The organism is Campylobacter novaezeelandiae (assembly GCF_018968685.1).
GTDB lineage: Bacteria > Campylobacterota > Campylobacteria > Campylobacterales > Campylobacteraceae > Campylobacter_D > Campylobacter_D novaezeelandiae.
In genome coordinates this window covers 1,208,512-1,323,854 of sequence record NZ_CP076657.1, presented here as the reverse complement: position 1 = coordinate 1,323,854, position 115,343 = coordinate 1,208,512, and the positions used below count along the sequence as shown (strand labels likewise).

The following is a 115,343-nucleotide window of genomic DNA, read 5'->3' as shown; positions in this document are numbered from 1 at the left end:
TTCTTTCTTGCTTGCTTATTATGGCACTTGGATTCCTATAGCGATTTATTTTGTTGTAACTGCTGGTATAGGATTTGTTACTACATTTTTTGCTCCAGAAACAAGAGGAAGGGATTTAAATTTAATTAAAGATGCTATATGATCCATTTGATTTTAGATACTGATATTGGTAATGGTATAGCAGGAGCTAATACAGATGATGGCTTAGCTCTTGCTTTAATTTTGGCTTCTAAAGAAATTAAACTTGAAATGATAAGCACTGTAAGCGGTAATGTATCTAATATTATAGCTTATAGTGTGGCAAAGCATTTTTTAAAACTTTGGAATTTAAATATCCCTGTGTATTTAGGGGCTAATTCTGCTTTAAAAGAGCCTATGAAACCTTGGCGTGATAGACTTGATAATAGTGTTAAAAAACAAAATTTAAAATCCCTTTGGGATACTATAAAAAAACCTAAAATAATGAAAAATATAATACCTAATGCCCCTTTGAAAATGGGTGAGCTTATAATGCAAAATCCTAAAAAAATTTCAATTTGTGCTATAGGTCCTCTTACAAATATAGCTATTGCTATGAGACTTTTTAAAGATTTTGATAAAAATGTAAAAGAAATTCATATTATGGGGGGAAGTTTTGATATGCCCTCATATATCAAAGATACAAATTTTGGTTTTGATCCAGAAGCAGCCAATATAGTTTTAAATTCTAAAGCAAAAATTGTTTTAGCTCCTTATAATGCTACTATGCAAACTTTATTAACACATAAAGATTTAGATGAACTAGAAAATAAAAATGAACTTTGCAATTATTTAATTCAAACTTTAAGAGCTTGGATTTATTATGCTAGTCATACAAGGGGGACAAAGGGAACTTGGATTCATGATGCTTTAAGCGTTGCTTATATGCTTGATGAAAGTATTGCAGAATTTGATGAATATTTTGTAGATGTTGTTTGTGATAGCTCTTTGGTAAGAGGTTTAGCTTATCGTGTTGAGAAAGAGCCTAAATTAAGTTTAGGTTTAAATTTAAAAGAAAAAAGATCAGTGAAAGTTTTAAAAAATATAAATAATCCTAAACTTTTAGAACTTATTAAAACAAGATTATTAAAAGGAATTTGCTATAAAAATTATAAAAATATAACGACTTAATTTTCCAAGAGTGATAAAAATAATAGCTCTTATAAGAGAGTATTTAGCAAATCCAAGTCCTAAAACAAAGATATCTCCTACTATAGGTAAAAAGCTTAAGAAAGAAAATATTGCTCCAAAGCGGTTAAAATTAATGCTTAGTTTTTCCAATTTTTTTAAAGAATTTGAAAAATATTTTTCTAAAATTTTTTGTTTTCCTAAAAAGGCAAGAGTATAAGTGCTTAAACTTCCTAAGGTATTTCCTAAGGTAGCTATAAAAAGGACTAAATAAGGATTAAAATTAAATTTGATAAAAGCAAGCACGAAAGCTTCGCTTGCAAGTGGAAGAAGAGTGCTTGAGAGAAAACTTGCAAGAAAAAGCATAGGATAACTAAGGGTTTCAAACATTTAAAGCCTTATTTAGGTAATTATTTTAAATTAATTTTTAGCACTCTTGAGTTCTAAATTTAAATAATATCCTGTATAAGAACCTGTTTTTTTATGTTCTTTTGCTACTTTTTCTACATTACCACTTGCTATAATCTTACCTCCTTTAATTCCGCCTTCTGGTCCCATATCTATAATATAATCAGCATTTTTAATTACATCTAAATTATGCTCAATTACAAAAACTGAATTTTTTAGATCCACTAAATGCTGTAAAACACAAATAAGTTTATTAACATCTTCAAAATGAAGTCCTGTGGTAGGCTCATCTAGAATATAAAGAGTTTTGCCTGTGTCACTTCTGCTTAATTCTTTAGCAAGTTTGATTCTTTGAGCTTCTCCTCCACTTAGGGTTGTGGCGTTTTGTCCTAAAGTAAGATAATTAAGCCCCACCTTAACTAAAGTTTCAAGTTTTTGGCGAATTTTAGGCACAGAGCTAAAAAATTCATATGCTTCTAAAACACTCATCTTTAAAATATCTGAAATATTTTTATCTTTATATTTGATTTCTAAAGTAGCTTCATTATAACGTTTTCCATTGCAGGTATCACAAATAACCATCACATCAGGTAAAAAGTGCATTTCTATTTTAATTTCTCCATCTCCGCTACATTTTTCACACCTTCCACCTTTTACATTAAATGAAAATCTTCCAGCTTTGTAACCTCTGACTTTGGCTTCTTTGGTAGCTGCAAAAAGATTGCGAATTTCATCCATAACTCCTGTATAGGTAGCGGGATTAGATCTTGGAGTACGTCCAATAGGACTTTGATCAAGATAGATAACTTTATCAAGCTGTTCTAAACCTTCTATTTCAACCCCGCCTAATTTTTTTACTTTTTTAGCATGATTTAAAGATTCTTGTGCAAATGGAAGCAAAGTTTGCAATATAAGAGAACTTTTTCCACTACCAGAAACACCTGTAATAGCTACAAGATTTTGTAAGGGAAATTTGGCATTTAAATTTGATATATTATTGATATTTACATTTTTAACCTCAAGATAATGTTCTTGTTTTCTATTTTTTTGCCAAGAAATTTGTTTTTTTCTATTCATATAAAGAGCTGTTTCACTTTTACTTTTTAAAAGTTCTTTATAGGTTCCGCTAAAAACAACTTCTCCGCCAAATTTTCCAGCTTTTGGGCCAATATCAACTATAAAATCAGCCTCTTCGATCGTCATTTTATCGTGTTCTACAACAATAAGTGTATTTCCTTTTTGCTGTAAATTTCTTAAAGTTTTGATGAGTTTTGCTGTGTCTCTTTCATGAAGTCCAATACTTGGTTCATCTAAAACATACATTACTCCACTTAAACCACTTCCAATTTGTGATGCAATACGTATTCTTTGAGCTTCCCCACCGCTAATTGTTCTAGCATCACGCCCTAAAGAAAGGTAGCCAAGACCTACATCAAAAAGAAAAAATAATCTTTCATTGATTTCTTTAAGTATAGGCTTTGCTATGAGTTTTTGTTGGGTATTTAGATAATCAAAATTACTTTCTTTTGAAAAAAATGCACTTGAGTTTTCTATACTCATATCCAAAATTTCTCCCAATCCTTTATTGGCTACTTTTACAGCTAAGCTTTCTGGCTTTAAACGATGAGCATTGCAATCTTTGCAAATTTTTTCACTCATGTATTCATTTAAATCTTTATCATCTTTTAAAATGTCATAAGCTATTTTGATTACACCTTCAAAAGTTCGTTTTAAGCGGTTTCTTTTCCAGAAAAAATCTATAGTTTTTGCATTGCCATATAAGACAAGACGTTTTTGTTCTTCATTAAGTTCAAAAAAAGGAATTTTAGTAGGAATTTCATTTTGTTCACAAAAGGCAATTAAAAATTTATAATAATAGCTTTTGTTAAAGCCATACATTGTTTTAACAGCCCCATTTTCAATGCTTAAATTCTCATCAATAATTTTTTTCATATCCAGAGTATAGCGAATTCCTAAGCCATCACAAGCTTCGCAAGCTCCTTTTGGAGAATTGAAAGAAAAGCTTAAAGGCTCAAGTGGCATAAAAGAAATTTTACAATCAAAACAAGCAGAATGAATACTATAATGATAATGTTTATTTAAACCTAATTCTTCATTGTTTAAAACTTCTAATTCTATTTCTCCAAAACTTTCTTCTAATCCTTTTTCAATATCACTTGCAAGACGTGAAAGCAAATCTTCTTGAATTTCTAATCTATCAATTACAAGTTTAATGGTATGTTTTTTTGTTTTTGAAAGCTCTATATCTTCATCTAAGCGCACCAAAACTCCATCAATTTGTGCTCTTATATAACCTTTATTGCGTAAATTTTCAAGTAAATCTGCATAGGTTCCTTTTTTCTCTCTAACTAAAGGAGCATAAAGAATAATTTTTGCTCCTTTAGGAAATTTTAAAATTTCTGAGATAATATCTTCTGTATTCATTGAGCTTATTTTTTTACCACATTGATGGCAATGTTGTATCCCAATTCTTGCATATAAAAGTCTTAAATAATCATAAATTTCAGTAATAGTTCCAACAGTAGAGCGCGGATTTTTAGAGGTTGTTTTTTGATCAATTGCGATAGCAGGAGTCAATCCTTCAATTTTATCAACATCAGGTTTTCCCACTTTATCTAAAAATTGTCTTGCATAAGCACTTAAACTTTCTATATAGCGACGCTGTCCTTCAGCGTAGAGAGTTCCAAAAGCTAAAGTAGATTTACCAGATCCTGAAAGACCTGTGAATACTATAAGTTTATTTTTTGGAATTTCAAGATTAATATTTTTAAGATTGTTTTCTTTTGCCCCTATGATTTTTATCATGTCATTCATTTTTTTTCCTAAAAACTAATTAAATTTAGAATTCTAGCATAAAAATAAAACTTTAGAGTTTTTGTATTGCATTTAATTTTACTTAAAAAACTATAATACCGAGTTTTTTAAGTAAAGAATGTGTAGTTGCTAGTATAGATAAGGCATAAATGCAAAGTAAGATTTTGCGGTGAGATGAAATTTTCATTTTTTCTATTATTTTAATACCTATAAAAACTCCTATCATTGAAGCAATTCCTACTATTATACCTTTGTGAATCACTTCATTATCGATTATATTTGAATTTGAAAAAGAGATAATTCCAGAGATTGAAGCAAATATTACAAAAAATAAAGATAAAGAAACAACTTTTTTACTATCATACCCTAAAAAATAAGCCAAAATTGGAGCAATTAATAATCCTCCTCCAATACCTAAAGAAATGGCAAAAATTCCTGTAAAAGCTCCAGCTATAAATAAAATTATATTTTTTTGTAAGGCACTTTTATTGTTTTGAATGACATTTTCTTTAATCCCAAAAGCATATTTTATAAAAGAAATACAACTTACACCTAAAAATATAGATGTTAAACTAACATCACTTAAGTATTTTAAAAGTATTCCACTAAAACTTGCGCCTAAAAGACCCCCTAAACCTATATAAATTCCATCTTTTAAATTTAAATTCTTTTTCTTGTAATTTAAATAAGAACCAAAAATTGCAGCAAAAATCATTTGTAAAACTGAAATTCCAATAGCAGAATGAGAACTTGCTCCTAAAATTAACATAGTAGGAACTATTATCATTCCGCCGCCTATACCAAAAAGTCCAGAAGCCATTCCTGATATAATTCCTATAATAAAATAAGGCAAATCCATAAAATCCATTGTAATATCCTACATTTTTACATTTAATGAAATAATATTTATATATACAAATTAAAATATTTTTTTTATAAAATTAAAATAAATTCTTTAACAATAATTAAGAATTTTAAATATTTTTTGTATTATAATTAAAGATAAATTTATTTTTGAGGTATAGATTATGTTAGATATTCTTGGGCATTCAACTACTCATTTTTATAATCATATTTTAAAAATGCATATTAAAAAAATGAAAAATATAAGAAAAGATGAATTTTATGCAACTTCTATTTCTATTAAAAAGCATGAAATAGAAAATATTTTTTATTTATTTTTTTCTCAACCAATTTTAAAAGAAATTGCTAATATATTAATGCCAGATGAAGATTTAAATGAAAATGATTGGCAAGATCTTACTAAAGAATGCACTAATCAAATTATAGGACATATGAAAAAATCACTCAACGATGCATTGGGAAAAGATGAATATAAGCTTGGAATTCCAAAATATCTTGGAAAAACTAATCCTTCAAGCGTTAAACTTGATGAATTTTTAGTATATAAATTAAATAATCATTATTTTAAAATAGGTTTTAATAATCATGAATGATGAAATTGAATTTGGTAACTATCATGGCTTGCTTCATTCTTATGAAGATATTTTAGATATTACGGTTGATTTTGTTAGCGAGCTTGGAACAACTAATATGAGTGTTAATGAGCTTTTAAAACTAGAAGTAGGTTCTGTTATAGATCTTGAAAAACCAGCAGGAGAAAGTGTTGAACTTTATATTAATAAAAGAATTTTTGGAAAAGGTGAAGTTATGGTATATGAGAAAAATCTTGCCATAAGGATAAATGAGATTTTAGATTCTAAAACTGTTTTACAATATTTTAAAAAAGAAATTTAATGAGAATTTTATTTATCTTTTTTTGTTTTTTAATTCCACTGGTTGCTACTAATTTAACTGATTATAACATTTATAATAGAAATGATAGAGTTGATTTGATGCTTTCTTTTGATAGCGTTTATAAGGGTAATATTTCTCAAAGAAAAGAAAAAAAAATATTAGAACTTATTTTTAATGATCTTAAATATTCTAAAAATGAAGTAAAAAATCTTCAGTCTAAATTTATGGATAAAATCGTAATTAGTTCAAAAAATAATAAAACATATATTATGTTTCATAATAAAGAAGAAATCAATTTAAATGTTAGCTCTATTAATGATAAATTTGGAATTAGAGTCAGAATTACCCCTTTAAATCAAAGCAATACTAATACTGAAGGATTATCACCAAAACCAAATTTAAGTTCTGAAAATCTCTTTAAAACTAAAGAAAATATGCCACAAGAATATAATTATACCAATTATATTTTAATTATATTGGTTTTGATAGTTTTATTGATTGCTCTTTTATGGTTGAAAAAAAATATGCTTAATAGAAAAAATGTAAATATAAAAAATTTTAGTATTATTTTTCAAAAACCTTTGGATAGAAATAACCAATTTATGATTTTAGAATATAATTTAAAACGCTATGTAATGATTATAGGACAATCCAATCTTCTTTTAGAAAGTACTGAAATTTCAGATGATAAGATACAAAAAGATTCCAATGATAAAAATTTTAATTCTTTTTTTGAAGAAAATAAGAGAAAAATTCAAAATTTAATTAATGAGAAAAGAAAAAATAATCAAGGCATTTGATTTATGCTTATATTTATATTACTAGGTTTGGTAATCTTTTTGATTTCATCTTTAGATAAATTAAGTTTTTGATTTTCATTGTAAATATAAAGTGTATCTTTATAAAAAGAAAAATTAATTTTTTCTTCACTAAAACTTAATGTTTTTGCAAGCGTTAACATAAATCCTAGCCAAGTTATAATTTGAGAATTTGGCAAAAGCTGTTTAAAATGTTCTAAATTATATGGAATAGCTTTTTTTCCATTTAATTTAATAATGGTAGCAATGAGAACTTTTTCTTTATGCGAAAAGCCATAGTTTAAACCACCTAAGATAAAATTTGCTGAATGCTCGTTTGCAAAATAAAAATTCAAATATTCTCCAATATGACAAAGTTTTGAAGCAACTATTAAGATATTTTTATAGTATATGTTAAGATTATGCGATTCTTTGAGTGTATCAAAAATTTGCAAAGCATACTGTGATGTTTTGCTTTTGGTGTTATTGGTTAAAAATCTATCTTGTAAAGATTTTAGACTAGGATTAAAATTATTTGGAAAATATTTTAATGGTCTTAATAGATCTTGTAAATATATACCTTCTCTAATCCCAACACCACTTGTTATAATTTGTTTAGCTTTGATTTTTTGAGCAATTTTTAAAAAAATCAAAGCGCCTTCTTTAATGGTATCAAAACGATCTTTTTTAATACCAAAATCAATGAGAGAATTAATATCAGTATTTAAAATTTTAAAGATATAATCTTTTTCATCTTCAAAATTGTATCTAAAATCATGTAAATTCTTTAAGGGATAAGAATTTTTTTGCATAATAGAACTTGAAATGGCTCTTAAACTTCCTCCAATGGCTATAAGATTACTATTACAAAATGTTTCGGGAATAAGTTTTAAGGTAGATTCCAAAAATTCATCTAATTTTTTTGTATTTTTATTAAAAAGCTCTTTTAGTCTAACTGTTCCTATATCAAGTGAAATGCAGTCAATAATTTTTCTATTTTTAATTAAACAAAGCTCACTTGAACCCCCGCCTATATCTAAGGTTGTTCCATCTTTAAAAGTGCTTAATAAATTTAAGGCAGCTAACCCTCCTAAATAGGATTCATTTTTTCCATCAATACAACGGATGTTTAATTGAAGTTTATTTTTTATTCTTTTTATAAACTCTTTTGAATTAGGGGCGTCTCTTAGAGCAGAAGTGCCGACTATAAAAATTTTCTTACATTTATTTTTGAGTGCACATTGTTTAAAAAAACTTAAAGTTTCTTCAGCTCTTTGCATAGCTTCTTTTTGTAAAATTTTTTTATTATTATAGGAATTCTCTCCTAAACGGACTTTTCTTTTAAATTCATGAGTAGTATAAAATCCATATCGTGAAGTTTTTTCAAAAATAACCATTCTAATTGAATTAGAACCCAAATCAACAACAGCAGTCCTTTTGGCCATTAATGCTCTCTACGTTTATTTTTTAGACGTAATTCTTCTATACTTTCAACATTATCTGGATCTGGAATAATACATTCATAAGGACAAGCAACGATACAAGCTGGCTCTGAAAAATCATTTACACATTCTGAACAAAGATCAGGATCTATAACATAGATAGGGCTATTTTCATAGATAGCATTATCAGGACATTCTTCTCTACAAGCATCACAACAAACGCAATCTTTGGTTATTAAAAGAGACATTTTAATTGCACCTTTCAGATATATTTTTTGTTTTATACAATAATAAAACTTAAATATAATATAAAATTTTAAGTAATAAAATTAAGAAATTTTTTGCCATTATGCAAAAAATTAAGATTTTTTAGGAAAACAAAAACGATATCCTCTACGACGTACAGTTTCGATAGTAGAAATATTTAATGGTTTATCCATTTTTTGACGAATTTGATTAATTGCTACTTCAATTACATTTGGTGTAACAAGTTCAGGTTCTTCCCAGATAGCATCAAGTAATTGCTCTTTAGAAACAATTTGATCTGAATGTCTAGCTAAATGAGTTAAAACTTCAAAAGGTTTTCCTTTAAGCTCTATATCTTGCCCCTTATAAGTTATCTTTTCTTCATCAGGATCTATGGTTAATTCTTCAATTTTTATTACATTGGTTCCACCAAGTCTTAATCTTGCTTCAATTCTTGCCATTAATATATCAAAATCTATATTTTTCTTAACAAAATCATCCGCACCTGCTTTTAAAACTTTAATTTCAGTTTCTTTATCTGTTTTTGAAGACATAATAATAATTGAAGTTCTTGGGGATTTTTGTTTTATGATATTTATAAGATCAGCTCCATCTCCATCTGGAAGATTCCAGCTTGCTAAAACTAAGTCATAATGTCTAATTCCAATAAAATATTCTCCGTCTTTAAAATTTTCAGAAGAGTCAGTTTGATAACCAAAGCTATTAAGATTATCTATAATACTTTTATTTAAATTTATTTCATCTTCTATTACTAAAATTCTCATTATATTATCCTTCTCATAAGAAAAATTTAAAAAATTATAACATAGCTTAAGTAAATATTCAAATAACTTAAAAAAATATTAATATTTTTTTTTAAAAATTACTCCAGCTTTGGTTTTTTTAATGATTTTAGGCTTAAAAACAGAAATTTTTAAAAAAATTAAAGACGGAATTTTTTCTTTTAGTTTAGCACTTACAAATTCTAAAGATTCTTCTATAGTATAGAATTTATTTTTTTTATAATATTTTTTTATTTTTTTTGTAAGTATAGAATAATCTAAAAATTCATGAGATTTTGCTTTTAATTTTACTATCACCTTTTGTTTTTTTTTACGTTCAAAAGCCAAAACGCCAATAATACATTTAAATTCTGTTTTAATATTTATTATATAATCTTGCATTCTTCTTTTAAAAACAATCTTTTAATATTTGGTAAATGTTTATAAAATATAATAAAAGTGATAATAAATACAGGTGCATGGGTTTGAATTTCTGGCATATTATAATGGTATATAAAAGAACTTCCTATAAAACTTAACAAAGCCAATAAAGAAGCTAAAGATGATATTTTAAATATCTTTCCTATAATCAACCAAACAGCTAAGGCAGTCAAAGTTTCTAAAGGCAAAAGCACCATCATAGCACCAGCTCCAGTAGCAACTCCTTTCCCACCTTCAAAAAATAAGTAAATTGAAAAACAGTGTCCAAATGCTGTTAAAACAGCAACACTCCAAAGTAGTCCTATATCATAATTTAAAGCTTTTAATGCTAAAAGCAATAGTGCAGATTTAGAAAAATCTAAAATAATGGTTATAATTGCTAATTTTTTTGCTAATTTAGGATTATCCTTTTTTACTACTCTTAAGACATTAGTTGCACCTATGCTTTTTGAACCTTGTTCTTTGATGTTGACATTAGCAAATAATTTAGCAAGAACAAAACCAAACGGAATTGATCCTAAAAGATAAGAAATTAGATAAATAATTAGATTTTCCATATAAGCCTTAAAAATTTATTTTTAAAATTATAAATAAAAAAAATAAACAAATCAAATAAGATAAAAATACTATTAATTAATTATTAATTTTTTTAGTAATTTTTATTATTAATTAAGTATTAAAAGATTAATATTTTGTTTTTATTTAAAAATATCAAGGAGTTTTTAATGAAAATTAAATTACCATTTATTATTTTAGTTTGTGGTGTTTTTTATTCTGCGAATTTAGGTGCTTTAAGTTTAGTTGATGAGGCTAAGCAATCAGGTCTGGCTTCTTTACCAAAAAATCAAAAAGAAGTTGATGATATTTTAAAACAAAATGGCGTTAAAGCAAGTCCATTTAGTATAGAAAAATCAGAGCTTGGTAAAAAACTTTATTTTGATCCTAGGCTTTCTAAAAGTAGTATAATTTCTTGTAATACTTGTCATAATTTAGGTCTAGGTGGAACAGATGGTGTTTCTACTGCTATTGGGCATAGATGGACTGCTAATCCTCATCATTTAAATTCTCCAACTGTTTATAATTCTGTTTTAAATACAACTCAGTTTTGGGATGGTAGAGCTAAAACTCTAGCAGATCAAGCTAAAGGACCTATTGAATCAGAAGCCGAAATGGCAACTCCTTCGAAACTTGCTGTAGAAAAAATTTCTTCTTTGCCTGAGTATGTAGAAGAGTTTAAAAAGATTTATGGAAAAAGTGGTGTAAATTTTGACAATATTGCTGATGCTATTGCAAATTTTGAAAGAACTCTTATTACTCCTTCTCGTTTTGATAAATTTTTAGATGGAGATGAAAATGCTTTAAATGATAAAGAAAAAAAAGGTCTTAAATTGTTCCTTGATAAAGGCTGTGTTGCATGTCATACAGGTGTAAATTTAGGTGGAAGTATGCAACCTTTCCAAGTTGCCGCTAAATATAAATTTGCAGACATTGGAGATTTTAAAGGTGATGCTAATGGTATGGTTAAAACTCCAACCTTAAGAAATATAGCAGAAACTGCTCCTTATTTTCATAATGGGGCTATTTGGTCGTTGCAAGATGCTATAAAGGAAATGGGTAGTGTTCAACTTGGAATTAAAATCACAGATCAAGAAGCAAAAAGTATAGAAATGTTTTTACATTCTTTAACAGGTGAAAAACCAAAAATTACTTATCCTCAATTTCCAGTTTCTACTGGTAAAACTCCAAAACCACAACTTTAATTAAAAAACCCTTTTTATAAGGGTTTTTATTTAATATTCTTAATTTTCGATTTGTTATAATTATTTTAAATTTTATTGTTAAGGTTTAAAATGGAACTTTTTGGAACAGATGGCGTTAGAGGAAAAGCAGGAAGTTTTTTAGATTCATTTTTAGCAATGCGTTTAGCAATGGCTGCTGGAATTTATTTTAAAGATAAAAGTCTTACTAACAATATTTTAGTAGGGAAAGATACTAGAAGAAGTGGTTATATGATTGAAAATGCTATAGTTTCTGGTCTTACTTCTATAGGATATAATGTAATACAAATTGGACCTATGCCAACACCTGCTATAGCTTTTTTAACTGAGGATATGCGCTGTGATGCAGGAATAATGATTTCAGCTTCTCATAATCCTTACTATGATAACGGTATTAAATTTTTTGATTCATATGGTAATAAACTAAATGAAGAAGCGGAAAAGAAAATAGAAGAGATATATTTTAATAATGATTTAATCGAAAATGCAAGAGTTACTATGGGTGAGATAGGTCAAGCTAAAAGGATTGATGATGTAATTGGTCGCTATATCGTTTCTATTAAAAATTCTTTTCCTAAAAATTTAACTTTAAAATCATTACGTGTTATTTTAGATGTTGCTAATGGAGCTTCTTATAAGGTTGCTCCAACTGTATTTAAGGAGCTTGGTGCTGAAGTTATTGTGATTAATGATAAGCCAAATGGTTTAAATATAAATGAAAATTGCGGAGCATTGCATCCTTTCAATTTGGCTGATGAAGTAAAAAGATTAAGAGCTGATGTGGGTTTTGCTTTTGATGGAGATGCTGATCGTTTAGTTGTGGTTGATGAAAAAGGCGAGGTAGCCAATGGTGATAGTTTATTGGGAGTTTTGGCCTTATACCTTAAAGAGCAAAATAAATTAAAATCAAGTGTAGTTGCAACTTCAATGAGCAATGGAGCTTTGAAAGAATTTTTAAATAAAAATGGTATAGATTTTCAAACTTGTAATGTTGGAGATAAATTTGTTCTTGAAAAACTAAAAGAATTGAAAGGAAATTTTGGTGGAGAACAAAGTGGGCATATTATCTTTAGTGACTATGCCAAAACAGGAGATGGGCTTATTGCAGCTTTGCAATTTAGTGCTTTAATGCTTACTAAGAAAAAAGCTGCTAGTGTGATTTTAGGACAGATAAAACCTTATCCGCAGCTTTTAGTAAATTTAAAAATTTCAGAGAAAAAAGATTTAGAAAAAATAAAAGGCTTAAAAGAGCTTATTAAGGAATTAAAAAATAAAAATATTAATGCTTTATTTAGATATTCTGGCACTGAAAATCTTATACGCTTGCTTTTAGAAGCTAAAGAGGGAAAAATTTTAGAAAAAGAAATGAAAAATGTTGTTGCATTTTTTAAGAAAGCATTAAATGATTGATAAAATAAAATACCAAATTTTATTTTGGTTTAGTTTTGTTATAGTTTTTATTTTTGATCAATGGTTTAAATATTTAATTTTAAATGGACTACGCTATCAAAGCGAATATTTAGATCTTACTTTTGCTTTAAATACTGGTGTAGCCTTTTCTATGTTTAGTTTTTTAGAGCATTATCTTAAATATATACATCTTATTGTTATTATTATTTTATTTATTTATCTTTTTAATCAGAAAATTTTTTTAAAAAAACATCTTATTGCCTTTGGTATGATACTAGGCGCAGGAAGTTCAAATTTATTTGACCGTTTTGTTCACGGAGGCGTTGTTGATATGTTTTTTTGGCATAAATGGTTTGAATTTGCTATTTTTAATATAGCAGATGTAATGATTAATTTAGGAGTATTTTTAATTTTAATACAAGAAATTTTTATAAAGAAAGAAGGAAGAAAATGACAGAATGGATTAATGAATATTATCTTTGGATAAAATGGGTGCATTATTTAGCATTTGTTTCTTGGATGGCTGGTCTTTTTTACTTGCCAAGGCTTTTTGTATATCATGCTGAGAATAATCAAAATCAAGGTTTTGTTGAAGTTGTGAAAATTCAGGAGAGAAAACTTTATTTTGCTATTCAAACCCCTGCTATGATAGTAACTTTAATTAGCGGAAGCTTAATGTTGCATGCTCATAAAGAAGTTTTAATGGTTGGTTCTGGATATATGCATGTAAAGCTTACTTGTGTAACTCTTTTAATCATTTTTCATATACATAATTATTTTTGTCTAAAAGCTTTAGCAAATGGCACCTCTAAAAAAAGTGGAAAGTATTTTAGAATTTATAATGAATTTCCAACCATTATGTTTATTATAATTGCATGGATGATAGTTTTACGTCCTTTTTAATTTTATTGCCCTGATTTAAATTCCATATCAATGGAATTTAAGGGATCTACATTCTCTTTCATTACATCAATAAAATTTTTATTTTTTAATCGTTTATCATCTCTAAAGACTGCACGTACAAGATCCATTCCAGTGTAAAAATCTTTCATTAAAACAACAAAAAGATATTTACCAAAATCAGTACTATAAAAAGAATCATTTTCTTTGTAAATAGCTTTACTCAATTTTAATCCTAAAAGCTCTACAAAAAGATCTTTTTCAAGATTACAATTTAATGTTTTATTAAATTTATTTATTTCAATTTTTCCTGCAAAAATTTCTGTTAGAAAAACGTATTTTATAATTTCTTTTTTATTAAAATAAGCTTTTGCAATATTAGCATTTCGTTCTTCTTTGATAAGCCTTGCATAATCATTTAAATTAAAAGCGTTGATTAAAAGTTCTCCCTCTAGGAAACTAAATGCTCCACTGCCTATACCTAAGTATTCATGATGAGAGCTTACATATTCATCATTTAAGGAATTTTTTTCCAAAGAAAAAGACCAGCTATTATTTTGAGTATAACTTTTTAAATATTCTCGTATTATTTGATAGAATTCAAATTCATTATCTTTAAAGCTTACACCTAAACTTTTAGCAATATTATCTTTGGTAAGATTTGATTTCATTAAAGGATAGGTTGTAATTTGTTGAGGTGCTAAATTTTTTGCAATTTGTAGATCATTTAAAAGTTGATCTTTGGTCTGTCCTGGAAAATTAAAAATTAAATCTATACTAAAAATAGGTAAAATTCCTAAAGCTTTAGATATTTTTTCTTGAAGTTCTTCTGAAGATCCAAATTTATTATATCTTGATATTTTTTTTAATATATCATTGTCAAAACTTTGTATTCCACAACTTAAGCGATCTATAAGACCTTTAAATAAAGTTAATTTTTCAGCTTTTATATGATTTGGATCACTCTCGCAAGAGATTTCTTTGATAGAGAAAAGTTTTTTACAAAGTTCTAAGGTTTTTAAAAGTTCTTCTTCATTGATGAGTGTTGTTCCTCCTCCAACGTATAAAGAAGTGAAATCAAAACCTTGATCTTTTATAATTTGAATTTCGTTTCGTAAATTTTCAAAATAAGATTTAGCTAAATTTTCATTATAATAATATTTATGAAAACTACAGTAAGGACAAAAAGTATGGCAAAATGGTATGTGCATGTATAGCATATATTGTTTTCCATCTTGTGGAACCTTTTTTTTTGGTGTTTTTAAAAGTTCGACATTAAAACCTTGTCTTAAAGATTTTTCCATCATATTATGAGAATATTTTAAAGCAAGATTTTGAAAAAAGTTCATGTTATTCCTATAAATACTAAAATATTAAATAAAAATTTAACAAATTTTTTTTAATTAGCAGTAAATTATTCTTTCTTAATCAAAAAAAGTATTATTAAATAAAAAGATTTTAATTCTATCCTTGTTTTGATAAAATATTTCTAAAATTATTTTTTAAAACTAAATATCTATTTGTAGAATTGTAAATTCAAAATTTTAGAGAATAAAACTATTCTCTAAAAGACATATCTAAATTTTGTGAATCTTTCTCTATATTTTTACTCATATTTTCACTTTGCTCAAAACCTCCTCCAAAAGCTTTAATAACATTTACTATAGAATTAGCATAAGAATATTTAGTATTATTAAAAGCAATTTTTGCGTTGAGCCAGTTTTGACGAGCTTCTAGATAATCTTGTAAAGACATTTCACCTATATCATAGCGTTCTTTGGAAATTTCATAAATTCTTTTATAAGAGTGTTCGCTTGATTGTGCATTATCATATTGTAAACGTATGGTTTTTCTAGCTGCTAATGCATAGCGAATTTCTCCAAAAGCAGTGATTAAAGTATTTTGATAATTTATAAAAGCTTCATCTTTATTGAGTTTTGTTAAATTAATATTTTGATAGATTTCCCCCCAATGAAAAATAGGCATTGTAAAATTTCCACCTATATTCCAAGTCTTAGATCCTCCTTTTATAAGAGTATCTAAATCTTTACTTTCAAATCCCAACAATCCTGTTAGAGAAAGGCTTGGTAAAAATGCTGTGCGAGCTACTCCAACAAGATAGTTTTGTTGAATGAGTTTTTCCAAAGAAGAGCCAATATCAGGTCTTTGGAGTAAAATTGTACTTGAAATTCCAGTTGGTATATTAAATTCTTTAAGATTAAAAGTTTGATAAGCTTGATCTTTGTAAAGTATATCATTTAAATCATTTGAAGTTAAAATTTTTAAAGCTTTTAAGTAATTTTCTTTATTTAATTTTGCTTCATTATATTGCAAAGCTATATTTTCTAAATTAGCTTTTGCTTGAGAAAGTTCGTATTCTCCTACTGCACCTGCTTGAAATTTTTCATCATTTATTCTATAAATTTCTTTTGCAGAATCATAAGCGTCTTTAAGGGCATTTTCGTTTTCATATGCATTTGTAAAATTAAAATAAGCTTGAGCCGTACTTGAAATCACAGAAAGTCTTGCTGCTTCATAATCATATTCACTTGCTTTAAAACCTGATTTGGAAGCACGGTATGTGTCACGATATTTGCCCCAAAAATCGATTTCATAACTTAAATTTAGTCCTATCTTAAAATCATTACTATAATAAACTTTACCTGTTTGATTACTAGGGGCATTTATAGAAGTTTTTGCACGACTTGCATCGGCACTTCCATCTAGTTTTGGTAATAGGCTGCTAAAATCTATACCTAATTGAGCAGAAGCTTGCTCCATATGAATAAAAGCAAGCTTTAAATCATTATTATTTTTAAGAGCTAAATCTATGAGTTTATTTAAATTTTCATCATCAAACTCTTTCCACCATTGTTTTGAAATATTGTTATCTTTTACACTATTTAATTGTTTATCGTCAATAGTGTAATTTGCTTCAGGTATTTTTAAATTAGGGCTTAGAGAGCAAGCACTAAAAAAAAATAAGATAAAAAGATATAGTAATTTATTCATTTTATTTTACCTCTTTTTTTATCTAGCCATTCATTAAAATTTTCTAAAAGATAGAAAAATAATGGAACAAAAAATATTGCCAATGTTGAAGCGGCAATCATTCCTCCTACAAGTCCAGTTCCTAGAGCGTGTCTTGAAGCACTTCCTGCACCACTAGCAAAGATCATTGGTAAAACTCCAAAAGTAAATGCTAAAGAAGTCATAACAATAGGTCTAAATCTTAATTTAGCTGCATTAATCGCTGCTTCAAAAATACTTTTACCTTTTTTTAAACGCTCTTCCATTGCAAATTCTATAATTAAAATAGCATTTTTAGCAGAAAGACCTATTAAAAGCAAAAGTCCTGTTTGAAAGTATATATCATTGTCAAATCCTCTAAGTGCCACAAGCAAAAAGGAACCAAAAACTGCAAAAGGAACAGCCGTAATAACAGCAAGTGGCATTAACCATCTTTCATATTGTGCTGCTAAGATTAAAAACACAAACACCATGCCTAAAACAAAAGCATAAGCTCCAGTACCTTTAGAGCTTACTTCTTGATAAGCCGATCCCGACCAAGCGATAGAATACTCATCTCCTAGACTTTGTTTTGCTACTTCAGCAATAGCATCAATAGCTTGTCCTGAAGTATATCCTGGAGCAGGATCTCCTTGAATTAAAGCTGCCGGGAAAAGATTAAATCTTTTTACATCATCAGGACCAGCAGTTCTTACAAGACTTAAGAATGAATTTAAAGGGATCATTTGATTATCGCTTGATCTTACATAGATATTTTTTAATGCATCTTGAGTATTTCTAAAGTCTCCTAAAGCTCTAATATTTACTTGGAAATTTTTACCCAACATAGGAAAATCATTAACATAATATGTTCCTATAGTTGCACTGATTGTATTAAAAACATCTTGCATATTAAGATTATAATATTTCATCTTATCTCTATCAATAAGAAGTTTATATTGAGGAAAACTTGTATCAAGGGTAGTTCTTACATTGGCAAGCTCTTTTCTTGTTCTTGCAAGTTCAAGCATTTTATTAACATCTTGCTGTATAGCATCATAATCTTTACCACTCTTATTTTGGGCATACATTTCAAAGCCACCTGTCAAACTAAGGCCTGGTATCGGTGGTGGATTTAAAAAATAACTTAATGCATTTCTATCTGCTGCATATTGTTTAAATAATTGTGCGATTAATTGATTAGAACTTTCTTCTCTTTGACTCCAATCTTTAAGTTTGAAAAATACTGCCGCAGCATTTTCTTTTAAAGAACTTGTAAATAAATCAAATCCTACAAGAGAAACACTTGATTCAATGCTTTCTATTTGAGTAGCATTTTGATTGATTTTATCAACTTCTTCAATAGTTCTATGTATAGATGATCCAGAAGGAAGATTGATAATGCTCATAATAACCCCTTGATCTTCAGAAGGAACTAAAGAGCTTGGAACAATTTTATAAAGATAGAAAATAGATCCTATCATAATGAAAAATATAAGAACAAAACGAATAGTTCTTTTTAGTATATAAGCGACACCACTACTAAATACAGAAGTACTCCAATCAAAAAAGTCATTAAATTTTTGAACAAAATAAAAAGGTTTACCTTCATTTCTTGTTAAAAATAAAGCAGATAAAGAAGGAGTAAGTGTTAGAGCAACAAATCCTGAAATAGCAACAGAAATTGCTAAGGTGAGAGCAAATTGTCTTTGAATTTCTCCTACAAATCCTGAAATAAAGGAAACAGGTATAAAAACAGCACACAATACAAGAACGATAGAAATAACAGGTGAACTTACTTCATTCATAGCTTGAATTGCTGCATCTTTAACTGAAATATTGGGATCTTCATGTAAAATTCTATCAATATTTTCAACAACAATAATAGCATCATCTACAACAATACCAATTGCTAAAACAAGAGCAAAAAGTGTTAAAAGATTGATGCTAAAGCCTAAAACATAAAGCACAGCAAAGGTTCCTAATAAAGAAACAGGAACCGCTATCATAGGAATAATAGTCGATCTGAAATTTTTTAAGAAAAGATACATTACAATAAGAACTAATACTAAAGCTTCAACGAAAGTTTTAATAACTTCTTTAATAGAAGCTTTAACAAATATAGTTGTATCATAAGGAGTTCTATATTTTAAACCTTCTGGAAAATTTTTAGAAAGTTCTTGCATTCTTTCTTCAACAAGTTTTGCAGTATTTACAGCATTTGCTCCTGATTGCAAATTAATCATAATTGGAACAGCTGAACTTGTGTCTGAGCGACCTGTAGAATTATATTGTTTTGCACCTATTTCTACTTGTGCCACATCTTTAATTCTTAAAAAAGAATTATCTTCATTAACTCTTAAAATAATATTTTCAAATTCTTGTGGAGTTTGAAGTCTTCCTTGCATAGTGATAGTAAGAACTTGGGGCGATTTATTAACTACAGGTTCCTCTCCGATTTTTCCTGTAGCATATTGAGCGTTTTGATCGTTTATTGCACTTATAACATCATTTGCAGTAACACCATATTTATTTAATAAATCAGGTTTTAACCAAATTCTCATCGAATAGTCTTTTTCGCCTATTGCAGAGATATTACCAACGCCTGGGACTCTTTTTAGTTCATCTAAAATATTTAAAGAAACATAATTATAAATATCTATATCACTCATTGAGCCATCTTCTGAATATACAGAAAGTACCTCAAGTATCGTAGAAGAAGATTTTCTAACAGTGACTCCAAGTTTTTTTACAGCTTCTGGAAGTTTGGCTGTTGCTTCTGAAATTCTATTATTTACATCAATTGTTGCTTGATCTGGATCGGTTCCTATATCAAAATAAACAGTTAATCTCATTTGCCCTGGAGAACTTGTAGAATCCATATAAATCATATTTTCTACACCATTAATTGCATCTTCAATGGGTGTTGCAACTGTTGATGCAATAGTTCTAGCATCTGCTCCTGTATAAGTAGCACTTACTTGAACGGTTGGTGGAGTTAAAGAGGGGTATTGTTCTACTGGTAGATTTACTAAACCAATAGCTCCAGCGATTGAAATTATTATAGCGACTACAGAGGCAAATATAGGTCTTTCTATAAAAAATTTAGAAAACATTATTTGCTCCCAACTTCTTGAACATCAGAGCCTATACGAATTTTTTTGAAATTATCTAAAATAACTTTATCATTATCTTTAAGCCCTGAACTAATAATGGCATATTCATTATCTTGATAACTTATATGAACTGGAGTTTTGGTTACTTTGTTATTAACTATAGTATAAACATAAATTTCATTTTGGTTTTGCATTATAGCACTTTGAGGAATTTTATAGCCATTTTTTTGGATAAAGCCTTCAGATGTAATATTTGCAAAAGATCCTGGAAGCAAACTAGAGTTGTTATTATCAAAAACAGCTTTGGCTTTTACGCTCCCACTTTTAGAATCAATTACAGAATCAATAAAATATAATTTTCCTTGTTTGATTTCTCCATTGATATTTAAGATAGCATGAATATTATCAAGTTCCCATTTTCCAGTTTGTACATTGCGATTAAGATTAAGCTTATCTGTATCAGAGATATAAAAATCAGCATAAATTGGATTAAGATTTGTAACACGAACAAGCTCTGTGGTGCTTGCACTGACAAAATCTCCTATATTAATTAACGCATCACCTATTACACCATCAAATGGAGCAATAATTTGAGTATAATTTAAATCAATTTTAGCACTAGCTAAATCCGCTCTTGCACTTGTAAGATTAGCCTTAGCACTATCAAAATTTGCTAAAGAAGTATCGTATTCTTTTTGTGAAATAGCTTTCTTTTCAAATAAAATTTTATTTCTTTCATACTCTTTTGAAGCACTATCAAAATTTGCTTTTGCTGTTAAAACTTTTCCATAAGCAGAATTTACATTTGCTTCAAATTTATTAGGCTCGATTAAAAAAAGTTTTTGACCTTTTTTTACAAAATCTCCAGCTTTAAAGTATTTTTCAATTATAATCCCGCTTACTTGAGGTTTTATGATTACATCATAATCACTTACTAATTTTGCAGGATAGGTAAATTTTAAAGGTAAGTCTTCGCCTTTAGCACTCATGGCGCTTACAGGTTGTGCTGGCATAGCCATTTTTGGAGTTTCTTTTTCATTACAAGCACTAATAAAAATTGCAATACCTAAAATTAGAAGAATATTCTTTTTAAAAATCATTATTTCTCCTTTTTAAATTTAACAATCTTTGTAAATCAAAACTTTTATTATAACTTTTGATTTTTAACCTAAAGTTAATTAAATTTTTGCTTAAGGTTTTTTATTTTTCCGATTTTTTTGGATAAATAAAAATGCTTTTTCTATAAACAAAAATTTTATTATCATCAACAGCATAAGCTTTAATTGTAATAGGAACAATAATATCTTTTTGTGTATTAGAATTTAAATTGTTTTTAGCTTTTAATACGATAATTTTTTTTGTTTTAGCTCCAGCTTCAAGTTTAAAAGGTTTTTTAGGTCTTAGAATTTCTATATCTGAGTTTAATTTTCCATCTGTTTCTATTTCAAAATAATACTCATGTGCTTGATTATCAGTATTTTGAAATAAAAATGTATAAGCATTAGTTATTTCTAATTTTCCATTTTTATTATCAATGCTATAAAGTTCGCTATTGCGATTAATATTTAAAAGCATCTTTTCTTTTTTGCTACCTGTGATAATTAATAAAACTAAAATAATTAAAAGAACTATTAAATAACCAATAGTTTTAAATCTTAAAAATTTAACCTTACTTTTAGTTTTCATAGCTTCTATACTTGTCCATTCTATAAGACTTGGACGATTAAATTTGTTTTGAATTTTAGAGCAAGCATCAGCACATTCAAGACAATTAATGCATTCAAGTTGCATTCCTTTACGTATATCAATATGTGTAGGGCAAATATCAACACAAGCTTCACATCCTATACAATCTCCTTGTGGAGGTTTTTTATAAAGTTTAATTTTATCCTTATAGATTATTCCTCCTCTTTTCTCATCGTAAATTACTTGCATTGTATTATGATCAAACATAACAGATTGAATTCTTGCATAAGGACAAACATAAATACAAAATTTCTCAGCCCACCAAGTTATATCAAAAGTTAAAAATAGAGAAACAAAAAATAAAATTCCAACTAAAAGTAAGTGTTCTTGAGGATTTTTTAAATAATTAAAAAATATTTCAGGAGGCACAAAATACCATAAAAAATTACTTACTGCTATTAAAGAAATCATATAAAAAATTAAAATTCCAAAAATTTTTTTAATAAAATTTTTAGGATATTCTTTTTGTTTGTTATTTATATTTTTGCGGATTTTAAGGAGTTTTGTTTGAATTAAATCTCTATAAATAACACGAAATAATGTTTGAGGACAACTCCAAGCACACCAAATTCTACCTGCTAAAGTTGTTATAAAAAATATTCCTATAAAAAGAAACATTAATATAAAAGGCATAAGATAAAGTTCTTGAGTATCAAAAGATATGAAAAATAAATTAAGTTTCTCATTTATAAAATCAAGAAGAAAAAAATGATTATTATTGATTCTAACAAAAGGTAAAATAAAAATAATTAAGGTAATTATAAAATAAGTAATATAGCGTTTTTTTGTGTAATTAGTAATATATTGCATAATAAATTCCTAAATAAATTATATTTTTGAGTTTATAAATCTTATAATTTCAAAAGATTATAACTTTTAAAAAATAATTTAAGCTTAAAGATTTATTTAGTAATTTTTACGTAGAATTCAAAGCCAAAAAATTTTAATGAAAGGTGGTGAGGGTAGTGCCAGGAATTAAGGTGCATCCTAACGAGTCTTTTGATGAAGCATACCGTAAGTTTAAAAAGCAAGTAGATAGAAATCTTGTTGTAACTGAAGTAAGAGCAAGAAGATTTTTTGAACCTATGACTGAAATTCGTAAAAAGCAAAAAATTTCAGCACGTAAGAAAATGCTTAAAAAACTTTATATGCTAAGACGCTACGAGTCAAGACTTTAAAATCAAAAGCCTTTTTTGGCTTTTGATTAACTATACAATAAATTTAACACTATAGAATACCCTTAAGTTTACAATGTTTTTCAAGGATTGCTACTAGATTTAAAATTTATTATAAAATTTTGTTAAAATTTTAAAAATTTTTAAATAATCAAAGGAATATCGTATGAAGCATATTAAAAAAATTATTGAAATTAGTGTATTAGGTGGTTTAAGTGTAATTTCTTTAGGAGCTTTAAGCGGTTGTAATTCAACTCAAGATAACTCTTTGACTGAAACAAAAGCACAAGAGGGTGCTTTTGTAATTATAGAAGAAATAGCGCCAAATCAATATAAAATCAAAGATCAATATCCTAGTAATGAAACAAGAGTTATTTTAAAAGAATTAAATGGCACAGAAAGAATTTTAAGTAAAGAAGAAATGGATGCTTTGATTAAAGAAGAGGCTGCTAAAATTGATAATGGAACATCAAATTTAACCAAAGATAATGCTCAAATGAGTAGTGGGGGATTATCTTTGGGGGAAACTTTGCTTGCTAGTGCAGCTGGGGCTATACTTGGAAGTTGGATAGGTTCAAAACTTTTTAATAATTCTAATTTTGCCAATCAACAAAGAGGAGCTTTTTCTAATCAAAGTGCTTATCAAAGGAGTGTAAATAGTTTTAATCAAGCAAATTCAGCTAAAGCTGGAAATTCTGGTAAATCTGGCTTTTTTGGAGGTGGTTCTAAGGCAAATTCTCAAACAAGTTTTGGATCTTAAGGATAAAAATGAAATTATTAAAAGTAGAAAAATTAAAAAAAGATTATTTAGAAAGTATAGGTTTTTCTTGGCATACAGATTCTGATGGAAGTGATTATATAAGTGATGAGTTAGTATGTGTCAATTCAAATGAGGCTAATGCATATTATGAAGCTGCAAATGAACTTTATGATATGTTTATAGCAGCAGCTCAAAATGTTATAGATAATGATCGTTTTGATGAATTAGCTATCCCTTTTAATCTTAGAGATATTATTAAGATTAGCTGGGAAAACGAAGTTCATTGGCATTTATATGGTAGATTTGATTTTGCTGGTGGTATTGATGGAAAACCTATAAAATTATTAGAATTTAATGCTGATACCCCTACTATGCTTTTTGAAAGTGCTATTTTACAATGGGCATTACTTAAACAAAATAATATGGACGAAAGATCTCAGTTTAACAATATTTATGAAGCTTTAATGGATAATTTTAAAAGACTTATTACTTTAAATGATGATCCTAGTTCTTTTGAGGAATATTATCAAGGTTGGAAAATTCTTTTTTCAAGCATTGCTAATAATCAAGAAGAAATCCTTACAACAAAATTGCTTGAGCATATTGCAAAAGAAGCAGGATTTCATACCCATTTTGCCTATGTTGATGAGGTAGAATTTAATGAAAATGAAGGAATTTTTAAAGATGGGCAAAATTATGAATACTGGTTTAAGCTTATTCCTTGGGAGGATATAGCCATAGAAGAAGGAGAACTTGCTGCTCTTTTAACACAGATTATGAAAAATCAAAAAGCTATTATTTTAAATCCTGCTTACACTTTGCTTTTTCAAAGTAAGGGTATTATGAAAATTTTATGGGAACTTTATCCAAATCATCCTTTACTTTTAGAAACAAAAGATAAGCCTTTAAGTGGTAAATCTTATGTTAAAAAACCTATTTTTGGTAGAGAAGGTGCAAATATTAGTATAATAAAAAATGACGAAGTAATTTGTGAAAATCAAGGTCCTTATCAAAATAATTTCATTTATCAGGAATTTATAGAATTAAATGAATATAATAAAGAGTATTATCAAGCAGGAGTATTTTTTGCTTATGAAGGTTGTGGTTTAGGTTTTAGAAAAGGTTCTATGATATTAGACAATACCTCTAAATTTGTAGGACATATTATCGAGGAATAAAAATGAAAATTGTATGTTTAGATGCTAAAACTCTGGGAAATTATGATTTATCTATCTTTAATGATTTTGGTGAGTTTAAATCTTATGAAATTACTAAAAAAGATGAGGTGATTGAAAGATTAAAAGAAGCAGATGTTGCAATGGTTAATAAAATTATCATTGATAAGGAAGTAATTGATAATACAAATTTAAAACTCATTTTAGAAACAGCAACAGGAGTAAATAATATCGATGTTACTTATGCTAACTCTAAAGGAATCAAGGTTAAAAATGTCGAAGCTTACTCAACTAAAAGCGTAGTACAACATACTTTTGCTTTACTTTTTGCTTTTTTAAATCAAATTATTTATTATGATAAATGGTGCAAAGAACAAAAGTGGGTTCAAAGTCCTATATTTACAGATTTTAGCAAAATTTTACATTCTTTAGAGAATAAAAAATATGGTATTATAGGACTTGGAACTATAGGAAAAGAAGTGGCTAAGATTGCAAATTCTTTTGGGGCTAATGTTTGTTATTATTCTACTTCAGGACTCAATCATAATAGCGATTATATTTCTTTAAATTTAGATGAGTTATTAAATACTTGTGATATTATTAGTATTCATGCCCCTTTAAATGATAAAACTTATAATTTAATTGATTATGAAAAAATGAAACTTTTAAAAGATAGTGCAATTTTAATTAATGTCGGTAGAGGCGGGATTATCAATGAGCAAGATCTAGCAAAAATTATGGATGAAAAAGGAATTCGTGTAGGACTTGATGTATTGGAAAAAGAACCAATGATGCAAGATCATCCTCTTTTAAAAATCAAAAATATACAAAATTTAATTCTTACTCCGCATATTGCTTGGGCAAGTGAAGAGGCTATTGATAATTTAATGAAAAAAGTATATCAAAATCTTAAAGAATGGATTGAAAATGGCAAATGAGCATAGTTTTGATATTTCAGCAGCAATTGATAAACAAGAGCTAAAAAATGCTTTTGAACAAGCAAAAAAAGAGCTTGATACGCGTTATGATTTAAAAGGTATAAAAACTGAAATTGAATACAATGAAAAAGAAAATATTTTTAAATTAAATTCTTCAAGTGAAGCAAAACTTGATGTTTTAAAGGATATTTTAATCTCTAAATTTATTAAAAGAGGTATTAATTCTAATGCGGTTAAAGAGCTTTTAAAAGAAAAAGGAGCAATGTATCGTTTAAGTTTAAAGGTAAATGATAGCATAGATAGCGAAAATGCTAAAAAAATTAATAAAGCAATCAAAGATAGCAAATTTAAGGTAAATTCTAGCATACGAGGTGATGAAATTCGCGTAGTTTCAAAGCAAATTGATGATTTGCAAAGTATAATGCATTTAGTAAAAAATCTTAATTTAGATCTTAATTTGACTTTTAAGAATTTAAAGTAATGAAGAAAATATATCTTCTTATTATTTTATTTTTTTTAAGTGCTTGTTCCATAAAAACTCATGAAACAAATACTAAAAGTGTTATGATCAGTTTTAATTCTTCTTTTGTGCGTATTCAAGATGTAGGTTTTTTAGAACAAAATGATAAAGTAACTTATCTAGAAATTTATAAATTAGGGAAAGCCTTTTTTAGAATTAAAATAGAAGATAAAATTTGTTTAAATGAAATTTGTTATGATAAAAAGCTTTTCAATAAAAGATTTTTTAAAAATTCTTTTTATGATGATTTTTTAGAAGATATTTTAAAAAATAAACCTTTATTTAATGCCAAAAACTTGCAAAAACAAGATTGTGGTTTTACTCAATCAATTAAAGGATTAGATTATGATATTGTTTATGAGATTTGCAATAATCAAACGTTTTTTTTAGATAAATTAAATAAAACAAAAATTACAATACAAAAGCTTGATTAAATCCTTAAGGAAATTTATGTTAGATCTTAAAGAGTTTTTAAATACAAAAGATATAGAAAAAACAAAACTTTATCAAAAACTCAAATGCTCTAAAAATGAAGCTTTGATTTTGAAAGAACTTTGCAAAAATTATGTTGTTTCTGTATCAAGTATTAATGCTTTTGCCTTATTAAGCGGGATTTTTAAACAAGAAAAATATGCCTATTTAGATGCTTTAGAAGATTTAAAAAAGCTTTTAGAAAGAGGATTTATTACCCAAAGTTTAAATTTTTTAAAAAGTTCTAGAGTGGGTAAAATTTCAAATTCGAGATTAAATCTTTTGCAAAGTGATATTAGTTTAAGTGAGTATTTTTTAGACTTTTTAGAAGATAAACCTAAATTAAAACTTAATAAAAAAGATCCTTATGAGAATTTTTTAGAATATTTAAAAGATGAGTTTTATAAAATTGAACTCTATGAAAAATTAAGTTTTATTAAGCTTAATTCTTATAATCTGGAACTTAAAAATCAAATCAAAGAATTTGAAAAATACATAAAAGAACGTTTAAAGCTTAGTAAATTTTATAATGTTTTAGCTGATATTTTTAAAGAAAATAAGTTAAATTATAAAGAACAGATTTTGTTTTTAGCACTTTTAAGGGAAGAATATGCCTTAACAAATGAAAATTCTAGTTCAAGGGAATTTAATTTTTTACTTTCTTTGATTAGCGAAAATGATTTAGATAAAAGAGCTAATAAAAAATTACTAGAAGAAGGATCAAAACTTATTGATCTTGACTTAATTGAATATGATGAGTATTTACAAGATTTTGGAGAGTTAGCGAGGAGTTTTTTTATTAGTGATAAAATTCTGCAAAGAGTTGTAAATTTTGAACCAAAACAAAATAAAAAAATTAAATTAGAGAGTGTTTTAAAAGAGCAAGATATTTTTGAACTTATAGAACCAAATACTGATATAAATGACATTATAATGCCCAAACAAACCAAAGAGCTTTTAGATACTATTTTAAAGCAACAAGATAAAAAAGTTTTAGAAAGACTTACTAAATGGGGTATTAAAACGGGTAAGGATATTGAAGCAAAAATCATTTTTTATGGACCAGCTGGGACGGGCAAAACTATGTCAGCTCTTTCTTTAGCTAAATCGATGAAAAAATCAGTTCTTAGTTTTGATTGTTCTAAAATTTTAAGCAAATGGGTTGGAGAAAGCGAGCAAAATGTAAGAAAAATTTTCGATACTTATAAAAATATCACCCAAACTTGTAAACAAAATCCTATACTTTTGCTTAATGAGGCTGATCAGTTTTTAAGCACAAGAATAGAAAGTACTAGCGGAAGCGATAAAATGCACAATCAAATGCAAAATATTTTTTTAGAGCAAATAGAGAAATTTAATGGAGTAATTATTGCAACAACAAATTTCTTAGAAAGTTTAGATAGTGCTTTTTCAAGAAGATTTGATTATAAAATTGAATTTAAAAAACCAGATTTTGAAGATAGGCTTAAAATTTGGAAGAAATTTTTGCCCAAAAATGCTGAATTTGATAAAGAATTTGATGAAAAAATTTTAGCAAATTATGAATTAAGTGGAGCGCAAATTTTAATGGTGGTAAAAAATACTGCCTTAAAAGCCGCAGTTTCTAAAGAAGGCATTTTTAAAATGAAAGATTTTATAGAAAACATACAAAAAGAATTTAATTCTAGTTTTGATAAAACAAAGATAGTGGGTTTAATTTAAATAATATTAAAATTTTAGATTTTTAAAATCTAACCAAACCCACTTATTTAATTTCCAAAACAAATTTATCCTCTTTATCCTTAAAAGTAAAAACTTTATTTTTACAAGGATAAGAAATAGAATTTTCTTTCATAAAAGAATTTCTATTTTTTAATTTTTCTAATACTATAGGTAATTCTTGTCTAAATAAAGCCTTATCAGTCATTCTTAAACTATGTTCTAAACTTTTAACTAATTTTCCATCAATTTGATCTTCACTTTCTATTAAATGTAAAGTAGAATCAAAGCCTAGGTTTTTATAAAAATCATAAAGACATTTTTTACTATCAGCAGTTTTAAATTCATCTTTTAGACTGTGATAAGAAATATAAATAATATTTTTATTTTTTTCATTTTGCAAAAGAATATGATCTTTATTAAGCAAAGCTCTTATCATATAGTTTTCATCGCTAAAATAAAAATTAGAGTTGATATCTCTTGTCCAAAATGTTTTAACATAAGTTTGTATAAAAGTATTTGGATCGTTAAAGGTATAATCAGAAACTCCAAATTCTCTGCCCAAAATAGAAGCTAAATTAGGAAAGGCTCCTCCTGAATTATCAATCACCCCATCAACATACCAAGGAGCAATCTTAGCTATAAGCAAGGATAAGTATCCACCATAAGACCCCCCCCCATAAATTTTAGGCAAATTTTTAAATTCAGGATAGTTTTTAACTATATCTTTTAAAGCATTGATATGATCAATTGCTGCCATAATACCATAGTTTTGATATTCATTATTTGGTGGGATAAAGGTTGAAGTAAAAATGGCTTTATAGTTTTTATCAAGTTTGTTTTGACTTTTTAGTTCATATAAAGTTTGATTTAGAATTTCATAATAAACTTGTGCATTATCTGTGGTTAGATTATGGGTGTTGAGATTGAATGTTTCTAAGCAAGATTTTAAATTAGGTAAATCTAAATTTGTAAAAGAAGTTATTGCACTATATTTTTCATCTAAACTTTTTCTCATGCAAAAACAATGATAAAAAACATTAACCACTACTACATCAAAATTTTTAGCTAAATATTCTCTATCAAAATCTAAAAAAGATATATTAGCATTAGCTCCAAAACCACCTATAATAAAAACTATAGCTTTTAAATCTTTACTATCATCAAAAGTAATTCTATACTCAAGCTTACTTTCTCTTTTTATATTAAGTTCAACATCATCACAAGAATTTATTTCATAAAATTTATTTATTAGCATGGTAAATCTTTTTATAAAAATAAGAAACAATTATACTTAAACTTAGTAAAATTATAGTTTTATTTTGAGAGGTAAAAATGAAAAATCTTTGCATTATTCCAGCACGTGGAGGAAGCAAGAGAATTCCTAGAAAAAATATTGTTGATTTTTTAGGTAAGCCTTTGATTGCTTATAGTATAGAAAATGCTTTAAATTCAAAACTTTTTGATGAAGTTATTGTTTCAAGTGATGATGATGAAATTATAGAAATAGCAATGAAATATGGAGCAAAAGCTCCTTTTAAAAGGGATAAAAATTTAAGTGATGATTTTACTTCAAGCACAACTGTTATTCAAAATGCTATTAAAGTTTTAGCTTTAAAAAATCAACACTATGATAATGTTTGTTGTCTTTATGCTACAGCACCTTTAATCAATGAAAAAATTTTAAAAGATGCTTATGAAATTTTTATCCAAAATGGGAGTAAATTTCTTTTTGGTGCTACTGAGTTTGATTATCCTATACAAAGGGCATTTTATTTAGATGATAAAAAAAGTGTTTTTATGTTTGATGAAACATTTTATGAAAAAAGATCCCAAGATTTAATCAAAGCTTATCATGATACAGGAACATTTTATTTTGGAAAGAGCAAAGCTTGGCTTGAAACTAACTTTATGTTTAAATCTTATTCTAGTGTTTATGTGTTGCCTAGAACTTTGGTATGTGATATAGATACCCCACAAGATTTAGAATTTGCTAAATTACTATTTCAAAGGAATAAAGGATGTTTATAAAGAATTTAAAAGGATTTAAATATCCTGATATGGAAATTGTAAGATGGTTTTTTAAAAATAAACTTGATACTTTAAAAAATGAGAAGGTTTTAGAATTTGCTTCACACAATGGTAACAATTTAAGCCTTTTTGCAAATTATGATTATGAGTGTTTAGGTGTTGAGCTTAGTAAAGAGCATTATGAAAATGCAAAATATAATTTTGATGGAATTTTAAAATATAAAAAATTTAAATTTTTTAATGAAAATATGTTAGATTTTGCTAAAAATTATAAGAATTTAAATGCTAAAGTTTTTTTAATTCCTAATGTAATTAATTTTATTACTAAAAATGAGCTTAAAACTCTGCTTTTAAATGCTAGAAAGAATCATCTTTACGTCTACGGGGGGGGGGATTTTTCTTTTTTCTTTTTAAGGGCAAGAAGTATTAAAGATCATCGTTATAAACTTGGAAAAACGCTAGAAAATGGAAGTTTTATTTTAAATAATGATGAATTTAGCGGAGAAAAAGATTGTCTTTGCACTTGTTATGAAGAATACGAACTTGTAGAATATTTAAAAGAGTATTTAAATTTATATGATTTTGAGGTGATTATGAGCGAAAATATCAATGTTAAAAATAAAATTTTTATCAAAGATAGCGATATAATCGTATATGGAAAAATAAAATAGAAGGAAAATAATGTATATTAGAGACTTAAAAGGTTTGAAATTCCCAGACTTAGCAGTGATTAAATTTTTTTTTAAAAATAATTTACATCAAAGAGATAAAAATAACAAAGTTTTAGAATTTGCTTGTTCTAATGGTAATAATCTTTCTTTGTTTGCAAATTATGATTATGAGTGTTTAGGTGTGGATTTTAATGCATTAAATATAGAAAATGCTAATTTTAATTTTACAAATATTATTAAGGCTAAAAATTTTAAATTTTTTAAAGATGATATTTTAGAATTTCCTAAAAAAAATCCTGATATTAAGGCTGATATTTTTTTAATTCCTAATGTAATTAATTATCTTCATAGGGAAGATTTTTTAAATCTCTTAAATAATTCAAAAGAATATAAAATGTTTAAAGAAAATGCTTTATTCTTTCTAAGAACAAGAAGTATTCGAGATTTTCGCTATGGTTTTGGAGAAAAAATAGCTCATAATACTTTTAAAATTAATCACGATGATACAACTGGGGAGCTAGGTTGTATTAATACTCTTTATCAAGAATACGAACTTGTAGAGTATTTAAAAGAGTATTTAAATTTATATGATTTTAAAGTTTTAAATTATGAAGCTACAAATATTATGGGTGAAGATGATGCGAAAATTTTTGATAGTGATATAGTGATTTATGGAAAGATAAAATGATAGCTATAATGCAACCCACTTTTTTGCCTTGGATTGGCTATTTTTGCATGATAGCAAAAGTTAAATATTTTGTTTTTTTAGATAATGTGCAATTTGAGCAAAGATCTTGGCAAAGTAGAAATAAGATCAAACTTCAAGAAAAGGAGCATTTTATTTCTCTTTCGCATCAAAAAACATCACAAAAAACTTTAATTTGTGATATAAAATTAAGTAAAGATACAAAGTGGAAAGATAAGATTTTAAAAACTTTTTATCATGCTTATAGCAAAAGTGATAATTTTAATCTTATATTTGATTTATTAAAACATAATTTAAATAAACATGAAAATTTATGCGAGTTAAATATCTCTTTAATTATCGCAATTTGTAAAATTTTAGAGATTAATACCCCTTTGTTTAAATCTTCGATGCTAGATTTAAGTGATTTAAAAAGAGAAAATTTGCTTGTTGAGATTTGCAAAAAATTAGATTCTAATCATTATTTATCGGCCAATGGTTCTAAAGCTTATTTGGATAAAAAAGAAGCTAAAGAATTATTTAAAGACAATAAAATAAGTATTTCATACTTTGATTTTATTCATCCAATATATAAGCAAAATTTAAATAAACAACAGAGGGGAGAGGGATTTATATCTTATTTAAGTATAGTTGATTTTTTGTGTAGCGTAAAAGAGCCAAAAGAAGAATTTAAAAAAATAATACTAAAGTAGATTAAAGGTTTTTGATGTATGAAAGTTCTTTTTAGAAGTGATAGTTCTGCTAGTTTGGGATTTGGACATATAAAACGAGATCTTATTTTAGCAAAACAATATGATGAGGTTTATTTTGCATGTTTGCCTTTGGAAGGATCATTGATTGATGAAATCCCTTATCCTGTTTTTGAGTTAGAAAGTGCAAGTATTTATGAGCTTATTCATTTAATTAAGGATCATCATTTTGATTTATTGATTATTGATCATTATGATATCGATAAAGATGATGAAAAGTTAATAAAACTTGAAACAGGTATTAAGATTTTAAGTTTTGATGATGAGCTAAAAGAGCATTATTGTGATATTTTGCTTAATGTTAATGCCTATGCAAAGCCTGAAGATTATAAGGGTTTAGTTCCGTTTAAATGTGAGTTAAGATGTGGCTTTTCTTATGCTTTAATTAGAGAAGAATTTTATATTGAAAGCAAGGTTCAAAGGGATAAAATTTGGGATTATTTTATTTGTTTAGGCGGAGTAGATGTTAAGAATTTTTCTTTAGAAATTGCCGAGGATTTGCCAAAAGATAAAAAAATTCTTATTGCTACAACAAGTGCAAATAAAAATTTAAAAAAACTTAAAAAATTTGTAGATTTGAATGAAAATATTACTTTGAGTATAGATAATGAGAATTTAGCTAAGCTTATGAATGAAAGCAAAAAATTAATTATTAGTGCTTCTTCTTTGGTAAATGAAGCTTTAATTTTAAAAGCTAATTTTAAAGCTATAGCTTATGTGAAAAATCAAGAAAAAATAGCACAATGGTTGATTAAAAAAGGTTATGAGGTAGAGATTAAATGATCTTTCTTAAGGATTTTACTACACTTAATAAAGAAGAAAAAAGATTTGTTTTAAAATGGCGTAATGATGATGAGGTTTCTTCTTTTACAAGAATTAAAAGTATAACTTTAAAAGAACATTTAAAATTTATAGAAGAATTAAAATATCATAAAGATAAACAGTATTTTTTGGTTTATAAAGAAAAAGAAGCCATTGGGGTTATTAGTTTTGTGAATATTACTTTGCATTCTTGCGAATTTGGACTTTATGCAAAACCAGGATTAAGGGGTATGGGCAAAATACTTATGCAAGAAATAAAAAATTATGCTTTTAATGTCTTAAAAGTTAGAATTTTAAAAGCTTGTGTTTTTAAAAATAATGAAAAAGCTTTAAAATTATATGAGAAAAACAACTTTTCTATAATAACAGAAGATGAAAATATGTTTTATATAAGTCTATCAAATTATTCTTACGAAAAAACCATTTTGAGCTAATTCATCTTTTATATCTTTTGGGGTATATTGTGAAAAATGAAAAATATAAGCCCCAGCTAAAGCATCAGCTCCGCAGTTTAAAGCTTTAACGCCATCATGTGGCTTTCCAAGTCCGCCATTAATAATAAGTGGAATTTTTAATTTATTTTGAAACATTTTTAAAAGTTCTAAATCATATCCTTGGGCTTTTCCTTCAAAATCTACAGAAGTTAAAAGTATCTCTCCAGCACCTAATTTTTCATAATTTAAAGCAAGCTCTAAAGGATCAATATCCAATAAATTTCCTCTATCATATATATGGAATTTATTATTTTTTCTTTTTACATCTATAGAGCAAACTATGCATTGAGAGCCAAAACGATTTGCTGCTTGAGTGATAAAGTGAGGTTCTTTTAAAGCTTTAGAATTTATACTTATTTTATCTGCTCCTAAATTCAAAATTTTTTGTATATCTTCAATGCTTCTTATGCCCCCTCCTATTGTTAAAGGCATAAAACATTCTTTGGCTAAATCCTTAAGACTATCAAAATCTATTTGAGAATTTTTTGAAGCATCTATATCCAGTATGATAAGTTCATCTACATTTCTTGCATTGTATATTCTTACTGTGCTTGTAAGGTGTCCTATCGTGCGATAATCTTTAAATTCTATACTTTTTACAAGTTGGGAATTTTTAAGCAAAACGCAAGGAATAATTCTTGTTTTTAGCATTTTAAACCTTTAAAAAATTCTCTAAAAGTTTTAAGCCTAAATTTTGACTTTTTTCGGGGTGAAATTGCACTCCATAAATATTATTTTTTTGTAAAGAAGCACAAAATTGCACTCCATAATCACATTTTGCACTTATAAATTCCTCATTGCATTTTACATAAAAAGAATGTACAAAATAAAAATCACTTTTACTAGAAATCCCTTGATACAAAGGTTCTTGCTTTAAAATTTCAATATCATTCCATCCTATATGAGGAATTTTTAAATTTGAATTTTCATTAAAGGGTATGACTTCGCCTTCAATAAAACCAAGCCCATTGCAAATTCCACCTTCATAGCCTTTTTCTAAAAAAAGTTGCATTCCAAGACAAATTCCTAAAATAGGTTTTTTATGAGTTAAAACTTCCTCTTTAAGTACAGAGATAAAATCAAGTTTTTTTAAAGAATCCATAGCTTCTTTAAAAGATCCTACACCTGGTAAAATTAATTTTTTAGCTTTTTGAAAAGCTGTTTTTTCTTGTATTAAGAAATTTGAAATTCCAATTTTATCTAAGGCTTTTAAAACAGAATTTAAATTTCCAGCTTGATAATCAATTACTCCAATCATTTTAAAATACATTCTTCCTTGCGGATTAAAGATCCATCAATATCTTTTAAAAAGTTACCTTTTTCATCACATTTAAAAATTTTTTTATTAGTAAAACTATCAAGAATTTTTTGAAATTCTTCCTTAGAAAAACCACTCCATTCTAGATATTTTTTAATTGCTTTTTTTGGAGGTTTTCCATCATATTTATTAACAAGTCTTATTCCTTCTTCGCGAGTTATATAACCTAGGCGTATATCTAAACAGGCATTATCACTAGCCCTTCCAAAGCCATATTTTAAGTATTTTAAATAATCATGCAAATGATTGCTATAGCAATCTAAATTTTCAAAGTTTTCATAGGTAGTTTCTACGGGACGATCTGAGGTTGAAAAACCATATTTTTGTGCAATTTGAAGATTTATTTTATAATCCCATTTAAAATAATATCCTAAGAACAATCCAGTAACTCCTACTCTTTTAAGTTCTTCATCGCTTGGATAAGTATAAAAATACAAATCTTTTTCTTTTAAACCATCTACTCCTATCATATCGCTAATACGATTTCCTAAAAGTCCTCCAAATTCTTCAAGCCATTCTCGACCTAAAATATTTTTTTCTTTACTGCTTGCAGGTCCTCCGTATTCTATTTGAGGGCTTTCACCCCAAATGATTAAAGGAATGTTAAAATTAACTGCAATCCTTGGAGCACTTGTAAAAATTCCCAAATGGTTTTGCCATTCATTATCTCCTGTTCTTATAAAGGCTTCTTTTGATAGTATTTTATAAACTTTTGGATTTCTTTTAATATGGATAAGATCTACGCCTAAATTATTTAAATTAGCAAGGTTTTTTTTGCCTATTTTAGTTGGAATACTAGGTTCAAAGCATACGCACAAAGGATTTAAGCCAAGCTCTAAAATTTTTAATACTTGAAATGTAGAATCTTTTCCACCACTAACTCCTATAACACAATCATATACAGGATGTTTTTTATGTTTTTTGATGAGTTCTAAAAACTCTTTTTCTCTTTGTTTCCAGTCAATTTTTTTATCTTTCATCTCTTGAGATCTACAAGCATCGCAAATCCCTTCTTCATCAAAATGTAAATCAGGTTTAGTATCAGGCATTACACATTTTTTGCAAAAATTCATGTTTTTTCCTTAAGGTTTAAAAAGGATAAATCGTCTAAAAAAATATAAATTTTATTAAAATATTATAAAATAATACCGATAGTGATAAAAAATATCTTAGGATTTTTATGTATATAGGAAATTTTAATCTTGATAAAAAAGTATTTATTATAGCAGAACTTTCAGCTAATCACGCTGGCAGCTTAGATCTTGCTTTAAAAAGCATTGAAATGGCGAAAAAAGCAGGAGCTAATGCTGTTAAATTTCAAACCTACACACCCAATAGCCTTACTCTTGATTGTAATAAAGATGATTTTATTATAAAAGGTGGGCTTTGGGATAAAAGAACTTTATTTGAACTTTATGAAAAAGCCAAAACGCCTTATGAATGGCATGAAAAATTATTTAATCACGCAAAAAAACATAATATTTTATGTTTTTCAAGTCCTTTTAGTAAAGAAGATGTGGATTTTTTAAAAACTTTTGATCCTATAGCTTATAAGATCGCTTCTTTTGAGGCAAATGATGAGGAATTAATCCGCTATATAGCTAAGCAACAAAAACCAACTTTGCTTTCAACTGGTATTGCAACTAAAGAGGAGCTTTATAGGGCTATAAAAATTTTTAAAGAAGAAAAAAATAATAAACTTATTTTCTTAAAATGCACTTCATCTTATCCATCTAAGACAAAAGATTTAAATCTTAATGCCATTAAAACTTTAAAAGAACAATTTAATATAAGAGTAGGTTTAAGTGATCATAGTTTTGGAAATTTAGCACCTATTGTTGCTACTACTTTAGGAGCTTGTGTAATAGAAAAGCATTTTATGATAAGTAAAGATATAAAAAGTGAAGATAGTGGATTTAGCTTAGATTTTAATGAATTTAAAAGTATGGTGAAATCAGTTAGAGAATGCGAAAAAGCTCTAGGAAAAGGGAGTTTAAAATTAAATAAAAAAACACTTCAAAATAGAGTTTTTGCCAGAAGCTTGTATGCAAGTAAAGATATTAAAAAAGGGGAGATTTTTACAGCGACTAATGTAAAAAGTGTAAGACCTTCCTTTGGTCTTCATCCTAAATTTTTTAATCAAATTTTAGGTTTAAAAGCTACTAGGGATATAAAATTTGGAGAACCCTTAAAAGAAGAACATTTTAAGGAAAAATTATGAATCCCTCTTTATTCCTAAAAAACCTAAATGCTCTAAATAATACTTTCTTAAAAGAAGAACTAAAAAAAATAAAATCAAATCTTAAATTTGAACTTATACAAGGTAAGGATAATTTAGATATTAATTTAAAAGAAACAACTGGGGGGGGGGATTGCTATCTTTACACTAACCCCCTTACTGAACTAAACTCCTTATTAAATACTTATAATGATAAATACTTCTTATATCCTGTTCTTTATTTTTATGGTTTTGGAAATGGTATTTTATTTAAAGCCTTACTTCAAAACAAAAACCATAAACATATAGTAGTCTTTGAAAAAGAATTAGAAATCATTTATATTATGTTTCACCTAATAGACTTTTGCCATGAACTTAAGAATAATTCTTTAATAATACTTAATGCTAATACCTTAAATTTAAATGATTATAATGAACTTTGTTCATCTAATCCTTTCTTTTCTTTTTCAAGAGTATATTTTTTAGAATTAAGCTCTGATTATTATGAAAAATATAAAGAAGATATATTAAATATCAATCAAAACATGATGAGTCATTTTAAAAAAGCAATATTCTCTTATGGAAATGATCCCTTAGATGCTTTACAAGGTATAGAACAATTTACCTATAATCTACCTAAAATGATCACAAATCCTACTTTTAAAGAATTACTCACTAAAAGATCAAATTTAAGTGATACAGCCATAATAGTTTCAACAGGACCTTCACTTACTAAACAACTTCCTATTCTAAAAGAATATCAAAACAAAGCCACAATATTTTGTGCAGATAGTGCTTATGCTATATTAGCTAAACATGGTATTAAGCCTGATTATGTTTGTATGTTGGAAAGAACTGATTTCACGGCAGAATTCTTTAAAGAGGCATATGAGGGGATTGATGGGGGAATAACTTTTATATTAAAATCTGTAGTTCATCCTAGTACTACTTCTTATTTGGAAAATACTAAAAGATCTTTTATGCTTGTAAGTTCTAAAGCACATTTTATGCAATATCTTTCTCTTAATCAATTTGGATATATGCCAACTGGACATAGTGTAGCTAATATGAATTATATATTAGCCAGTCTTTTAAAACACAAAAATATCATCTTAATAGGACAAGACTTAGCCTATGATGAAAAAGGAAATTCTCATCCTAGTGATTATAAACATAGTGCAAATTTTGAAAGTTTTTCTTATGAGTATATAAAAGTTAGAGCCTATGGGAATAAAGATTCTTTTGTGAAAACGCATTTTATTTGGAATTTATTTCGCCAAGAATTTGAAAGCGATATACAATTTACCAAAGAACAAGGAATAACCACCTACAACTGCACAGAGGGTGGAGCAAGAATAGAAGGAAGCTTAGAAAAACCCTTTAAAGAAGTATGTGAAGAATTACTGATTAAAGATTTAAATAAACCCTTTAAAAAACTAAATTCTTTAAATAAAAACAAACAAGATGAATTATTACTTAAAGCCTATGCAAAAATTATAAAAGCCATAAAACACTCTAATACTTTTAAAAATGATTGTTTAAAAGAATACGAAGAGCTTAATGAGCTTTATTTAAGTTTAGCTAATTTAATCTCAAGTAAAAAAAATAATCAAAGTCTAAATTCAAATTCTAATTTAAACGATATAAACGAAGAAGAAATCAATCAAATGCTAAATGTTCTTATACAAAGAATTGATAAAATAAAAACAAAAATAGAAAATTTAAAAAATTTAAATTTCTTCTATGACATATTACAAGCTACTTTAATCCAATTTGAATTAAATTTAGCTAGAATTTATGTCTTAAAAGCAAAAACAAAAGAAGATTCTTTTAATAAATCATTAATTTGGATCAAAGAACATTTAGAATGGCTTAAAATGATATATGCACATATTAATGCACTTGAACTTGCTTTAATAAAAAACATTAAGCCTTTAGAAGAAGAGTTATATAAAAGGGGACTTGAGAAATGGATAAAAATATCCTAGTAAGCGGTGCAGATGGATTTATAGGTTCTCATCTTTGCGAAAGTTTAGTTTTAAAGGGTTTTAAAGTTAAGGCTTTAGTGCAATATAATTCTTTTAACTCCTATGGACATTTGGAAAAAAGCCCTTATCTTAAAGAAATGGAGATCATAAGCGGGGATTTAAGGGATAGTTTTTTTTGTGAAAAATTAGTTCAAGATGTAGATATTATTTTTCATTTGGGTGCTTTAATTGCTATTCCTTATTCTTATATGGCTCCTAAAAGTTATGTTGATACTAATGTAAGTGGGACTTTAAATCTTTTAGAAGCAGCAAAAAAAAGTGGTATTGAACTTTTTATTCATACTTCAACAAGTGAAGTATATGGGAGCGCTCTTTATGTTCCTATTGATGAAAAGCATCCTTTACAACCTCAAAGTCCTTATTCAGCAAGTAAGATTGCAGCTGATATGATGGCTCTTAGTTATTATCATTCTTTTAATCTTCCACTTATTATTGCAAGACCTTTTAATACTTATGGTCCAAGACAAAGTGCAAGAGCTATTATTCCTACAATTATTACGCAAATTTTAAACAAAGAAAAAGAATTAAAATTAGGAGATCTTACGCCTACAAGGGATTTAAATTTTGTTTTAGATACTTGCGAAGGTTTTATTTCTTTGCTTAAATTAAAAAATTATGGAGAAGTTTTTAATATAGGAAGTTCTAAAGAGTATTCTATGCAAGAAGTTGTTATGCTGATTAAGAAACTTTTAAATTCAGATATAAAAATTATTCAAGATGAGCAAAGATTGCGCCCTAAAAACAGTGAAGTATTAAGGCTTTGTTGCGATAGTTCAAAACTTTTTAATGCAACAGGTTGGAAAAGCAAAATAAGTTTAGAAGAAGGGCTTCAAAAAAGTATAGAATATTTTAAAGAAAATTTAAGTTCTTATAAAAGTAATATTTATAATGTTTGAAAAAGAAATTGATTTTATCAAAGGACTTTTTTCTCAAAAAAAAGAAATTGCTCTTCATGAACCTTGTTTTATAGGTAATGAGAAAAAATACCTTGAACATTGTATTGATAGCGGTTTTGTTTCAAGCGTTGGAGAGTTTGTTTATAAATTTGAAAATAAAATTAAACAAATTACAAATTCTCCTTTTGTTGTTGCAACAAATTCTGGAACTTCAGCTTTGCATTTAGCACTTTTAGCTTATGATATCAATGAAGATAATGAGGTAATTACTCAAGCTATTAGTTTTGTAGCTACGGCTAATGCCATTGCTTATACTGGTGCAAAGCCTATTTTTTTAGATGTAGACAAAGAAAGTTTGAGCCTTGATCCTAAGGCTTTAGAAAATTTTCTAAAAGAAAATACCTATCAAAAAGACTATAAAACTTTTAATAAAATCACACACAAACATATAAAAGCTTGTGTGATAATGCATACTTTTGGTTTGGCTGCAAAACTTAAAGAACTAATAAAAATTTGTGAAAATTATCATTTAATTCTTATAGAAGATAGTGCTGAAGCTTTAGGAAGTACGTATAATAATAAGGCTTTGGGAACTTTTGGATCTTGTGGAATTTTAAGTTTTAATGGTAATAAAATTGTAACAGGGGGTTGTGGGGGAGCTCTTTTATGTCATAATGAAGATATTGCAAAAAAGGCTAAGCATTTAAGCACTACTGCTAAAATCAATCATCCTTATGAATATGAGCACGATTTAATAGCTTATAATTATAGACTTTGTAATATCAATGCAGCTTTGCTTCTTGCACAGCTTGAAAATTTGGAGTTTTTTTTAAAAAATAAAAGAGAATTATCTATTTTATATAAAAACTTTTTTAAAAATAATGAATTTTTAACCTTTATTGATGAAACCTTGGATTCAAAAAGTAATTTTTGGCTTAATGCAGTAATCTTTAAAGATGAGAATTTAAGAAATATTTTTATCAAAGAATGTTTTGAGAATAATATTTTTGTGCGTCCTGTATGGAAAAGTTTAGCATCTTTAAAAATGTATAAAGATTGTCAAAATGATGGATTGCTTTATACTAAAATTTTAGAAAAAACTCTAGTCAATCTTCCAAGTAGTGTAAGATTATAATAAAACGCAAAAATGCGTTTTATTATTTTAAAATTTATATAGAGCTTCAAGACGAACGGTATTTTTTTCACCCTTATCATGTAAAGCTTTTACTTTAGCATAGGAATACCAAGTGCTAAAAGAAAGTTTGGAAGAATATTTATAATCAATTCTTGCAACAGATTCTAGTTTTTTTCCTGCTCTTCCAGCCACAGCAGAGAGATCGCCTGATTTAGTTCCACCATAAACAAAATCAGCTCCTAAGCGTAGCACCTCATTAAAAGTATAACCAGCACTTGCAAAAGCAAAAAGATTTTCACCAGTATCTCCATTTAGTTTAGAGCCATCAGAATAAAAAATTTCTTCACCTGCTAAAAGAGATTTTAGGTTTCCTTGATCTTCTATAACTACCATGTTAACGCCATTTTTATCCCCATAATAAACTCCACCTAAACTTGCATCAATGTTATTGGTTGTAATTGTTCCTTTTAGGGCAAAAAAGTTGCTATTTTTAAAGCCTAGATCTTTTAAGCTGCTTTCAATAACTTTATTTCCAAGATATGCTCCTTGTAAATTCCAATTAAGATTATCAAAAATATCTGTATTGTAATTAAATTTAAAAGCATAGAATAAGAAAGAATTATTAAGATAAGAAAGCCAAAGTTCAGGACTAAAATTCCCACCTAATAAATTATAATTTCCAAGTATAGCTCCACCGTAAAAATTTTCATTATAAGTTTTTTCATCTAGAATATATTGAGCATTGCCATAAAAGTCATTAGGTTGTTCATCGATACCAAAACTATCAATAGCAAAGGCTAAAAAATTTAAATGATCAAAACTATTGTTTGTAATTTTAATTCCTGTTCCAACTAAACCATCTATATCATTATCAGTCCAAATGGTATTTAATTGCTGTTTACCCAAAATAATATTTGTATTAAAATCATCAATTGCATAAGTTAAATAAAGTTGACGCACAGAAAAACCTGTTTGAGTATCGCTGATATTAGGATTGTAATTTGGATTTAATGACCCATTTGGCAATGTAGGATTTCCATCGTAAGCACCATATCCACCATCTTTAGCACTATAATTAAATTGTATAAAAAGCTTAAAATTATCAGCTATAGCACCACTAAAATTGATTTGTGCTTTGTAATTGTGCATTTGTTTATCTTTAATGTAACCTGCACCAACGCTATCTAAAAAACCACGACTTGAAATATTGTGGAAATTTCCACTTGCACTATCATAACGATATCTTAAAGCTCCAGAAACATCTACATCTTTAATTACTTCCTCTAAAGGAGTAGCATTTAAATAAGTAACACTCAATAAAGCTGTTACTGGATATAGTATTGATTTTAGTTTCATTGAAGCATCCTTAATTATTTTAAAGTTATTTTATATTATATTAAGAAAATCTAAAGTAAAGCTTTATTTATAAAATACAAAATAAATGTTAGAATATTATTTTAAATAAATTTTTAAGGTTTATATGAATTTATATTCTACTTCTAAACGGCTTATTAAAAATGTTAAAAATTTCTATAAAATTAAATTATATTCTTTTTTTAATATGAAAGATAATAGTATTTTTTTAGGCTGGGGGCGTAAAAAATCTGGTCTAAAGGCTATTTCTTTGGCTAAAAAACATAAAGGTTCGTTTTTGCTTTTAGAAGATGGTTTTATAAGATCTTTAAATTTGGGTCTTTATAATTCTCCAAGCTTTAGTATAGTAGAGGATGATGTAGGAATTTATTATGATAGTAATGAAGCATCAAGACTTGAAAATTTATTAAATAATCATACTTTTGATTCTTTATTATTGCAAAAAGCTAAAAAAGCTATAGCTTTGATTCAAAAATATGAAATCACCAAATACAACAATACTCTTGAAATCCCTAAAAATTTTTTTAAAAAACATGAAAAGCGTGTTTTAATCATCACTCAAGTTGATAAAGATGCCTCTTTAAAATATGGTCAAGCATTGAGCTTTAGTACAAATGATATGATACAAGATGCTATTAATGAAAATAAAGATGCTAAAATTTACATTAAAATTCATCCTGATGTTTTAAGTGGTAAAAGAAAAAGTGATTTTGATTTAAATCTTTTACCTGAAAATTGTGAGCTTATTAGCAAAAATTATAATCCCATTGCTTTATTAAAATATTTTTCTAAAGTTTATACCAAAACTTCTACTATGGGTTTTGAAGCTTTAATGGTTGGTTGTAAATGCGTGTGTTATGGTTTGCCTTTTTATGCAGGATGGGGACTAACTATAGATAAATTAGTATGTCAAAGAAGAAAAGCAAAAAGAACATTAGAAGAAGTATTTGCTGCAAGTTATTTGCTTTATCCGCGTTATTTTAATCCTTATTTAAATCAAAAAAGTGATATTTTTGATACTATTTATACTTTAAATCGTTATAAAAATATAGAAAAAATAAATTCAAAGCGTCTTTTTTTTCTAGGTTTTGCTCTATGGAAAAGAAGGTTTATTAAGCCTTTTTTTGCAGCTCAAACCAATAAAATTATTTTTGTTAATTCTATAAAAGCTTTATTTAAATTTAATATCACTAAAGAGGATAAATTTTTTATTTGGGGCTATAAATTTAAAAAAGAAGAATTAAGAAAATATTTTAAAGAAAATCAAATTTATTTTGTTGAAGATGGATTTATAAGATCTATTACTTTAGGATCTGATCTTACAAGAGCTTTTTCTTTGGTTGTAGATAGCAAATCATTTTATGTGGATCCAAGTAAAGAAAGTGATCTTGAAAATATTTTGCAAAATTATGAATTTGATGAGAATTTAATCCAAAGAGCTAGAAATTTAATTGAAAAATTAAAAGTAAATAAAATTTCAAAATATAATGGTTTAAAACACCAAGAACTTTTTTTAAAAGTAGATAAAAATCAAAAAGTTATTTTAATTCCTGCTCAAGTAGAAGATGATGTTTCGATGATTTTAGGGGGAATGGGTTTTAATACAAAAGATTTGATTAAAGAGGTGCGTCTTAAAAATCCTAAAGCCTATATAATTTTTAAGCCCCATCCAGATGTTTTAAGCGGAAATCGTAAAGGTTTAAAAGATGAAAGAATTATTTTAGAATTTTGTGATGAAATTATAAAAGATGTGAGTATAGATAGTGCGATTAATGTAAGTGATGAAATTCATACTATTACTTCAACTTCCGGTTTTGACGCACTTTTAAGAGGAAAAAAAGTTTTTACTTATGGTTTGCCTTTTTATGCAGGATGGGGGCTTACGCAAGATAAACATAATATAACAAGAAGAACTAGAAAATTAAGCATAGAAGAGCTTGTAGCAGCAACTTTAATAATATATCCAAGATATATAAATCCTACAAATAAGCATTTATGTGAAATTGAAGTTACTTTAGATATAATGCAAAAAATGCAAAATATTTACTTTTCAAAATGGTGGATTAAATTAGGCATAGATATTAGGATTTTCATTATAAGGAAAATAAGAAGAATTTTTGAAAAGATTATAGATTAACGGGGGGGGGTATCCCTATTTGTATGAATTTTAGTAGAAAAATAAAAGAAGAATTTAGTAATAAAAATATTGTTCTTTTACAAGGACCTGTTGGAAATTTTTTTAAACGCTTATCTTGTGAGTTAAAAAAAAATAATGCTCAAGTAAGTAAAATTAACTTCAATGGCGGAGATTTCTTTTTTTATCCTAAAGGTTTTATTTATAAAGATAATAAAGAACAATTAGAAAAATTTTATAAAAATTTTTTTACTCAAAAACAAGTTCAAGCTATTATTATGTATAATGATTGTAGATTTATACATCAAGTAGCTATAAAAGTTGCCAAAGAAATGAAAATTAAAATTTGGGTTTTTGAAGAAGGATATATAAGACCTAATTTTATAACTTTTGAAGAAAATGGAGTTAATGCGAATTCAAGTGTTCCAAGAGATAAAAATTTTTATCTCTATTATCATACTAAAAAAGAAAAAAATTTCGGGTTAAGTTCTACTTTTAGATCAATGGCATTTCAATCTTTTTTGTATTGGTTTTTTGCTTTTATTTTGTCTCCGTTTTTTAATAATAAACTTCATCATAGATCCTTAAGTCCTTTTGAAATGTTTTTTTGGTTTTTATCTTTAGGAAGGAAATTGCTTTATAAAGTGACTGAAAAAAAACTTAATAAAAAAATTTATAGTCTTGATAAAAAGTATTTCTTAGCTATATTGCAAGTTTACAATGACACACAAATTATCTATCATTATAAAAAAAGTATGGAAGAATTTATAGAAGAGAATATTATTTCTTTTGCTAATCATGCAAGAGCTAAACATTATCTTGTTTTTAAACATCATCCTATGGATAGAGGGTATAAAAACTATTCTTCTCTAATTAAATCTTTAAGTCAAAAGTATCATGTTGAAGGACGTATTTTGTATATACACGATGCTCATTTGCCCACTCTTTTAAAACAAGCTTTAGGTTGTATCACTATAAATTCTAGTGTTGGAATTTCTGCTTTAATGTATGATTGCCCTCTTAAAGTTTGTGGCAATGCCTTTTATAATATTGATGGTTTAGCTTACCCAAAAAAGCTTCGATTTTTTTGGAGGGAAGCACATGCTTATAAGCCAAATTTAAAGCTTTTAGAAAATTTTAGAGCTTATTTAATTGAAAAAAATCAAATAAATGGGAGTTTTTATAAAAATTCTTTTTTATTTACCAATAAGGAATAAAATAGTTTTCTTAATATTTTAAAAATATATTTTAAATTTAGGAAAGCATATTGTTGCAACGAGATGTGTTTTATTTAGCGGGTTATGATCCTAGGACTTATAGGTTTTATTATTCTTTATTTAAAAAGAATTTAAACCAGTACAAAGATAGATTTAATATAGATGCACAACTTTCTAAAAGTTTTATACAACAAAATGATATTTATTGGAATATAGAAGGAAAAGATTATCAAACAAAATATCATTTTTTAGCTTGGAATGATATTGTAAAAATTAATTGGTCTGAAAATTTTAAAGATGCTCTTTTAGATTGTTATAGTTTTTTTAGGATTTATACTATTACAGGACTTTTCATTAAATTTGGAAAAGCTTCTATATATCAATTAATAACAGGATATTATCCTTTTTTCTATGTCATTTTCTCCTTGTGTTTAGCTTTAATTTGTGGCGGATCTGTTTTTTTGTTGGTTCAAATTTATATACATTTTGTTTTTGCTGCACTTTTTGCTGTATTTGTATTTTATATAGTGAATCGATTTTTATTTAATTATGGTAGAAAACTAGCAGTTTTTTGGATTTCTAGAATTTGTTCATTTTGTGCAAATTGGCATAAACATAAAAAAGAACATTTAGAAGATAGGATTGAAAAATTTGCTTATTCTATTTTTGATATTTTAAAAAAAAATCAAAATAATAAAAATTATGAATTAATTTTAATAGCACATAGTGTAGGAACTATAATGTGTATTGAAATATTAGAACGCATTTTACATCTTTGCAAAGAAGAAAAAATTGACTTTTCAAAATTAAAAATTTTAACTCTTGGAGAATGTATTCCTTTAGTGAGTTTTCAAAAAAAATCTATTGATTTTAGAGAAAAGATGGAATTTGTAGGTGGTTTTGATTTGAAATGGTATGATTTTACCTCAGTTATTGATGGTGCTTGTTTTCCTTTGGTAGATTTTATGCAAGAAAGTGGGATAAAAACTCAATTTAAACCAAAATATTTATCTGCTAAATTTCATACTCTTTATGAAAAAAAATATTATAAAAAGATCAAAAAAAATAAAAATGATGCCCATTTTTTATATTTGTGGAGTATTCAATTAAAAGGAGATTATGATTTTTTTAATTTTGTTACAAATAATAAATTTTTAGAAGAAAAAATAAGGAGTTAATATGAGCCAATGTCCGTTTTTCCCAAAGCCTTATAAAACTAAAGCTTCAACTTTGCTTACTTTTTTACTTAAGCGTAGATCGTGGCTTGATGGACTTTATGAAAGAAGTTATAAGATGCAAACTGGTTATGTTAAAATGCCAAATTTTGATCTTTACGTGATTAATGATACTAAAGAAGTAAAGCGTATAATGATTGATGAGGTAAAAGAATTCCCAAAAAGTGAATTTTTACACCAACTTTTAAGTCCTTTATTAGGTGAGAGTATTTTTACAACAAATGGAGAGGTTTGGAGAAAACAGCGAGAACTTTTACGTCCAAGTTTTGAAATGACACGTATTAATAAGGTTTTTAATCTTATGAGCGAAGCCGTTGCTGATATGATGAGTCGTTTTGAAAAATATCATGATGAAAGCATTATAGAAGTGGATGAGGCTATGACATTTGTAACAGCTGATGTTATATTTAGAACTATTATGTCTTCAAAACTTGATGAGAAAAAAGGAAAAAAAGTTTTAGATGCTTTTGTAACGTTTCAAGAGCAAAGTGTTCATAGTGCTATGAGACGTATGTTTCGCTTTCCAAAATGGATTTCTTATATTTTAGGAGATAAAAAAAGACTACAAGCTGGTGAAACCATAAGAGAAGTTTTAAGCGAAATTATCAGGCCAAGATATGAGAGTTTTGATCCGCAAAATACAAATGAATTTGATATACTTGAGTCTTTACTTTGTGTAATAGATGCTAATACAAACAAAAGGTTCTCTTTTGAGGAAATTTTAGATCAAGTAGCAATGCTCTTTTTAGCTGGTCATGAGACAACAGCTAGCTCTTTAACTTGGACTTTATATCTTTTAAGTTCATTTGAAGATGAGCAAGAAAAAGCTTATAGGGAAGTTGAAGAAGTTTTGCAAGGAAAAGATATTGAAATAACTCATTTAAAACAATTTAAAATTCTTACAAATATTTTTAAAGAATCTTTAAGACTTTATCCTCCTGTGGGATTTTTTGCAAGAGAGGCAAAACAAGATACCAAAATAAGAGATAAATTTGTAAAAAAAGGTTCTGGAGTTGTTGTCGCTCCTTGGCTTATTCAAAGACATGAAAATTATTGGGAAAAACCAAATGAATTTAATCCTTCTCGTTTTGAAGGTGATTATAAAAAAGATGCCTATCTTCCTTTTGGTATGGGAGAAAGAATTTGTATAGGTCAGGCATTTGCTATGCAAGAAGCTATTTTAATTCTTGCTAATATTTTAAGAAAATATAAACTACAATTACAAGAAGGATTTATTCCAGATGTTGTAGGTAGATTGACTGTTCGTTCAGCTAATGGAATGAATATCAAATTTATCAAAAGGAAAAAATGAAAGAAAAATTAGCAGGAACTTTATTATTATGCGCCATTGTTCCTTTGGCCGTAATAGGTTATATTTTTATAGTTTTTGTTGGGATTTTTTTTAGCGTAAAAAGAGCAAGACAAGGTGTAAGAGCATTAGATCATTTTGTTAATGCAAGTTTATTTAATGGTTATGCATGGGAGAGTGTTTCTTCTCATGCGTGGAGAGAAAGACATCATAAAAGATGGGCTAGAGTGGTTATTAAAATCACTGATTTTTTTCAAAAAGATCATTGTAAAAGAGCCAATAAAAGAGAACAACCAGTTGTTGATTTAATTTTAAAAAGAGGTCTTGATAATCAAACTATAGGAAAGCAAGTTTAATCACTCATTTTCATTTAAATTAACTATAAAGTCATTTATTTGTTCTTTATCTAAAAATTTTTTTTCATTAATTAAAAAGTTGATTTTTATTATTTGGGCGCTAAAAGGGGATAAAATGGTAAAATAGCGCCATTTTGATTCTTTTACGTTATCATAATAATTATATTGCGAAAAACTTCCTAAGCCGTAATTTTTATAAGGATATTTTTTATAAAATTCTTTAAAAATTTTAGGAATTTCATTGGTTATTATAAAAATAATTTTTTTATTAAATTTATCATTTTGATAAATATTTAATTCCTTAAAATCACTTTTTGGATAATAAATTTTTAAAATATCTAATAAAGAATTACTAGGATTTTTTAACTGGTTAATATTTATATCTAATTCCAAATTATCACTAATATGATAATTATCTTTTAAGAGTTCAAGTTTTAAACAATTTTGAGTTTTTATAACAAGTCTTGCTATACCTAAATTTGATAGATTTAGCATTATAAGTTTATTGAAATCTCTTTTGGTAAAAATATCAGGTATGATATTTTTTAAATCTTTATTTTCTATATTATCATTGGATAAAAATTCTAAAAGTTTTGGTAAAAAATCAGGTTTTGAAAAAGGCATTTAATTCCTTGTTAATACAACAACTGCTATGGCAAAATTTCCATCATGAGAGATACTAAGAGATTGTGAACTAATATTGAATTTTTCCTTGATTTTTGATGAAAAATTAAGAACAGGTGCATTTTTTTTAGTTTTAGAAATTTGTATATCAAAAAAATCACATTCTAAAGAAATCCCTACTCCAAGAGCTTTTGAGGCAGCTTCTTTGGCTGCCCAAAATCCTGCTAAAGTTTTTGAATTTTTAATTAATTTTTGTTCTTCTATACTAAGAAATTTATCCAAAAAGTTTTTACCGTGTTTTTGATAAATTTTTTCTATTCTAGATATACAAACAATGTCACAACCTACTTCCATTTTAAGAAACTACAAAATCTGTAAAATAAACATTTTTGATGAAACCATCTGTCAAAATTTCATTAATCTTTCCAGTAATTTCATCTTTAAGTCTTTCTTTTCCCTTTGCAGTGCTTATCTCTTCAAAAGTTTTAGCTGTAAGCGTTCTAATAATAATATCTCTAATAATTGCAACTTTTTTATCAAGTTCCGGTTTTAAAAGTTCGGTGTTTTGCTCTAATTGTATCGTGCATTTTACATATCTTGAACCACTATCACTTAATAAATTTAAGGTAAAAGGATCAAGTGGATACATAGGGCCTATATTAGAAAAATCACTTCCTCTTTGTTGATTAGAAGCTTTAACCTTTGGTGCTTTATTTGTTGCCATTTCTTCTTTTGGAGCTTCTTTAACCTCGCTTTCATCTCCTGAAGAGGAACTAATAAGCCAGGCAATAATTCCCATCATACCAAGGAGTAATATAAATAATAAAACAACAATAATAATAACTAATAATCCACCTTTTTTCTTTTTTCCTTCGTTTTCTATTTCTTCATCCATCTTTTTTCCTTTTGACTTTTATAAATATTAATGTAAAATTGTAGCAAATTTTTTCTTTCTATACTAGATGTATAATTTATAAGGAGTTTTTTGTGTTTGATGTTATTTTTAGAGAATACGATATCAGAGGAATTTATAATAAAGAATTAAATGAAAAAAGTGTTAAAGCTATAGGATATGCTTTAGGACTTCTTATGCTTGAAAGATCTTGTAAAAACGTAAGTGTTGGTTATGATGCAAGATATAGCGCAAAAGAACTTTTTAATTATTTAGTAAGTGGTCTTAACAAAGCAGGAATAGAAGTTTATGATATAGGACTTGTTCCAACACCTTTAGGGTATTTTAGTCTTTATGAAGGATTTAAATTTGATGCAAACATTATGATAACAGGTTCTCATAATCCAAAAGACTATAATGGTTTTAAAATAACCATTCATAAAGAAAGTTTTTTTGGGAAAGAACTTAAAGAATTTTCTAAAGAAGTTTATAAATATTTAGATGATGAGATAGAAGATAATTTTAAAGTTAAAAAATATGATATTTTAAATGTTTATATATCTTATATGTGTGAACATTTTAAAACGCTTAAAAATTTTTCCTATCCTTTCGTTGTAGATTGTGCCAATGGAGCTGCTGGAGTGGTTATAGAAACTTTAATTAAAGAACTTCAGTTAAAAGCGCATATTTTATTTAAAGAACCTGATGGAAATTTTCCAAATCATTCTCCTGATCCAACTGAAGTTGAAAATTTAAAGCCTTTACAAGATTTTTTAAAAGAAAATGAAAATTGTCATTTAGGATTTGCTTTTGATGGAGATGCAGATAGATTAGTAGTTTTGAGTCAAAATCATATTTTTTGCGGAGATGAGCTTTGTTATCTTTTTGCTAAAAATATTAATAATCCTAGAGTTTTAGGTGAGGTTAAATGTAGTAAAAATCTTTTTGATGAGGTTTCGAAATTTGGAACTATATTTATGGGCAAGACAGGACATTCTAATATTAAGCAAATGATGAGAGAAAAAAATATCGATTTAGCGGCTGAAGTAAGCGGTCATATATTTTTTAAAGATAAATATTTTGGTTATGATGATGGAATTTATGCTCTTTTTAGAACTTTAGAACTTGCTTATAAGGGTTATGATTTAGAGAGTATGATAAATTCTTTACCTAAACTTTATGCGACACCAGAAATTAAAATTGCTGTAGAAGAAAAATTTAAATTTATTTTAGTGGATGAATTTAAAAAAGCTATAGAGAAGGGTGCCTTAAAAGATGTTAAATCTTTATGTGAAATAGATGGAGTAAGGATAGATTTTGGATATGGCTGGGCACTACTTCGTGCATCAAATACTAGCCCTTTTTTAATTATGCGTTTTGAAGCACAAAGCGAGGAAGAAGTAAAAAATCTTAAAAACATGGTAAATTCATTATTTGAGGATATTAATAAAAAATTTATGTTAACGGAATTATAATTTTCCCTTTAATTTCACAAAGGAGAATTAATGAAAAAAGTTATAGTATTTTTATTTGTTTTTTCTGGGTTGCTTTTTGCAAATGAGTGTGATAAAAAAATAGAACGCATTAATAAAGAGATTTCTTTTTCAAAAGCTAATGGAAATACTGCAAGAACATTAAGTCTTGAGCTTGCTTTAAAACAAGTGCAAAATGATTGTGCAAAAGATCCTTTATTTTATGACAAAAAATTAGAAGCTAAGAAATTAAAAGAACAAGAAGTAGAAAAAATAGAACAGCAGCTAAAAGAATTAAATAATCAAAAAGATTATATGAGTAAAGCTGAATATAAAGCTAAAAAAAGAGCTTTAAAAGATCAAAAAGATAAAATTAAAAAAGAGATTGAAGAGTATATAGATAATCTTTAATTCGATTTTAATCTCTTAAGATTTTCCAAAAGCTCCTCAATATTATAGATTGCGCGATATTGAGGGGTTAATAAGTGAATTAAAATATCTCCCAAATCAATCACTGACCAATCTTCTGAACTTTCTATATGTAAAAATGTTTCGTTTTGTTCCTTAAGTTTTATCTTTAGTTCGTCGATTAAAGATAAAGAATGCTTTTCTCCTAAGGTTGAAGCAATAATTACATATTTGACAAAATAATCTTCTTCTTGCATATCAAAACTTTTGATTTCTTCTGCTTTTTTATCATCTAAAATTTTAACAATTTGTTCAATTCTTTTTTGCATTTTAATCCTTAGTTTATTTTTATTGTATCAATTTTTTGTAATTTTAAGTAATACTCTTTTACTTCTTCTTTAATTTCATCACAAACTTCTTCTACTTCTAAAGTTGTTCTTATAAGCGTTGAAGAGATATTTATTTGTGTGTTTAGGCTTTTAAATTTTTTTGGAATTTCTATATTATCTCTTTGCGCAATAACAAATTCCACTTTTTTGCAAAGTTCTTGGTAATTATGCCATAGATGGAGTGTTGATAAATGATCAGCCCCTATGATAAAATAAAGTTTTTCTGGTGTATAAAGTTTTAAAATATGATTTACACTGATGATACTAGGGACAGGTTTTTTTTGATCAATTTCAAAACTAGAAATTTCAATTTTTTTCATTGAACCCCAAATTTTTTTTATCCAAGAAAGTCTTTGTTTTTCATTTGCTAAAAACTTATCCTTAAATGGACTAATAAAGGTTGGCATAATAATAAGTTTATCAATATCCAAATTTTTTAAAGAGTGCATTACAACAGCGTTATGCCCTTTATGAGGAGGATCAAAACTTCCACCAAAAACTGCAATTTTCATTAAAATTTTAACCTTTTTTTTGTAGAATATTAGCATTTTATTTTGCAAAAGGAAATTAAATGGCTATAAAAGTTGCTATAAATGGTTTTGGACGTATTGGAAGATGCGTAGCAAGAATTATTTGCGAAAGAGAAGATGTTGAACTTGTGGCAATTAATGATACAACAGATATTGAGCTTATAAAATATCTTTTTAAATATGATACTGTTCATGGTTTATTTAAAGGTGAAGTAAGTAGTGATGATGAACATTTAATTATTAATAATAAAAAAATTAAAGTATTTAAAAGTCGCAATATTAAGGAACTTGATTTTGCAAAATATGGAGCAGAAGTTGTGTTAGAGTGCACAGGGGTTCATTTGCATAAAGAAAAATGTGAAGAGTTTTTAAATCAAGGCATTAAAAAAGTGATTATGAGTGCTCCGGCAAAAGATAATACTCCAACTTATGTTTTGGGGGTAAATTCTAATTCTTATAAAAATGAAAAAATCATTTCTAATGCAAGTTGTACTACAAATTGTTTAGGTCCTATTTGTCGTGTTTTGGAAGATAGTTTTGGTATAAAAAAAGGATTGATGAGTACAATCCATGCTTATACAAACGGACAAAGTCTTATTGATGCTAAAGCAAATGATAAAAGACGTAGTAGAGCAGCAGCGCAAAATATTATACCAACTTCTACAGGAGCTGCTAAAGCTATGAAGCTTGTAATGCCAGAGCTTGATGGGAAATTACACGGCCAAAGTATGAGAGTCCCAGTGGCTGATGTATCAAGTGTGGATTTAACAGTATTGCTCGCAAGAAAAGTTAGTAAAGATGAAATAAATAATGCTTTTAGAGAAGCTGAAAAAACAACTTTAAAAGGCATTTTATGTGTAGATGATGAACAAAGAGTTTCAAGTGATTTTATCACTTCTTCTTATGGCGCTATTATTGCGAGTGATTTAACGCAGGTTATTGATGATGATTTGGCAAAGATTATAGCTTGGTATGATAATGAGTGGGGATATTCTTCACGTTTAGTTGATATGGCTGTTTTTATAATGAAGGCTTAAAATGGATAATATTATTTCTATAAAAGATATTGATCTAAATCAAAAAAAAGTTTTTATCAGATGTGATTTTAATGTCCCGCAAGATGATTTTTTAAACATTACAGATGATAGACGTATTCGATCGGCTATTCCAACTATAAGGTATTGTTTAGATAATAAATGTAGCATTATTTTAGCTTCTCATTTGGGGCGCCCTAAAGAGATTAGTTCAAAATACTCTTTAGAACCTATTGCTAAGAGATTGTCAAATCTTATAAACAAAGAGGTTTTACTTGCTAAAGACGTTATTGGAGAAGATGCGAAAAAAAAGGCTAGTGAATTAAAATCTGGTGAAATTTTAATGCTTGAGAATTTGCGTTTTGAAAAAGGTGAAACTAAAAATGATGAAAATTTAGCTAAAGAACTTGCGTCTATGGCACAAATTTATATTAATGATGCTTTTGGAGTCTGTCATAGATCTCATGCAAGCGTTGAAGCAATTACAAGATTTTTTGATGATAAAACCAAATGTGCTGGTTTTTTGCTCCAAAAAGAAATTAATTTTGCAAGTAATCTTATAAAACATCCAACTAGACCTTTTGTAGCTGTTGTGGGCGGTTCAAAAGTTAGTGGGAAACTTCAAGCTTTAACCAATCTTTTGCCAAAAGTTGATAAGCTTATTATAGGCGGAGGTATGGCCTTTACTTTCCTTAAGGCTCAAGGTTTTAATATAGGGAATTCTCTTTTAGAAGAGGAGCTTATAGAAGAAGCACAAAAAATTCTTCAAAGAGGAAAAGAATTAGGAGTTAAAATTTATTTACCAGTAGATGTAGTTGCAGCTCCTTCTTGTAGTGCTGATGCAGTAATGAAATTTACTCCAGCACAAGAAATTCCATCTAATTGGATGGGGCTTGATATTGGTCCTGCAAGTGTACGTCTTTTTAAGGAAGTTATAGCAGATGCTCAAACAATTTGGTGGAACGGTCCTATGGGTGTATTTGAAATTGATAAATTCAGTAAAGGTAGTATAAAAATGAGCCATTATATTAGCGAGAGTCACGCAACTACTGTTATAGGCGGTGGCGATACTGCGGATGTTGTGGCACGTGCTGGTGATGCTGATGAGGTTACTTTTATATCAACTGGTGGAGGTGCTTCTTTAGAGCTTATAGAGGGAAAAGAACTGCCAGGAATTAAACCTTTAAGAATAAAGGTTTATGAATGATTTTTGCTGCAAATTTAAAATGTAATCATACAAGATCCACTTTCAAACTTTATGCTGATCAATTAAATCGTTTATCTTGGGATAAAAACAACGAAATTATTGTTTTTCCTCCCAGCATAGCTTTTTTAGAGCAAGATTTAAATTTTACTCAAGGAGCACAAAATTTTTATCCTTGTATAAATGGAGCTTATACAGGTGAGATAGGAAAAGAGCACTTAGATGAGTTTGGTATAAAATGTGTTTTAATTGGGCATTCTGAAAGAAGAAAATTTGAAAATAATAATTTTATTAAAGAAAAATTTGATTTTGCAAAAAAATATGGTTTTAAAGTTATTTTTTGCATTGGTGAAGATATTAAAACTAAAAAAGAAAATAAAACAAATGAATTTTTAAGAAAACAATTAGAAAATATTGATTTAAAATACGATAAATTAATTATAGCTTATGAGCCTATTTATTCTATTGGAAGTGGCATTAGTGCTGATTTAAAAGATATAGAAAATGTATTAAATTTTTTAAACTCTTTGAGTAAAGCTAAGTTATTATATGGTGGCAGTGTGAATGAAAATAATATTGCCCAAATTTTAAATATTAATCATTGCGATGGGGTTTTAATTGGAACAGCTGCCTTAAAGATAGAAAATTTTATTAAATTAATAAAGGATAATTCATGTTAATGAAAGGTAAAAAAGGATTAATAGTAGGTATTGCTAATAATAAATCTATTGCTTATGGTATTGCAAAGGCTTGTGCAAGAGAAGGAGCTACATTAGCCTTTACTTTTTTAAATGATGCTCTTAAAAAAAGGGTTGAACCTATAGCACAAGAATTTAATTCTAATTTTATATATGAACTAGATATTAATAAAGAAGAGCATTTAGCTAATTTGACGCTTAATCTTAAAAAAGATTTGCAAAATATAGATTTTATTGTTCATGCTGTAGCCTTTGCTCCAAAAGAAGCATTGGAAAATTCTTTTTTAGAAACTTCAAAAGAAGCTTTTGATATTGCTATGCAGACTTCTGTTTATTCCTTGCTTTCTTTAACTAAGACTTTATTACCTCTTTTAAATGAAAATGGTTCGATTTTAACCTTGAGTTATTTAGGCGGGGTAAGATATGTGCCTCATTATAATGTTATGGGTGTTGCAAAGGCTGCTCTTGAAAGTTCTGTAAGGTATTTAGCAAGAGATTTAGGACAAAGAAAAATACGTATTAATGCTATTTCAGCCGGTCCTATTAAAACTTTGGCGGCAAGTGGCATAGGTGATTTTAGAATGATATTAAAATATAATGAAACCAATGCACCACTTAAACGAAATATTACCATAGATGAGGTTGGAAACTCTGCACTTTATTTACTTAGTGATTTAGCAAGTGGAGTTACAGGTGAAATTCATTATGTGGATGCAGGTTTTAATATCATGGGTATGAGTGATATTGAAATTGATGAAAATGGTTGTACAAAAATATGTGGAAGTAATTAATATTAGGGAAATTAATATGGCAAATAATGATGAATTAAAAATTATACTTGAAAATCAAATTGAAAAATTATTAAGTTCTAATAATAAAGAAGAAAAAAGTATTAATGAAGAAAGCCTTAAAAGCGTTATGAAACATTTAGGTTTAAGTAACGATTTAATCCCTTTGGCTAAAAAAGTTTTTGAATTAGCTCCAAAAACTAAGGTTCTTTGGCTTCATCTTTGTGAATGCACGGGTTGTTCTGAAAGCTTATTAAGAAGTGCAAGCCCTAGTTTTGATGAATTAATTTTTGATTTTATTTCTCTAGATTATCATGAAACCTTAATGGCTGCTAATGGAAGTAAAGCTGAGGAATTATTGGAAAATCTTTTAGAAGAAGAATTTATTTTGGCTGTAGAAGGTGCGGTAGCAGCTATTGATACCTTTTTCTTAACTATAGGTGCACACGCAGAAAGTGGTTATGAGATTTTAGAAAAGGTTGCTAGAAAAGCTAAAGCAATTTTTGCTATAGGTACTTGCTCTTCTTTTGGAGGAATTCAAGCTGCTTATCCTAATCCATCAAAAACTTGTGGAATTTCTGAAGTTTTAACACAAAAAGTTGTTAATATTCCAGGTTGTCCTCCAAGTGATATTAATATAGTAGCAAATTTAATATTTTTCTCACTTTTTAAAATTTTACCAGAACTTGATAGTCAAAACCGTCCTTTATGGGCATATGGAAAATGCTTGCATGATTTGTGTGAGAGAAAAGCTAAATTTGAAAGTGGAGAATTTGCTGAACATTTTGATGATGAAGCAGCTAAAAATGGTGCTTGCTTATTTAAAATAGGTTGCAAAGGTCCTTATACTTATAATAATTGTCCAAAAGTCAAATTTAATGCTAAAACTTCGTGGCCAGTTGCTTCTGGGCATGGTTGTATAGCTTGTAGCGAAAAGGATTTTTGGGATGATTTTGGCTTTCTTGAAAAACCTATGGCAAATGCTTTTGCTTATGCAAAGTTTTCACAAAAAAATGAAAATAAAATTCTTAAAAATTATAATCTTACATATGAAGATTTAAAAAATACAATCAAAGAAGATGAAATTGTGCTTTCGTTAAAAGAAAATAGTGAAATTTTATATAAAGATGAAAAGCAAAATATTTGTAATTTTTTGAATTTTGAATTTGAAAGTAATCTTAAGATAGTTTTAAACAATATATCTAAAAATAAACTTGGAGCTAAACTTGTAGAAAATTACTCAAAGCAATTTCCATCACAATACAATTTTATACAAGAAAATTTCAATGAAGAATCTATGCCTTCAAAAGATATATGGAAATTTTTTGAACTTAATTTTATTTTAGCAAAGGGAAAATTTTTAGAAGATAAAAAAGAATTTATAGATTATGCTTTAAATTACCATTTTAAACATCCAAGTCCTTATGATTTTAAACTTTCTATTAATGAAATGGAGGCAAAACTCGATGTAAGTAAGTCTTTAAGAATGCCTTTAATTTATCTTTGTGGTGGACTTGATTTTGAAGGTATTGCTTTTAGCTGTTTAAAAGCTTTTGGAAAAAGTATTATTAAAATCAATGAAAATTTTAAGGATAAAAGATTAGCTTTAAATATTAATGAAGAATTAAATTCAGCTTTTTTGCAAGAGCTTTTAATTCATTCTTGATTTCTTTAATAAGAAATCAAGAATCCGCTTGATAACCTTTGAACTTTTTTATTAAAGTCGATTAAACTTTCCCCGTATCCATTAAAATATTGCAAATACCAATATATACCATTATCAAATAAATCATAACCTAAATCAATTTGTAAAGCCCCTTTGTTATTTGAAAATTTAAGATTATTTCTAATAAGTGTATTTACAAAGAATTTTTTATTAAAATAGGTTAAATTAATATCGAAATTCCCCATATAATGAATAATTGCTGGATTATCATCAGTGTTTTTGCTTTCTGGAATTCTATACCAAATACGAGGAGTAAATAAAAAATTCCCGTATAAAAAAGAGCTACTAAGATAAATTCTATTCCATGATCTTGATCTTAAATTTTCATCTCCTTGTCCATTGGATTCGTGTAGTAACCCTAAGCGTAAATTTTTAAATATTTCATTACTTTGTGGAAAATCAACAAAAAACTCTGGTTGGTAGTTTGTTTCTCTAAAAGGAGAAGAGTGATTATAAATTTGCCACCATGAAGTTTGAGTATAAGCTATATAATATTTCTCGTTTAAACCAAACAAATTTTCAAATAAACGTTTTTTTATACTGATTTGAAATTTTGCTTCCATTTTGTTATAGTCTTGATTAGTGGACGCAAAATTATATGCTAAGGGTAGAAAATAATTCATTTTGTAAGTTTTTATTCCAAAGGCGTTTAATTTCCCTTTTTCTATATAATCTGTCAAGTTAGTTTTGGATTCTTGTTTGACTGAAATAGCATCTTTATTTTTTAATGTTGTGTTTGAGTCTATATTTAAATGCTGTTCTCTTAAGGCTAGTTTTTTATAAATTTGCATAGCCTTTTTAAATTCACCTTTTTGTTCATATTCTAAAGCTTTTTGAAAATCATTAGCATATAAAATTGCACTCAATAGTATAAATAACAAAAATTTATTCATTTAATCTTCTTTTAAAAATTTCATATTCTTGATAAAAATTTAGATTGATAAAGGTATCTTCGTTATCAAAATATACTTTTTTAATCTTAACCTTATCAAGTAAGATCCCAATTTTATGTTCATTTTTTTCTAATAATTCTTTGCAAAGTGGAGCTAAAGAACTATGATAAAAACCACATAATGGATGATTATATTTTTTAGTTTTAGCAATAATGACTTTATAATCTTGTTTTGTAAATCGAGCTAGATGATCAATTTCTTTAAAACCAATATTAGGAGTATCAACACTAATAATAAAAACAAAATTATTTTTATAGCTTTTTAATATAGAGTAAAGAGCTAACATTGGGGAATATCCGTTAAAACTTACATCATCTAATATTAATTTAAAAGCACCTTGAAATTTATCATTTTTAGCGCTAATAAAAACTTTTTTAAAAATGATAGAAAATTTTTCAAATTGAAATTGCGTAAGGGTCTTAGAGTCTAACATTAAAAGACTTTTATCTTGTCCCATACGACTTGACTTTCCTCCGCATAAAATAACACAATCAAAGTTTAATTTTTTCATCGATACCTTTAAATTTAATACAAGATTTTATCATAAATTTGCAAAAGTATTTTATAATTAGATATGAAATATAACGAGCTTTTGCAAATTAAAAATTTTTTTACTGACTTTAAGAAAATTGATTTTATAAGACGCATTGATGATAATATCTTAGAATTAAGCTTAGATAGACAAAAATTTATTATAGATCTAAATAGATCTTTAAGCGCTATTTATCAGGCTAAAATTACTGTAAAAACTTATAATGCTCCTTTTGATTTTATGCTTAAAAAATATTTTAATAATGCTTATATTAAGGATATCGAGGTTTTAGAAAATAATCGTATTTTGTGCTTTTATACAGAAAATCAAAAGTCTTATAAAAATTATCAAAATAAAATTTATTTTGAATTTACAGGTAGAAATACGAATGTTATTATTACAGATTATAACAATATAATTATAGAAGCTTTAAGACACATTGATAAAAGTTTTCGTCCTATAAAACCTAATTTAAAATTAGAAAATTTAAAACCTTATGAAATTAAAGAAGAATACAAAGAAATTAAAGATTTTAAAAAGTATTTTCAAGAACAATTTGACAATTTATATCAAAAAAGATTAGAAGAATGTAAAAATATAAAATTAAATACTCTTAATAAAAAAATGCAAACGATAAAAAAATATTTATCCTCTTTAGAAAAGGAAGATGATTTATTAAAAGAAGCTGAAGATTATAGTTTTAGAGCAGATGTTTTATTTGCAAATTTAAATAATTTAAAAGAATATGAAAGAAAATTTGAACTTAAAGATTTTTATGGCAAAACTATATTTTTCGATCTAGATTGCAATCCAAAACAAAGTGCAAATATTTTTTATAAAAAATCAAAAAAGCTCAAACAAAGGGCTAAAAATATAAGTATTGAAAGAAGTAATCTTTTAGAAAAACTTTATTTTTATGAAAAACTTTATAAACTTTTAGAAAAAGCTAAAGATCTTTTTGAATTAGAACTTTTATTTCCAAAGAAAAAATTAAATGAAAATAAGAAAATACAAAAAGATTCTAATATTATAGATTTTTATTTTAATGAATTTAAGATTAGTGTTGGAAAAAATGAAAGAGGTAATGAATATTTACTTAAAAATGCAAAAAAAGAAGATTTATGGTTTCATGTTAAAGATTTCTCTAGTGCACATGTTTTTATTACTTCAAATAAACAAAAAATAAATGAAGAAGTGGTAGAATTTGCGGCAAAACTTTGTGTGAATTTTTCAAATTTAAAGTCAGGTGCTTATATAGTCGATTATACAAAGAGAAATTTTGTTAAAGTTAAAGAAAAAGCTTTTGTAAATTATATAAATTTTAAGAGTATTAAAATAATAAAGGAGTAAAATGCCAGTCTCTCCTATAGGTAATATGAATTTTATCAATCAAAATATGACTTATCCAGCAACTCAAACAAGCAATGAATTAGCTAAAGAAGGTTTTGCGTCTATTGCAAATATGAATGAGTTTAAAGATAAAGAAAAAACAATTGATAAACTTGAAAAGGTAAACGAAACAAAAGAGATTAGTCAAGAAGTTAAAGAACGTTCTCAAGATGAAAAAGAAAAAAAGAAAAAAAAGTTTAAAAATAATCAAAAAGATAAGGAAAATGATGAAGAAGAACAAAGTGAAGAACAACAAAAAAATATTCATCATTTAGATATGAGTATTTAGGAAAAAAAATGTTTGATAAAACGAGAATAATTTCAGCTTTTATAATGATTATAGCAATAGCAATTGTTGCTTTAATCAACCAATTTGTTATAAATTTTATTGTTTTTGCAGCTTTATTATATTTTGCATTTTATGAAGCAAAAAATCTTTTTAAATTAGAAAATGCTTCAATCATTCCAGTTTTTATTACTTTTATTGTGGGAAGTTTAACAAAAGAAGCTTTATTGTTTGGAATTTTGGCCTTTTTGTTGATTGTTGGATATTTAGTATATAAAAAAGCTGAAAATTTAAAATTATCTTTTATTTATCTTTATCCTACTTTACCTATTTTAGCACTATGGCAGGTGTATTTAAGTTTTGGAATGTTTGCTTTGTGTTGGCTTATTTTAATTGTTGCAAGTTGTGATAGCATGGCATATTTTATTGGAAAACTTATAGGAAAAACACCTTTTTCAGCAACGAGTCCAAAAAAAACTTTAGAAGGAGTTATAGGAGGAATTATTTTTGGTGCTTTGATAGGAACTTTAATGGGAATCTTCGTTTATGATTTTTGGTTAAGTTTAATTTGTTCTTTTTTTGCTTCGATTTTTGCTGTAATTGGAGATTTGATTGAAAGTTATTTTAAAAGAGATGCAGGGATAAAAGATAGTGGAGATTTAATTCCAGGCCATGGGGGAATTTTAGATAGAATTGATGCTATAATAATTGCTTCTTTTGTAATGGTTGTTCTTTTATGATTCTTTATGGTAGCACAGGAAGTATAGGGGTTAATACTTTAAGATTAGCTAAACGCTATAAAATTCCTGTTTCAGCTTTAGCTTGTGGGGATAATATTAAATTATTAAATGAACAAATTGCTGAATTTAAACCTAAATTTGTTTGTATTAAAAATCCAAAAAATAAATCTTATGTCAATCATAAAAATGTTTTTAGCTCTCAAGAAGGGTTGGAAAAAATTCTTGAAGAATGTGAAGATAAATTGTTTGTTAATGCTATTGTAGGTTTTGATGGCTTAAGAAGTTCTTTAAAGGCAAAAGAACTTGGAAAAGAAATCGCTTTAGCCAATAAAGAAAGTTTAGTTATAGCTGGAGAGTTTTTAAAGGGAGCTAAGATTAGACCTATTGATAGTGAACATTGTGCTTTAAATTTTTTAATAAAAAATCAAAAAAATATTAATAAACTTTTTATTACAGCTAGCGGGGGAGCGTTTTGGAAGAATAAAATTAAAGATTTATCCAAAATGAAAGCTCAAGATGCGCTAAAACATCCAAATTGGAATATGGGAGCAAAAATTACCATTGATAGTGCCACCATGGTCAATAAACTTTTTGAAATTATAGAGGCTTATTATTTATTTAATACTAAAAATATTGATGCACTCATTGAGCCAAAATCTTTAATCCACGCTATGTGTGAATTTAAAGATGGTACTAGTACAGCGTATTTTTCTTATGCTGATATGAAATTAGCCATTTCTCAAGCTCTTTTTAAAAATAACCAATATAAAATTTTAAAAGCTATAGATTTTACTAAATTACCAAGTTTGAGATTTTATAAAATAAGCATTAAAAAATATCCTATTTTTGCATTAAAAGATGAATTTTTAAGCCATCCTCAAATTGGAGTTTTAATTAATAGGGCAAATGAGATTATGGTAAAAAAATTTTTAAATCAAGAATGCAGTTTCTTGGATATTTCAAAAAATATTTTTAAAGTTCTAAATCATTTTGGATATCCAAAAATTTCAAGCATTGAGGATATTTTTGAATACGATAAAAGAGTGAGATATTATTTAAAATAACGGGGTAAAATGAAATATTTATTGGTTTTTTTTATTTTTTTAACACAAATTTTTGCTTACAATCTTGAATTTAGCGTAGGAGAAAATGGTAGAAGTTTAGATGATAATAATACGGTTTTGATTTTTGGAGGAATCCAAGGAGATGAGCCAGGAGGATTTCATGCAGCAAGTTTATTGTTAAGTGATTACAATATTACCAAAGGTAAGATTATAGTTGCTCCAAATCTTGCTTTTGATAGTATTATTAAAAGAAGCAGAGGAACCAACGGAGATTTAAATAGAAAATTTGCAAATATTAGTCCAAAAGATCCTGATTTTAATACCATTAAACGTATTAAAGAATTGATTTTAAGACCTGAAGTAGGTATGGTTATCAATTTACATGATGGCTGGGGTTTTTATCATCCAACTTATATAAATTCGTTAAAAAATCCTAATCGTTGGGGTAATTCAAGCGTTATAGATACAAGTGAAATTAATGCAAGTAAATACAATGATCTTGAGAATATAGCCACTCAAACCATTAATCAAGTAAATTCTTATTTGGTTGATCCAAAACATGAATATTTTTTAAAAAATACTAAAACAAGAGAATCTGGTGATACTCAAATGCTAAAAGCTTTAACGTATTTTGTTATATCACATCATAAGGCCGCATTTGCCAATGAAGCAAGTAAAAATTTAGCAGTTCATTTAAGGGCGTATTACCATCTTTTGGCTGTAGAAAATTATTTAAAAACAGCAGGGATTGAATTTAGTAGAAATTTTGAATTAACCCCAGAAGGTGTTTATAAGGCAATTAATAAAGAAATTGAAGTAAAACTTTTCAATGATAAAATTTTACTATGGCTTGAAAATCCTAGAAAAGTGATTAAATTTTTGCCCTTTCCGGTTAATAAGGATTTAACATATAATGCTAGTAATGAACTCACAGCAGTTATTGCTGAAAATAATTCATTTTTTATCCAATACGGGAATAGATTTCAAACGAGAATTTATCCAGAATATTTTGAATTTAGCGATGCCTTTAATAAGGTAGAAATTATTGTTGATCAAAATAAAACTCAAACATATTCTTTTGGTGAAAAAATAAAAATAAAAGATAATTTTTTAATACCAAAGATGCAAAATGTTCGTGCAAATGTGATAGGTTTTGATCATTCAAAAGATGAGAGTAATATAGTAATTTATAAAAAAAATATGCAAAAAGAATATTCTTTAGATAGGAATGGAAAAATTTATCGTGTTGAATTTTACGAGCTAAGAGGAGCTAATTTACAAGAACAATTTTTAAAACAAAATGAAAAAGATAAGCTTATTAAAAATGTTAAAATTCCAAATATGCAAATTTTAAAATCAGCAAGTAAAAAAGATAAATTTTTAGGTTCTATTTTAGTGGAGTTTGAATGAAAAATCTTATTTTAGCTATAGAAAGTTCTTGTGATGATAGCTCTATAGCAATTATAAATAAAGATAATTTTAAATGTATTTTTTATAAAAAAATTTCTCAAGAAAAAGAACATTGCAAATATGGTGGAGTAGTACCAGAGCTTGCTGCAAGACTTCACAATGCAGCTTTGCCAAATATCTTAGAACAATGTAAAATTTATTTTGATAGGCTTTGTGCTATAGCTGTAACTAATGAACCTGGGCTTAGTGTAAGTTTGATAAATGGTATTACTATGGCAAAAATTTTATCTTTAAGTCTTAATATTCCTTTGATTGCAATCAACCATTTAAAAGGGCATATTTATTCTTTATTTTTAGAACAAGAACTTTTGCTTGATATGGGTATTTTGCTTGTAAGTGGTGGTCATACTATGGTAATAAATCTTGATAAAAATAAAAATTTAAATATCATAGCAAGAACTTGTGATGATAGTTTTGGGGAAAGTTTTGATAAAGTAGCAAAAATGATGAATTTATCTTATCCTGGTGGAGTTGAGATTGAAAATCTGGCTAAAAAAGCAGTTCATAAAAATTTAAATTTTTCTGTGCCTATGTTGCATTCAAAGGATTTGAACTATAGTTTTTCAGGGCTTAAAAATCAAGTAAGACTTGAGATATTAAAATATAAAAATTTAGATGAGGGTATAAAAGCTGAGATTGCTTATGCCTTTGAAAATGCCGCTTGTTTGCATATATTAGATAAATTAGAAAAGATTTTTAAAAAATATTCTTTTAAATTTTTTGGTATTGTTGGGGGTGCTAGTGCAAATTTGAATTTACGCTCTCAAGTAGAAAAATTATGCGAAAAATATAATACTAAGTTGTATCTAGCTCCTCTTGCTTATTGCTCTGATAATGCTTTAATGATAGCAAGAGCAGCTATAGATGCTTATAAAAATAAAGATTTTGTAAATATTGAACAAGAAATTTTAAGTCCAAAGTCACTTAATTTTTCAAAAATTTAAGGAAATAAAATGAAAAAAGCTTTTACTATTTTAGAGCTTATTTTTGTAATTATTATTTTAGGAATTTTAGCAGCTATTGCTTTGCCAAAATTAAACATCAGTAAAGATGAAGCAGAGCTCAGTAAATCTTTAAATAATCTTAAAATTTTAATTAATGATTTGAGTATTTATGCTTTAAAAAATGATAAACTTTCTACCCTTAGAGCAATGAGCAATGTAAAAGAAATTCAAAATGTAGATTTAAGTCAGATTAGCGGTACTAAAGAAGTTTTTTTTAAAGTTGGTAATGATGATAAATGTATCAAACTCATTTTTATTGATAAGCTAAATTTTACTTTAATGGGAATTGCAAGCAATGATACTATAAAAAATCTCATAGAAAATGTAGCCAATACTTCTTCTTTAGAGGCTTTAGAAAATGCAGATTTTACTTCTAATTCTAAGGATAAAGCTTGTGTTAGTTTAAGTAAAAATGAAAATTTCAAAAATATTGCTAGTAAGGTTTATGTTTTATTAGGAGAAATGAGTGCTAATAAATAAATTTTATGAAATAAATTCTTGTGATGATGTTGAACTTAATATAAAAAGAGAAAGTAAGCTTGAGTATAGAATTACTTTTGATGATAGTAAAGATTTAAAAGCTATAGTTTTTATTATAGGTGGCTTAGGCTCTAATACCAACATTTCTTTTTTAGATTTTGATAGAGAATATTTAGCTAAAAATTTTGATGTAGTAGTGGTTAATGTTTTTTATCATTGTTTTTGTGCAAGAAAAAGTATAAATGAAAAATACAATCCAAAAATTGTGCCTAATGAACAAGATTTACATCAAATACAAAAACTTTTATCTAATATAGGTTTATCACATATTATAGCAGATGAGAAAAATTATTATAATCTTCTTTATCCTACTATAGAAGAACATATTAAAAAATTAAAAGAAGAAAAAATCATTGAAAAAGATATTAAAGCTTATTTTAATTGTGATTTTATCCCACCAAATAATGACTATCAAAACTATGGTATTATGGCAGCAATTGATCATATCAATGCTTTAAAAGATATAGTTAAAAACTATCCTGAATTTAAAAATTTGCCTAAAATTTATGGGGGGGGGTCTTATGGTGGATACTTATCCTTGCTTATAGCTAAGATTGCTCCTTGGTATGTTGATGGGGTGGTTGATAATTCTGCGATCACTATGCCTTTTATTCCACATATTTTAGGAAGAGAGACTGAAATTGCAGAATTTGTATTTAGTGGAGAAAATGTAAATTTAAATTGTTATGTAAAAAAATATTGGACACGTAATATAAATTCTCCTTTTTATCTAGATGATGATAATTATATAATTAGATCTATTTTAAATCAAAGACACATTCAAATTCAAAAAGAATTAAATTCTAATATAATCTATATTCACTACCATAGCGCAAAAGATTTTGGTGCTCCTGCTAAAGATAAAATAGAACTTCATAAAATCTATAAAAACCTAGGCTTTGATTCTACTTTACATTTAATAGAAAGTGAAGATCAAATTGATGGAAAATTAGTTAAAAGTTTAGAACATGGTTTAAGAATGACTGATAAGGCTTTATTTAGACAAGAATTACCTATAGTATTAGAAAAATTAAAAAATAGAAATTCTTTTATGAAAGAAAATTCTATTTCTTATCCTTGTAAAAATAAAGTTTTTACTTTTAAAGATAAAGAGGATAAATTTGTTTTGGAAATTAAAAATTAGATTTTTAGATTAAATGATATTTTTGTAATAATAAAATTAAAGGTTATAAATGAAATTAACAATTAACAATCACTCTATAAAAGCCATAAGCGTAGTTTTACCTAAAAATTTTCGTACCCAGCAAGAACAACTTAGCTATATTGGTTTAAGTGAAAATAAATTTAAAATTTTACAACAAAACAGTGGTATATTAAATCCTTTATAAGCGATGAAAATACCTATGCAAGTGATTTAGCGAGTAAGGCTTTAGAAGAATTACTAAATCAAAATTTGATTAAAAAAGATGAAATCGATGCACTAATTTTTGCAAGTTTTACTCCTGACTTTCTAGCTCCGTCTTGTTCTAGTTTGATTCATAAAAATTTAAAATTAGATAATCGCACTTTATGTTTTGATATTAATGTATTTTGCTGGGGATTTTTGCTAAAATTATTTAGAGATAGCTACATGTTCTTTTTTTAATACCCCTCACAGATAGCCTAAGAGAATATGGAGATACTCTGATCAATAAACTTGTTTTAGATCTTATTTATTTACAAAAACAATCAGCGAAGGGGGGGGGGGATTAAGAATTTGTGCTTAGGTTCTTTTGGAACAGGAATTGTTTTTAATATTTTAAAATTAAAACTTGATTTTAATGAATTAAAAAGCTTTATAAAGATTTTAGAGTAAGTTTTTTATTTAAAAAAACTAAAAATTTAACAAACCCACTTATTTAATTTCCAAAACAAATTTATCCTCTTTATCTTTAAAAGTAAAAACTTTATTTTTACAAGGATAAGAAATAGAATTTTCTTTCATAAAAGAATTTCTATTTTTTAATTTTTCTAATACTATAGGTAATTCTTGTCTAAATAAAGCCTTATCAGTCATTCTTAAACCATGTTCTAAACTTTTAACTAATTTTCCATCAATTTGATCTTCACTTTCTATTAAATGTAAAGTAGAATCAAAGCCTAGGTTTTTATAGATTTTATGAAGTTCTATTTTATAACTTGCTGGATCGCTATCTTTGCTACTATGATAAGAAATATAAATGATATTAGGATTTAATTTTTGCTGGATTAAAAGATGATTTGAATTTAAAATTGAACGAATCATATAGTTTTCATCATCAAAATAAAAAGGCGAGTTAATATCTCTATTCCAATGATTTTTAAGAAAAAATTCTATGATATTATGGGGAAATTCTTCATAATATTCACATAAATTCATCTCCCTTGCTAAAATACGCTTTAAAGGTGGCAAAGCTGAACCTGAATTATCAACCACCCCATCAACATACCAAGGAGCAATCTTAGCTATAAGCAAGGATAAGTATCCACCATAAGACCCCCCCCCATAAATTTTAGGCAAATTTTTAAATTCAGGATAGTTTTTAACTATATCTTTTAAAGCATTGATATGATCAATTGCTGCCATAATACCATAGTTTTGATAGTCATTATTTGGTGGGATAAAGGTTGAAGTAAAAATGGCTTTATAGTTTTTATCAAGTTTGTTTTGATTTTTTAGTTCTTGTATATGTTCTACTAAAGCATTAGCGTATAAAGGAGCATTTTGTGCATCAATATTTTTAATATTTAAACCGAAATTCTCCAAATTTTGTTTTAATCTTTGAATATCTTGAGGCAAAAAAACTTTAATCGCACTATATTTTTCATCTAAACTTTTTCTCATACAAAAACAATGATAAAAAACATTAACTACTACTACATCAAAATTTTTAGCTAAATATTCTCTATCAAAATCTAAAAAAGAAATGTTGGTATTAGAGCCTAAGCCACCTATAATAAAAACTATAGCTTTTAAATCTTTACTATCATCAAAAGTAATTCTATACTCAAGCTTACTTTCTCTTTTTATATTAAGTTCAACATCATCACAAGAATTTATTTCATAAAATTTATTTATTAGCATGGTAAATCTTTTTAGTTTTTTAGTATTATAATAAAAATTTTTTAAAGGTGTTTATATGGTTAGAAGTATTTATGATTTTTTAGAAAAAAGTGTTTTAAAATTTCCTGAAAAATTAGCTTTTGTAGATGCTTTTGGTTCAAATTTTAAAAGTATAAATTATAAGGAATTCAACATTTTAAGCAAAAAACTTGCAAGTAAAATTGCTAAAGATTTAAATGATTCTTATACACAAAATTCTATTTTAATTCTTTTGCCTAAAAGTATTGATTGTCTTATAAGTTTTTTTGGTGTGAGTTTAAGTGGGAATTTTTATACTCTTTTAGATGAAAAAACTCCAAAAGAACGCATAGAAAAAGTAATAAATATTTTAAAACCAAAATTATTAATCACTTCAAAAAATTTAAAATTTGATTTTAATTTACCAACACTTTATACAGAAGATTTTGTAAATTTTGATATAGATGAAGCTTTATTAGAAGAAGTTAAGGAAAGGCATATAGATACAAATTTATTATATGTTTTTTTTACAAGTGGGAGTACAGGAGTGCCAAAAGGTGTTTGTATTTCTCATAAAAGTGTGATTGATTATACTTTTTGGGTGTGTGAAACTTTTAACTTAAGCGAACATGAGATTCTGGCTAATCAGGCTCCGTTTTATTTTGATAATAGTATTTTAGATATATTTTCAAGCGTTAAAGTAGGGGCAACACTTCATTTATTGCCTAATCATCTTTTTGCTTTTCCAAATAAAATTTTATCTTATTTAGAAGAGAAAAAAATAAATATGATTTTTTGGGTGCCTTCGGTGCTTATTTATTTTGCCAATACCAATGCTTTAAAAGATTTTAAACTTTATCTTAAAAAAGTTCTTTTTTGTGGCGAAATTATGCCAAATAAACAACTTAATTTTTGGAGAAAAACTTTACCAAATACAGAATTTTTTAATCTTTATGGGCCTACTGAAATTACTGATGTTTGTTCTTTTCATAAGGTTGAGAGAGAATTTAAAGATGAAGATATTTTACCCATTGGTAAAGCTTGCAAAAATACCGAGCTTTTAGTCTTTGATGAAAATATGAATTTTATTAGTCCTAAAGAAGTAGGTATCAAAGGAGAACTCTATATAAGAGGAACTTGTTTATCATTAGGCTATTATAATGATAGCGAAAAAACAAAAAAGGCTTTTATACAAAATCCTTTGCATAATAATTATTTAGATTTACTTTATAAAACAGGGGATATTGTAGCTTATAATGAGTTTGGCGAACTTTTGTGTTTTGGAAGAAAAGATAATCAAATAAAATATATGGGACATAGAATAGAACTAGGAGAGATAGAAAGTGTAATTAATTCTCATTTAGAGATTAAAAATACTGCTTGTATTTTTAAAGATGAGATTATTTGTTTTTATGAAAGTAAAAAAGAACTTGATTTAAAAACTTTTTTAAAAGATAAATTAAATGCTTATATGATACCTAAACGTTTTATAAGATTAGATAGTTTTAAACTCAATCAAAATGGCAAGATTGATAGAATAGTTTTAAATGAGTTTATTTAAAGAATTTAAAAAGGCTTATATAAAGGTTTTTTACTGAGTAATTATTATGAGAGTCTAGATAAATTACAAGAAAAATACAAAAAATTTAACATTTATATAAGAAAGAGATAATTATTTTTTCTATGAAAACTCTAGGCTTTATTTTTTGTCAATGAGATTAAAGATTTTTCTTTAAAACTAAGTTTTATTGGAATTTTAAGAAAAAATGAGTTTTCTTTTTCAAAATACCAATACTTTTTAGAGCAAATCATTTTAAAATTCATCAAAATTTTTCCCAAATGAGTTTAAAGGCAAAAAACTTAACCCCTCCCTAATTGGGTGATGAAGAAGAACTTTTTAAATTTTTTAGTGAATTTTTTGATGCTAATTATCTTTTTATCTATAATAAAGAATTAAATAAATACATTGATAATATCTTAGTTTATAAAGAAAATCATAAGATTAAAGATGCTTTATTATATACGCATTTTTTAAATCAGCTTTTTTAGAATTTATTGCTATAAAATCAAATTTAGTCCACAAAAATGTTTCTTTTGCTCTACTTAATCATTATTTTTTAAATAATTTAAACTATAATATTTTTAGACTTTTTGTAGATTGCAATAATGATTAAATTTTATCAAAGAGTTGGATTTTAATTTAATGATATTAAGCTTATGTATTATAGGAATTTTTAATGAAATATGAAAATATTTTTATTATAGGTGAGGGAAAAGTAGCAAAAGAATGCCAAAAAATAGCTGAGCTTTTCTTTAATCAAGAGGTTAGATTGGTAATTTTTAAAGAAACGAGTTTTTTAGATAGTTTTTTTAATTCTTTAAAAAAATCTTTAATTATTAGTGCGAATAATTTTTATATTTTTAAGCCATTGTGTGTAGAAAATAATACTATTATTAATTATCACAATTCTTTACTTCCTTATTATAGAGGAGTTAATGCTCATGTTTGGGCGATTTATAAAGAAGAGTTAAAAACAGGTATTACTTGGCATAAAGTAGATAAAAATATAGATACAGGAGATATTTTAATACAAGAAGAAATTGAACTTGATAAAAAAATCACAGCTCTTAATTTATTAAGAGTTCAGCACAATCTTGCTATTAATGTTTTTAAAAAGGCCTTAGAAAATTTAAAAAATAAAAATTATAAAAAACAAGATGAATGTTTAACGGGGGGGGGGATTTACTTAAAGAAAGATTTGCCCAATGGAGGTTTTTTGGAGCTTTCTTGGGAAAAATCAAAAATCGATTGTTTTTTAAGAGCTATGGATTGTGGTATATTAAGTAATATTCCTAAAGCAAAAATCAAACTTTTTAATCAAAATTTAAATATTTTATTTTATGAATATAATAAAGATAGTTTAAAGCTTCATTTAGAACAAGATATAGTATTAAGTGTTGTAAATTTTAGTATATTGACTTTATTATTTAAATGCATAGAATGGTAATAAAATATAATATTGTTAAGAAATAGTCAAAACTAATTGACTGTAATTTTTAAAAAGTTTTATTTTATTAAAAATATAAAATAATTTTTTAAATTTTTATTATCTTTTTTATGAGAAATTTATGCAAATTCTAAAAATTTTAGTAAGTTAATACAAAGATGGAAATGTATAAAATAAGCTCAAAAAATAAAGTTTTTTGCAAAAATTAGTGAAAAATATTAAAAATTATCATTTTGTAAATTGCTTATTTTTTGTTGTAATATTAAGAAAATATCAGTATAAACTATTTAAAATTAAGAATTTTAAGATATGGTAAATTTATATAATTAAATTCCAATTTACCATTGTTTTGAAATAAGAATTATAATTTTATAGATATCTTAAATTTAGTTGATTAATATATGGTTTATAAAGTTTTAAGATATTAAAATTTTAGTATTCTCTTGAGAATAAAACCCTTATTTGTTATAGATTTTTAGGAAAATTTAGTTAATTTTAAACTTGTGATAAATAAAACTATAAAATGATTTTTTTAATTAAAAGTCAAAAGCATAATATTTTTTTATAAAAATTGAATTTTATTTTTACTTTAAATAAATATAAACGTATTTATTTTTTAAAATCTTAATATTTATATAAATTAAGTATAATACAAAATTAATTTTAAGGAGTAAAAATGCAAATAATTAAGCAATTTTTTCTTAGTATAGAAAGAACAGACATTGATGAAAATACAGAGAATTTAATTAGTGATGATCTTATAGATAGTATAGATATTATGGCTTTAGTGGCAGAAATTGAAAAATACTATGGAAAACCACTCGATGCAAGTTTTATTAAACCTGAAAATTTTGAAAATTTTAAAGCAATCAAAAATATGCTTGAAATTGCAATGAAAAATTAATTTTTATTGCAATTTTTCAAGTTCTGAATAATAATATTTTTTGAGACAATTACTTCTGCAAAAAAGTCTACAATTTTATCCCAATCTTCTTCTTTAGTGTCTTTTAAAGTGGCATTTTCTTTATAATCATCCCAATTTATAGGGGTAAATAAACTTTTTTTATGAGGAAAATATTTAGCTCTTACCCATTCATTGGAGCTAGCAAAATAATCAACATAAGCTTTGGCAAGTTCTTTTTGAACTTTAAATTTAAGTCTTGGCTCTTTTGTACCTTCAAAGTGTTTTCTAGAAATGCTTAAAAGAGAATTAAAATTTTGTCCATTTAAGTCTTTTTCATTTAATCTTTTTTGAATTTCCATACCCAAAAGATTAAAACTTTCGTTTCTTTTTTGTTCTAAATCAAAAGTTTCGTCCCATTTAATGCCTAAATGATAAGTAAAATCCTTAAGCAAAGTTCCTCCAACGTAATCTTCTCTTAATAATCTTACAATTAAACTATTTTCTCCAAAAACTTCAGTATAATTTTCACAAATCCATTTATAATCAAAAATATATTTTCTAGGATGATCTTGTGGCTTAAAATCACCTGAATAATAGCCCAAATTGTTTTTCAAATCTTGAGAGCAATGAGAATTTAAATAATCTAAAGTATCTCTAAAATAAACCATAAGTTTGATTTCACTAAATCCTAAAGCCTTTAAAATCGCATGTAAAATTTCTATATGTCTTTTTGAAGAAAATTCCCAAACACACCCTTCAACAGAAAAAATAAAAGTTTTATCTTTGTGAAGTTCTTTTTCTTTTTTAAAATCTTCTATAGTTTGTAAAAGACGAGGATTTTTTAAAGCTTTTAATACTTGCTGGGGGGAGGTAAGGCTTAAATTTTTATCTTCAATTAATTCTAAAACCATATCTACTAAAGCCCAATGTCTATTGGCCACTCTTAGACTTTTTGGATACAAAAATCCTTGGTTTAAAAGTTTGTTAAAATTTTTTGCTAAAAAACCTTGCTTTTCTTGATTTCCTGTATTAGTTGTTCCTATATGTAAAAAAGCTTTCAAATTTTCTCCTTTTTAACATTATATTTTTTGTTTAATTATATCTAAAAAAATACATAATTTTAAAAATTAATATAAGGTTTTATTGCTAGCGTGAGTAAAAATAAGTTAAGTTTTATGGCGATGATAAATTTCTTTAAAGAATGAAATAAATCTTATGGTATGAGTTTAATTTATCAATATGTCAAAACTATTATATAATATTCTTTATTTAAAATAAACTTAATTTTTAAGGTTGTATTAATGATAGAAGATTTTTTTAAGAAATTTGATATAAGAGAAAAGGATTATATATTATTTACAGGAAATTTAACACGTTTGCTTTATAAGCTAAAGGGTAATGCAAGAGAAAATTTAAATATTTTTCTTGATATTTTTTTAAAACAGACTAGGGGGGGGGGATTAGCAATACAAAGCTTTAATTGGGACTTTTGTAAAGGCTTAAGCTATGATATTTTAAATTCAAAATCACAAACAGGGGCTTTGGCAAATATAGCTTTAAAAAGAGCAGAATTTAAACGCACAAAACATCCTATTTATTCTTTTATGGTTGCAAATAATTTTCAAAAAGATTTAATTAAGCTTGATAATAAGGGAGCTTTTGATGAAAACTCTCCTTTTGATTTTTTTTATAAAAATAAAGCTAAGATGATTATTGTTGATTTGCCCTTGCAGGATTCTTTTACTTTTGTTCATTATGTAGAACAATGTTTTAAAGTTAGTTATAGATATAATAAAAGTTTTACATCTTTTTATATTGATGAAAAAGGTTACAAAGAACTTAAAACATATGATATGTTTGTAAGAGCCAATAATGTTTTAACTTATATTTATCCCTTAGAAGAGCTTTTTTTAGAAAAAAGTGTTATGAAAGTAGTTTTTTTTGATGAAATTTGTATCAAGATCATCAATCTTGAAAAAGCTTATGAAGTGATATCTAAAGATATCAAGCAAAATCAAGGACTTAGTTTACACATTCTAAAAGCTTAAATTCTAAAAGTTTTTGCACTAAGTCTTTAAGTTCATAGCCTTGTAAATTTAAGATTTCTGCTATATCTAAAATATCTTTTTTTCCATCAAGAAAAGCTAGAAAATTACAGGCAAGAGGGATATCATTGATAGAACTTAAAGTGTGATAAAGACCTCTTTTTCCAAGATTTGGTTCGCAAAAAGTAGTATTTTTATAAATAGCATTATTTTCCAAATTTAAAATGATTTCTTGCATAGCCTTAAGTCCTCCCAATAAACCTTTAGGGCTTATAAAATCAAGATCATCTTTTGAAGTATGATAAAATTTATAATCCCCATATCTTGTGCGACAAATTCCAACAATCCCTAAATTTACTAAAGGAGAATTGTATTGTCTTTCATCAGAACCTCTCTTTAAAAAGCTAAATTCTTTAAAATTAGTTTTATTTTTTAAGGTATGTAATGCAACTTTATCTGAAAGAGTATTTGCATTTGGGGTATGAATAAGTGAATAAGAAAGATCATCTCCTACGCACGAAAGGACAAATCCAGCCTTTACATTTTTTTGTAAAGCTTTTAAATTTTTATTGATATAAGTTATACTTCCTATAGTTTCAGGCACGATAACAAAGCGGTAATTATATTTTCTTTCTTTAAGATTTAAAAGCCATTTGATTAAAAATAGAGCCACCACAGGCCCACTTAGCTCGTTATTTGCCATAGAAGGATGACAAAGATAGGTAGAGATTAAAATTTCATCTTTTATTTTTTTCGTACTAGGGATAATAAAATCTGCATAATTTAAAACCCCATTTTCATCATGCTTTGAATCAATAAAAACTCTATATGTTCCTTTTTTTAACTCTTTTCTTTCATTATGAGTAATGCAAAATCCCCATCTTTTTTTATAATAACTCGTAACATAAGGAATAGCATCAGGAATATCTTCTAAAGAGTATAAATGATTTTGCAATTCTTCAAGATCTAGTTTTTTATCAACTGCTATGCTATAGTTTAAAACATGTAGATTATTTTTTTTAAAATCACAAATTTTTTTACCGTTTGGATCTATTATGAAAGCATCTTTGATATGCCATTCAGGTGGAATGACCCAATCATATACTTTTGTTCCACTTTTAATGGAATAAATCTCAAATCCCCCCCCCCCAGCTAGTTGTTGTAATTTATTTGGCTGTATAAAGTTTTTTGTAAGTTCATAGTTTAGAATTTTTAAACTTGTTCTAAAACCTTTTCCAATGATACTTCTACAAATTGGAAAAAGCTTTTTAGCCAGATTATACATTAAGATACCATTTTGTATAAAATTTTTATGTCTAAAGTCAAATTTATTCACAATAAGCCTTTTTTACTTGTTCTAAAATTTCAAATAAGTTTTCTTTTACAAATTTTGCATCTTCTAAACTCATTTCTTGATGACAAGGAATACTAAGTTCAGCTCTATAAAAATGATCAGCATTTTCTAATCTTATATTTCCCATTAAATTTTTATAAAAACTAAATTCATAAGTGGGTTTATAGTGCACTTGAACTCCTATTTTTCTATCAATTAAAGCTTTAAAAATTTCTTCTTTTTTACAGTGAAATTCTGGAAAAAGTAAAATAGGGTATAAATGCCTTGAACTTTTTTTATAATCTTTAATTTTTATAGTAGAAAAATAAGGATTGTTTTTAAATTCTTCATCATAAAACCTAGCAATTTTCTCTCTTTTTTCTAAATTGATATCAAGTTTTTTAAGTTGATTAATCCCTAAAGCACAAGCAACATCGCTTAAGCGATAATTATATCCAAGCTCATACATATCACTATCCCAAAGTCTTTTTTTCTCTATCCCATGAGATCTTAAAAGTTTTGCCTGTTTAATAAAATCTTCATTATTGCTAAGTAAAGCTCCGCCCTCAAAAGTAGTTATAGGTTTTACAGGATGAAAGGAAAATACATTTAAATCTGCCATTGATCCTACTTTTTTATCTTTATAATTTGCCCCTAGAGCGTGGCTTGCATCATCGATTAAGGGAATATTATATTTTTTAGAAAGATATAAAATTTCATCCATCTCAACGCTATTGCCCCCAAAATCAACCACGCAAATAGCTCCTATATTTTTACTATCTTTTTTTAATCTAGCTTCTAATTTATTCTCATCAATATTTCCATCACTTTTAATATCTATAAATTCAACCTTTGCTCCTACCATTAAAGCTGTATTTGAAGTAGCTGCGAAAGTTAAAGGGGTGCTAAGAACGATTTTGTCTTTAAGGTTTAAAATTTTATAGGCAAGATGAAGGGCTGAAGTAGCTGAATTTAATACACAAGCATATTTTACTCCTACATATTCGCAAAGACTTTTTTCAAATTCTTCTACTTTTTTACCCCCTGTTAAAATTTCATCTTTTAAAGCTTTTAAAACAACTTCTATATCACTTTGATCGATGTTTTGATGAGAATAAGTTAGCATTAAAACTCCTCAGTATGACTTATTATATTTAAAAGTTCTTTTTCGCTTACCCAATTTGGATTATTATCAGAACTATAAGAAAAACCATCTTTTACTTTTTTACCTTTTTGATTTAACGCATTTATACTAAAATCATTATGAGTATTAGTAAATTTAATACTAGGACTAATAGCATAATAATCATCAAATTCATAAGTTAAATGACTATCATCACTTGAGATCATTATCTCATGAAGTTTTTCTCCAGCTCTTATGCCGATAATTTTATGTTTTAAATTCGGAGCTAAGGCATGGGCAAGATCAGTGATTTTCATTGATGGAATTTTAGGGATAAAAATTTCTCCTCCGTGCATTTTTTCAAAATTACTAAGTACAAATTTAACTCCATCTTCTAAAGAAATCCAAAATCTTGTCATTCTAGTATCTGTGATAGGAAGTTCTTTAGCACCTTCTTTGATTAATTTTTTGAAAAATGGCACAACAGAACCTCTTGAACCTACCACATTTCCATATCTTGCAACGCTAAATCTTGTTTGATTATTTCCGGCTATATTATTTGCTGCTACAAAAAGTTTATCACTAGCTAGTTTGGTTGCTCCGTATAAATTTACAGGATTACAAGCTTTATCAGTTGAAAGCGCTATACACTTTTCAACTTGATTTTCAAAACACGCATCAATAACATTTTGGGCTCCGTGTATATTGGTTTTGATGCATTCCATAGGATTATACTCAGCCACAGGAACATGCTTCATTGCAGCTGCGTGGATTACAAAATCTACACCTCTCATAGCAGTGCTAAGTCTTTCTTTATCGCGAACATCTCCTATAAAATATCTCATACAAGAGTCATTAAAAATATTTGCCATTTCAAATTGTTTTAATTCATCTCTTGAATAAATAATAATTTTATTAGGTTTGTAATTTTGTAATAAAATTTTGGTATAGGTTTTGCCAAAGCTGCCAGTTCCACCTGTAATAAGGATATTTTTACCATTGAACATAAAATTTCCTTTTATTTTTTTAAAAAATATTTAGCAAAAGCTGTTCCATTGTTTTATTTTAACTTAAATTTTCAATTTCTTTTGAAAAAATTCCTTTACTCGTTCTTAAAATAAGCCATAAAAAAACTAAAGTTGTAAAAATTAAAAATCCAAAAGCTAGGATAATAAAAATTCCATAAAGACTATTAAAATTAATTGTATTTATATTTTTTAAAGAATTAGCAATAATCTTTAAGTAGCTAATATTTAAAGTTGCCAGTGGAAAACTTATAGCCCACCAAGTGATTTTAAAAGGACAACACTTATAAGCTTTAAAAATTTGAGGCAAAAGCGATAAAAATAAAAATCCTCCTATTAAAAATAATATTATTGCAAAATCATCAATATTGAAAATAGTTGTATAGGTACTAAATCCAACGCTAAAAGGAGCTATTAAAATCAAAAGTGTTGGAGCAAGTTTATCGGGGAGTTTTTGAAAAAAAATAATTCTAGCTAAGATCAAGGGGATTAAGATCAAAGCAAAAAGAAGACCCGTTCCAATACAAAGCATTGTTAAATATTTAAAAATATATAAATTTGTATTAAAAATATAAGGCAAAGCTAAAGGAATATCCAATAAACCAACTACAGGGATAATCCAAGCTGGAGTGATATGGATAAGTTCATGTTTATGATAAAGCCAAGTATTTATAATATACAAGCTAAAACCAAACATTAGTATCACCCCAAATGTCCATAAGATTAAACCAAAAGTTTTGATTATATTGCTTTCATAATGAAAAGTTTGTAAAAGTATTGATAATATCATAGGTAAAAGCAAACAAGAGATACAAAAAGTTCCAAAAAAAACTTTGGTGATTGGGTTGTGAAATTCACTTTTTATATTTTCAAAATTCATTATGCTTTTAAAAATAAAAATAAAAAATAAGAAAATAAAAACCAATAAAGCCAAAAGTGCAAAAAAAGTATAAAAAATTTGACTTATTTTAACAAGAGTATCATTAAGATGTGCAAAATAAATGATTTTATATGCTAAAAACCAAGCTAAGGAAATAGCACTAAGCCCCATAACAGCCCCAAAAAATGAAATTGGCAAGGAAAAGTATCTTTTAATATTCATTAATACCCCTTATTTTAAAATTCTTGGTAAGGTTATACCTGTTTGAGCTTGATATTTTCCTTTTTTATCTTTATAGGTTGTATCACAGTATTCATCGCCTTGAAAGAATAATACTTGTGCTATACCTTCATTGGCATAAATTTTAGCTGGAAGTGGGGTAGTATTTGAAATTTCAATAGTTATATGCCCTTCAAACCCAGGTTCAAATGGAGTAACATTGACTATTATTCCACATCTTGCATAAGTGCTTTTTCCAAGACATATAGCCAAAACATTATCAGGCATTTTAAAATACTCAATTGTTCTTGCTAATGCAAAAGAATTTGCAGGAACTATACATACATCTCCTATAAAATCAACCACATTTTCTTCTACAAAATTTTTTGGATCAACAACAGTAGAATTAACATTGGTAAAGATTTTAAATTCACGACCTACACGTATATCATAACCATAACTTGAGAGCCCATAACTAACAACTCCTTTTCCTATATTTGCTTCACAAAATGGAGAAATCATTTCATTTTCTTTTGCCATTTTTCTAATCCAATTATCAGCTTTTAAGCCCATTTTATACCTTTATATTTATTAATTTTGATTATTATACCTTAGTATATTTTGGTTTAATTAAGATATTTGGTATTTTAATTAAAATACTTTAATATTAAATTTTTGTAAGTTTTTATATAATGCCAAATTTAAGTTCTTGATTAAAGAATAGGAGAAAAATTATGACAAAAGAGGAAATTAAAGATTTAGTAAATTTATTTGCTGAAACCAATATCACTAAAATAAAAATTAAAGAACAAGATGGTTTTGAAATTGAACTTCAAAGAGATATATGTTGTGATATTCCAGCTCCTGTATGTCCTACAACACCAGCTCCACAACCAATTAATGTTAATGTCGTTAATGAGGCTAAGCCAAGTGTAAGTTCAAAATCAGATAGTTTAACTATCAATAGTCCTATGGTAGGAACTTATTATCAAGCCCCAAGCCCAGGAGCTAATCCTTTTGTAAAAGTTGGAACAAGCGTTAAAAAGGGCGATACAATAGCTATTATTGAGGCAATGAAAATTATGAATGAAATTGAAGCAGAATTTGATTGTCGTATTAGCGAAATCCTTGTTGCAGATGGACAACCAGTTGAATTTGGAATGCCATTATTTGCCGTGGAGAAACTTTAATGGAAATTAAAAGTATTTTAATTGCTAATCGTGGAGAAATAGCCCTAAGAGCTTTAAGAACGATTAAAGAAATGGGAAAAAGGGTAATTTGTGTATATTCTGAAGCCGATAAAGATGCACTTTATTTAAAATATGCCGATGCAAGTATTTGCATAGGAAAAGCAAGAAGTTCTGAGAGTTATCTTAATATCCCTGCTATTATAACAGCTGCTGAAATTGCTGAGGTTGATGCTATTTTTCCAGGATATGGTTTTTTAAGTGAAAATCAAAATTTTGTTGAGATTTGTGCTAAACACAATATTAAATTTATAGGTCCTTCAATCGAAGCTATGACTTTAATGAGTGATAAAAGCAAGGCCAAACAAGTAATGAAAAGAGCCAATGTGCCTGTAATTCCTGGAAGCGATGGAGCATTACAAGGTATAGAAGCGGCTAAAAAACTTGCAAATGAAATAGGCTATCCTGTTATTTTAAAAGCTGCAGCTGGTGGTGGCGGACGTGGTATGAGGGTTGTAGAAAGCGAAAAAGATTTAGAAAAAGCCTACTGGTCTGCTGAAAGTGAAGCTATGACAGCATTTGGTGATGGAACAATGTATATGGAAAAATATATACAAAATCCACGTCATATTGAAGTGCAAGTGATAGGAGATAGTTTTGGCAATGTGATCCATATAGGCGAAAGAGATTGTTCTATGCAAAGACGCCATCAAAAACTTATAGAAGAGTCCCCTGCTATACTTCTTGATGATAGCACGCGTAAAAGATTGCACGAAACAGCTATAAGGGCAGCTAAAGCTATAGGATATGAAGGGGCTGGAACTTTTGAATTTTTAGTGGATAAAAATTTGGATTTTTATTTTATTGAAATGAATACACGTTTGCAAGTGGAGCATTGTGTAAGCGAAATGGTAAGCGGTATTGATATTATTGAGCAAATGATTAAAGTAGCCGAAGGCTATGCTTTACCTTCTCAAGAAAGTATAAAATTAAAAGGACACTCTATAGAGTGTAGAATCACAGCTGAAGATTCTAAAACTTTTTTACCAAGTCCAGGAAAAATTACTAAATACATTCCCCCAGCAGGTAGAAATGTAAGAATGGAAAGTCATTGTTATCAAGATTATTCTGTGCCACCTTATTATGATTCTATGATAGGAAAACTTGTTGTATGGGCAGAGGATAGACACAGAGCGATTACTAAAATGAAAGTGGCTTTAAATGAGCTTGTGGTGCAAGGCATTAAAACAACTAAAGATTTTCATATTGCTATGATGGATAATTCCGATTTTATTAATAATAATTACGATACAAATTATCTTTCAAGGCATTAAATTTTTATTTTATTAAAGGAGAAAAAATGAAAAAAATTCTTGTTGTTATTACTAATGTAACAAAATATCCAACAACAACAAGAGCTACTGGATTATGGTTTTCTGAGGTTGTTCATTTTGTAGAGCCTTTTTATAAAAAAGGTTATGAAATTGATTATGTAAGTCCAAACGGAGGCATGATTACTAATGATCCTCATAGCCTAGAAGCTCAAAATATGAGTGAGCTTGATTGGAAGTATTATACAGATGCTAAATTTATGAATAAATTAGCACAAACTAAAAGTCCAAAAGAAATTAATGCAAAAGATTATGAAGTAATTTATTATGCAGGTGGGCATGGTGTACTTTGGGATTTTCCTGATAATGAGGAACTTCAAACAATTTCAAAAGAAATTTATGAAAATGGTGGGGTTGTTTCTGGGGTTTGTCATGGAGTGGTAGGATTATTAAATATTAAATTAAGCAATGGTGAATATTTAATTAAAGATAAAAAAGTAACAGGCTTTTCAAATGAAGAAGAACAACAAGCAGGTCTTAGTCCATTTGTACCTTTCTTGCCTGAAGATGCCATGAAAGAAAGAGAAGCGCATTATGTTAAAGGAGCTAATTGGAGTGCCTTTGCTGTAAGTGATGAAAGAGTTGTTACTGGGCAAAATCCTGCTTCAGGACTTGAAGTAGCTAAAAAAGTTCTTGAAATAATTTAAATCAACTATAAGATAAATTTTTTATTTATCTTATATACTCTATATTGGCTTTTGAACGTAATTTTTCAAAATAATCTTGTATGAAATTTTGTTTTTGTTTATTGATATAAGCGTTTAAAACTTCATTTTTAACTTCATCAAAATCAGGAGTTTGTTCTCCTCTTTTATCCTTAACTTCGTAAAGTTCATAGCCATTTTTTGAATTTAAAACAGGAGAAAAGTCATTGATATTAACCTGTGATAAAAGAACCAATAAACGCGGATCAGTATTATTTAAATTTAAATGAGCTTGTTTTCTTTTAAAAAGAATTTTATGAGATTTTTTAATATCTTCTAAAATTTTTGGATCATTTGAATTATAAATATTTACATCAATCTCGCTAAAAATCGAAAAATCACTCTTATTTGTTTCAAAAAATTTCTTTGCCCCTTCTTCGCTATAGTCTATTTTACTCATTGTTAAAATTTGTTCATAAAGTTTTCTTTTTTCCAAATCTTTTTTAAAATCTTGTTTAAAAGTTTCAAAATTTTGATTTTTATTTTTTAATTCTTTTTTAAATTGCTCAAGACTTAGATGATTTTGCGCTAGCATTTTATCAATGCTATTTTCAAGATCGATTTCATTGATAGTAATACCAAATTTTTTGATTTGGGCCTGTTCGATTTTTTCATTGACTAAGATGATTAAAGCTTGATTTCTAGGGATATTTAATTTTTTCATAGTTTGTTCTATTTCATAAAGTGTAATGGGCTCTTTATCTACTATAATAGAAATTGCATTGATAACATTAGCATATAAAATATTTGATAAAAAAACACAAGTTAATAAAATTTTTTTCATAATCAAACCTTTATTTAAGTTGAAATATCGCATTATAACAATAAAAATTTAAGAAAAGGCAAAAAAATGCAAGAAAATATTATAACGCGTTTTGCTCCTTCTCCTACTGGTTATTTGCATATTGGAGGCTTAAGAACAGCATTATACAATTATTTATATGCAAGAAAAAATAAAGGAAAATTTTTATTGCGTATCGAAGATACAGATTTAAAAAGAAATTCTAAAGAGGCTACTAAGGCTATTATTGAGGCTTTTAAATGGTGCAAATTAGATTATGATGGCGAGATTATTTATCAATCAGAACGTTTTGATATTTATAAACAATACATTCAAAAGCTTTTAAACGAGGGTAAAGCTTATTATTGTTATATGAGCAAAGAAGAACTTGAAGAGTTACGTTTAAAGCAAGAAAAAGCTAAAGAGCGTCCAAGATACGATGGAAGATATAGAGATTTTAAAGGCACTCCACCAAAAGGCATAGAACCTGTTGTGCGTATTAAAGCACCACTTAGTGGAGAAATAGTTTTTAACGATGGTATAAAAGGCGAAGTTAAATTTAAAGTTGAAGATATTTTAGATGATTTTATCATAGCAAGAAGCGATGGAACTCCAACTTACAATTTTACTGTTGTGATAGATGATGCGCTAATGGGAGTAAATAATGTCATAAGAGGCGATGATCATCTTTCTAACACTCCTAAACAAATCATTCTTTATGAAGCTTTAAATTTTAAAATACCTAAATTTTTTCATGTTGCAATGATACATGGAGAAGATGGCAAAAAGCTTTCTAAAAGACATGGAGCAACAGATGTAATGGAATACAAATCCATGGGCATACTCCCTCAAGCCTTGCTTAATTTTTTAGTGCGTTTAGGCTGGGGCCATAAAGATGATGAAATTTTTTCTATAGAAGAATTAAAAGAGCTCTTTGATCCTTACCATATAAGCAAAAGTGCATCTTCATATAGTTTTAAAAAATTAGAATGGCTTAATACCCATTACATTAAAACTTTATCTTATGATGAGCTTAATTTCGAGCTTAAATCTTTAGATTTTGATTTTGATGATATCAATAAAGGGAATTTTTTACTCAATTTATTAAGAGAAAGGGCAAAAAATTTATTTGATATTATAAATGGTGCAAAAAGTATTATAGAATTACCAAAAGATTATGATAAGGTTGCAGTGCAAAAATTTATTACTGAAAAGAATTTAGAATTTTTAGCTAAGTTTTGTGAAGAATTAAAAGATCAAAATAACGCTAAAGATTTTGAAGAATTTACTAATGAATTTTTACAAAAATATGAGTTAAAATTAAAAGATTTAGCGCAGCCATTACGCATAGCTTTAACTGGAAATGCGGTGAGCCCTAGTATATTTGAGGTATTAGAGTTTTTAGGAGTAAATGAATGTAAAAAAAGAATCAAAGCATTCTTAGAAAAGAGGAAATAATGTATATAAAAGAAGATGCCTTAAACTATCATTTAGGCGGAAAGATTAGTGTTGAACCAACTAAAAATATGGATTCAAGTAGTGATTTATCCTTAGCATATAGCCCAGGTGTTGCAGAACCGTGCTTAGAGATTGCAAAAAATGAAGACTTAGCCTACACTTACACCACTAAGGCAAATTTAGTGGCTATTGTAAGTGATGGATCTGCGGTATTAGGACTTGGAAATATAGGCCCTAGTGCAAGCAAACCTGTTATGGAAGGAAAGGCTTGTTTATTTAAAAAATTTGCAAATGTAAACGCTTTTGATCTTGAGATCAATGCACACAGCATTGAAGAAATCGTTACTTTTTGTAAATTTCTAGCTCCAAGTGTCGGAGGGATAAATTTAGAAGATATAGCAGCACCTAAGTGTTTTGAAATCGAAGCTGCTTTGCAAGATTTAGGCATTCCTGTTATGCATGATGATCAGCACGGAACCGCTATCATCTCAACCGCAGGTCTTATGAATGCCATGGAGCTTAGCGGAAAAAAATTTAAAGATATTAAAGTAGTTATTAGTGGTGCTGGAGCAGCAGGGGTTGCAAGTGCTAGAATGTATAGAAACTTAGGTGTTGAAAATATCATTTTAGTTGATAGCAAAGGCGTGATAAACAAAGAAAGAAAAGATCTAAATTCTTATAAGCTTGAATTTGTATCAGATACAAAGGACAAAACTTTAAAAGAAGCCTTAAAAGGTGCTGATGTTTTTTTAGGCTTATCAGCGCCTAAGATCTTAGATGATGAAATGATTTTATCAATGGCCAAAGATCCTGTAATCTTTGCTTTGGCAAATCCTGTTCCTGAAGTAATGCCAGAAGATGTTATAAGACTTAGAAAAGACGCTATTATAGGCACAGGAAGAAGTGATTATCCAAATCAAATCAACAATGTCCTAGGCTTTCCTTTTATCTTTAGAGGAGCCTTAGATGTAAGAGCTACTAAAATAACTGAAAATATGAAAATAGCAGCGGCCAAAGCCTTAGCGGATTTAGCTAAATTGCCTGTAAGTAATGAAGTTAAAAAAGCTTATAATCTAAGCAATTTAGAATTTGGAAGAGAATATGTGATCCCAAAGCCTTTTGATGAAAGAGTTAAGGCTATTGTAAGCACTGCTGTTGCAAGTGCTGCGGTAAAAGATAAAGTAGCTAGAATTGCAAATTTTAATGAAAAAGAATACTTTGAGAGTTTAAAATGAAAAATATTCATCAAGTCAAACACCCTTTAATAGAACATAAATTAGGAATTTTAAGGGATAAAGAAACAAAACCCTTTCAATTCCGTATGCTTATTGATGAGATTAGCACCTTTTTGCTTTTTGAGGCTACCAAAGATTTAAATTTAAAAGATAAAGAAATTTCTACCCCTATGGCAAAAACAACCGCTAAAGAACTTGATGAAAAAATTATGATTTGCCCTATCTTAAGGGCAGCCTTAGGAATGCTTGAAAGTGTTTTTAAGCTAATCCCAAATGCAAGTATTGGTTTTTTGGGTTTTCAAAGAGATGAAAAGACTTTTAAAGCCCAGTTTTATTTTCAAAAACTCCCAAAAGACGCCAAAGAGCGTTTAGCCATCATCATAGATCCTATGTTTGCGACAGGTTCGACCGCCATTGAAGCTTGTGATTTCTTAAAAGAACAAGGTATAAAAAAGATTAAATTTATCTCTATACTTGGAACTTTAGAGGGTTTTAACAATTTCAATCGTTTTCATAGTGATGTTGATGTTTTTATAGCAAGTATTGATAAGGGTTTAGATGAAAATGCTTATATTATCCCTGGTTTAGGCGATGCTGGAGATAGGGTATTTAATACTTTAGAGTAAATAAATGATTTTTGGGAAAATTGATTATATAAATTTATTGCCTTTGCATATTTATCTAAAAAAATATCCTTTACCCAATGGTTTTAAAGCTTCCATGGAATTTAAAAAAGGAGTTCCTAGTAAATTAAATCGTGATTTATTTTATAGAAGAATCGATGGGGCTATTATTTCTAGTATAGAAAGCGCAAGAAAAAAATACCAAAATTTAGATATTGGAATTTGTGCCTATAAAAAAGTTTTAAGCGTTTTAGTGCAAAAAAATACACCCAGTTTAAAAGATCCAAGCTCTGCTACTTCAAATGCCTTAGCCAAAGTTTTAAAACAAGATGGAAAAGTGATCATAGGAGATAAAGCTTTAAAGCTTTATTTAGAAGATGATACAAAATATATTGATTTATGTAGCTTATGGTATGAAAAAACAGGACTTCCTTTTGTTTTTGCAAGGTTTTCTTGCGTGAAAAAAAAAGAAATTTATAAAATAATTTTTAAAAAATTTTCTAAAAAAAATATCAAAATCCCTTATTATATACTTGAAAAATATGCCAAAAGAGTAAATTTAGATGTTAAAGATATAAAATATTATTTAGATGAAATTATTTATTATGAAATAAAAACAAAAGAAAAATTCGCTTTAAAACGTTTTATCGCCCAGTCTAAGAAAAAATAATTTTAAGCTATATATTTAAGTTTAAATTTTTATAGAAATATTAAATATATTTATACCTTAAAAATTTAAATTAATCTACTTTTAACCTCATTAATTTTTTATTTTAAAAATTATTTAATTTTGTTTTTAATAATTCAAAAATATTAAATCATATTAAAACGCTTATATGATATAAAAATAAAACAAAAATAATCAATTAAAAATTATTATTAATAAATTTTTAATTAAAAATATTTTATTATTTTAAAAAGTCTATAATTAATATTTTATTAATTTTTTATTTTCTTTTTTTAAAATTAAATAAACACAAGGAGTTTAATTAATGGGTCAGAAGAAACGTGGTTTATTTAAAAAAGAAATGAGGGGGGGGGGGATTGAAAAAAACCATTCTTGCTCATCTAAAAAACTAGTTCTTTCTTTAGTTACAATTTCTTTTTTAAGTTCTTATTCTTATGCAGATAATTCTAATGTAAAAGCTTATAGTGAAGTAAATTTAAAAAGTAGATCAGCAAGTGTTTATCAAAATACTAACACTACTATAAATCAATCTTTAAATAATACTCATACTGTAACTGGCACTGGCAATACTCTAGTTATAGAAACTGGTGGAACTATTACTATTTCTAATGCTGGACAACAAGCAGTAAACTTTCAACCAAATTCTTCAACAACTACCTTTTTAAATCAAGGAACTCTTATAGGTGGAAATAATACTTCTAGTGTTCAAGTAGGAGTAAATAGAACAGGTGGTGCTACTATAGAAACTTTTACAAATGAAGGCATCATAGGTAATGGTTCTTCTAGATATGGAGTAGTTGTTTGGGGAACAGATAGTAGCAAATCTACAATCAATAACTTTAGCAATAAAGGAACTATAAGTTCTAATAATGGTGAAGCTATTTATATTGGTAATACTGAGATTACAACTTTTAATAATAGTGGAATTATAAGTGGTAATACTGGTCATGGTATTAATATAGCTAGTGGAACAAGTATAACGAATTTTATTAATAGTGGAACTATTAAGAGTGAAACTAATAATGGGATAAATATAAATGGCTTGACTGTAGAAACTTTTAATAATGAAGGAACTATTCAAGGTGGTAACCAGCGTAATAGAGCTGGGATATATATAGCTGGTTCTACAATCACTAATTTTACTAATAATAGTTTTATAACAACTAGTGGAACAACTGAGCCAACCGGTGCAAATTCTTTACAAGCATCTTCAGGGATAAAATTACGTTCAGGTTATATAAAAACATTTACCAATACTGGAACTATTTCAGCTATAACTGGAGTAAATTTAGGAGCTTCTACTATAGATAATTTTACTAACAAAGGAACTATAGAATCAACCTCAAGCAATACTCAACTTGGTGCAGCAATAAATTTGGTATATCTTTATAGTAGTTCAGATATTAAAACTTTCACTAATGAGGGCTTAATAAAAAGTGCTCAAGCTAATGGTATAGCTATAGAAGCTGGTAATAAAATAGAAACTTTTATTAATAAAGGCACTATAGATGTTGCCAATAATGGTATGATGTTTTTTGATGCAGGTGGAACTTCGGGTAAAGCTGATATCGGTAAAATCATTATAGAAAGTAATGGTATCATTAAAGCAGGAAATGATGCAATTCATATTGATGGAAGCAAAGGTATTAAAGGTGAAGGCATTAATGTAGAAAGTGGTGGTAAATTAGAAGGTGGTAATGCAGGTATTTATATAGGAGCTAATAATAATGTAAATACAAGCATCAATGTAGCTGGAACTATCCAAGGTGGTAATGGTGGTATAATTAATACTGGAACCATAGGACAAGAAGGTGTGTCAAATCAACAACATGGTATCACTATTGAAAATGGAGGTACTATTACTTCTACAAACGGTAAAGGTATTTTAAACACAGATAATGGAATTATCTATGGTAATATTATAAATCAAAGTAATAACGATTTAACCTTAAAAAATGATTCTAGTGCTACTATTACAAGTGGTATCACAAATAATGGTAATGGAACTATCTTTATAAATAATCAAGGAACTATAAGTAAAGATGATAAAGGTCATAACTTAACCAACAATGGATCTGGTAGCATAGTCATAGAAGATTGGCTTGTAACTTCTGATAAGGATGGTAATTTAGATACTATAGTTGTAGGTGGAAATGGTGCTTCTAATGTAACCGCTGATCAAATCACTGTAGATGAGAGTGGTCTTGATCTAGATAATCTTGATCATATAAGTGATGTAATTACAGGAATCAATAATAATAATGTAAGCAACATAACAACCAATGGTAGTGGGGATATAGATTTAGTCTATGATCCTACAACAGGAAAAATCTATCAAAGATTTAACCTTAATGCTTCAATATCAGGTGCAACCTTTAGAAGCTTAATCTCTACAACTACAAGAAGATCAACCTTTATAGATAATGTTATGGGCAATTCTATGCAAAGCTTTTATTTAGGAAATTCAAGTAGAGCTCAAAGAATGGCTATGTCTGAAAAGGGTAATTTATACTCTGATGCAAGTGATTATATAAAGAGTGATTTTTCTAATGCTTCTTATGGATCTAATAAAGAACACTCCTTATTTATCCTTCCTTATGCTTCTTCACAGAATGTTGAACTTTCTTTAAATGAAGAAAGTAAAGGACATACTAAAGGAACTATCATAGGTTATTCTACCTTAAAAGATAGTGGAATATATGGTGTGTATGCAGGTTATGAAGATACAAAAATGAGTTCAACTTATTTTAATATCAACAATAGAACCTATTATGCAGGTTTAAAATACTTTAATACTTTATTTACTACAAGTAAAGGTCAAGAAGTTTATATCAAAGCTCAAGGTAAAACAGCCTTAATTAAAAATGATTTAACTAAAAGAGTAGGAACTAATGAAGCTAAAGCTGAACCTAATTCTTATGCTTATGGTATGAGTTCTGATATAGGTATGAATTTTATCTATGATAAAGATATATTCTCACCTGAAATTGGCTTAGCCTATGAAGGAGGCTATACAGAGGCTTTTTCTATGCAAGATACTATAGGTCAAGCTACTGTTAAAGGTGGAGAAAGAGTTTATGCAAACTATTTAAATCTATTCTCTACTAAAACAAGTCTTACTTGGTTTAGAGATTGGTTACCTCATTTAAAAACTTCTTTAACCCTTGGAGCTAAATTTAATATCAATCCTAGCGTAAAAGCTAAAGCTAGATTTGGTAGTATTAAAGCAACTGATGAATTTACTTTACCAAGAGTTCAAAGCTATGCAACAGGATCTTTTATCATTCCTCTTAATGAAGCTTTCTATTTTAGCTTAAATTATAATGGTATGTTTGATAGAGATGGTAATACTCATACAGGATATGCACAATTTAATTATGTATGGTAAAAACTTAAGTTACTAGTTTAATCTCCTAAACCCAAATGACTTTAGTTGTTTGGGTTTTATGTTTTTATATTTATACTTTTATTTTTTTATTTTTATTTTTTATACTTTATTTTTATACTTTATTGCTTTTATGTCTTTGTATAGTTTATAAGTTGATGTTTTTATATATCTTATATATTTATGCTTTATAACTTAATACTTATTGGATATTTTATATATAGTTAATAACTTTATACTTTTTATACTTTTTATACTTTTTATACTTTTTATGGTTTTTATGGTTTTTATGGTTTTTATGGTTTTTATGGTTTTTATGGTTTTTATGGTTTTTATGGTTTTTATGGTTTTTATGGTTTTTATGGTTTTTATGGTTTTGCACGCTAATATACTTTTAAAGTTATTAAAAACTTTATGCTTTAACTATATATAGTTTATATGCTTTTAAGTTATAACTTTATCTTTTATGCTTTTAAAAGATATAAATATGTATTTGTGATAAGTGTTTGACATAAGAATGTTTTATAGAATTTTTGATTTGTAAAATTAAAATATTTTTGTAGTGTTTTGTGTTAAATAATCAATGCTTTAAAAAGCATCGATTATTTTATAATGGTTGGAGTAGCACTAAGTCCTAAAGCTCTGTATTTTTCATAAAGGGCAAAAGCTTCTTTGAGTTCACTTTCACTTACCTTTGGATAATTTTTGATATCTGGAGCAAAGTATTTGTTCATAATAGCGATTTTTTCTTTATCATTTTTAGCTTTTTTGGTTTCTTTATAAATTAGAGCTGATTTTTCAAAAGCGCTTTTTCCATGAACTGGAGTGATGATAAAATTTACTTGATATTGTTTTAAATCCTCATCGATATTTTTTAAATGTTCTCTACAATAAGGACATTCTGGATCTGTAAAGACGTAGATCGCAGGTTTGTTTTTATCTCCTAGTTTGATAACCATTTTTTCTTTTTCTGCTACAGCTTTAGCGTTTTTGATAAAATTATTTCTAGCGTCTTGAAATTTTTTCATTTCATATTCTTGACGATAAGAAATTTTTGATTTTAAATCGATAATATCAGGAACTATAATATCATCTTTTGTAAAAAGAATTTCTTCTTGTTTTAAGCCATCGATTTCAACACTTAAAATCACGCTTTCAAATCCAGTATCACCAGCTTTTTCTCTTTTTTCGATATTGATTTTTGCATTAGGAAATTGGGCTTTGATACTTTGTGAATAAAAATCACTGATTTGGGCATTACTAGCTGCAAAAGCTAAATTTGCAATGCTTAAAATTAAGGCAAATTTTTTCATTATTTATATCCTTTTTGAATTGATTGTTTAATTTTATAATACTAAGTTAAATGCTTGTTTTTAAAAATCTTTTTTCATTGATTTTTTGAACTTTTTCATTTTTATCTAGGTATTCTAAATAAGCTATGGCATATTTTCTAGAAAGATTAAATTTTTCTTTAACTTTTTGGACATCAAGGCTTTCGTGTTTTAAAAGTTCTAAGAATTCTTTCATTAAATTATCCAAAGCCTTTTTTTCTATAAAAAGATTATGAGCTAATCTTACTACAAGGGAATTTTTTGTGAGTTTTTTTAGTATCTCATCGCCACTTTTTCTATCAAGATCTAAAAAATCATAGATATTATACGGCGCTTTAGGATAAATTCCTTGTTTTTTAATGATATTAAAAAGTTCGTTGTTATTTTTTTCTTCTATTTTGTTAAAATCTATCCCTTTTTTAAAATATATTCCTTTATTTAGGCTAAGTTCTTTTGTATTTTTTAAAGCAAGCTCGCAAAAACTTTTACTAGCCCAAGGAATTCTTAAGGCTAAAGAGTGCGCTGAAAGCATGGCGTAAGGATTTTTTTCTATGATAAAAGTGATGAGTTTTTTTATTTGTTCTAAGTTGTTTAATGTATAGATATTTAATTCTTTCTCATCTACAAAAACATTATCAAGTTCTTTGGCTAAATTTAAAGCATCTTCGTGTCTTAGTTTAAACCTTTGATAACTTGATAATAAGCCAAAACCGTATTTGTGAATTTCTTTAAGATAGTTAAAGCTTTCTTTTAGCTTTTCTTCTTTTAAGAGATTTAAAAGCTTGTTTTTTGCTTCTTTTTTTAAAGGCTCACTTACAGGGTTTAAAACTCTTCCTCCACCTACAACGCGGTTGTTTTGAAGTAAAATAAATCTTTCGTTAAAACATAAAAAAAGATTTTTTTCAAAATTTAAATGAGCAAAAAATTCATCGTTTTTTAATTGTTTGAGTATAGAGATTTTGCATTCTATTTGTTTTGTTCCAACGCAAAAAATCATTTTTTCATTTTTTAAATTTTTTGCTTTTATTAAAACGTCGCATTCTTTAAAGGCTTTAAAATAACCTTTTTTGCTAAGTATATAACCCTTTTTGAGTTCTTTATGATCGCAATTTAAACTTAAGGCTACGCGGTTATAAGCTTTTATTGTAGTATGATTTGTTTCGTGATTTTGTATATTTTTGATGATAAGTTCTTTTTGATTGTCAAGACATATGATCTTTTCATTAAGGCTAATGCTTCCTTCATTAAGGCTTCCAGTAACTATGGTTCCTATACCTTTTAGAGAAAAGACTCTATCTATATAATAACGAAAAATTAAATTCTCATTTGCATTTTTGCATTCTAAAGTTAAAAGATAATTTTTTAAATTTTCTATACTTTTTGTATCTTTAATGGAAGTATAAAAAATTTTTATAGGAGTAAAATTTAAATTTTTTAAAATATTTTCACTTCGTTCTTTTAAATTCTCGCACAAATCACATTTGCTAAATATCAAAATAATATCTTTTATCCCTAAAAGTTCTAGGACTTCTAGGTGTTCTAAGCTTTGTTCTTTTAAGCCCTCATTGATATCTACAACAAATAAACAAGCACTAAAACCAAAGGCTCCGCTGATCATAGTTTTAACCAAATCTTTATGTCCTGGAACATCGATAAAAGAAATGCGCTTATCTTTGAAATTTAAATTTGAAAAGCTTAAATTGATAGTTATTTTTCTATCTTTTTCTTCTTTTAGGGTATCACCTTCAAAACCATTTAAAGCTTTGATTAAAGAGGTTTTTCCATGATCTATATGCCCAGCCGTTCCAATGAGTAAAGAATTCATAATGTATCCATTGAATTTATGATATTGATTAAATGAGGTAGTTCATCTTCTTTAATACTTCTAAAATCAAGAATAAAATTTTTGTTTTCAACGCGTCCTATGATATTTTTTTCTCTAAATTTTTTTTGCAAAAATAAAGCTTTGCCCTCAAAAGCTAAAACGAAAGTTTCTAAACTTTTATCGGGCATAGAACCTCCCCCAACTAAACTTTTACTTTTTTGAAGTGAGGTTTTAAATTTTATATTTTTTTGAACTTTTAAAGCTTTTTGTTTGATATGATCTAAAGAGTCGTTTAAAAGTTTTAAAGTGGTGATTTTTTCAAATTTTTTTTCTAAATAAAATTTAAGCGTTTCATTTAAAAAAGTAATGCTTAGTTTATCCACTCTTAGCATTCTTAAAAGTTGATTTTTTTTAAGTTTTTCTATGAATTTTTTCTTTCCTAAAATAATACCAGCTTGCACAGAGCCAAAAAGTTTATCCCCACTAAAACTTAAAATATCACAATTTTTCAAAAGTTTTTTAACTTCTGGTTCATTTTTACTTAAATGCGGATTAAGATTTTCACACCACCCTGATCCTAAATCATAATAAAGTATTAATTTTTTCTTTTTAGATAGGATCTTTAATTCTTCTAAATTTGTTTCACTTTGAAAACCAAGTAAAGAAAAATTGGATTTATGCGTTTTTAAAATTAAAGCAGAGTTTTCATTTACGGCTTCTTCATAATCTTTTAAATGTGTTTTATTGCTAGTGCCAACTTCATAGAGTTTTACCCCTGCTGCTTTAATTACTTCAGGGATTCTAAAACTTCCACCAATTTCTACAAGTTCTCCTCTTGAGCTTATCACTTCTTTATCTTTGGCTAGGGTGTTAAGGATCAAAAAAACTGCTGCTGCGTTATTATTTACCACTAAAGCATCTTCACACTCAAAAAGGATTTTAAATTTTTCTAATAAAGAATCGTATCTTGAGCCTCTTTTTCCCGTTTGAAGATCAAATTCTAAATTAGAATAAGAACAAATGAGTTTTTTGCAATTTTCATAAAGTTCTTCATCAATCACACTTCTTCCTAAATTTGTATGTATTACAACACCGCTTGCGTTGATGAGATTTTGAAGATCATTTTTTAAGAAGTGTTTGATTTTATTTTGAATTTCGTTTAAGATTGCTGTTTTTTCTATATTTTCATTTAAATTTTTTTGTAGTTTTTTTTTCATTTCTTTAATGACACATTTAGAAAAATAAGTTCTAAGATATAAAGGATAAGTTTTTAAATTTTCATCTTGTATCAGGCTAGAAATTTGCGGAAAGTCTCTAAAATTGTTCATCTTAAACCTTAAGAAAATATTTTGCTATTTTAACATAAAATTTATAATCAAAGTTTTTAAGGTTAAAAATGCAAGATTTTGTTTATGTAAAAAATGATTTTTTAATCCCCTTAGAAGATGATATTAAAATGTTAGAAAAACCAAATGAAGATGAGTTTTTGATTTCAAATGATAAAAATCAAAAGGCACAAATTTATGCTCCTGAAATTAATTTTTATCTTAAAAATTCAAAAGATAGTATTTTAAAGAAAAGTAAAAATGTTTCAAAGCTTTATGAAGCAAGATTGATTGCTTATGATTTGGGGCTTGATTTAGAACAAGTTAAAGAAGTAGGTAAAAATATCATTTTAGTGGATATTAAAGAAGAAATTAGTGATTTTTTAAAGAGTAAAGATTTTAAGGTTTTGAGTTTTAAAAATGATGAAATCATATCTATTTTTGGATCGATTGGTGAGCTTTGTGCTATAGTAAAAAAAGACAATGAAGAGATTGAGCTTGATTTTGATATTTTGCTTTTTAATAAGAATTTAGAACAAGTGCGTCAAGACTTTATAAGACAAAGTGGATGTTTTGATATAGGATCTTTTAAGGATAATGAAGAACTTTTTGAATTTTTAAACCAAAAAACTCCAAAATATCATTATAAAACCTATATCACTTATGATTTTAATATATGTCAATATCATCAAAGACGCAGTGAGCATTGTGCTAAGTGTGCTGAAATTTGTCCTACAACAGCTATTTTAAAAGATGATGAAAAAAGAGAATTAGAATTTTCTCAAATTGATTGTTTAGGGTGTGGGGGGTGCATTAGCATTTGTCCTAGTGGTTCGCTTGATTATGCTCCTATGCCAAGGAATAGTTTTTTTGAAATAGCAAGTTTGTATAAGGGGCATAAAATTGTGATTATTCCTAAAAAAATGCCTTTAGAAAATTTAGAATTAAATTTAAAAGAGGATATTTTGCCTTTGATGATAGAAGGAGAAAAATGGCTTTCTAATATGCATTTTTTAACCCTTTTACAAAATAGTGGTGCAAATTTAGTTTTTTATACAGATTTTATTTCAAAAGGAAGCAATGAGGCTATCAATCTTTTAAATACTGTTTTTGAGAGAAAATTTAATAAAAAGGCCATTTTTGTGGCTAAAGATAAAAAAGAGCTTGAAAATGCTTTGGAGCAATTAGAATTTATCGAAGGGCTTTCTTTTGAACTTCATTCAAATTTTCTTACAAGCAGAGAACTTTTTGCTAAGAGATTAGAGCATTTAATCGCTGATGATGATTTAGGCAAGGTAGAAAGTGGGGAATGGTTAAGATATGGTCAAGTTTTGGTCAATCCTGATACTTGCACGCTTTGTCTTTCTTGTGTAGGAGCTTGTAATGTAGGAGCATTGATCGCTGATTCTAAAGAAAATGCTTTAAAATTCAATCCCTCGCTTTGCACTACTTGTGGATATTGTGAGGTAAGTTGTGCTGAAAAAGATACCTTAAAACTTGTGCGTAGTGGTATAGAACTAAATAAAGATTATTTTAAATATCATACTTTAGCAAAAGATGAGCTTTTTGCTTGTATAGAATGCGGTAAAGAATTTGCTACAAAAAAAGCAGTTGAAAAGATAGCTAATATTATGAAATCTAAATTTAATGGTGATGAAAATAAAATTAAAACACTTTATTGTTGCGCAGAATGTAAGGCTAAAGTGATGATTAAAACGATGATGATTTAAGAAAAATATCTTTAGCATAGATCATAGCTTTGTTAATAACACTTCCATGCGTTTCATTTTTAAAAAGTTTAAAAGAGCTTTTGCAAAAACTTTCTTGTGAAATTTTTTGACTTAGTTCTTTAACGCTTAAAGAAGCATTTCTTTTTCTTTCAGCAGATCCTAATGCAAAATAGATTTTAGGGCATGTTGATAATTTTATTTTTTCTGGTAAAAATTTAGTTTGGTTCCACCATAAAGAAGGAGAAATAATAAAATAATGGCTAAAAAGTTTGCTATCCTTTAGTAGCGTATCAAGAGCAAAAAGTCCTCCAAAAGAATGCCCAAAAATAGCTTTATAATTTTTATCACTTCGATAGCGTTGTTCGATATAAGGTATGAGTTGTGTTTTTAAGAAAGTTCTAAAATTATCACTTCCACCACCTTCTTTAAAACTAGCTTTTTTATCCGGCGTGTAATCTTTTGTTCTATTTTTAATGTCAAAAGCTAAAGGAGTATCATAACCTATGCCTATAATTAAAAGATCTTCTTTTATGGGTTTAGAAAAAAGATTTAAAAATAAAGGAAAGAAAGCATTGCCATCAAGTAAATAAATAGTTTTGTATTGTTTGGCATTTGTATTATTTGTTGCGATAAAAATTTTATAATTTGTATTATGATGAGTGAAATAAATAGCTTTTTCTATAAAAAAAATCTTTTTTGCGGGTGTTGAAATTTCTGGAATTTTTTGATCGGGTTTAGCAAAAGCAAGAGATAAAAGAAAGAGATAAAAGAAAAATTTATTCATATTTTCACTTCTAATTCCTCTTTATTTGTGAGTTTGCTATCAAATTTGATCACTAGATTTTTTGAGTTTTTATAAATATCTACAACCCCTTTAGTGTGTAAAAGTTTATTCCAATTTAAAGGTGTATTAAGATTTAGATAAAGATTTTTAAATTCGGCTGGATTTTTTAAAAATAAAAGTAAAATAAACCAAGATATAGATAAAACAACTAAAACTATAGTTAGAATCTCAAGCTTATCAAAATGCAAAAACAATCCTCCTACAATCCCCCCAACAAAACTACCCCCATAACCAAAAGCATTAAATACTCCTAAGGCTACACCTTTTTCATGGACTTTGCAAAATTTTGAAGCACAAGATTGCATAATGGGTTCGTGCAGGTTAAAACCTATAAAAAAGATAATAACTGAAAAAATGAAAAAGTTGATAGAATGCGAAAAAGTAAAACATAGATAAGAAAGTATGAAAAAAAATACCCCAATAAGTAAAATTTGTTTAGATAGGTTTTTTCTCTCTCCTAAGCTTCCAGCAAATCCCATAGCAATAAATCCTGCTATCATTGATATAGTATAAATAATCCAAAGTTTATCTTGTGCAAAATTAAAATGTTTTACTAAGATGATAGGAATAATTAAAAATGCAATACTCATAAGCATTTTTTGCATAAAATTAGTGATATTCATAAGAGCTAAATTTTTTTGTTTAATAAGATGAAAAAAAGGCGTTTTTTTGTTTTCGTGTGAAAGCTTATTTTCTTTTGGAACTATAGTATAAAGTAAGATAATACAAAGAAGTGTTAAAAAAGCACTTAGATCAAAAAGACTTGAAAGCCCCCATTTAGCACTCATTAAAGGAGAAATTACCATAGAAGCTGCAAAACTAATTCCTATAAAAGAGCCCATTATAGCCATAGCTTTGCCTCTATTTTCTTCATTAATAAAATCGCTAATCATTGCAGTAGCCACAGCTCCTATAGCACCAGCTCCTTGAAGCATTCTTCCAATAAGCATAGTATAAATATCATTTGCAAAAGAACAAATAAGTGATCCTATAATGAAAATAATAAGCCCTAAAAGCATAGTTTTTTTACGTCCGATTTTATCACTTAGTATTCCAAAAGGTATTTGAAAAACCATTTGAGTTAAAGCATATACACCTACTAAAAGCCCTACTAAAAACTCATTTGCAGCTTCGAGTTTAAGTGCATAAAGACTTAAAACAGGCAAAACTATAAAAAGTCCAAAAAATCTTGTTCCAACAATGAAAGATAAAGCTAAAATAGTATTAAACATAAAATTACCTAAGGATTTAATTTAGGATAATTTTACTATTAATAATATTAAGTAAGTATTAAGTTTTATCTTATTTAATAAGATTAAAATTCTAAATAATAAAATAAAATTTATCTGAGGTATTTTATGTTTAAAAATAAAATTATACTTGCGACAAATAATGCTCATAAGGTTTATGAGTGTAAAAATATTTTGACAAATTATGAAGTTTACGCATTTGGCGATATTATACAAGCTTTTGATATAGAAGAAAATGGCACTTCTTTTAAAGAAAATGCCCTAATAAAATCAAGAGCAGTTTTTAATGCTTTGGATAAAGATAAGCAGAATGATTTTATTGTTTTAAGTGATGATAGTGGAATTTGTGTTGAGGCTTTAGATGGAAAACCTGGTATTTATTCTGCAAGATTTTCAAAATCGCAAACTGATAAGGATAACCGTAAAAAACTTATAGACGAGCTTCAAAAAAAAGGTATTTTTGAAAGTAAAGCTTTTTATACAGCAGCTATTGGAATAAGTTCTAAATTTGGAGATTTTAGTTCGCATGGATGGATGCATGGAAAAGTGATTTGTGAAGAAAGAGGAGAAAATGGTTTTGGTTATGATTCTTTGTTTATCCCTGATGGTTTTACAAAAACCTTAGCTCAGCTTGAAGATCGTGATAAAAATCTTATTTCGCATAGATTTAAAGCCTTAAATTTAGCACAAATTTTGATTAAAGTGCTAAGCAAGGCTTATTGATTTTTCTTAAAAGTAATTAAAAGACTAGGAAGTAAAAATAAACTTCCTAGCAAAAGTAGTATCATTACAAATATAGTTAAGGCTCCAAAATAAATTGTTGGTATAAAATTACTACTCATCATTACACTAAATCCTAAGATGATACTTATACTTGTATAATAAAGTGCTGATCCTATTGAATTATGTGTATTTAAAATAGCTTCTTTTATATTTTTATTTTTAATGGTTTGTTTAAAACGATAGATATAATGAATAGCATCATCAACCCCTATACCCATAGAAATAGCAGCTATAGTTATACTCATCATATCTAAAGGTATATTTAAAATTCCCATAAGAGCAAAAACAACACTAATTGGGATAATATTTACAACAAGGGCGATAATAGAAAATTTTAAATCTTTAAATATTAAAATAAAAAGAATAAATATTACTAAAATAACAAATATCAAAGTGTTAAATTGCGATGAAAAGAGACTTTGAAGCATATTATTATAAAGCACCATAACTCCGGCAATTTGCACTGAAACATCATCATTTTTTAAGAGTTCGTTTAATTCTTTATTTAATTCTTTTAAAAATTCATTACGGCGTAAATTCGGATCAGAATCTATAATGCGCATAGTAAATCTTAATTCGTTTTTGTCTATATTTACAAAAGGAGAAAGTAAATCTTTTTTAAAATCATTGGGTAAATTTTCATTTAAAAAGGCCAGAGCAAAATCATCTAGATCTTTACCATCATTGATATTTTTTCCCAAAGTTAAAAGACTATTTAAGCTTAAAACAGAACCTATATATGGTTTATTTTCTAGATATTGATGTATTTTTTTTACTATGCGAATTTTTTTTGCATTAAACCAGTATGTTTTTTCATTGCTTAAAGCTTCAAATTCATTTTCAAAACTGTCTAAATTATCATTATTTCGAAATTTAGAATTTTCTTTAAATTTTATAATTATATCTAAGGGTAAGGTTCCGCCTAATTTTGTATCAATTAGCAATAATCCTTTTTTTATCTCGCTTCCATCTTTAAAATAATTAACAAAAGAATTTTCAACCCTTAAAAAAGAAATTCCAGCTAGTGCAAAAATACTTGCTAAAAAAGTTAAGGTATAAATTAATTTTCTATGATTTAAACTTGATTTTGCACAAAAATTTAAAAAATTGAATTTAAATTCCTTTTTACTATAATTTTTTGGCTTTAAAAGAACTAAAATACTTCCTAAGAAAAGATAACTAAGTATTAAGCTTAAGCTTATGCCAATACTCATCATAATCCCTAGTTTTATAATAGGCTCTATATTTGAAAAAACTAAGCTTAAAAATCCTATCATTGTAGTTAAAATAGCGTAAAAACTTGGCTTTGCTTTGGCTAAAAGGGTCGCAAGAATGACATTTTGTATTTTAGCGTGTGGAAATTTGTTAGAGCATTCTATAAAATGCGTAATTAAATGAATTACCACGCTAAGAGTTATGATAAGAATTAGTGCTACATAATTAGAAGAGATGACAGTAATTTTAAAACCAAGCAAAGCAAAAATTCCACTTGCAGAACTCAGGCTAATAAAACAAATAAAAAGAGGCAAAAATACAAAGCGTAAAGATCTGAAAAAATAATACAAGGCTAAACTAAGTAACAATATAAGAGCAAAGCCATAAATTAAAAGATCATCTTTTATATAAGAAATCATATCTTCAGCTATTAAACTTATGCCACTAATATAAAGCTCATCTCCATTTTTTTGATAATTTTGCATAATATGCTTGATTTGATCTAAGCTTTTTTTTGTAATGATTTTTTGTGAGTTTTGATGTTCTTGGATTTGATTTTGGTATTTTTCTTTTTGTGATTGATTTGCTTTATATTTTTGATCTAAAAGTTGATTTAATTTTAAATCAGGATTTAAATAAATGATTAAAGCTGTAGTTGTTCCGTCTTTAGAAATGATATTATTTTTATAAAAAGGACTATTTAGAATTTCATTTTTAGCTTTGCTTAAATTGATATCTTTAAAAGTAATATTTGGGATATTTTTAATAAGTTCTTTTAAATCTGTTTGATCGCTACTTTGGAGAAGAGGTGCATTGATAATACTTAAAACACGTTCAACATTATAAGAATTTTCTAAATCTTTATGTATTTTTTTTAATTTTTCTAAACTTTGTTTTGAAAAAGGATTAAGATCTTTTGGTTTAAAAGCTATGATTAAAAAATCATCACTCTTATAATCTTTAGATATTTCTCTAAAGATTTTTAAATCTTTGTCATCTTCTAAAAGAAGACTATCAGCACTTGCATCAATTTGCAGTTTTAAAGAAAAGAAACTTAAAATGATGCAAAAAGCTAAAGTGCTAATTAAGGTAATTTTAGGATAAGTAATAATTTTTTTTAGAAAATAAATTAGCATTTAGTCTATGTTGATATCTTTAATCTTTTTCATGAGAGTGTTAAAGTCATTATTTTCCAAAATATCACTAAATTGGGAGCGATAAGTTTGGATAATGCTTATACCTAAGACATCTACATCATAAATAAGCCAATTATTATTTTGATTATAAAATTTAAATATCACGTTTTTTTCTTCCCCATCAATTATCATTGAGCTTGTTAAAAAATAACGATTTTTATTTTTTTCTTCGCCGTATTTTACTTTTAATACTTGATCTTTATAAAGATTTAGTTTATCGGTGAAGCTTTTTTTAAGATTTTCTTCAAAGGCTTGTGTAAATTTTTCTTGTTCTTCTTTGCTTAAGTTATTATAATATTTTGAAAGAGAAAGTTTTGCCATAAGTTTATAATCAATTATATGGTCAAAAAGTTTAAAAATTTCCTTTGCAGCTTCTTTTTTATCCCCTTTTGTATTTTGCAGGATCTTAAGACTTTGATCAATATTTTTTTGCATTAAACTTTCAATTTCATCTAGCTTTAAAGCAAATACATTTAAGACAAGAGCTAAAATTAAAAATATTTTTTTCATTTTTTTCCTTATTTACTAATTTCTATACGTCTTTGTTCATAGGCATCACGTAAAAATGGATAAAGATTTGGAGTATTGTGATAAATTTCATCAATCTCATCAATTCTGAAAGAAATTTCATTGCCATAAGCATAAGCACTTATTGCAAAACTCGCCCAATCAGGATTGATATAAGCACTAGGATATAAAAACCAATCAACAGGTAAACTTAAAGAATCTCTTAAATTACTAGGTCCAAGTATCGGTAAAACAAGGTGAAATCCACTGCCTATACCCCAATGAGCTAAAGTGCTTCCAAAATCTGCAGGATATTTTTTTAAATGTAACGCATCAGCAGCATTCATTATCCCACCAAATCCTAAAATAGTATTAGCTATAAAACGTTTGCTTTCTTCTCCAGCATGTTCAAATTTAAATTGTAAAGTATTATTTATGAATCTTAAAGGAAAGGCTAGATTATCAAAAAAATTTTTAACACCTATTCTAAAGGCCTCAGGAGTGATTTTTTTATATGCTACAAGGGTAGGTCTTAAGGCATAATCATATAAAAAAACATTAAAGCGTGTCATAACTTTGTTGTAACCTGATAAAGGATCATTTACTTTGTATTGTGAAAATTCATCTTCAAAGTCGTTGATCTCATTGGCAAACGTAAAATTGGCAATTAAAAAGAAAAGTAAAATAATAGCTTTTAGTTTCAAATGCATCCTTAAAAATTTTTAGAGCTTATTAATCAATAAGAATATCCCAATAAAAATTTACCCACTCTGTTGCTTCTTTGGTTTTAAATTCAGGGATTAAAAGAGCATTTTTTTTGTAAAAAATTGTAGCTACTTTTAGATCAATATGGGTAAATTTTTCTTCTAATACTCTTTTAATTTCTTTGATGCTCTCTCCGCTATCTACGATATCATCAACTAAAAGAATTTTTTTATAAGCATTAAGATCAGGGATATTAAAGATTTTAATAGTATCTAATTTTTGTGTGTCATTATAATGTATAGAATTAAGACTAAAAAGATTGCGTGTATTTAGAGCTACTGCTAAAGAATGTCCAAGGCTCATTCCTCCTCTTGCTATAGCAACTATAGCATCTGGATTAAAATTATCTTTAATCTCTCTTGCTAAAGTTTTAACATCATCTTCAAATTCATTATAAGAGTAAAAAATCATATTTTTCCTTCTAAAGCAATTAATAAAAAGTTTCCTAAAGAAATGAAAGATAATATTATGATACCCATATTAAGTTTATCCCATTCTTTTTTAAATATACGCACAAGTAAATAAGAGATAAAACCAAAAGCAAAGCCTGTTGTTATAGAATAAGTAAAAGGCATCATAATTATAGTAAAAAATGAAGCAACAGCTATAGCATCATCTTTAAAATTAATATTTCTTACTTCCATAAACATCAAGATTCCGACCATTATTAATACTGGATTAATGGAATTAGCAGGTATAGCCTTAAATAAAGGAAGTAAAAATAATGTTAAAATAAAACAAAATGCAACAACTAAAGCCGTAAGTCCAGTTCTTCCACCGCTTTCAACCCCTGTAGTGCTTTCAACAAAGGCGGTAACAGTTGAAGTTCCTACTATGGATCCGATTGTAGAACTTACAGCATCACTGGCTAAAGTTTTTCCTAATTTTTTCTCTCCTTCTTTAGGATCATCAAAAATTTTTCCTCTTTCTCCAACTCCTGTAATAGTGCCCAAACTATCAAAGAGTTGAGTAATTAAAAAGGTTAAAATAACTGGAATCATAAAAATATTTAAAGCACTTAAAATATCTAGTTTGGCAAAAATACTACCTAAGCCATTTTCTTGGCTAAAATTTGGAAAAGAAAAAAAATGCTCAGGAAATGAAGCATTGTTGATATTAAATACCCAAGCAATAATGGAGCTAAGCAAAATTCCTATAATAAAAGCTCCTTTTATTTTTATAACCCATAAAAATAAAATTAAAATAAGTGTAAAAATTCCAAAAAGAACATTAGGATCACTAAAATCTCCAATGCGCACAAAAACATTATCATCTTTAGCGATTACTCCCATTTGTCCAAGTCCTAAAAATGTTACAAAACATCCAAGTCCTGCACACATTGCTAAACGTAAATCTTTAGGAATATTACGTATAATCCAAATTCTAAAATTTGTAAAAGATAAAAGCAAAAAAATAAAACCTGATATAAAAACGGCACCTAGTGCACTTTGCCAAGATATATTTTGAGCTAGACAAACACTAAAAGTAAAATAAGTATTCATACCCATTCCAACACTCATAGCTACAGGAGTATTGGCAAAAAAAGCATTAAAAGCACTTGCTATTATGGTAACTAAAGCAGTGGCAATGATTAATCCCTCTAAAGGCATGCCAGAATTACTCATTATATGAGAATTTACAGGTATGATATAAATCATAGTTAAAAAAGTTGTAATACCAGCAATAATTTCTGTTTTAACATTGGTATTATTTTGTTTGAGTTTGAAAAAATCCATTTTTAAACCTTAATAAGTTTTAAGTTCGTTATATAAACTATCGCGTTCTACTGGAATTAGATTTGAAGTTTTTATCATATCGATAAAGGTTTTTAAATTAACCCCATTAGCACTTTTTGCTCCTCCAGCACTTTGTATACTTTCTTTTTCTATAGTTCCATCAAGATCATTAGCTCCAAATTCTTGAGCTACCATAGCAAGATTAAGTCCCATAGTGGCCCAATAGGCTTTAATGTTTTTAATGTTATCTAAAACAATTCTTGAAATAGAAATTGTTTTTAAAATTTCCTCACTATCCATAATTTTATCTGCTTGAATGAAACTATTGTTTCTTTGCCATACTAAAGGAATAAAAGCATTAAAACCATTTGTTTCATCTTGCAAAGCTCTAAGTCTTAGCATATGATCAATACGATGTTTTCTTTCTTCTATATGTCCAAAAAGCATTGTAGCATTGCTTTGTTTGCCTTTTTGATGCCAAAGTTTATGAATTTTAAGCCAGTTTTTGCTACTTACTTTTCCTTTGCAAATTTTGTCACGTATTGTTTCATCAAAAATTTCAGCCCCACCACCTGGCATACTATCAACGCCATATTCTAACATTTTATTGATTACTTCTTCATAACTCATGTTAAAACGTCTGTGCAAAAAGTCAATTTCTGCTGCTGTCATAGCTTTAATATGGATTTTTGGATATTTTTCTTTTATCATTTTAAAAATTTCTAAATACCATTGCCAAGTTGTATCTTTGTTGTGTGCTGAAACAATATGAATTTCTTTAGTTCCTCTTGCAACAGTTTCATCTACGATCTTTATAATTTCTTCATGGGTCATTATATAAGGGTTGGGATTTTTTCGATGCGCCGAGAATGCACAAAATTTACAAGTATCAGCACAAATATTAGTCGGATTAATATGGCGATTTGCATTAAAATATACTTTTTTGCCGTGAAGCTCAAAACGTTTTTTTTGAGCATATTTGGCTAAAACAAAAAGATCTAAATCCCAAAGTTGATTTGCCTCTTCTTCATTTAGCCTTGATTGATTTTCTAGCTTTGTAATTAGATTTTTCATAATAAATTTATAATTCCGTTGTTTTTATAATTTTAGCATTATAAATTTAGCTTACTGAAAAAGAGTTTATAAAATTTTATTTAAAAATAAATTTCTTGTTTTAAGTAAAAATAATTAAGATTATTTATAGTGTTTTAAACTGAATAGAATTTATTTAAAAAAAGAAGTTAAAATTAAAAATAAATTATATAAAAGTAGGTATAAAAATGTGTGGTATTGTAGGTTATATAGGCAATAAAGAAAAAAAACAAATTATTTTAGATGGATTAAAAGAGCTTGAATATAGAGGTTATGATAGTGCTGGTTTAGCTGTTATGAAAGGATTGGAACTTGATTTTTTTAAAGCTGTTGGAAAACTTGAAAATTTAACAAACAAATGTGCTAATTTTACAAGCGAGGGCTATGGTTTTGCTATAGGGCATACAAGATGGGCAACACATGGTAAAGCAACTGAGATAAATGCTCATCCACATTTAGGAGAATATTCTTGTGTAATTCATAATGGAATCATAGAAAATTATAAAGAAATTAAAGATAAACTAGAGAAAAATGGAATTTCATTTTTAAGTCAAACAGATACCGAAGTGATTGTTAAGCTTTTTGAATTTTATGCTAAAGATTTAAATGCTTTTGAAGCTTTTAAACATACTGTAAAAGAGCTTAAGGGAGCTTTTGCTATTTTACTTCTTAGTAAAAAGGATCAAAATAAAGTTTTTTTTGCTAAAAATGCTGCTCCATTAATTATAGGAAGAAATTCACAAAATGAACTCTTTTTTGCATCAGCAGATTCTCCTTTGGTTGGTCTTAGTGAAGAAGTTATTTATCTTGAAGATTTAAGTTTTGGTTATGCCAATAAAGATGAGCTTGTTATTTATGAAAATGATGAATTAAAAAATAAATCTTTTTCTAAATTATTAAGTGATAAATCTTACGCAAAAAAAGATGGTTTTAGATTTTTTATGGAAAAAGAAATTTATGAGCAAAGCAGAGTATTAAGTGAAGTTTTAATGGGTAGGGTTAATGGAGATGAGGTTATTTTTGATGAGCTTGAAAATGAAGACTTAAGTGATATAAATGAAATTACCTTATGTGCTTGTGGAACTAGTTATCATGCAGCACTTGCTAGTGCTTATTTGTTTGAAAGGATTGCAAAAATTAAAGCCAAAGTAGAAATTGCAAGTGAATTTAGATATAGGGAAGCTATTATTTCTAAAAATTCTTTATTTATTGTGATTTCTCAAAGTGGCGAAACAGCAGATACTTTAGAAGCTTTGAAAATTGCCAAAGAAAAAGGTGCTAGAACTTTTGCCGTTTGCAATGTAGATAATTCTAGTATCGTGCGTTTGGCGCATTTAAGTCTTTTAACGCGTGCTGGAATTGAAAAAGGAGTAGCTTCAACGAAAGCATTTGCAACGCAAGTTTTAACGCTTTGGATGTTAGCTATTTTTATGGCTCAAAAGAAAAATCAAAATTTAAATGATGAAATTAAAGCTTTACTCCATATACCAAATTGTGTTGTTGTAACACAAAAATTACACGATAAAATTCATAGAATTTCTAAAAGATATTTAGATGGACATGGTTTTTTTTATATAGGTAGAGATGTATTTTATCCTTTAGCTTTAGAGGGTGCTTTAAAATTAAAAGAGCTTTCTTATTTACACGCAGAAGGTTATCCAGCAGGAGAGATGAAGCACGGACCTATAGCATTGGCTGATTCTAAACTTTATACTATTGCTTTAATGCCAAAAAATATGCTTTATGAAAAAACAAAATCAAACGTAGAAGAATTGATTGCCAGAGATTCTACTCTTCTTAGTATTTCTCCTTTGGAATTTGATTTAAGCGATGATTTTATTAGAACAACAGAGCAAGAACACTATATGTGTGAATTTTTTGAAATGATGCTTATCACTCAACTTTTGGCAATGGAAATATCAATAAGGCTTGGTAATGATGTTGATATGCCGCGTAATCTTGCAAAAAGTGTAACGGTTGAATAAATGTGTAATTTTATCTCAATTGAAAGTATTTTTTATCTAAGGTCATTATTTTAAAGTTTAATTTATATTAGTTTTAATTAATATAAATTAATTTTTTAATTAAAAGGAATTTATTATGCAGTATAGAGTAGAACGTGATACTATGGGAGAAATTCAAGTTTTAGATGATAAATATTGGGGGGCTCAAACTCAAAGAAGTTTTGAAAATTTCAAAATAGGCAATGAAAAAATGCCAAAGGTTTTAATTTATGCTTTTGCCAACCTTAAAAAAGCTTTAGCTATAGTAAATAATGATCTAGCTAAACTTGATAATGAAAAAAAAGACGCTATTATAAAAGCTTGTGATGAAATTATAGAGGGAAAATTTGATGATAATTTTCCGCTTGCTATTTGGCAAACAGGCTCTGGAACTCAAACAAATATGAATTTAAATGAAGTAATAGCAAATCGTGCTACTGAAATTCTAGGCGGAGATTTTCGTAAAGAAAAATTAATACACCCAAATGATCATGTAAATATGTCTCAAAGTTCAAACGATACTTTTCCGACTGTTATGCATATTGTTTGCGTTGAACAAATTGAAAATAAACTCATTCCTTCATTGGATAATTTAATTGCTGTTTTTGAGCAAAAAGTAAAAGAATTTAAAGGAATTATTAAAATTGGACGCACCCATTTACAAGATGCTACCCCTCTAACTTTATCTCAAGAATTTAGCGGTTATTTATCTATGCTAATACATACACGCAAACAAATATTACTTTCTTTAGAGAATTTAAGAGAGCTTGCTATAGGAGGAACAGCTGTTGGCACAGGTCTTAATGCTCATCCAGAACTTTCTCAAAGAGTAAGCGAAGAATTAACTAAAATCATTGGAATAAAATTTGTTTCTAATCCAAACAAATTTCATGCTTTAACAAGTCATGATGCTATAGTTTTTGCACATGGAGCTTTAAAAGCTTTAGCAGCGAATTTAATGAAGATCGCAAATGATATTCGTTTTTTAGCTTCTGGTCCAAGATGTGGTTTTGGCGAGCTTATTTTGCCTGAGAATGAGCCTGGAAGTTCTATAATGCCTGGCAAGGTAAATCCAACCCAATGTGAAGCTTTAACTATGGTTGCTGTTCAAATTATGGGAAATGATGTCACTATAGGTTTTGCAGCATCGCAAGGAAATTTTGAACTTAATGTTTTTAAGCCTGTAATTATTTATAATTTTTTACAAAGTCTTGATTTATTAAGTGATGCTATGAATTCTTTCAATATACATTGCGTAGAAGGCATTAAACCTGATAAAGAAAAAATAGCATATCATTTAAATAATTCTTTAATGTTAGTAACAGCTTTAAGTCCACATATTGGCTATGAAAACGCCGCTAAAGTTGCAAAAAACGCTTATAAAAAAGGGATATCTTTAAAACAAAGTGCTATGGAACTTGGATTGATTAGTGAGAAAGATTTTGATCGTTTGATAAATCCTGCTGATATGGTAAATGAAATCTAAGCTTATAAAGCTTAGATTTTAAGAAGCTATATTAAAATTTAAACTTAAATCTAAAGAATTATTTTTATAAATATTGCTAACAAAATTTTTAAAATCTTTATTATTTTCAGTTTTATTTGTGTTTTCGTTTTGTTCTTTATCTTTTTTATCTTGAATGTTTTTTTCAGCTTTAAGCTTTACTGCTTCAGATCTTGCTTCCATTTCAAGTTTAAGAGCATTTGCTGCAACTTTATAATCTTGAGGACTAGGATTAGCAGGTGCCATAGCTGCTGAAGCAATTTGTCTTGCATTAGCTATGGTTTCATCTGGGGTATTGCCCTTTTGCATACGTATAGGAACTTCTCCAGATACTGCATACATTTGATTGTCAGGACCTTTAACATAGCTATAGCTTGCTCCACCCGCTAAAGATCCTCCAGCGGCCTGATGTGCTGCTTCATGGGCTTTTACTTCTCTATCTGTACTTTGTAATTCTCTTAATTGTTGTATTTGTTTAGCATCAAGTTCTAGACCATTGACAACTTGTTTTTGTGTATCGTCTTCATTTTTATCTTTATTATTTAAAGTTTTATCGGAGTTTTGTTGAGCAAGATTTAAAGAATAATTTGTGTTAAAATTAATATTCATTTTAAAAACTCCTTTACTTTAAAAATGTATATTTTATTTTATCTAAATTTTTATAAAAATAAAAATTTTGTAGAATTCAATAACAGTTTTAAGGAGTTTAAATGATTTATGAAAATGAGTTAATTTATATAGAAAAAGAAAATTCTCAAATTCCTTGGATTAAAATTTTTACTAAAGAACCTTATAAAGAATTTAGTGATTGTCCTAGTTTTTTACAAGAAGAATTATTTAAAAAAATTTTAGCATGTGAAAAAGCTATGATTCAATTTTATAGACCTGATAAAATAAATATAGCATCTTTTGCAAATTATGTTCCAAGGGTGCATTTTCATATAATGGCAAGATTTAAAGAAGATGCTTTTTTTCCTGAGTGCATGTGGGGTAAGCAACAAAGAGATGAAAAAGATTTAAATTTAGCTGATTTTAATGATTTTATTAAATTTTTAATAAAATCTTTTGATTAATGCTTAGTTAATTTTTACTAAATAAAATATTTTTGTTTTTAATAAAATATATTTAGGAGAAAAAATGAAAAAAATTTTTTTAAGTTCTATTTTAGCTTTTTCTTTGTTAGGAAGTGTAGCTTTTGCTAAAGAATATACGCTAGATAAATCACATACAAATGTTGGTTTTAAAATTAAACATTTGCAAATTAGCAATGTTAATGGGAGTTTTAAAGACTATAATGCTATAATTGATTTTGATCCAACAACTTTTGAATTTAAAAAATTAGAAGCAACAATTAAAGTATCTTCAATCAATACAGAAAATCAAACAAGAGACAATCATTTATTGCAAGATGATTTTTTTAAAGCAAAAAAATATCCAGATATGACTTTTGCGATGAAAAAATATGAAAAAATTAGCAATGAAAAAGGAAAAATGACAGGAATTTTAACTATAGCCGGTGTGTCTAAAGAAGTGGTATTAGATACTGAGATTGGTGGAGCAATTAAAACAAAAGATGGCAAAGAAAAAATAGGTTTTACTTTAAGCGGTTTAATTAAACGTTCTGATTTTAATTTTGCTTCTAGTGTTTCAACAATAACTTTAAGTGATGATGTAAAATTAATTATTGATTCTGAGGCACTTGAAAAATAATCTTAAGGGAGTTCTTCCCTCAAGATTATTAAACTTTCTTTAATGCTATTTTGATTATTTTTTAAAAATATTTTAAATTCTGGTTTAAATTTTTCGTTTTCAAGGCATATTTCTGTATTTTTTAACAAAGATTCTATATAAGAGAGATGAGTTAAAGCTGTATTTTCGTCTTTAAATATAAAAATAAAATCATTCTCCACTATAAAAATTTTAGCTTTTAAATATTTTAAAGTTTTAGCAATTTGTTTTAAAATAAGTTTTTTATAGCTTTCTTTTATAAATTTGAATTCTGTAAAATGAAGCAATGCTATACTGAATTCTTTTTTTCCTTTTATAAAATACATAAGTTTTTTTTCATTTGGAAATTTGGTCAAAGGATCAAAAAAGATATTTTTATAAGCTTGACAAAGAAGATAAATGCAAAAAAATATACTTGAGAGCTCAAAATATGATACTTTTAAAGTGCTATTAAATAAAAATTGTATGTAAGCTCCTATGAATGCAATTATATAGAAAAATTCCTTTTTTTTAAAACATATAAAACTTAGAAATATAAGTTCAAAAATAAAAAATATCAAACTTAGCTCGCTTATAGGATTAAAAAAGCTAAAAAGATGAAAATTAAGCATTGAAGCATTAAATTCTGTATTTTTAATCAATATAAACCCTAGAATTGATATTAAAAGAAAAAATACTACTATGCTAATATTTTTTTTATCAAAAATAAGATCATTTTGTTTTTTTAAAGAGAGTATAAAAAATACAAAAGGTAAAAATAACGAAGTAAAAAGATGAACTTGAAAAGTGCTAGCATAAAAATAAAATAATTTAAAAAATATAAAAGCAAAATTGATGAAAAATATTTTTGTATTTTTAAAATAAAAGGATAATAACAAAGCTAAAATTTCAAAAATTAAACTTGAAAAACTTAAAAATTCTAAAAAAAACATAGATTTACCTTATAATTCTTAAAATTTAGAATAAATTTTTTATTTAAAAGCTAAAATTAATTATTAATTTTTATAGATTAACTTCAATCAATTAATTTTAATTGATTTGGAAATAGTATTAATATTTAAGTCAAATTTTCTTAAATATTTCAAGCTAAATTTTGATTATAGCTAAATTTTAATATTTTAAAAAGATTTTTTTATGATTTGATCATTTTTGAATTATGATTTTTGTATAAATTTTGATTAAATCTAATAATATTTCAACAAGAAATTAAAAAATATTATCTAGTTTTAAAAAGGTGTAAATGAAAACTATTGTTCAAGTTTATCAAAATAAAATAGAAGTAAAAAAATCTACTTTTTGGGCATTTTTATGTCCTTTTGAAGAGTTTAAAAATTTACTTGAAAAACTTAAAAAAGATCACCCAAAAGCAGTTCATTTTGTTTATGCTTATAGAATTTTAAACGAATTTAATCAAATTATAGAGGATAAAAATGATGATAAAGAACCAAAAGGTACTTCTGCAATGCCTGCTTTAAATGTTTTAAGGGGGAATGAACTTATTAATACAGCTGTTATTATTGTTCGTTATTTTGGAGGAATTAAGCTTGGCACGGGTGGGCTTGTAAGAGCTTATAGTGAAGCAGTTAATAAGGCAATTGAGAATGCTATTTTAAAACCTTATGAAATTCAAAGGACGATTAAAATTTCTATCAATTTAAAAGTTTTTAGTCGTTTTGAATATTTTTTTAAAAAATTTTCTATATCTTCTAAAAAAGAATTTAAAGAAGATATAGTATTAATAACACTTTATTTAAATGAAATTCAAGAGCAAGAATTTGAAATTTTTTTAAAAAATTTTTCTTTTAAAGATTTCAAATTCTTATCAGTTTAAATCATTCCTAAAAGTTCATTTAAAACTTTATTTTGTGTATTTTGTTCATTTTGATTTGAAAATTGTGATTGCATTTGTAAGCTTTCATTTTGTCTAAAACGATAAGAATACAAATTTGAATTTAAAGCATAAGAACTTATAGTAGAGTTTTTTTCTGGTGTGATTTCATTTTGAGTTTCTAAAGAAGTTTGTTGCTTTTGATCGCTTTCATTTGAAAGCATATCCATAAAGCTTTGTTGATCGCTAGAAGAAAAATCTTCAACTTCTTTATTTACCTGTTTATAAACCCCGCTTGAAACATCATATTCATAAGAGCTTATGATTTTAAAATTTGTTTGCATTATTTCTCCTTTTAAAAACGAAATTATGCAAGCAAAAAATGTTCCTTAATCTCCGCACGGAGCAATAAATTCAGGATCTAATTCGTGATTTTTGATAAATTCTTCTTTAGCTTTTTTACAATTTTGATCCCTTAATTTTCTATATTCATTGCGAATTTGAAGTTCTTTTTCGCTTAATTTTCTATCTTCTAAAAAACTAATATGAAAATAAGTGTCATCTGCTTTAGAATATTTTTTATAAAAGTCTATATAATCAAAATAGTCTTTTCCATTGTCAAAT

115 protein-coding genes and 2 pseudogenes (2 of these 117 only partly in view) are annotated in these 115,343 nt (G+C 27.0%); 68 read left to right on the top strand and 49 right to left on the bottom strand.

Going from position 1 to position 115,343, the window contains the following annotated elements:
- Window positions 1–142: the 3' end of an MFS transporter gene (locus tag CNZW441b_RS06720; protein ID WP_131165652.1), read on the top strand. Its footprint begins 1,220 nt before the window's first position; 142 of the gene's 1,362 nt are visible here — the last part of the coding sequence; its start codon lies off the left edge, out of view; it ends in the stop codon at window positions 140–142.
- Window positions 142–1,149: a nucleoside hydrolase gene (locus CNZW441b_RS06715; RefSeq protein ID WP_131163831.1), complete on the top strand. Its 1,008-nt coding sequence runs from the start codon at window positions 142–144 to the stop codon at window positions 1,147–1,149. Before CNZW441b_RS06720 ends, CNZW441b_RS06715 begins: the two co-directional genes overlap by 1 nt.
- On the opposite strand, the gene CNZW441b_RS06710 is transcribed toward CNZW441b_RS06715, so the two are convergent.
- The 3 genes from CNZW441b_RS06710 to CNZW441b_RS06700 form a co-directional block, all read right to left on the bottom strand.
- Window positions 1,105–1,536 carry a YqaA family protein gene (locus CNZW441b_RS06710; RefSeq protein ID WP_131163803.1) on the bottom strand — a complete coding sequence of 144 codons (432 nt, stop codon included), beginning with the start codon at window positions 1,534–1,536 and terminating at the stop codon, window positions 1,105–1,107. The two genes, CNZW441b_RS06715 and CNZW441b_RS06710, sit on opposite strands and share 45 nt — an antisense overlap.
- A gap of 30 nt (window positions 1,537–1,566) precedes the next feature.
- The gene (gene uvrA / locus CNZW441b_RS06705) at window positions 1,567–4,389 is read right to left on the bottom strand and encodes an excinuclease ABC subunit UvrA (RefSeq protein WP_216681349.1); all 2,823 of its coding nucleotides are present in this window, start codon (window positions 4,387–4,389) and stop codon (window positions 1,567–1,569) included.
- An 82-nt stretch (window positions 4,390–4,471) separates the two neighbouring features.
- Complete coding sequence (locus CNZW441b_RS06700) at window positions 4,472–5,257, bottom strand: sulfite exporter TauE/SafE family protein (protein ID WP_131163805.1); 786 nt, start codon at window positions 5,255–5,257, stop codon at window positions 4,472–4,474.
- A 160-nt stretch (window positions 5,258–5,417) separates the two neighbouring features.
- Between CNZW441b_RS06700 and CNZW441b_RS06695 the strand changes: the two genes are divergently transcribed.
- From CNZW441b_RS06695 to CNZW441b_RS06685, 3 genes are read left to right on the top strand one after another with little or no spacing between them, the layout of a single operon-like run.
- Window positions 5,418–5,846, top strand: coding sequence for a chemotaxis protein CheX (locus CNZW441b_RS06695; RefSeq protein ID WP_131163806.1), 429 nt, complete (start codon window positions 5,418–5,420; stop codon window positions 5,844–5,846).
- Window positions 5,839–6,147 carry a flagellar motor switch protein FliN gene (gene fliN / locus CNZW441b_RS06690; protein WP_131163807.1) on the top strand — a complete coding sequence of 103 codons (309 nt, stop codon included), beginning with the start codon at window positions 5,839–5,841 and terminating at the stop codon, window positions 6,145–6,147. Before CNZW441b_RS06695 ends, fliN begins: the two co-directional genes overlap by 8 nt.
- On the top strand, window positions 6,147–6,947 hold the full coding sequence (locus tag CNZW441b_RS06685) for a hypothetical protein (protein ID WP_131163808.1): 801 nt from the start codon (window positions 6,147–6,149) through the stop codon (window positions 6,945–6,947). Before fliN ends, CNZW441b_RS06685 begins: the two co-directional genes overlap by 1 nt.
- On the opposite strand, the gene CNZW441b_RS06680 is transcribed toward CNZW441b_RS06685, so the two are convergent.
- The 5 genes from CNZW441b_RS06680 to plsY form a co-directional block, all read right to left on the bottom strand.
- Entirely contained in the window at window positions 6,935–8,389 is a 1,455-nt protein-coding gene (locus CNZW441b_RS06680) for a Ppx/GppA phosphatase family protein (RefSeq protein WP_131163809.1), read from the bottom strand. The two genes, CNZW441b_RS06685 and CNZW441b_RS06680, sit on opposite strands and share 13 nt — an antisense overlap.
- On the bottom strand, window positions 8,389–8,634 hold the full coding sequence (locus CNZW441b_RS06675) for a YfhL family 4Fe-4S dicluster ferredoxin (RefSeq protein ID WP_131163810.1): 246 nt from the start codon (window positions 8,632–8,634) through the stop codon (window positions 8,389–8,391). The genes CNZW441b_RS06680 and CNZW441b_RS06675 overlap by 1 nt, the downstream gene beginning before the upstream one ends.
- Window positions 8,635–8,745: 111 nt before the next feature.
- The gene (hsrA, locus tag CNZW441b_RS06670) at window positions 8,746–9,417 is read right to left on the bottom strand and encodes a homeostatic response regulator transcription factor HsrA (protein WP_131163811.1); all 672 of its coding nucleotides are present in this window, start codon (window positions 9,415–9,417) and stop codon (window positions 8,746–8,748) included.
- 78 nt (window positions 9,418–9,495) lie between these two features.
- Entirely contained in the window at window positions 9,496–9,816 is a 321-nt protein-coding gene (locus tag CNZW441b_RS06665; protein WP_216681348.1) for a dihydroneopterin aldolase, read from the bottom strand.
- Entirely contained in the window at window positions 9,801–10,412 is a 612-nt protein-coding gene (plsY, locus tag CNZW441b_RS06660; RefSeq protein ID WP_216681347.1) for a glycerol-3-phosphate 1-O-acyltransferase PlsY, read from the bottom strand. The genes CNZW441b_RS06665 and plsY overlap by 16 nt, the downstream gene beginning before the upstream one ends.
- 168 nt (window positions 10,413–10,580) lie before the next feature.
- On the opposite strand from plsY, the gene CNZW441b_RS06655 reads away from it, so the two are divergent.
- The 4 genes from CNZW441b_RS06655 to hemJ all read left to right on the top strand — a co-directional run bounded on the left by CNZW441b_RS06655 (window position 10,581) and on the right by hemJ (window position 13,946).
- A complete protein-coding gene (locus tag CNZW441b_RS06655) occupies window positions 10,581–11,615 on the top strand; it encodes a cytochrome-c peroxidase (protein ID WP_131163814.1) in 1,035 nt (344 codons plus the stop codon).
- Between the two features lie 90 nt (window positions 11,616–11,705).
- A complete protein-coding gene (gene glmM / locus CNZW441b_RS06650; protein WP_131163815.1) occupies window positions 11,706–13,043 on the top strand; it encodes a phosphoglucosamine mutase in 1,338 nt (445 codons plus the stop codon).
- Window positions 13,036–13,497: a signal peptidase II gene (lspA, locus tag CNZW441b_RS06645; RefSeq protein WP_131163816.1), complete on the top strand. Its 462-nt coding sequence runs from the start codon at window positions 13,036–13,038 to the stop codon at window positions 13,495–13,497. Before glmM ends, lspA begins: the two co-directional genes overlap by 8 nt.
- Window positions 13,494–13,946, top strand: a complete 453-nt coding sequence (gene hemJ, locus CNZW441b_RS06640; protein ID WP_131163817.1) for a protoporphyrinogen oxidase HemJ — start codon at window positions 13,494–13,496, stop codon at window positions 13,944–13,946. The genes lspA and hemJ overlap by 4 nt, the downstream gene beginning before the upstream one ends.
- A 2-nt stretch (window positions 13,947–13,948) precedes the next feature.
- Here the strand turns inward: hemJ and CNZW441b_RS06635 are convergent, their stop codons facing one another.
- From CNZW441b_RS06635 to ccoG, 5 genes are all read right to left on the bottom strand, one after another.
- Window positions 13,949–15,292 carry a coproporphyrinogen III oxidase family protein gene (locus CNZW441b_RS06635; RefSeq protein ID WP_131163818.1) on the bottom strand — a complete coding sequence of 448 codons (1,344 nt, stop codon included), beginning with the start codon at window positions 15,290–15,292 and terminating at the stop codon, window positions 13,949–13,951.
- 208 nt (window positions 15,293–15,500) lie between these two features.
- Window positions 15,501–16,955, bottom strand: coding sequence for a multidrug efflux transporter outer membrane subunit CmeC (cmeC, locus tag CNZW441b_RS06630; RefSeq protein WP_216681346.1), 1,455 nt, complete (start codon window positions 16,953–16,955; stop codon window positions 15,501–15,503).
- Window positions 16,952–20,068 (bottom strand): efflux RND transporter permease subunit, encoded by a 3,117-nt coding sequence (locus tag CNZW441b_RS06625; protein WP_216681345.1) that lies wholly within the window; start codon window positions 20,066–20,068, stop codon window positions 16,952–16,954. The genes cmeC and CNZW441b_RS06625 overlap by 4 nt, the downstream gene beginning before the upstream one ends.
- On the bottom strand, window positions 20,068–21,171 hold the full coding sequence (locus CNZW441b_RS06620) for an efflux RND transporter periplasmic adaptor subunit (protein WP_131165649.1): 1,104 nt from the start codon (window positions 21,169–21,171) through the stop codon (window positions 20,068–20,070). Before CNZW441b_RS06620 ends, CNZW441b_RS06625 begins: the two co-directional genes overlap by 1 nt.
- Before the next feature lie 97 nt (window positions 21,172–21,268).
- Complete coding sequence (gene ccoG, locus CNZW441b_RS06615; protein ID WP_216681606.1) at window positions 21,269–22,627, bottom strand: cytochrome c oxidase accessory protein CcoG; 1,359 nt, start codon at window positions 22,625–22,627, stop codon at window positions 21,269–21,271.
- Between the two features lie 152 nt (window positions 22,628–22,779).
- Between ccoG and rpsU the strand changes: the two genes are divergently transcribed.
- The 7 genes from rpsU to CNZW441b_RS06580 all read left to right on the top strand — a co-directional run bounded on the left by rpsU (window position 22,780) and on the right by CNZW441b_RS06580 (window position 28,554).
- Window positions 22,780–22,992 carry a 30S ribosomal protein S21 gene (rpsU, locus tag CNZW441b_RS06610; protein WP_131163823.1) on the top strand — a complete coding sequence of 71 codons (213 nt, stop codon included), beginning with the start codon at window positions 22,780–22,782 and terminating at the stop codon, window positions 22,990–22,992.
- A 163-nt stretch (window positions 22,993–23,155) separates the two neighbouring features.
- Complete coding sequence (locus CNZW441b_RS06605; protein WP_131163824.1) at window positions 23,156–23,749, top strand: UPF0323 family lipoprotein; 594 nt, start codon at window positions 23,156–23,158, stop codon at window positions 23,747–23,749.
- A gap of 8 nt (window positions 23,750–23,757) precedes the next feature.
- The gene (locus CNZW441b_RS06600) at window positions 23,758–24,927 is read left to right on the top strand and encodes a glutathionylspermidine synthase family protein (RefSeq protein WP_131163825.1); all 1,170 of its coding nucleotides are present in this window, start codon (window positions 23,758–23,760) and stop codon (window positions 24,925–24,927) included.
- A 2-nt stretch (window positions 24,928–24,929) separates the two neighbouring features.
- Complete coding sequence (locus CNZW441b_RS06595; protein WP_131186490.1) at window positions 24,930–25,862, top strand: D-2-hydroxyacid dehydrogenase; 933 nt, start codon at window positions 24,930–24,932, stop codon at window positions 25,860–25,862.
- On the top strand, window positions 25,852–26,343 hold the full coding sequence (locus CNZW441b_RS06590; protein ID WP_131163827.1) for a YajQ family cyclic di-GMP-binding protein: 492 nt from the start codon (window positions 25,852–25,854) through the stop codon (window positions 26,341–26,343). Before CNZW441b_RS06595 ends, CNZW441b_RS06590 begins: the two co-directional genes overlap by 11 nt.
- A complete protein-coding gene (locus tag CNZW441b_RS06585; RefSeq protein WP_243830455.1) occupies window positions 26,343–26,816 on the top strand; it encodes a hypothetical protein in 474 nt (157 codons plus the stop codon). Before CNZW441b_RS06590 ends, CNZW441b_RS06585 begins: the two co-directional genes overlap by 1 nt.
- A gap of 16 nt (window positions 26,817–26,832) precedes the next feature.
- Window positions 26,833–28,554 (top strand): ATP-binding protein, encoded by a 1,722-nt coding sequence (locus CNZW441b_RS06580; protein ID WP_131186491.1) that lies wholly within the window; start codon window positions 26,833–26,835, stop codon window positions 28,552–28,554.
- Window positions 28,555–28,597: 43 nt separating this feature from the next.
- Here the strand turns inward: CNZW441b_RS06580 and CNZW441b_RS06575 are convergent, their stop codons facing one another.
- Window positions 28,598–29,809, bottom strand: coding sequence for a DUF2920 family protein (locus CNZW441b_RS06575; protein WP_216681344.1), 1,212 nt, complete (start codon window positions 29,807–29,809; stop codon window positions 28,598–28,600).
- Window positions 29,810–29,886: 77 nt separating this feature from the next.
- Here CNZW441b_RS06575 and pseF point away from each other — a divergent pair, with 77 nt between their 5' ends.
- From pseF to pseH, 6 genes are read left to right on the top strand one after another with little or no spacing between them, the layout of a single operon-like run.
- A complete protein-coding gene (pseF, locus tag CNZW441b_RS06570; protein ID WP_131163829.1) occupies window positions 29,887–30,582 on the top strand; it encodes a pseudaminic acid cytidylyltransferase in 696 nt (231 codons plus the stop codon).
- A complete protein-coding gene (locus tag CNZW441b_RS06565; protein WP_244985436.1) occupies window positions 30,573–31,253 on the top strand; it encodes a class I SAM-dependent methyltransferase in 681 nt (226 codons plus the stop codon). The genes pseF and CNZW441b_RS06565 overlap by 10 nt, the downstream gene beginning before the upstream one ends.
- A 10-nt stretch (window positions 31,254–31,263) precedes the next feature.
- Window positions 31,264–31,941, top strand: coding sequence for a methyltransferase domain-containing protein (locus CNZW441b_RS06560; RefSeq protein ID WP_131165643.1), 678 nt, complete (start codon window positions 31,264–31,266; stop codon window positions 31,939–31,941).
- Entirely contained in the window at window positions 31,938–32,651 is a 714-nt protein-coding gene (locus CNZW441b_RS06555; protein WP_208333017.1) for a WbqC family protein, read from the top strand. The genes CNZW441b_RS06560 and CNZW441b_RS06555 overlap by 4 nt, the downstream gene beginning before the upstream one ends.
- Window positions 32,652–32,669: 18 nt before the next feature.
- The gene (gene pseG, locus CNZW441b_RS06550) at window positions 32,670–33,491 is read left to right on the top strand and encodes a UDP-2,4-diacetamido-2,4,6-trideoxy-beta-L-altropyranose hydrolase (RefSeq protein ID WP_131163834.1); all 822 of its coding nucleotides are present in this window, start codon (window positions 32,670–32,672) and stop codon (window positions 33,489–33,491) included.
- On the top strand, window positions 33,488–33,964 hold the full coding sequence (gene pseH, locus CNZW441b_RS06545; RefSeq protein WP_216681343.1) for a UDP-4-amino-4,6-dideoxy-N-acetyl-beta-L-altrosamine N-acetyltransferase: 477 nt from the start codon (window positions 33,488–33,490) through the stop codon (window positions 33,962–33,964). Before pseG ends, pseH begins: the two co-directional genes overlap by 4 nt.
- Here the strand turns inward: pseH and wbuZ are convergent.
- From wbuZ to pseA, 3 genes are read right to left on the bottom strand one after another with little or no spacing between them, the layout of a single operon-like run.
- On the bottom strand, window positions 33,929–34,675 hold the full coding sequence (gene wbuZ / locus CNZW441b_RS06540) for a glycosyl amidation-associated protein WbuZ (protein ID WP_131163836.1): 747 nt from the start codon (window positions 34,673–34,675) through the stop codon (window positions 33,929–33,931). The genes pseH and wbuZ overlap by 36 nt on opposite strands.
- A 1-nt stretch (window position 34,676) precedes the next feature.
- Complete coding sequence (gene hisH, locus CNZW441b_RS06535) at window positions 34,677–35,294, bottom strand: imidazole glycerol phosphate synthase subunit HisH (protein ID WP_243830456.1); 618 nt, start codon at window positions 35,292–35,294, stop codon at window positions 34,677–34,679.
- The gene (pseA, locus tag CNZW441b_RS06530; protein ID WP_131163838.1) at window positions 35,279–36,415 is read right to left on the bottom strand and encodes a pseudaminic acid biosynthesis protein PseA; all 1,137 of its coding nucleotides are present in this window, start codon (window positions 36,413–36,415) and stop codon (window positions 35,279–35,281) included. Before pseA ends, hisH begins: the two co-directional genes overlap by 16 nt.
- A gap of 107 nt (window positions 36,416–36,522) precedes the next feature.
- Between pseA and pseI the strand changes: the two genes are divergently transcribed.
- From pseI to CNZW441b_RS06510, 4 genes are read left to right on the top strand one after another with little or no spacing between them, the layout of a single operon-like run.
- Entirely contained in the window at window positions 36,523–37,563 is a 1,041-nt protein-coding gene (pseI, locus tag CNZW441b_RS06525) for a pseudaminic acid synthase (protein WP_131165641.1), read from the top strand.
- Window positions 37,560–39,548, top strand: coding sequence for a motility associated factor glycosyltransferase family protein (locus CNZW441b_RS06520; protein ID WP_216681342.1), 1,989 nt, complete (start codon window positions 37,560–37,562; stop codon window positions 39,546–39,548). The genes pseI and CNZW441b_RS06520 overlap by 4 nt, the downstream gene beginning before the upstream one ends.
- Window positions 39,530–40,504: a GDP-mannose 4,6-dehydratase gene (locus CNZW441b_RS06515; RefSeq protein ID WP_131186747.1), complete on the top strand. Its 975-nt coding sequence runs from the start codon at window positions 39,530–39,532 to the stop codon at window positions 40,502–40,504. The genes CNZW441b_RS06520 and CNZW441b_RS06515 overlap by 19 nt, the downstream gene beginning before the upstream one ends.
- Entirely contained in the window at window positions 40,497–41,639 is a 1,143-nt protein-coding gene (locus CNZW441b_RS06510) for a LegC family aminotransferase (RefSeq protein WP_216681341.1), read from the top strand. Before CNZW441b_RS06515 ends, CNZW441b_RS06510 begins: the two co-directional genes overlap by 8 nt.
- Window positions 41,640–41,666: 27 nt before the next feature.
- Here CNZW441b_RS06510 and CNZW441b_RS06505 read toward each other — a convergent pair whose 3' ends face one another.
- Window positions 41,667–42,995 carry a major outer membrane protein gene (locus CNZW441b_RS06505; RefSeq protein WP_216681340.1) on the bottom strand — a complete coding sequence of 443 codons (1,329 nt, stop codon included), beginning with the start codon at window positions 42,993–42,995 and terminating at the stop codon, window positions 41,667–41,669.
- 124 nt (window positions 42,996–43,119) lie between these two features.
- On the opposite strand from CNZW441b_RS06505, the gene CNZW441b_RS06500 reads away from it, so the two are divergent.
- From CNZW441b_RS06500 to CNZW441b_RS06480, 5 genes are read left to right on the top strand one after another with little or no spacing between them, the layout of a single operon-like run.
- The gene (locus CNZW441b_RS06500) at window positions 43,120–45,150 is read left to right on the top strand and encodes a capsular polysaccharide biosynthesis protein (RefSeq protein ID WP_216681339.1); all 2,031 of its coding nucleotides are present in this window, start codon (window positions 43,120–43,122) and stop codon (window positions 45,148–45,150) included.
- Window positions 45,151–45,173: 23 nt separating this feature from the next.
- Entirely contained in the window at window positions 45,174–46,364 is a 1,191-nt protein-coding gene (gene kpsS / locus CNZW441b_RS06495; RefSeq protein ID WP_216681338.1) for a capsule polysaccharide modification protein KpsS, read from the top strand.
- Between the two features lie 53 nt (window positions 46,365–46,417).
- Entirely contained in the window at window positions 46,418–47,542 is a 1,125-nt protein-coding gene (locus tag CNZW441b_RS06490; RefSeq protein ID WP_216681604.1) for a DUF829 domain-containing protein, read from the top strand.
- Between the two features lies 1 nt (window position 47,543).
- A complete protein-coding gene (locus CNZW441b_RS06485; protein WP_216681337.1) occupies window positions 47,544–48,911 on the top strand; it encodes a cytochrome P450 in 1,368 nt (455 codons plus the stop codon).
- Complete coding sequence (locus CNZW441b_RS06480) at window positions 48,908–49,264, top strand: hypothetical protein (RefSeq protein ID WP_131186741.1); 357 nt, start codon at window positions 48,908–48,910, stop codon at window positions 49,262–49,264. The genes CNZW441b_RS06485 and CNZW441b_RS06480 overlap by 4 nt, the downstream gene beginning before the upstream one ends.
- Here the strand turns inward: CNZW441b_RS06480 and CNZW441b_RS06475 are convergent, their stop codons facing one another.
- The 3 genes from CNZW441b_RS06475 to fliL are packed head-to-tail and all read right to left on the bottom strand — an operon-like array spanning window position 49,265 to window position 50,783.
- Entirely contained in the window at window positions 49,265–49,888 is a 624-nt protein-coding gene (locus tag CNZW441b_RS06475) for a hypothetical protein (protein ID WP_216681336.1), read from the bottom strand. It abuts the gene before it with no gap.
- Window positions 49,889–50,242 carry a holo-ACP synthase gene (gene acpS, locus CNZW441b_RS06470; protein WP_216681335.1) on the bottom strand — a complete coding sequence of 118 codons (354 nt, stop codon included), beginning with the start codon at window positions 50,240–50,242 and terminating at the stop codon, window positions 49,889–49,891.
- A 1-nt stretch (window position 50,243) separates the two neighbouring features.
- Window positions 50,244–50,783, bottom strand: a complete 540-nt coding sequence (gene fliL / locus CNZW441b_RS06465; RefSeq protein WP_216681334.1) for a flagellar basal body-associated protein FliL — start codon at window positions 50,781–50,783, stop codon at window positions 50,244–50,246.
- A 92-nt stretch (window positions 50,784–50,875) separates the two neighbouring features.
- Between fliL and CNZW441b_RS06460 the strand changes: the two genes are divergently transcribed.
- Entirely contained in the window at window positions 50,876–52,255 is a 1,380-nt protein-coding gene (locus CNZW441b_RS06460) for a phosphomannomutase/phosphoglucomutase (RefSeq protein WP_131186737.1), read from the top strand.
- A gap of 30 nt (window positions 52,256–52,285) precedes the next feature.
- Entirely contained in the window at window positions 52,286–52,663 is a 378-nt protein-coding gene (locus tag CNZW441b_RS06455) for a DUF1090 family protein (RefSeq protein WP_131186736.1), read from the top strand.
- Here the strand turns inward: CNZW441b_RS06455 and rsfS are convergent.
- Both rsfS and nadD read right to left on the bottom strand, forming a co-directional pair.
- On the bottom strand, window positions 52,660–52,989 hold the full coding sequence (gene rsfS, locus CNZW441b_RS06450; RefSeq protein WP_131186735.1) for a ribosome silencing factor: 330 nt from the start codon (window positions 52,987–52,989) through the stop codon (window positions 52,660–52,662). The genes CNZW441b_RS06455 and rsfS overlap by 4 nt on opposite strands.
- Window positions 52,990–52,997: 8 nt before the next feature.
- Entirely contained in the window at window positions 52,998–53,561 is a 564-nt protein-coding gene (nadD, locus tag CNZW441b_RS06445; protein WP_216681333.1) for a nicotinate (nicotinamide) nucleotide adenylyltransferase, read from the bottom strand.
- A 59-nt stretch (window positions 53,562–53,620) separates the two neighbouring features.
- Here nadD and gap point away from each other — a divergent pair, with 59 nt between their 5' ends.
- The 5 genes from gap to CNZW441b_RS06420 are packed head-to-tail and all read left to right on the top strand — an operon-like array spanning window position 53,621 to window position 58,969.
- Complete coding sequence (gene gap, locus CNZW441b_RS06440; RefSeq protein ID WP_216681332.1) at window positions 53,621–54,616, top strand: type I glyceraldehyde-3-phosphate dehydrogenase; 996 nt, start codon at window positions 53,621–53,623, stop codon at window positions 54,614–54,616.
- A gap of 1 nt (window position 54,617) precedes the next feature.
- Window positions 54,618–55,820 carry a phosphoglycerate kinase gene (locus tag CNZW441b_RS06435; RefSeq protein WP_131186732.1) on the top strand — a complete coding sequence of 401 codons (1,203 nt, stop codon included), beginning with the start codon at window positions 54,618–54,620 and terminating at the stop codon, window positions 55,818–55,820.
- Entirely contained in the window at window positions 55,817–56,497 is a 681-nt protein-coding gene (locus tag CNZW441b_RS06430) for a triose-phosphate isomerase (protein ID WP_216681331.1), read from the top strand. Before CNZW441b_RS06435 ends, CNZW441b_RS06430 begins: the two co-directional genes overlap by 4 nt.
- Entirely contained in the window at window positions 56,491–57,306 is an 816-nt protein-coding gene (gene fabI, locus CNZW441b_RS06425) for an enoyl-ACP reductase FabI (RefSeq protein ID WP_200218384.1), read from the top strand. Before CNZW441b_RS06430 ends, fabI begins: the two co-directional genes overlap by 7 nt.
- Window positions 57,307–57,322: 16 nt before the next feature.
- Window positions 57,323–58,969 (top strand): hydrogenase small subunit, encoded by a 1,647-nt coding sequence (locus tag CNZW441b_RS06420; RefSeq protein WP_425331626.1) that lies wholly within the window; start codon window positions 57,323–57,325, stop codon window positions 58,967–58,969.
- Between the two features lie 5 nt (window positions 58,970–58,974).
- Here CNZW441b_RS06420 and CNZW441b_RS06415 read toward each other — a convergent pair whose 3' ends face one another.
- The gene (locus CNZW441b_RS06415) at window positions 58,975–59,922 is read right to left on the bottom strand and encodes a phospholipase A (RefSeq protein ID WP_216681330.1); all 948 of its coding nucleotides are present in this window, start codon (window positions 59,920–59,922) and stop codon (window positions 58,975–58,977) included.
- A complete protein-coding gene (locus CNZW441b_RS06410; protein ID WP_216681329.1) occupies window positions 59,915–60,493 on the bottom strand; it encodes a molybdenum cofactor guanylyltransferase in 579 nt (192 codons plus the stop codon). The genes CNZW441b_RS06415 and CNZW441b_RS06410 overlap by 8 nt, the downstream gene beginning before the upstream one ends.
- A 63-nt stretch (window positions 60,494–60,556) precedes the next feature.
- On the opposite strand from CNZW441b_RS06410, the gene CNZW441b_RS06405 reads away from it, so the two are divergent.
- From CNZW441b_RS06405 to CNZW441b_RS08155, 10 genes are all read left to right on the top strand, one after another.
- Window positions 60,557–61,864 (top strand): NFACT RNA binding domain-containing protein, encoded by a 1,308-nt coding sequence (locus CNZW441b_RS06405; RefSeq protein WP_216681328.1) that lies wholly within the window; start codon window positions 60,557–60,559, stop codon window positions 61,862–61,864.
- 1 nt (window position 61,865) lies between these two features.
- Window positions 61,866–62,192: a hypothetical protein gene (locus CNZW441b_RS06400; protein WP_131186726.1), complete on the top strand. Its 327-nt coding sequence runs from the start codon at window positions 61,866–61,868 to the stop codon at window positions 62,190–62,192.
- A gap of 8 nt (window positions 62,193–62,200) precedes the next feature.
- Complete coding sequence (locus CNZW441b_RS06395; protein ID WP_200218845.1) at window positions 62,201–62,929, top strand: phosphatidate cytidylyltransferase; 729 nt, start codon at window positions 62,201–62,203, stop codon at window positions 62,927–62,929.
- Entirely contained in the window at window positions 62,926–63,993 is a 1,068-nt protein-coding gene (gene dxr / locus CNZW441b_RS06390) for a 1-deoxy-D-xylulose-5-phosphate reductoisomerase (RefSeq protein WP_131186724.1), read from the top strand. The genes CNZW441b_RS06395 and dxr overlap by 4 nt, the downstream gene beginning before the upstream one ends.
- 9 nt (window positions 63,994–64,002) lie before the next feature.
- Entirely contained in the window at window positions 64,003–65,403 is a 1,401-nt protein-coding gene (pgp1, locus tag CNZW441b_RS06385; RefSeq protein WP_131186723.1) for a peptidoglycan D,L-carboxypeptidase Pgp1, read from the top strand.
- Entirely contained in the window at window positions 65,400–66,407 is a 1,008-nt protein-coding gene (tsaD, locus tag CNZW441b_RS06380; RefSeq protein ID WP_131186722.1) for a tRNA (adenosine(37)-N6)-threonylcarbamoyltransferase complex transferase subunit TsaD, read from the top strand. The genes pgp1 and tsaD overlap by 4 nt, the downstream gene beginning before the upstream one ends.
- 9 nt (window positions 66,408–66,416) lie before the next feature.
- Window positions 66,417–66,947, top strand: a complete 531-nt coding sequence (locus CNZW441b_RS06375) for a prepilin-type N-terminal cleavage/methylation domain-containing protein (protein ID WP_216681327.1) — start codon at window positions 66,417–66,419, stop codon at window positions 66,945–66,947.
- Entirely contained in the window at window positions 66,934–68,151 is a 1,218-nt protein-coding gene (locus CNZW441b_RS06370) for a DUF2920 family protein (RefSeq protein WP_216681326.1), read from the top strand. The genes CNZW441b_RS06375 and CNZW441b_RS06370 overlap by 14 nt, the downstream gene beginning before the upstream one ends.
- Window positions 68,152–68,200: 49 nt before the next feature.
- A complete protein-coding gene (locus tag CNZW441b_RS08160; protein ID WP_244985435.1) occupies window positions 68,201–68,356 on the top strand; it encodes a hypothetical protein in 156 nt (51 codons plus the stop codon).
- A 65-nt stretch (window positions 68,357–68,421) separates the two neighbouring features.
- On the top strand, window positions 68,422–68,613 hold the full coding sequence (locus tag CNZW441b_RS08155) for a hypothetical protein (protein ID WP_244985434.1): 192 nt from the start codon (window positions 68,422–68,424) through the stop codon (window positions 68,611–68,613).
- 249 nt (window positions 68,614–68,862) lie between these two features.
- On the opposite strand, the gene CNZW441b_RS06360 is transcribed toward CNZW441b_RS08155, so the two are convergent.
- A complete protein-coding gene (locus tag CNZW441b_RS06360) occupies window positions 68,863–70,071 on the bottom strand; it encodes a DUF2920 family protein (RefSeq protein ID WP_131163889.1) in 1,209 nt (402 codons plus the stop codon).
- 55 nt (window positions 70,072–70,126) lie between these two features.
- Between CNZW441b_RS06360 and CNZW441b_RS06355 the strand changes: the two genes are divergently transcribed.
- The 4 genes from CNZW441b_RS06355 (at window position 70,127) to CNZW441b_RS06340 (ending at window position 73,980) form a co-directional block, all read left to right on the top strand.
- Window positions 70,127–71,629, top strand: coding sequence for an amino acid adenylation domain-containing protein (locus CNZW441b_RS06355; RefSeq protein WP_216681325.1), 1,503 nt, complete (start codon window positions 70,127–70,129; stop codon window positions 71,627–71,629).
- 314 nt (window positions 71,630–71,943) lie between these two features.
- Entirely contained in the window at window positions 71,944–72,117 is a 174-nt protein-coding gene (locus tag CNZW441b_RS06350; protein ID WP_166683081.1) for a hypothetical protein, read from the top strand.
- A 188-nt stretch (window positions 72,118–72,305) separates the two neighbouring features.
- On the top strand, window positions 72,306–73,076 hold the full coding sequence (locus CNZW441b_RS06345; protein ID WP_216681324.1) for a formyltransferase family protein: 771 nt from the start codon (window positions 72,306–72,308) through the stop codon (window positions 73,074–73,076).
- 676 nt (window positions 73,077–73,752) lie between these two features.
- Window positions 73,753–73,980 carry a phosphopantetheine-binding protein gene (locus CNZW441b_RS06340; RefSeq protein WP_216681323.1) on the top strand — a complete coding sequence of 76 codons (228 nt, stop codon included), beginning with the start codon at window positions 73,753–73,755 and terminating at the stop codon, window positions 73,978–73,980.
- On the opposite strand, the gene CNZW441b_RS06335 is transcribed toward CNZW441b_RS06340, so the two are convergent.
- A complete protein-coding gene (locus tag CNZW441b_RS06335) occupies window positions 73,977–75,041 on the bottom strand; it encodes an acyl carrier protein (protein ID WP_131186715.1) in 1,065 nt (354 codons plus the stop codon). The two genes, CNZW441b_RS06340 and CNZW441b_RS06335, sit on opposite strands and share 4 nt — an antisense overlap.
- Before the next feature lie 240 nt (window positions 75,042–75,281).
- Between CNZW441b_RS06335 and CNZW441b_RS06330 the strand changes: the two genes are divergently transcribed.
- Window positions 75,282–76,028, top strand: coding sequence for an AAC(3) family N-acetyltransferase (locus CNZW441b_RS06330; protein WP_216681322.1), 747 nt, complete (start codon window positions 75,282–75,284; stop codon window positions 76,026–76,028).
- Here the strand turns inward: CNZW441b_RS06330 and CNZW441b_RS06325 are convergent.
- The 5 genes from CNZW441b_RS06325 to dcd are packed head-to-tail and all read right to left on the bottom strand — an operon-like array spanning window position 76,003 to window position 81,178.
- Complete coding sequence (locus CNZW441b_RS06325) at window positions 76,003–77,361, bottom strand: DUF4910 domain-containing protein (RefSeq protein WP_216681321.1); 1,359 nt, start codon at window positions 77,359–77,361, stop codon at window positions 76,003–76,005. The two genes, CNZW441b_RS06330 and CNZW441b_RS06325, sit on opposite strands and share 26 nt — an antisense overlap.
- On the bottom strand, window positions 77,354–78,484 hold the full coding sequence (gene pseC, locus CNZW441b_RS06320; RefSeq protein WP_216681320.1) for a UDP-4-amino-4,6-dideoxy-N-acetyl-beta-L-altrosamine transaminase: 1,131 nt from the start codon (window positions 78,482–78,484) through the stop codon (window positions 77,354–77,356). Before pseC ends, CNZW441b_RS06325 begins: the two co-directional genes overlap by 8 nt.
- Window positions 78,484–79,488 (bottom strand): UDP-N-acetylglucosamine 4,6-dehydratase (inverting), encoded by a 1,005-nt coding sequence (gene pseB, locus CNZW441b_RS06315; protein WP_131186713.1) that lies wholly within the window; start codon window positions 79,486–79,488, stop codon window positions 78,484–78,486. The genes pseC and pseB overlap by 1 nt, the downstream gene beginning before the upstream one ends.
- A gap of 58 nt (window positions 79,489–79,546) precedes the next feature.
- A complete protein-coding gene (locus CNZW441b_RS06310) occupies window positions 79,547–80,608 on the bottom strand; it encodes an SLAC1 family transporter (RefSeq protein ID WP_216681319.1) in 1,062 nt (353 codons plus the stop codon).
- A gap of 9 nt (window positions 80,609–80,617) precedes the next feature.
- A complete protein-coding gene (dcd, locus tag CNZW441b_RS06305; RefSeq protein ID WP_131186711.1) occupies window positions 80,618–81,178 on the bottom strand; it encodes a dCTP deaminase in 561 nt (186 codons plus the stop codon).
- A 161-nt stretch (window positions 81,179–81,339) separates the two neighbouring features.
- On the opposite strand from dcd, the gene accB reads away from it, so the two are divergent.
- From accB to CNZW441b_RS06290, 3 genes are read left to right on the top strand one after another with little or no spacing between them, the layout of a single operon-like run.
- On the top strand, window positions 81,340–81,795 hold the full coding sequence (gene accB, locus CNZW441b_RS06300; protein WP_131186710.1) for an acetyl-CoA carboxylase biotin carboxyl carrier protein: 456 nt from the start codon (window positions 81,340–81,342) through the stop codon (window positions 81,793–81,795).
- Complete coding sequence (locus tag CNZW441b_RS06295; protein ID WP_216681318.1) at window positions 81,795–83,126, top strand: acetyl-CoA carboxylase biotin carboxylase subunit; 1,332 nt, start codon at window positions 81,795–81,797, stop codon at window positions 83,124–83,126. The genes accB and CNZW441b_RS06295 overlap by 1 nt, the downstream gene beginning before the upstream one ends.
- Window positions 83,127–83,152: 26 nt before the next feature.
- Window positions 83,153–83,830 (top strand): type 1 glutamine amidotransferase domain-containing protein, encoded by a 678-nt coding sequence (locus CNZW441b_RS06290; RefSeq protein ID WP_216681317.1) that lies wholly within the window; start codon window positions 83,153–83,155, stop codon window positions 83,828–83,830.
- A gap of 25 nt (window positions 83,831–83,855) precedes the next feature.
- Here the strand turns inward: CNZW441b_RS06290 and CNZW441b_RS06285 are convergent, their stop codons facing one another.
- The gene (locus tag CNZW441b_RS06285) at window positions 83,856–84,671 is read right to left on the bottom strand and encodes a peptidylprolyl isomerase (protein ID WP_131186707.1); all 816 of its coding nucleotides are present in this window, start codon (window positions 84,669–84,671) and stop codon (window positions 83,856–83,858) included.
- 66 nt (window positions 84,672–84,737) lie between these two features.
- On the opposite strand from CNZW441b_RS06285, the gene gltX reads away from it, so the two are divergent.
- The 5 genes from gltX (at window position 84,738) to CNZW441b_RS06260 (ending at window position 92,060) form a co-directional block, all read left to right on the top strand.
- Complete coding sequence (gltX, locus tag CNZW441b_RS06280; RefSeq protein WP_216681316.1) at window positions 84,738–86,126, top strand: glutamate--tRNA ligase; 1,389 nt, start codon at window positions 84,738–84,740, stop codon at window positions 86,124–86,126.
- The gene (locus CNZW441b_RS06275) at window positions 86,126–87,361 is read left to right on the top strand and encodes a malic enzyme-like NAD(P)-binding protein (RefSeq protein ID WP_131186705.1); all 1,236 of its coding nucleotides are present in this window, start codon (window positions 86,126–86,128) and stop codon (window positions 87,359–87,361) included. The genes gltX and CNZW441b_RS06275 overlap by 1 nt, the downstream gene beginning before the upstream one ends.
- Window positions 87,358–87,987 (top strand): uracil phosphoribosyltransferase, encoded by a 630-nt coding sequence (gene upp / locus CNZW441b_RS06270; RefSeq protein WP_216681315.1) that lies wholly within the window; start codon window positions 87,358–87,360, stop codon window positions 87,985–87,987. Before CNZW441b_RS06275 ends, upp begins: the two co-directional genes overlap by 4 nt.
- Window positions 87,988–87,991: 4 nt before the next feature.
- Complete coding sequence (locus CNZW441b_RS06265; RefSeq protein WP_216681314.1) at window positions 87,992–88,654, top strand: MqnA/MqnD/SBP family protein; 663 nt, start codon at window positions 87,992–87,994, stop codon at window positions 88,652–88,654.
- Window positions 88,655–88,976: 322 nt separating this feature from the next.
- Window positions 88,977–92,060 carry an autotransporter outer membrane beta-barrel domain-containing protein gene (locus CNZW441b_RS06260; RefSeq protein WP_425331625.1) on the top strand — a complete coding sequence of 1,028 codons (3,084 nt, stop codon included), beginning with the start codon at window positions 88,977–88,979 and terminating at the stop codon, window positions 92,058–92,060.
- 599 nt (window positions 92,061–92,659) lie between these two features.
- Here CNZW441b_RS06260 and CNZW441b_RS06255 read toward each other — a convergent pair.
- Genes CNZW441b_RS06255 through selA form a run of 3 tightly spaced genes read right to left on the bottom strand, consistent with a single transcriptional unit; the run spans window position 92,660 to window position 96,541 of the window.
- Window positions 92,660–93,370: a bifunctional thiol oxidoreductase gene (locus tag CNZW441b_RS06255; protein ID WP_216681313.1), complete on the bottom strand. Its 711-nt coding sequence runs from the start codon at window positions 93,368–93,370 to the stop codon at window positions 92,660–92,662.
- A gap of 46 nt (window positions 93,371–93,416) precedes the next feature.
- A complete protein-coding gene (gene selB / locus CNZW441b_RS06250) occupies window positions 93,417–95,213 on the bottom strand; it encodes a selenocysteine-specific translation elongation factor (RefSeq protein WP_131165885.1) in 1,797 nt (598 codons plus the stop codon).
- Window positions 95,210–96,541, bottom strand: a complete 1,332-nt coding sequence (selA, locus tag CNZW441b_RS06245) for an L-seryl-tRNA(Sec) selenium transferase (protein ID WP_131165884.1) — start codon at window positions 96,539–96,541, stop codon at window positions 95,210–95,212. Before selA ends, selB begins: the two co-directional genes overlap by 4 nt.
- Window positions 96,542–96,609: 68 nt before the next feature.
- Here selA and CNZW441b_RS06240 point away from each other — a divergent pair, with 68 nt between their 5' ends.
- On the top strand, window positions 96,610–98,268 hold the full coding sequence (locus tag CNZW441b_RS06240; protein WP_131165883.1) for a 4Fe-4S dicluster domain-containing protein: 1,659 nt from the start codon (window positions 96,610–96,612) through the stop codon (window positions 98,266–98,268).
- Here the strand turns inward: CNZW441b_RS06240 and CNZW441b_RS06235 are convergent.
- Together CNZW441b_RS06235 and CNZW441b_RS06230 are read right to left on the bottom strand one after the other, a co-directional pair.
- Window positions 98,249–99,052, bottom strand: a complete 804-nt coding sequence (locus CNZW441b_RS06235; RefSeq protein ID WP_131165882.1) for an alpha/beta hydrolase — start codon at window positions 99,050–99,052, stop codon at window positions 98,249–98,251. The genes CNZW441b_RS06240 and CNZW441b_RS06235 overlap by 20 nt on opposite strands.
- Window positions 99,049–100,344, bottom strand: coding sequence for an MFS transporter (locus CNZW441b_RS06230; protein ID WP_131165881.1), 1,296 nt, complete (start codon window positions 100,342–100,344; stop codon window positions 99,049–99,051). The genes CNZW441b_RS06235 and CNZW441b_RS06230 overlap by 4 nt, the downstream gene beginning before the upstream one ends.
- Window positions 100,345–100,470: 126 nt before the next feature.
- On the opposite strand from CNZW441b_RS06230, the gene rdgB reads away from it, so the two are divergent.
- Window positions 100,471–101,085 carry an RdgB/HAM1 family non-canonical purine NTP pyrophosphatase gene (rdgB, locus tag CNZW441b_RS06225; protein WP_131165880.1) on the top strand — a complete coding sequence of 205 codons (615 nt, stop codon included), beginning with the start codon at window positions 100,471–100,473 and terminating at the stop codon, window positions 101,083–101,085.
- Here rdgB and CNZW441b_RS06220 read toward each other — a convergent pair.
- From CNZW441b_RS06220 to mqnE, 7 genes and pseudogenes are all read right to left on the bottom strand, one after another.
- Window positions 101,079–102,911, bottom strand: a pseudogene (locus tag CNZW441b_RS06220) (efflux RND transporter permease subunit); the annotation flags it as partial. The gene rdgB and the pseudogene CNZW441b_RS06220 overlap by 7 nt on opposite strands.
- A gap of 59 nt (window positions 102,912–102,970) precedes the next feature.
- A pseudogene (locus tag CNZW441b_RS08295) lies at window positions 102,971–103,496 on the bottom strand (RND family transporter); the annotation flags it as partial.
- Window positions 103,497–104,066, bottom strand: a complete 570-nt coding sequence (locus CNZW441b_RS06215) for an MlaC/ttg2D family ABC transporter substrate-binding protein (RefSeq protein WP_131165878.1) — start codon at window positions 104,064–104,066, stop codon at window positions 103,497–103,499.
- 8 nt (window positions 104,067–104,074) lie between these two features.
- Window positions 104,075–104,773: an MlaA family lipoprotein gene (locus tag CNZW441b_RS06210; RefSeq protein WP_131165877.1), complete on the bottom strand. Its 699-nt coding sequence runs from the start codon at window positions 104,771–104,773 to the stop codon at window positions 104,075–104,077.
- A 22-nt stretch (window positions 104,774–104,795) separates the two neighbouring features.
- On the bottom strand, window positions 104,796–105,239 hold the full coding sequence (locus CNZW441b_RS06205) for a phosphoribosyltransferase (RefSeq protein ID WP_131165876.1): 444 nt from the start codon (window positions 105,237–105,239) through the stop codon (window positions 104,796–104,798).
- Window positions 105,236–106,564 carry an NCS2 family permease gene (locus tag CNZW441b_RS06200; protein WP_131165875.1) on the bottom strand — a complete coding sequence of 443 codons (1,329 nt, stop codon included), beginning with the start codon at window positions 106,562–106,564 and terminating at the stop codon, window positions 105,236–105,238. Before CNZW441b_RS06200 ends, CNZW441b_RS06205 begins: the two co-directional genes overlap by 4 nt.
- Before the next feature lie 9 nt (window positions 106,565–106,573).
- Window positions 106,574–107,638 carry an aminofutalosine synthase MqnE gene (gene mqnE, locus CNZW441b_RS06195; protein ID WP_131165874.1) on the bottom strand — a complete coding sequence of 355 codons (1,065 nt, stop codon included), beginning with the start codon at window positions 107,636–107,638 and terminating at the stop codon, window positions 106,574–106,576.
- A gap of 206 nt (window positions 107,639–107,844) precedes the next feature.
- Here mqnE and glmS point away from each other — a divergent pair, with 206 nt between their 5' ends.
- Window positions 107,845–109,641, top strand: coding sequence for a glutamine--fructose-6-phosphate transaminase (isomerizing) (gene glmS / locus CNZW441b_RS06190; RefSeq protein WP_131165873.1), 1,797 nt, complete (start codon window positions 107,845–107,847; stop codon window positions 109,639–109,641).
- Window positions 109,642–109,756: 115 nt separating this feature from the next.
- Window positions 109,757–111,145, top strand: coding sequence for a class II fumarate hydratase (gene fumC, locus CNZW441b_RS06185; RefSeq protein WP_131165872.1), 1,389 nt, complete (start codon window positions 109,757–109,759; stop codon window positions 111,143–111,145).
- Window positions 111,146–111,163: 18 nt separating this feature from the next.
- Here fumC and CNZW441b_RS06180 read toward each other — a convergent pair whose 3' ends face one another.
- Window positions 111,164–111,772, bottom strand: a complete 609-nt coding sequence (locus CNZW441b_RS06180) for a putative metalloprotease CJM1_0395 family protein (RefSeq protein WP_131165871.1) — start codon at window positions 111,770–111,772, stop codon at window positions 111,164–111,166.
- 101 nt (window positions 111,773–111,873) lie between these two features.
- Here CNZW441b_RS06180 and CNZW441b_RS06175 point away from each other — a divergent pair, with 101 nt between their 5' ends.
- Window positions 111,874–112,236, top strand: coding sequence for an HIT family protein (locus tag CNZW441b_RS06175; protein WP_131165870.1), 363 nt, complete (start codon window positions 111,874–111,876; stop codon window positions 112,234–112,236).
- Window positions 112,237–112,300: 64 nt separating this feature from the next.
- Window positions 112,301–112,873, top strand: a complete 573-nt coding sequence (locus CNZW441b_RS06170; protein ID WP_131165869.1) for a YceI family protein — start codon at window positions 112,301–112,303, stop codon at window positions 112,871–112,873.
- 2 nt (window positions 112,874–112,875) lie between these two features.
- Here CNZW441b_RS06170 and CNZW441b_RS06165 read toward each other — a convergent pair whose 3' ends face one another.
- Window positions 112,876–113,823 (bottom strand): hypothetical protein, encoded by a 948-nt coding sequence (locus tag CNZW441b_RS06165; protein WP_131165868.1) that lies wholly within the window; start codon window positions 113,821–113,823, stop codon window positions 112,876–112,878.
- A 308-nt stretch (window positions 113,824–114,131) separates the two neighbouring features.
- On the opposite strand from CNZW441b_RS06165, the gene CNZW441b_RS06160 reads away from it, so the two are divergent.
- Window positions 114,132–114,722 carry an IMPACT family protein gene (locus CNZW441b_RS06160; RefSeq protein WP_131165867.1) on the top strand — a complete coding sequence of 197 codons (591 nt, stop codon included), beginning with the start codon at window positions 114,132–114,134 and terminating at the stop codon, window positions 114,720–114,722.
- On the opposite strand, the gene CNZW441b_RS06155 is transcribed toward CNZW441b_RS06160, so the two are convergent.
- On the bottom strand, window positions 114,719–115,063 hold the full coding sequence (locus CNZW441b_RS06155) for a hypothetical protein (RefSeq protein WP_131165866.1): 345 nt from the start codon (window positions 115,061–115,063) through the stop codon (window positions 114,719–114,721). The genes CNZW441b_RS06160 and CNZW441b_RS06155 overlap by 4 nt on opposite strands.
- Window positions 115,064–115,108: 45 nt before the next feature.
- Window positions 115,109–115,343, bottom strand: the 3' portion of a protein-coding gene (locus tag CNZW441b_RS06150; RefSeq protein WP_131165865.1) for a hypothetical protein. It continues 98 nt past the right edge of the window; only the last 235 of its 333 coding nucleotides appear in the window; its start codon lies off the right edge, out of view; its stop codon occupies window positions 115,109–115,111.

Excerpts from the sequence above, each read along its gene's own strand:
- CNZW441b_RS06710 (WP_131163803.1), bottom strand. The coding sequence starts at position 1,536 with ATGTTTGAAACCCTTAGTTATCCTATGCTTTTTCTTGCAAGTTTTCTC.
- uvrA (WP_216681349.1), bottom strand. The coding sequence starts at position 4,389 with ATGAATGACATGATAAAAATCATAGGGGCAAAAGAAAACAATCTTAAA.
- CNZW441b_RS06700 (WP_131163805.1), bottom strand. The coding sequence starts at position 5,257 with ATGGATTTTATGGATTTGCCTTATTTTATTATAGGAATTATATCAGGA.
- CNZW441b_RS06695 (WP_131163806.1), top strand. The coding sequence starts at position 5,418 with ATGTTAGATATTCTTGGGCATTCAACTACTCATTTTTATAATCATATT.
- fliN (WP_131163807.1), top strand. The coding sequence starts at position 5,839 with ATGAATGATGAAATTGAATTTGGTAACTATCATGGCTTGCTTCATTCT.
- CNZW441b_RS06685 (WP_131163808.1), top strand. The coding sequence starts at position 6,147 with ATGAGAATTTTATTTATCTTTTTTTGTTTTTTAATTCCACTGGTTGCT.
- CNZW441b_RS06680 (WP_131163809.1), bottom strand. The coding sequence starts at position 8,389 with ATGGCCAAAAGGACTGCTGTTGTTGATTTGGGTTCTAATTCAATTAGA.
- CNZW441b_RS06675 (WP_131163810.1), bottom strand. The coding sequence starts at position 8,634 with ATGTCTCTTTTAATAACCAAAGATTGCGTTTGTTGTGATGCTTGTAGA.
- hsrA (WP_131163811.1), bottom strand. The coding sequence starts at position 9,417 with ATGAGAATTTTAGTAATAGAAGATGAAATAAATTTAAATAAAAGTATT.
- CNZW441b_RS06665 (WP_216681348.1), bottom strand. The coding sequence starts at position 9,816 with ATGCAAGATTATATAATAAATATTAAAACAGAATTTAAATGTATTATT.
- plsY (WP_216681347.1), bottom strand. The coding sequence starts at position 10,412 with ATGGAAAATCTAATTATTTATCTAATTTCTTATCTTTTAGGATCAATT.
- CNZW441b_RS06655 (WP_131163814.1), top strand. The coding sequence starts at position 10,581 with ATGAAAATTAAATTACCATTTATTATTTTAGTTTGTGGTGTTTTTTAT.
- glmM (WP_131163815.1), top strand. The coding sequence starts at position 11,706 with ATGGAACTTTTTGGAACAGATGGCGTTAGAGGAAAAGCAGGAAGTTTT.
- lspA (WP_131163816.1), top strand. The coding sequence starts at position 13,036 with ATGATTGATAAAATAAAATACCAAATTTTATTTTGGTTTAGTTTTGTT.
- hemJ (WP_131163817.1), top strand. The coding sequence starts at position 13,494 with ATGACAGAATGGATTAATGAATATTATCTTTGGATAAAATGGGTGCAT.
- CNZW441b_RS06635 (WP_131163818.1), bottom strand. The coding sequence starts at position 15,292 with ATGAACTTTTTTCAAAATCTTGCTTTAAAATATTCTCATAATATGATG.
- cmeC (WP_216681346.1), bottom strand. The coding sequence starts at position 16,955 with ATGAATAAATTACTATATCTTTTTATCTTATTTTTTTTTAGTGCTTGC.
- CNZW441b_RS06625 (WP_216681345.1), bottom strand. The coding sequence starts at position 20,068 with ATGTTTTCTAAATTTTTTATAGAAAGACCTATATTTGCCTCTGTAGTC.
- CNZW441b_RS06605 (WP_131163824.1), top strand. The coding sequence starts at position 23,156 with ATGAAGCATATTAAAAAAATTATTGAAATTAGTGTATTAGGTGGTTTA.
- CNZW441b_RS06600 (WP_131163825.1), top strand. The coding sequence starts at position 23,758 with ATGAAATTATTAAAAGTAGAAAAATTAAAAAAAGATTATTTAGAAAGT.
- CNZW441b_RS06595 (WP_131186490.1), top strand. The coding sequence starts at position 24,930 with ATGAAAATTGTATGTTTAGATGCTAAAACTCTGGGAAATTATGATTTA.
- CNZW441b_RS06590 (WP_131163827.1), top strand. The coding sequence starts at position 25,852 with ATGGCAAATGAGCATAGTTTTGATATTTCAGCAGCAATTGATAAACAA.
- CNZW441b_RS06585 (WP_243830455.1), top strand. The coding sequence starts at position 26,343 with ATGAAGAAAATATATCTTCTTATTATTTTATTTTTTTTAAGTGCTTGT.
- CNZW441b_RS06580 (WP_131186491.1), top strand. The coding sequence starts at position 26,833 with ATGTTAGATCTTAAAGAGTTTTTAAATACAAAAGATATAGAAAAAACA.
- CNZW441b_RS06575 (WP_216681344.1), bottom strand. The coding sequence starts at position 29,809 with ATGCTAATAAATAAATTTTATGAAATAAATTCTTGTGATGATGTTGAA.
- pseF (WP_131163829.1), top strand. The coding sequence starts at position 29,887 with ATGAAAAATCTTTGCATTATTCCAGCACGTGGAGGAAGCAAGAGAATT.
- CNZW441b_RS06565 (WP_244985436.1), top strand. The coding sequence starts at position 30,573 with ATGTTTATAAAGAATTTAAAAGGATTTAAATATCCTGATATGGAAATT.
- CNZW441b_RS06560 (WP_131165643.1), top strand. The coding sequence starts at position 31,264 with ATGTATATTAGAGACTTAAAAGGTTTGAAATTCCCAGACTTAGCAGTG.
- CNZW441b_RS06555 (WP_208333017.1), top strand. The coding sequence starts at position 31,938 with ATGATAGCTATAATGCAACCCACTTTTTTGCCTTGGATTGGCTATTTT.
- pseG (WP_131163834.1), top strand. The coding sequence starts at position 32,670 with ATGAAAGTTCTTTTTAGAAGTGATAGTTCTGCTAGTTTGGGATTTGGA.
- pseH (WP_216681343.1), top strand. The coding sequence starts at position 33,488 with ATGATCTTTCTTAAGGATTTTACTACACTTAATAAAGAAGAAAAAAGA.
- wbuZ (WP_131163836.1), bottom strand. The coding sequence starts at position 34,675 with ATGCTAAAAACAAGAATTATTCCTTGCGTTTTGCTTAAAAATTCCCAA.
- hisH (WP_243830456.1), bottom strand. The coding sequence starts at position 35,294 with ATGTATTTTAAAATGATTGGAGTAATTGATTATCAAGCTGGAAATTTA.
- pseA (WP_131163838.1), bottom strand. The coding sequence starts at position 36,415 with ATGAATTTTTGCAAAAAATGTGTAATGCCTGATACTAAACCTGATTTA.
- pseI (WP_131165641.1), top strand. The coding sequence starts at position 36,523 with ATGTATATAGGAAATTTTAATCTTGATAAAAAAGTATTTATTATAGCA.
- CNZW441b_RS06520 (WP_216681342.1), top strand. The coding sequence starts at position 37,560 with ATGAATCCCTCTTTATTCCTAAAAAACCTAAATGCTCTAAATAATACT.
- CNZW441b_RS06515 (WP_131186747.1), top strand. The coding sequence starts at position 39,530 with ATGGATAAAAATATCCTAGTAAGCGGTGCAGATGGATTTATAGGTTCT.
- CNZW441b_RS06510 (WP_216681341.1), top strand. The coding sequence starts at position 40,497 with ATGTTTGAAAAAGAAATTGATTTTATCAAAGGACTTTTTTCTCAAAAA.
- CNZW441b_RS06505 (WP_216681340.1), bottom strand. The coding sequence starts at position 42,995 with ATGAAACTAAAATCAATACTATATCCAGTAACAGCTTTATTGAGTGTT.
- CNZW441b_RS06500 (WP_216681339.1), top strand. The coding sequence starts at position 43,120 with ATGAATTTATATTCTACTTCTAAACGGCTTATTAAAAATGTTAAAAAT.
- kpsS (WP_216681338.1), top strand. The coding sequence starts at position 45,174 with ATGAATTTTAGTAGAAAAATAAAAGAAGAATTTAGTAATAAAAATATT.
- CNZW441b_RS06485 (WP_216681337.1), top strand. The coding sequence starts at position 47,544 with ATGAGCCAATGTCCGTTTTTCCCAAAGCCTTATAAAACTAAAGCTTCA.
- CNZW441b_RS06480 (WP_131186741.1), top strand. The coding sequence starts at position 48,908 with ATGAAAGAAAAATTAGCAGGAACTTTATTATTATGCGCCATTGTTCCT.
- CNZW441b_RS06475 (WP_216681336.1), bottom strand. The coding sequence starts at position 49,888 with ATGCCTTTTTCAAAACCTGATTTTTTACCAAAACTTTTAGAATTTTTA.
- acpS (WP_216681335.1), bottom strand. The coding sequence starts at position 50,242 with ATGGAAGTAGGTTGTGACATTGTTTGTATATCTAGAATAGAAAAAATT.
- fliL (WP_216681334.1), bottom strand. The coding sequence starts at position 50,783 with ATGGATGAAGAAATAGAAAACGAAGGAAAAAAGAAAAAAGGTGGATTA.
- CNZW441b_RS06455 (WP_131186736.1), top strand. The coding sequence starts at position 52,286 with ATGAAAAAAGTTATAGTATTTTTATTTGTTTTTTCTGGGTTGCTTTTT.
- rsfS (WP_131186735.1), bottom strand. The coding sequence starts at position 52,989 with ATGCAAAAAAGAATTGAACAAATTGTTAAAATTTTAGATGATAAAAAA.
- nadD (WP_216681333.1), bottom strand. The coding sequence starts at position 53,561 with ATGAAAATTGCAGTTTTTGGTGGAAGTTTTGATCCTCCTCATAAAGGG.
- gap (WP_216681332.1), top strand. The coding sequence starts at position 53,621 with ATGGCTATAAAAGTTGCTATAAATGGTTTTGGACGTATTGGAAGATGC.
- CNZW441b_RS06435 (WP_131186732.1), top strand. The coding sequence starts at position 54,618 with ATGGATAATATTATTTCTATAAAAGATATTGATCTAAATCAAAAAAAA.
- CNZW441b_RS06430 (WP_216681331.1), top strand. The coding sequence starts at position 55,817 with ATGATTTTTGCTGCAAATTTAAAATGTAATCATACAAGATCCACTTTC.
- fabI (WP_200218384.1), top strand. The coding sequence starts at position 56,491 with ATGTTAATGAAAGGTAAAAAAGGATTAATAGTAGGTATTGCTAATAAT.
- CNZW441b_RS06420 (WP_425331626.1), top strand. The coding sequence starts at position 57,323 with ATGGCAAATAATGATGAATTAAAAATTATACTTGAAAATCAAATTGAA.
- CNZW441b_RS06415 (WP_216681330.1), bottom strand. The coding sequence starts at position 59,922 with ATGAATAAATTTTTGTTATTTATACTATTGAGTGCAATTTTATATGCT.
- CNZW441b_RS06410 (WP_216681329.1), bottom strand. The coding sequence starts at position 60,493 with ATGAAAAAATTAAACTTTGATTGTGTTATTTTATGCGGAGGAAAGTCA.
- CNZW441b_RS06405 (WP_216681328.1), top strand. The coding sequence starts at position 60,557 with ATGAAATATAACGAGCTTTTGCAAATTAAAAATTTTTTTACTGACTTT.
- CNZW441b_RS06400 (WP_131186726.1), top strand. The coding sequence starts at position 61,866 with ATGCCAGTCTCTCCTATAGGTAATATGAATTTTATCAATCAAAATATG.
- CNZW441b_RS06395 (WP_200218845.1), top strand. The coding sequence starts at position 62,201 with ATGTTTGATAAAACGAGAATAATTTCAGCTTTTATAATGATTATAGCA.
- dxr (WP_131186724.1), top strand. The coding sequence starts at position 62,926 with ATGATTCTTTATGGTAGCACAGGAAGTATAGGGGTTAATACTTTAAGA.
- pgp1 (WP_131186723.1), top strand. The coding sequence starts at position 64,003 with ATGAAATATTTATTGGTTTTTTTTATTTTTTTAACACAAATTTTTGCT.
- tsaD (WP_131186722.1), top strand. The coding sequence starts at position 65,400 with ATGAAAAATCTTATTTTAGCTATAGAAAGTTCTTGTGATGATAGCTCT.
- CNZW441b_RS06375 (WP_216681327.1), top strand. The coding sequence starts at position 66,417 with ATGAAAAAAGCTTTTACTATTTTAGAGCTTATTTTTGTAATTATTATT.
- CNZW441b_RS08160 (WP_244985435.1), top strand. The coding sequence starts at position 68,201 with ATGAAATTAACAATTAACAATCACTCTATAAAAGCCATAAGCGTAGTT.
- CNZW441b_RS06360 (WP_131163889.1), bottom strand. The coding sequence starts at position 70,071 with ATGCTAATAAATAAATTTTATGAAATAAATTCTTGTGATGATGTTGAA.
- CNZW441b_RS06355 (WP_216681325.1), top strand. The coding sequence starts at position 70,127 with ATGGTTAGAAGTATTTATGATTTTTTAGAAAAAAGTGTTTTAAAATTT.
- CNZW441b_RS06345 (WP_216681324.1), top strand. The coding sequence starts at position 72,306 with ATGAAATATGAAAATATTTTTATTATAGGTGAGGGAAAAGTAGCAAAA.
- CNZW441b_RS06340 (WP_216681323.1), top strand. The coding sequence starts at position 73,753 with ATGCAAATAATTAAGCAATTTTTTCTTAGTATAGAAAGAACAGACATT.
- CNZW441b_RS06330 (WP_216681322.1), top strand. The coding sequence starts at position 75,282 with ATGATAGAAGATTTTTTTAAGAAATTTGATATAAGAGAAAAGGATTAT.
- pseC (WP_216681320.1), bottom strand. The coding sequence starts at position 78,484 with ATGCTAACTTATTCTCATCAAAACATCGATCAAAGTGATATAGAAGTT.
- pseB (WP_131186713.1), bottom strand. The coding sequence starts at position 79,488 with ATGTTCAATGGTAAAAATATCCTTATTACAGGTGGAACTGGCAGCTTT.
- CNZW441b_RS06310 (WP_216681319.1), bottom strand. The coding sequence starts at position 80,608 with ATGAATATTAAAAGATACTTTTCCTTGCCAATTTCATTTTTTGGGGCT.
- dcd (WP_131186711.1), bottom strand. The coding sequence starts at position 81,178 with ATGGGCTTAAAAGCTGATAATTGGATTAGAAAAATGGCAAAAGAAAAT.
- accB (WP_131186710.1), top strand. The coding sequence starts at position 81,340 with ATGACAAAAGAGGAAATTAAAGATTTAGTAAATTTATTTGCTGAAACC.
- CNZW441b_RS06295 (WP_216681318.1), top strand. The coding sequence starts at position 81,795 with ATGGAAATTAAAAGTATTTTAATTGCTAATCGTGGAGAAATAGCCCTA.
- CNZW441b_RS06290 (WP_216681317.1), top strand. The coding sequence starts at position 83,153 with ATGAAAAAAATTCTTGTTGTTATTACTAATGTAACAAAATATCCAACA.
- CNZW441b_RS06285 (WP_131186707.1), bottom strand. The coding sequence starts at position 84,671 with ATGAAAAAAATTTTATTAACTTGTGTTTTTTTATCAAATATTTTATAT.
- gltX (WP_216681316.1), top strand. The coding sequence starts at position 84,738 with ATGCAAGAAAATATTATAACGCGTTTTGCTCCTTCTCCTACTGGTTAT.
- CNZW441b_RS06275 (WP_131186705.1), top strand. The coding sequence starts at position 86,126 with ATGTATATAAAAGAAGATGCCTTAAACTATCATTTAGGCGGAAAGATT.
- upp (WP_216681315.1), top strand. The coding sequence starts at position 87,358 with ATGAAAAATATTCATCAAGTCAAACACCCTTTAATAGAACATAAATTA.
- CNZW441b_RS06265 (WP_216681314.1), top strand. The coding sequence starts at position 87,992 with ATGATTTTTGGGAAAATTGATTATATAAATTTATTGCCTTTGCATATT.
- CNZW441b_RS06260 (WP_425331625.1), top strand. The coding sequence starts at position 88,977 with ATGGGTCAGAAGAAACGTGGTTTATTTAAAAAAGAAATGAGGGGGGGG.
- CNZW441b_RS06255 (WP_216681313.1), bottom strand. The coding sequence starts at position 93,370 with ATGAAAAAATTTGCCTTAATTTTAAGCATTGCAAATTTAGCTTTTGCA.
- selB (WP_131165885.1), bottom strand. The coding sequence starts at position 95,213 with ATGAATTCTTTACTCATTGGAACGGCTGGGCATATAGATCATGGAAAA.
- selA (WP_131165884.1), bottom strand. The coding sequence starts at position 96,541 with ATGAACAATTTTAGAGACTTTCCGCAAATTTCTAGCCTGATACAAGAT.
- CNZW441b_RS06240 (WP_131165883.1), top strand. The coding sequence starts at position 96,610 with ATGCAAGATTTTGTTTATGTAAAAAATGATTTTTTAATCCCCTTAGAA.
- CNZW441b_RS06235 (WP_131165882.1), bottom strand. The coding sequence starts at position 99,052 with ATGAATAAATTTTTCTTTTATCTCTTTCTTTTATCTCTTGCTTTTGCT.
- CNZW441b_RS06230 (WP_131165881.1), bottom strand. The coding sequence starts at position 100,344 with ATGTTTAATACTATTTTAGCTTTATCTTTCATTGTTGGAACAAGATTT.
- rdgB (WP_131165880.1), top strand. The coding sequence starts at position 100,471 with ATGTTTAAAAATAAAATTATACTTGCGACAAATAATGCTCATAAGGTT.
- CNZW441b_RS06215 (WP_131165878.1), bottom strand. The coding sequence starts at position 104,066 with ATGAAAAAAATATTTTTAATTTTAGCTCTTGTCTTAAATGTATTTGCT.
- CNZW441b_RS06210 (WP_131165877.1), bottom strand. The coding sequence starts at position 104,773 with ATGCATTTGAAACTAAAAGCTATTATTTTACTTTTCTTTTTAATTGCC.
- CNZW441b_RS06205 (WP_131165876.1), bottom strand. The coding sequence starts at position 105,239 with ATGATTTTTTACTCTTATAATGAATTTGAAGATGATGTTAAAACTTTA.
- CNZW441b_RS06200 (WP_131165875.1), bottom strand. The coding sequence starts at position 106,564 with ATGGATTTTTTCAAACTCAAACAAAATAATACCAATGTTAAAACAGAA.
- mqnE (WP_131165874.1), bottom strand. The coding sequence starts at position 107,638 with ATGAAAAATCTAATTACAAAGCTAGAAAATCAATCAAGGCTAAATGAA.
- glmS (WP_131165873.1), top strand. The coding sequence starts at position 107,845 with ATGTGTGGTATTGTAGGTTATATAGGCAATAAAGAAAAAAAACAAATT.
- fumC (WP_131165872.1), top strand. The coding sequence starts at position 109,757 with ATGCAGTATAGAGTAGAACGTGATACTATGGGAGAAATTCAAGTTTTA.
- CNZW441b_RS06180 (WP_131165871.1), bottom strand. The coding sequence starts at position 111,772 with ATGAATATTAATTTTAACACAAATTATTCTTTAAATCTTGCTCAACAA.
- CNZW441b_RS06175 (WP_131165870.1), top strand. The coding sequence starts at position 111,874 with ATGATTTATGAAAATGAGTTAATTTATATAGAAAAAGAAAATTCTCAA.
- CNZW441b_RS06170 (WP_131165869.1), top strand. The coding sequence starts at position 112,301 with ATGAAAAAAATTTTTTTAAGTTCTATTTTAGCTTTTTCTTTGTTAGGA.
- CNZW441b_RS06165 (WP_131165868.1), bottom strand. The coding sequence starts at position 113,823 with ATGTTTTTTTTAGAATTTTTAAGTTTTTCAAGTTTAATTTTTGAAATT.
- CNZW441b_RS06160 (WP_131165867.1), top strand. The coding sequence starts at position 114,132 with ATGAAAACTATTGTTCAAGTTTATCAAAATAAAATAGAAGTAAAAAAA.
- CNZW441b_RS06155 (WP_131165866.1), bottom strand. The coding sequence starts at position 115,063 with ATGCAAACAAATTTTAAAATCATAAGCTCTTATGAATATGATGTTTCA.